We start from the raw sequence: 97,312 nt of genomic DNA, 5'->3' as shown, positions 1-97,312 counted from the left end.
CACACTGACTCCTTCCCGAACTCAGAGGTGAAACGCTGCTGCGGCTACGATAGTTGGAGGGTCGCCTCCTGCCACAATTGCTCGGCGCCAGGTCTTTTTTTAAAACATCAAAGAGAGAGTTTATGTTACTGCATAAACTCTCTCTTTGCTTCCAAACTGGTTTTGTAAGCAGCAAATACGTTACGGTTAAAGGTCAACCAATCGAAAAATCGCGCATGACATAGCTGTTCTAAAAGCATCTATTGCTTCACTAATGGCTGCGGTAGTGGTTTCTTTCATGAGCTTTTTTCAATGTGAAACCTATGCTAATTAAGCATTATATCCTTTTTACTTCAAGGGGCGACAAGCTCCCTAAAGTGCTTGCTGTATAAGTTTCATAGCCCTTAAACCTCGATGATAATATGCCTGCTTATGGCGAATGAAACTGACCATTTCCTCGACCCATGCTTGACACCCTTGCATTGCTTCTATCCAGTTGAAACCATATAAACCTATCCAGAAATTACTGTGACGCTTCTGGGTTCTATTTTTTTCTTCTTGGCGACAAATATAAGATTGTTGTTTTTGAAATTTAGTTCTTTGCAGATGTAACCAAGCACTGGTCATAGCCAAAGCGATTAAGAATATTATTCGTACAAGTCTATCAGGCCTGGCTTGAGAACTTTCCAAATTGTAACCGCCAGTTTTACAATCTTTGAACATTGCTTCAATCCCAAAACGTTGAGCATATATTTTGAGGGCAGTGTTTAAATCAGGTAAATTAGTTAATAAATACCAAGCTTCCTTATCTTGCTTTCCCCTATATTTCCTTTTCCAATAAACAGCTAAATTGAAGCAACCAAAACCTTTTTTTTGAGTAACTTTAACGTCGGTATAAAAGGAGCGAACACCAGGATAAATCTCAATACTACTTAAAGGCTGGAATTTCTGTCTTTTCTTCCGAAAAGTAGTATCCTTTTTTTGACGAAATACAAAACTCAGGTTCTGCTTGTGGAGCCACTGCGCTAGTTCCACACTGTGAAATTCTCTATCCCCAATAATTACTAGTTTGTATTTTTTTAATCAGCGAATTACTGGGCGTAATACTTTTTGTTGTTCTTCTAGATTACTGCTACCATCTTTTCCTAGCAGACACCAATATATTGGCCAGGCTCTTTTTTGGTAAATCACACTCACCATTAACACGTTATTTTCTCTCCATTGCGTTTTATCCATCGCAATAGTTAGCTGTGACCCTACTTTAAAGTGTTGGTTAATTATTGCTTCAATGATGGGAAACCACAACAACACTACACTCAAGGCATTCAGTGTTAAAAACCTTTGTATATGCCGTCTACGACTATTTTGTTGTATAGGTAAAGGTAGGGTTGCTGCTAGTCTTTCTATCCTGACCTGTTTCTGATTCTGTAACGACCACACCAACATCTTCAGGGTGATTAACTTGTCCTTTATTTAGGTATTTTTCTCAGAAGTTTTGGTATAATGATGCCAGCATTATGACGACGGTCTTGGTCAAATTACGAGACCGTTCTTTTTTACCACGAAACCGCTCTCCACAGAAAAGTCTACTCTCCTCATACAGTTCATTCTCAATCAGCACCCAATTTTTTCACAGGGTCTGTGCCTCCCAAATCCTTAGCTGGCTAGGTTTAGAGGTGATTGTCGCCCCTTGAACCTTTTTAGTCTTTCAGTTTTGTTTAAGTCTCGTTAATGACAAAAGCGATCGCCTTTTACTCTCCATCATGGCAGATAAGGGCGATCGCATCTCAAGATTCACTGTTAAAATTTTAGATTCCAAGCAGCAACAGCTAAAGCAGCCCAACCAGCAATCAAGCCTACACCGCCTAATGGTGTAATTGCGCCTAAATATTTCACACCAGTTAAGCTCAAAGCGTATAAGCTGCCAGAGAAAATAGCAATGCCAATAATAAATAGCCATGCACTAGCTATTAAAGTGGCGGGAGGAGATGCAACACGACTGATGAGGAGGGCAACTAGCAACAGTGCTAGAGCGTGGTACATTTGGTAGCGAGCGCCTGTTTCAAATATTTCGAGCGATCGCTCACTAATTTTATCTCGCAAAGCATGGGAAGCAAACGCCCCAGCAGCCACTGACAAACCACCTAAAACGGCAGCTAAACTCACAAAAATCTGCGCCATTAGAATTATTTGCCAATCAATTAGATATCAAAATGGTATGATACTGCGCCTTCTTCAGTCACTTTAAAATTCGCGTTGAATTCTTTAGCTTTCTCGTCTAAAAATTCTCTAGCGACAGGTGCAGGTAGCTGTGATTGCATAGCAAAGCCTAAAACAGTGACTCTGCCATTATTTTGTTGTAGCATTTGATAAAAAGTCGATTGTAAGCGATCGCTGGTTTGTTGCTGAAGTGCTTTTTGTTCTTTTTTGCTTTGACGATACAAAGACAGGCTTAACCATCCACCTAAAACCATTGTTGGCACGCCAAAAATAAAACTATCTTTTGCTACTGCATCCAAATAATTAGCAGCTTCTACATTGGGTATATCGACTACTAAGTGTGTATCATCCCCTGATGAAATGTCCTGAAAAATCTTACTTTTTTCAACTACCGCACAGACTGATTGTGTCAAAAACATGAATCCGAGTGTCAGTAGCCAACCCGCCGCTAATTTTTCAGCAGTTTTCATAACTCGATTTTAAATTTTAGCTTTGCTTGCGATTTTAACCTTACTTTTGCAAACGTTCCAGAGCCATCATATCTGCTATTGCATTTTACTGAACATAGTTAGAACAATAGCAAATTAGGCAAGTAGAAATATACCTAACTTTGCAAAATCAAATGTGAATCTTATATATCAAGCGATCGCTAAATCAAAAATCTTAACCTATTAGCTGGTACTTACGATTTAAATATCTACACCAATTGTCAGAGGATAGTTATCCGCATCACAAATTAACTTATATAAGTAGTTAACCTATGTAAGTTTATTTCAGAGGTCAAAATGACTCAAGAAAAAGACAAGCTAATTAACTTATCAGTCCATGAATCAGTAGATCCCAGCCAGTTCAGCAGTGAAGGAGATAAACAAGCCCCAGAAAATCTGAATGACTTGAACGATTCTGTTCATAATTCTGAAAATGCTGATGCTTCTACTTCCCAGCCTTTTGATGATGGGAATGAAGAAAACCTGGGAGAACAGCAAATCACGATTGCTAATTTAAGTGCTGGCTAACTCTTCCCTATAGTTTCACGATGATGGGGTTTTAATATAAATGCCATATCAGGGCCAGCAGGCACAATCCCACCAGGATTGAGAGGAAAAAGATTACCATAATAGTCTTGCTTGACACTTTCTAAATCGCAAGTGTTGGCAACCCCTGGCAGCTGATACAAGTCGCGTAAATATGCTCCGAGATTTGGATAGTCTTGAATTCGGCGGCGGTTACACTTAAACAAGCCATAATACACAATGTCAAACCGAAAAAGCGTTGTAAATAGACGCACATCTGCTAACGTGACATTGTTTCCACAAAGGTAGCGACTTGTATTTAAAGCTGCGTCAATTTCATCAAGAGTATTGAAAAGTTCGTCACAGACTTTGTTATAAGCTTCTTGAGTTTGGGCAAAGCCACAACGATACACGCCATTATTAACGCTTGTGTAAATTTTTTGATTCCACCAGTCAATTTTCTCTTGTAATTCTTTTGGGTAAAGATTTAATGTCGGGTTGGCTGCAAACTCGTTAAATTCTGAGTTCAGCATGACAATAATCTCTGCACTCTCATTATTTACAATTGTCTTGGTTTGGGTATCCCATAACACTGGTACTGTACTGCGCCCAGTGTAGCCAGGTTGAGCAAGTTCATATAATTGGGGTAGAGTTTGGCAACCTTCCTCTTCGCTGGTGAATACCCAACCCCCAGTAGTCGCAGAAGGCTCAACAATGGCTACTGATATTACATCTTCTAGCCCTTTGAGTGTCCTGACAACTAGTGTGCGGTGCGCCCAAGGGCAACCCAAGCCAACATAAAGTTTGTAACGTCCTTTTGCTGGCTGGTAAGTATTATCTGCTGCTGAACTAACAAAGTTTCTAAACTGGCTATCAGGACGAATGTATTCGCCTAATTTATTACGGGGGGCAAGTCGAGACATCATCAGATGCCAAAGAGTTGTCCACACAAACTTGCCCAAACCGATGATTAGTTTTGGTGGCAAGGACTTGCCTTTTTTCTTAGTTTTGGTATTAGTCATAGTTGAGGTAGTGAGCGATTGCACCCATGCTCAAGTACAACTCTATTGTCTCGGAAAATTTAATTGTGATCTTCGGTTCTTACTAATTGTCCTGCTTTATATGCTTGTCGTAGTGCGATCGCTTCTGCCACAATATTCTGTGCGCTTAATCCTTCTTCATCCATCATCCGTTGCAAAATCACACCAGTCTGCTCGTTAGGTTCATGAATAGGCGGAATTTGACAGTATCTCCCACCATTTTTTGTCCGTCGCCAAATACTTGGCTTTTCATACCTAGCTGTTTTGCTTGTACGCTGCTTTTTAATCAAGCCGCGCACACTTTCTTGATTAATAATGCTTAAATCTAGTAGCCGATTGATAACCTTTTGGTACTTCTTGCTGTTTTCTGCTAACTGATATATCGTTCTCGGCTCAACCTGGGCAATATCTTGCGGTGAAAATTTCTGAAATGCTGCTGCAATCTTCAGATACTTCTTTTCCTCGCCTTGCCAACCCTGTTCTTGCAGTAACTTTTTATAATCTTGCAAAGAAAGTTTGTTTTTTTGTTCAGCTAACCAAAAGGCATGATGCAAAATTGCCTTAGTAACATCCGTGAGTCTTTGAAACGTCAGATTTTCTGCGTTAACGCTCTTTGCACGATTAGCTTTGTGTTCAGTGGATTTCTCAAACTTAGATTGGGTGATTGTTGGAGAATTCACTTGGGCTGCAACTATACCCTGTAATGGTGTCATCATAGTATTGATGTATGGATCTCGTTGAGGCTTCGTAGAAGCGAAGCATTGCTGAGAAGTCTATTACTAGAACAATTGTACTACTAAATTCTGAGAAAAACCCCTAAGAATATATAAATTTTGTAGAGACGTAGCATTGCTACGTCTCTACAGGCGGGTTTCACGTTGGTTTAATTTTCCCTATCACCTACTACAAGTTCTTTCAACCAGCCATCTGCTTGTTGGTATAATTTGAACTTTTTCTCATCGACACGGAACTCTGGGGTATGAACCATTCTTCTACCATTTACCCACTTTGTGCCGTGGTGCTTATGTAGTAATTCGTGATATAAAACAAACTCAATCACAAACGGAGGGACTTTAGCACTATCAAGGCTCATACTGATGACTACCCTATCTCTGGCTGGCTCATAGTGTCCAAATTTGCGATAAGTTTTGATTTGACTCCAAGCTAAACGCGGTTTTACAAGCCTTGCAGCAAAATATTCATAGTTAACTTTGTCAAATAATTTATTTAAGTTATAAAAGTTACCTTGAGGATTTTCCGCAATGACTTCAGCAATTAAATCTAAATCTAAGAGAACAGAACTATATTCTTCTGAACCAGCAAATGCTCTGATGAGTTGAGTACTTTGTTGATTTTTGCCACACAGACTGCATTGCACTAAGGCTTGCAAAACTTCTTCTGATGCATGAAGAAAACCTTCGTTAATCTTGATATCTACAATTTTGCTAGACCTTTTACCTTGATATAATCCTGCTAAATTAGTCAGTGCAATCATGACTTCTGCAGTATCTTGACTTTGTGCTTTGAGAAGTTGTTGCGTATTTTGCCTCACGCGATGAGTGCTAATTAAGTGCAGATTTAGGTTATCTTCGTCAGTGAGAAATTTGCACCAAGAATAAATTTGACGAGATGAAGATGTTAAATTTGCTGGGGTTATTTTTAAGTTAGAACAGATTTGTTCAATTGTGGCTACTGTTTTAACTAACGTTTGGGTGAGTTGTTTTGTTTGAGTTTTGTTTGGATTTGGAATAACAGCTAGGTTAAAAATACTTCGTAAAATATTATTTTGTTGAACTTTAATATTCTTGATACTAACAGTCTCAACTTTCATGAGATTCTTTAAAGTTAAATGAGGAAAAGATTTAGTAATTCAAGGTATTGACAAAATGATTCAAACTTGATTACAGATAAAAGGGTGTTATTTTTGCTGTCAGTTTACTTTGATTGTGTACTAAACTACCCAAGTAATATCAGTCTAACGATATATACGCAATCTATCTTGGGTAAGTAAGAGAGAATTTGTACACAGCATACTATGTATTTGTTCCACTTTTGTTTGTGCAGCGATCGCTCCCCTAATTTAGGCTAATAGGAGCGATCATTTCTCTAATTAAGGTTACTTTAATATTTCGTCTAGAAAATTTCTGGCAGATTGTGCTTTAGCCAGTGCTGCTTGATGATCACCATAAGCACGAACCAGACGAAAAAGTCCACTTACACCTGTCTTAAGTTGCTCTAGTTCTTCACCACCTACCAACTCCCCATCGAGCATTCTGCTAACTAAGGGTTTGATATCGCCCACTTCTTGCCGAACTTTTTGCAGCTTTTCGACACTACTTAGTAAGCTTTTTAATGAGTTCAAGATGTTGTCAATATCTTGGCTATCCTCAACTGCTGCTGATGAATTTTGCTCTGTAGTTATATCGTCAGCCTCTGAAACTAAAGCAGATTCCTGTGCTGTTGTTTCACTTTTAACGCCGTTTGACTTTGCCATTAAAGTTTCCTCATGAAATTGTTTTCAGCGTACTGCTTTCAGTAACTTAACAAAAATATTATTGTTATTATTACTTAATAAAGTATCACATAAATGCAAATATTTGTAATTTTAAATTTTACATTTAATTATAATAGTTAACAGGCGTTATATTTCTTAATTTAGGGATTTAAATTGCATTAATAATAAATTGCCATCACCCTCAAGTCCAATTCTCGAAGGTTGATATAGGTAAGTAATATATTAGCTAGCAATTTAAAATTTATTTTATATAAATAAAGAGAAAAATTTGTCTTATCTAGTTGCTACTGTCTAGTTTCTAGCCCTGATTTTTATATTATGGAAATTGCTCAGTGCGATCGCCGTCTTCTGGCTACGTTTAAAGCGACTTCCCAGGTTTGCGGCCTTGGTGTTGTTTTTATCGGATGTCTTGTACTGCTTGGTTGGGCATTTGACATTGAGGTTTTCAAGGGGATTTTGCCTCAGTGGGTGGCGATGAAAGCCAATACAGCAGTTGGCTTTGTGTTGTCGGGTTTAGGGTTATATTTTTTACAATCAACCAGAAAACTTCAACGGCAGTTGGTTAAAGGTTGCGCCTTGGTTGCGACCATCTTAGGAATATTGACTCTGAGTGAGTATGTGTTCGGCTGGAATCTGGGCATAGATCAACTGCTATTTCCAGAAGCACCAGGAGCCATTGCCACCTCTAGCCCAGGCAGGATGTCAGCCTTATCAGCATCCCACTTTATCCTACTTGGGACTGCTTTGTTGCTCTTGACTGGCAGAATTGTACCTTACCGACTGATTCAAGGGGTAGCACTCAGCACAGCCTTAATCGATCTGCAAATTGTCATTGGTTACACCTATGGAGTGAAACCAATATTTGGTTTAGGACTTTATATTTATTTTGCCCTGCATACTGCGATCGCATTTTTGCTACTCTCGATTGGCATATTGTTAGTAACTTCCGATAGAGGATTCATGAGTCTCTTTGTCAGCAATACCGCAGGTGGCATTACAGCTAGAGCGTTAATACCTGCGGCGTTTGCTGTTCCCTTTGGGTTAGGATGGCTGTGTTTGCTGGGCGAAAGGCTTGGCTGGTTTGGTGATTCTTTAGGGCTTTCTTTCCATGTGACGGGTAATATAGTTGCCTTTATGGAGTTAACTTGGTATTGCACAAAACATCTCTACCGAGTAGATATCCAACGTCAACAAGCAGAGTCAGCCTTGAGAAATAGTTATGCTCAACTAGAACAGCGAGTCCAAGAACGCACAAATGCTTTACGCGAGAGTGAAGAACGTTTTCGGCGCGCGATTCTGGATGCACCTTTGCCGATTATCCTGCACGCCGAAAATGGAGAAATTCTCCAAATTAATCATGCTTGGACAGAAATTACCGGGTATCGCCCCGAAGAAATCCCGACGATCGCAGATTGGACAGAAAAAGCTTATGGTATGCGTCAAGAACAAATGCGAGGTGCGATCGCTCGTTTATATCAACTGACAGAACGCACTCCTCAGGGAGAGCATCCAGTTAGAACTAACACCGGAGAAACACGTATTTGGGACTTTTATTCGGCTCCATTAGGTAAACTGCCTGATTCTAGAAGTATGGTGATGACAATGGCAATTGATATTACCGAGCGCAAACAAGCAGAAGCAGACTTACAAAAATATAAAGATATTTTTCAATTTGCCGAACACGCCTTAGCAATTAGCAGAGGTTCTGTAATCGAATTAATTAATCCGGCTTTTGCGCGAATGCATGATTATAGAGTTGAAGAACTGCTGGGCAAGCCTATTTTAGATTTGTTTCCGCCTGAGTGCCATACCCAGGTGCTTACATTTATGCAACAGGTTGGAGAGACAGGACACCTAGCTTTTGAATCGCAGCATCTTCGCAAAGATGGAACAGTATTTCCAGTCTTCATCGATGTAACTACTGTCAAAGATGAGCAGGGAAATCTACTGTATCGGATTGTGAACGTGATAGATATTACAGAGCGCAAGCAAACCGAAGCCGCCCTCCAAGACAGTGAAGCCCTCGCCAGAGCCAGAGCCGAAGAACTAGAAATATTTTTGGAGGCAATTCCTGTAGCAGTTTGGATTGCCCACGATCCCGAATGCCATCATATGACTAACAACCGCGCCGCCTACGCCATGATGCGTAGACAGCCAGGGCTAATCATGACGGCAACACCTGCCTCAGGAGAGTATCCTTTTGATTTTCAAATTCAAAAAAATGGTAAAGACATTCCCCCCAATGAACTGCCAATGCAGAAAGCGGCGAGAACTAGACAAAGTGTTGAGGCAGAATTTGAATTTGTCTTTAACGATGGTGAGGTAAAATTTCTTGATAGTCGGTCTGTACCATTACTAGATCATGCTGGCAACGTGCGAGGAGTGATTGGCGCGTTTTGGGATGTCACCGAACTGCGAACCGCATTAAGCTTACGTCAGCAAGCCGAAGAACGCTTTAGCCGTGCCATTCTCGATGCTCCTTTGCCCATCATGCTGCACACTGAAGATGGCGAAGTCCTGCAACTTAATCATGCATGGACGGAGATTTCAGGTTACAGCATCGAAGATACCCCGACAATAGAAGCCTGGGTGAACAGAGCTTATCGCAGCAACAAAGAACAAGTGCAAGTGCTAGCAAACATCGCCTCTATATTTCCGCTTCAAGGCAAAACCCAGATAGGAGAATATTCTATTACTACCCATACAGGTGAAAACCGCATATGGGATTTTCATGCTGCTCCTGTTGGTCAATTACCTGATGGCAGAAAACTGATAATTGCTACGGCGATTGATATCACCGAACGCAAGCAGGCTGAAAATGAGCGCAATCAGTTCTTTAATCTATCTCTGGATATGATGTGCATTGCTGGGGTTGATGGCTACTTCAAGCAGGTTAACCCTGCATGGTCAAAAATTCTGGGCTATGGCAAGGAAGAACTTTTGGCTGAACCTTATCTCAACTTTGTTCACCCCGAAGACCAGCTACAAACAAGCGTGGAAGCTAAAAACCATGCAGGTGGCACTCCCTCAGATACCTTTGAAAATCGCTATCGCTGTAAAGATGGCTCTTATAAATGGTTAGAATGGAAAACCTTTGCCAGCCATGACACAAACTCGCTGTATGCTGTGGCTCGTGATGTAACTGAGCGTAAGCAAGTACAACACAAGCTAGAGGAACAAGCAGCCACACTGCAAAGGCAAGCTGATTTACTGGAATTAACCTATGAAGCAATTATTGTTCGAGATCAGCAGGGGGCGATTACTTACTGGAACCGGGGCGCAGAAACGATGTATGGTTGGCAGCGAGAGGAGGCAATTGGGCGTGTAACTCATAGCTTACTGCAAACCCAAACTCCTGCCGGAATTGACCTTGATCAAGTTGTGATGGAGCAAGAACGCTGGCAAGGCGAACTGATTCATACTTGTAAAGACGACCAAAAGATGATCGTTGAAAGCCGTCAGGTGTTAATTCGAGATCAGCAGGGCAAGCCAACAGGATTTTTAGAAGTTAATCGAGACATCACCGAACGCAAGCGAATTGAGCAAGAACAGCAAATGTTAGTATCGATTGTGGAAAATAGCCCAGACTTTATCGGTACAGCAAATCTCGACGGTGGGGTAACTTATTTAAATCCAGCAGGTCGAGCAATGATTGGACTTTCAGCCACTGCACCAATCAACCATATGCAAGTGCCAGATTTTCATCCACCTGAATACCAAGAATTAATCCTCAATCAAGTTCTGCCCACAATCATGAAACAAGGGTATTGGGAAGGAGAAAACCTTTTACGAAACTCCTCGACACAAGAAGTGATCCCCATACTTCAGATTGCATTTATTAACCGCGATCGCACAACAGGGCAGCCTTTAAGTCTAGCAACCATTTCTCGTGATATTCGAGAGCGCAAGCAAGCCGAGAAAAAATTGAGAGCCAGCGAGGAGCGATTTCGCGCTACCTTTAATCAGGCAGCAGTTGGCATTGCCCATGTGGCGCTGGATGGGCGGTGGCTGCGAGTTAACCAAAAACTCTGCGATATTGTCGGCTATTCCTATGAAGAAATGCGCCAAAAAACGTTTCAGGAAATTACACATCCTGATGATTTAGAAGTTGATTTAGCTTATGCTCAACAGTTGTTTGCAGGCGAGATTCAGACTTACTCAATGGAGAAACGCTATATTCACAAAGACGGTTCTGTTATTTGGATTGGCTTAACTGCCTCTCTGTTACGGAAATCAGAGGGAACACCAGACTATTTTATTGGTGTTGTTCAAGATATTAGCGATCGCAAAACCGCAGAATTGGCAGTCAAGCAACTCAATGAAACCCTAGAACAACGAGTACAAGAACGCACAGCCCAACTTGCAGAAGTTAACCAAGAGTTAAAACGCTTTGCCTATACAGTGTCTCATGACTTGCGATCGCCCCTGCGTGCCATCAGAGGGTTAATTGAAGCCCTAGTCGAAGACAACGGCGATCAGTTAGACGAACTAGGGCAAGAATATGCCCAACACATTGCCGACTCTGCCCAACGCATGGATACCCTGATTCAAGACTTACTCGCCTACAGCCGACTCAGCCAAACCCAAATTCAGTTGCAGACAGTTGACTTGACAACTTTGATGCAGGATATTTTGGTGCAGTTAGAACCAGAACGGCAAGCCAAGCAAGCTGAAATTACAGTAGCTATGCCCCTACCCCAGGTAATTGGTCAGCGTACTATCCTCACTCAGGCAATAATCAACATATTGACAAATGCTCTAAAATATGTATCAGCTGGGGTTGAACCTCAGATACAGATTTGGGCAGAAAAACGTGAAAATTGGATTCGGATATGGATTGCAGACAACGGTATTGGAATTGAAAGCGAATTTCAAGAACGAATTTTTGGTGTATTTGAACGACTACACGGCGCAGATACCTATTCAGGAAGTGGAGTTGGACTGGCGATCGTGCAGAAGGGCATTGAACGCCTCAAAGGCCGAGTCGGAGTTGAGTCTGAGTTAGGGCAAGGTAGTCGTTTTTGGATAGAATTGTTACAAGCATAAGCTCGTTTCATTTTAAATTTTGGCTCGACTATTCTATAAAACTTCCTCTAGCACATTAGTAATAGACTCACAATTGAACCTAAGGCAGAAGTGTTGCACTTTTAACTTTAGTATGGTGAGTACGGTCTTAAAAGAATCAGTATCCCTTGATAGTATCTTTGAGCAATAAACAATCATTAACTATGAGTAATACTCAGCAGAATTGGCTTCTGCTAGTAGAAGATGAACCTGGCAATATATTACTCATTAAGCGGGCAATGAGTAAGCTTAAACGAAATATCCAAATTCAAGCGGTTGAGGATGGTGAACAAGCTGTAAACTACCTCAAAAAGACCAGAGAGGATGCTTGTATAAATCAATATCCTATACCCAGTGTCATACTTACAGACATTAAAATGCCCAGGATGAACGGTATGGAACTCCTGGCCTGGATTAAACAACAACCAGAGTTTGTGAATCTGCCTGTAATTATGCTCAGTAGTTCTGGAGAAATTGAAGACATTAATCGAGCTACTGAGTTAGGCGCAAGTACTTATCTTGTCAGACCTGGATCTTTTACTGAACTGGTTGAAATTATGCAACAAGTTGCTTCATATTTTAATTCAGATTCAGTAAGCTCTTAATAATTCTGATTTTAAACTTAGGCTAAATTCAAGGTTAGAACAAATGGCAGATTTTGATTCCAAAACTGTTCTATATGTTGAGGATGATGCTGCCTATATTTTGTTAGTTAGGCGCGCCCTGCAACGCTCAAAGTTAACAAATTTACCTAATTTACGGGCATTAAGAACAGCAGAAGAAGCCACATCTTATCTATTGGGGCAGACTCCTTATGAAGACAGACTTGCTCATCCTTTGCCAACTCTGTTGTTGACAGATTTACGGCTACCAGGAAAATCTGGATTACAATTTGTGCGCTGGGTACGGGAGCAAGTTGAATTTCAGCAACTTCCAATAGTGATGTTGACTGGCTCTGCTTTAGATGAAGATATTGAGTTAGCTTACGATACAGGCGTTAACTTTTGCTTAGTCAAGCCAGTAGAAGTTGATATGTTAGTTAGCATCATTCAAGCACTCAGCGTTTATTGGGTTCCCCCACCAACCAAGCCGACTTTCTAACTTTGTCGATTAAGCTGGCTAAAAGCTTTTCAGGCTCGATTAGTTTGGCAATTTTTTACTCATCCGCAAAAATACTTTTAAACTGCAAATATTGCCCTCTACTTCTAGTTAGATTTAGAGTAATTATTTGGGTTAGTTTTATAAAAAATTGAATATATAACGTCTAGCTTTTAGTTATTTCCAATACATTTTAATTTGAATTAAGGCATACAACATATTTAATTCATGTCTACAGCCAATGACAGATTACATTTGTAGTTTCTATCTTTAGGATCACATATATTGCTCCATTAAGCTACAAATTAACTTGAGATATTATGCCTATTAATTGCTTGACGCAAACTCATAAAAATACGAACAATGACACAAATAATACCCAACAATCTCTCAAAGTAGAATTGGCTCTATTGATGGATCAAATCAAAAGTAGTGTGTGGCTGATTGGGATTCCATCATGGTTATTTGCCATAACAGATAGAAGCTTTGCTGTATTAGCTGATGGAGATTTATCACCAGTAGAAATATTACAGATATTGATGACTTGCTTGTTCTTCGTCAGTTGGATTTATTTAAAACCAGAGGAAAGTTTAACCAGTAGTGATGTAGAACCTAACGAATATGAGGAATATCTAGCTCGCACTCAAGCTAACAAGGTTAGATTGAAGAAGCGACACATGATTAGCCAGGACTATATTTTACCTTTTCCCTATTATTGCCAAATTTACCATCTATTGAACTTAAAACACTTAGAATCCGTTCATAAATTTAGCCTGAACAGCTTAAAGGTTTTGAATATCAGTAAGTTTCAAGCAACTGATATAGGTGGAGTTATTAAGTTTACTACCATGTTGCAACCAAACATCAATTTGCTGAGGTTTTGGCGGCAACCAATTGTAGAAGTGGATTTAATTTTACATACTCCCTACACGGTAGAACTGAGTATCCCTGCATATAACGACAAACGAATAGTTGTAATCTTTCACGCATTCCCTTTAAATGAGCGCGAACATCAATTCTTTATCGATATTTATAGTGATTTAGAATGGCCCAAGCCAATATTACAGATAATGTTTCATTGTGCTGCTTGTTTGACTCTCTTTGAAGACTTACCATATTTACAAGCTTTAGCTGATAGAAATATCGAGCGCCTATTGAACTTAAATTCAACTTCTAAACACGAATCTATGTTATTGTTTAACCGATTTATAGAACTGTATGGTTCTCGTCAAGCGAGAATCCAATTACCAGAGTCAACGTAAGTTATTTAAATATACTGCACTAAGCGGCTACACAGCCGAAACCCGCCTGCGCGGGTTCTAAAGTTTTAATTCTCTATCAGTCCGAGCAGGCGGACTTGGTTTGTATAGCTGCGGTTTCTAATCGCCAAGGCTAAGGGTAAAATGTCTCTGTTTTTATCATCAAACCAAAGACTAACTACGATATGATGCTCTGTGCATCTGTGGTTGGTTTTGCAAAACAATGCTTGATTGGCTTTATCGTTACCCTAACCTTTACCCTGGTATTTTGCTCAAGCGTTACAAACGCTTTTTTGCTGATGTGCAGCTTGCTGATGGTCAAATAGTAACCGCACACTGTCCCAACACAGGGCCGATGACTGGAGTTTCAACCCCTGGTAGTCTGGTACAGTTGTCTAAAAGTGATAACCCTAACCGTAAACTGGCTTATACTCTAGAACTAATTCAAGTACACGATAACGAACCAACTTGGGTAGGCGTGAATACTGCTTTACCTAACCGCATAGTCAAACTAGCTTTAGCAAAATATTTATTTCCCGAATTAGGTAACTACAATCTAATTAAAGGTGAAGTGGTTTATGGCTTAGATAAAAAAAGTCGTGTGGATTTCTTTTTGACAGGTAGCGATGAAGAACGCCCAATATATTTAGAAGTTAAAAATACAACTTGGGCGCAAGGAACTTTAGCATTATTTCCCGACACAGAAACCACAAGAGGACAAAAGCACCTACGAGAATTGATGGCGTTGCTACCTTTAACTCGTTCTGTGATGCTGTACTTTATCAATCGAGGTGATTGTACAGAGTTTGCCCCTGGTGATAGTAAAGATCCAGTATATGGTCAATTATTGCGGCAAGCGATCGCCCTTGGTTTAGAAGTGTTACCTTGTCGGTTTGATATCTCTCCCGAAGGTATCCGTTATTTAGGCTTGGCAAAACTCGTAATTTAAACGTTAGATCCCCGACTTCTTAAAGAAGTCGGGGATCTTGTAACCTAACAGAATTATGCTACTGCTTAAACTTGCCCAGAAGCGAGAAAAGCATCGACTTCTGCGGCCATTGGTTGAGAAGCGATCGCACCTGGTTTAATAGTAGTCAAAGCTCCGACAGCACTGGCATAAGTAACAATGCGCTTTACTGTGTCTGCATCTTCTAATTTTTGGATACCATGTTGACTCAGTTGGTGGATAAATCCTGCCAAAAAGCTATCTCCTGCGCCAGTTGTGTCAGCCACCTTCATAGGAAAAGCAGGGATTACACCTTCGCTACCACCTAAACAATAGGCGCAACCTTTGTCTCCATCTGTCACCAGCACCCCTTCCACAGAATCTAGGCGGTAAGTAATCGCTCCAGCATCTTTGGTATCAAATAGCCATTCTGCTTCTTCTTTGGAGAGTTTGAGAAAATCAACGCGCTTAAATATATTTTGAATTTTTTGCCGCGCGATATTTTCGTCGTGCCAAAATACTGGCCGCCAGTTAACATCCATGACAATTTTGAGATCTAATTGCTCTGCTAACTCTAAAGCCCGATAAACTGCCTTTTCACTGTCAGGATAAGCTAATTCCAAAGTACCCAAAACCAAAAAATCTGCATCTTCAAATAGCGAGATGGGTAATTGCTGGGCTTGCAGACGGGTGTCAGCAAATTCAGATGTATCATATTGACCGAAGCCAGCGAAAGTGCGATCGCCTGCCAAATCCCGCACCACATATACTTGTCGTGTTGGCGCAGTAGCATGACGTTGTACACCCGTTGTATCTACACCGACTTCTTGTAATAACTTGACCAGTGCATTCCCTGGTTCATCTTCGCCCACCGCTCCGATAAATCCTGCTGAAGTTCCCAGTTTCACCAAAGCACAGGCCACGTTAGCTGGCGCTCCTCCCGGATAAGGAGTCCAGGATTTCACCTCTTCCAACTTTAGCCCTAATTGATCGGCTAAACAATCGAATAGAATTTCACCGAGACACAAAACACGGGGATTACTCATCTCATTTCAGAATTTCGATTTGGGTTTAGGAACTAGAGAAGAATTTAGAACTGGGAGTTCATCAATTAGAATCTTATCCAGCTAAATTTTGAATTCAAAGTTCTAAAATTTTCCTCGGTCAGTATAAAATCTACAATAATCTTGATCATCTGTCGCCAGTCTTTTATAGAATTCCATAGCAATTTTTATTACTTTTCAAGATGTAGACACACCTGATTCACATTTTTTTCAGTGCGGTAAACCAGGAACCCAAGATTTTTAATTCGTATTAAAAGCTACTTACACTCGCTCAAGCCTTAGACTATCATCAAGCTGAACTTGCAAAAAATTATTGTCAATCATATTGCAGGTAACACTTCAAACCCCTACAAACAAAAGAATCTTCTAGAATTAAATAGAGTGATTAAGTACATATACCAAGGGAGGATAGAACCAGTCATGGCTAGTGGCGAGTCTCAGACCCCTGTTACTCTGTCAGACAGAGAACTGCAAATTATCGACTTAGTGGCCGCTGGCTTAACTAACCAAGAGATTGCAGTAAAACTGGAAATTAGCAAGCGTACAGTTGATAACCATATCAGCAATATTCTCACCAAAACCCAAACGGAAAACCGCGTGGCTCTCGTCCGTTGGGCGTTACAGTGGGGTAAGGTCTGCTTGAATGATGTCAATTGCTGTCCTCTGCCTAATCAGTCCGATTGAATTATGTGCTGATAGAGATGCGGTCAATGGCGTTTGGCAGATGCCATTAATCGCGTCTAGTATTGTGATGAATTTCGTCTGGCAAACAGCTACGACATTTTGACGGTTCACTGCTTGTTTTACTCCTCATGCATCTATTTCAGCGTGAACCTTTAAGTTCTCGCTAGCATCAACATCAAGCAGAACCAAATACTCAGCTATTGGTTATCCTGCAAGGGCGTTACAGTTAATCCAGTTTTACAAAACTGGATTAACTGTACATCTGAAAAGAAGGGGTTTCAACCAAAGACGCTGTGTTTTGAGCATCGACTTGTCTTGAAACACATCTTTTTTGTTTCCATTATTAAAATAAGGAGCTTGTACCTTCATCTTTGGGGCTGAATTTTATTTCCCTACACCCCCGCCCCAAAGGGGCTTGGTCATTGCAAGTTGCGAATTGATATGACTTGTGAATAAATTGTTCACTCTTAAGTAAGTCGGTGGGAAAAAACAAAACTATGTTAAGAAAGATTAAATAGATTAAAACCTTCTTCCCTCCTGCCTTACCCCAACTACAAATATTTAAGCCGTTCTACTTAATAATGATTAATTAATAACTTTGGATACTTTTTGGTTTGTTTAAATTGTTCTAAATAAGCGGCAACCTAATGATAATGCTGTTACATCTTTGTTAAGAAAAGTTACAACGCTCTTAACACAAGGAAATATTAGTATGGTAGTCGCAGGTGATAAGAATACCCAACATCAGGTAGTAATTGTAGGCGGTGGTTTTGGGGGATTATATACAGCAAAGTATCTTGCTAACGCTAATGTAAACGTTACCCTGATTGATAAACGTAACTTTCATTTATTTCAGCCACTTTTATATCAAGTTGCCACAGGTACGTTATCACCTGGTGACATTTCCTCACCATTGCGCGCCGTATTCAGCAAAAGCAAGAATACACAAGTTTTGCTAGGAGAAGTCAGCGATATTGACCCAAAAGCACAAAAAGTGATGATGGGCAATCAAGCAATACCATATGACACCTTAATTGTTGCTACAGGTGCAAACCATTCTTATTTTGGTAAAGACCACTGGAAAGACGTTGCACCTGGCTTAAAAACGGTAGAAGATGCTATCGAAATGCGCCGTCGGATATTTGGTGCATTTGAAGCAGCAGAGAAAGAAACTGATCCCGAAAAGCGTAGTGCTTGGTTGACATTTGTGATTGTGGGTGGTGGCCCTACAGGTGTAGAATTAGCAGGCGCGATCGCGGAATTGGCATACAAAACCCTCAAAGAAGATTTTCGCAGCATCGACACCTCAGAAACCAAAATTTTCCTATTGCAAGGGGGCGATCGCATCCTCCCACACATGGCACCAAACTTATCAGAAGAAGCAAAACTATCTTTGCAAGGGTTAGGTGTGGATATTCACACTAATACCAGGGTGACAAACATTGAAAATGATATCGTTACTTTCAAGCAAGGCGGTGAAGTTAGCTCAATTCACACAAAAACTATATTGTGGGCCGCAGGTGTCAAAGGTTCCACAATGGGGCAAATTCTAGCAGAACGTACAGATGTAGAATGCGATCATGCCGGACGTGTGATTGTAGAACCAGACTTAACTGTTAGAGATTATAAAAACATTTTTGTAATTGGAGATTTAGCTAACTTTTCCCATCAAGCTATGAAACCCTTACCTGGTGTTGCACCTGTCGCCAAACAACAAGGAGAGTATGTAGCTAAACTGATTAAACGACGGCTGAGAGGTCGTACTCTACCACAGTTTCATTACAGTGACGTAGGTAGTTTGGCGATGATTGGGCAAAATTTAGCTGTTGTAGATTTAGGCTTTCTCAAACTTACAGGTTTTTTAGCTTGGGTATTTTGGTTAGTAATTCACATCTATTTCTTAATCGAATTTGACACTAAATTACTCGTAGTATTTCAGTGGGCTTGGAATTATATTACTCGTAATCGTCGCTCTAGATTGATTACAGGCCGAGAAGCTTTTACAGAACCACAAACAACTGTTAACAATAATACTCGTTTACTGGATGCTTAGACCTTTTGTGCTTGTCAAGCTGCTAAATAAAATTAGCTTAATTTTGTTCGAGTGGACTATGAGTGTAACAATTTTTCGGACAAGTTCTAGCGCAAGCTTGACAGCCAATACAATATTCAGGATGAATGATAGACATAACTTTACGCTCGATTTCTTCATTCTCCTCATCTTCTACAAACTCACCATCTTCATTTAATGCTTGCATTCGACCACAAGCCTTAAAGCATCTACCACAGCCAATGCATTTATCTTGGTTAATTTCTTTTACAAATTGTAGTGTCCAGCACAGCGTAAATAAAGCAACCTTTTCAATTACATCGTAAGCTTCAATTGTCTGTAAGCCAGCTTTGAGCAATTGTTCCACCAGGACGGCTGTCATTTGCACATTCATATTTGCGGTTGCAATAGTTGCATTGAATATTGCAAGCTGGTGCTACTGCAACGTGCATCCTTGCGTAGTAGTGGTGCGCTTCTTCGCTAAGCAAGGATGTTTTTCAATCCGCTATATGCACTATAGTCATTAAAACTACTTGATATTAAGTAAGTCTGTGGGAAAAAACAAAACTATGTTAAGAAAAATTAAGAGTTAAAATTTTCTTTCTTCCTGACTTAATCAAAACCTTACACCTAGCCTTAAAGTTAACGAGACTAAACTACGAGATGCAAATGTCGCCTTTAATCTTGAGGAAAAAATAGCGATCGCTCGCAAGACCAACCTGATCATTGCTAAATCAAAATCTAAATGGTATAGTCCTATGCAATTAGATGAATTAGAACTAGAGTTGCCACCAGCCTTTGATATTGGCTCAAAAGTTAGAACTCGCAAGCTAATCCGTAACGATGGCACATATCCCGGTCAAGACATTGGTGCAACACTAGCAAAAAAGGGAGAAATTGGTTACGTCGTAAGTATTGGGACATTTTTACAAAATTCCTATATCTATGCAGTGCATTTTAATTAAATTCACCTTTCTTAACATATTTTATTTAACAGGCTTAATTATCCTCGCTGAAACTTTAATTTGGAAGCTTTTTACATACCCAAAGTTTTATATTCTAAAGTTAAACATACTGAATTAATTTTTCAAAATATTATTGAAAATTTCTGATTAAAATTTGATGGAAAAAGCTGCCAAATCAACAATTAGTATTTTATGCGAATGGATATCTCCAAAATTTAATTTAGGTCAACAAACTAACCAAGGTTTGGTAATCGGCCTCGAATATTTACCAGATGGTACATTGTTAGGAGATACCGTTGGTGCAGGCTGGCGATATTCGGTGTTACCTCATTCAAGTTCTCGTTTCTTGAAACACTTTCGAGGTGAGGATTTGCAGCAGTCAAAAGACAAAACACCTACACTATCTCAACTACTCAACTATACCCAAACACTGATAGCCCAGATTGCGGAACATCCAGAATATAAATATTTGCTGGCAAAAGATTATCAGCCTGACTTGACTGTTGCTGATGCACAAGCAGCAATGGCTTATTTGAACGATAAAATCAATTCGTAGCAACCTACAGCTATGAGTTAACGTGAGTTCGACGGAGCTAAAAAACCCCTCTCCAAACCTCTCCCCCTGTGGGGGAGAGGCTTTGAAACCCTTATCTTTCGTTGAAATATCACAATGTTTTAGCCCCTCTCCGCGTCGGAGCGAAAAGTTGAGCCAGTGCGTTGGACGGGTTCCCCGGCATAAAGCAACTGGCGTTGCGCGTCCGGGTTTCCCGGCGCAAAACTTTTCAAGACAGAGGGGTTGGGGAGAGGTTCATCGAACTCACGTTGAGTTAACCAAACCGTATTGGGCAGCAATGCAAAAAATATAGGGGCAATTTCATACCCCCATATTATTATTGAAAATTCTTGAAATTCAAACTAATTAACGTCGTCTGCTGCCGAAACCACCGCTACGGCTGGGACTGCGACCGCCACTACCAAAACTACTACCTGAACTGCGTCTAGTAGTGCTAGATCTGCCAGATGGTCTAAGTTCACTACCACCAAAACCAGAACCGCTAGGACGGTTCACTGTAGTTCTACGAGGAGTAGTGGTGCGGACACTAGAACCACTAGGATATGTTCTTCTAATATTGCCTGTGGTGCGGAAAGCTGTACGATTTCTGACAGCTGCGGGTGGTGCATTATAACGGCTACGGTAGCGATCAACAGCTTGGTCATAGCTAGAACCATAACCACCAAAACCAGTTAGCACTCCGCCTGGTTGATAAACAGGTGGTACATAATATTGGGGTCTAAATAACATACTACCAATTGCCTGGCCCGCTAGACTACCAGCTAAAGAACCGGCAAAGGGCGACCAAAAGCTATTTTCTCGCCGCACGACAACTGTTTCTTGCTGTCCTGTTTGGGGATTAGTTTGATTTTGGGTAACGTTGTGGACGTACTCGATTTTAAAGTCTTCTGTGAGATACAACGCTGGCTGTCCGTTTTCAACCTTTAGGTAAGACTTCTTACCTTCTTTGACTTCTTCATCGGTCAGCCGTGCCATTTGTACATTTTCGCTTGTAAAGGTTGGGGGTGTACTGTTCAGTAAAAACAGCGTATATTCCCCAGTACTATCGTCATAGGTTGCTTGTTGTACTGGATACTGCCCATCACTCAATTTGGTGGCAGTAGAAGTTTGGCTAACATTGCGTCCTGTGGGAGTAGTTTGTTCTCCACCCCCGCAAGCAACAGTTGTTATACACAAACTCAAGGCTAAAACAACAACTGTAAATTTACGTAATATGGTCATGATCATTGCAGTATTGTCTTATCTCCGAGCTTAACAACTTCTTAAAGTGGTTGGTGTGCGGACAACCCAACAAGTTACAAAGGTATCAATTCTGGGTAATATTGCAATAGCTGATCGCTTGTTAATTCATCGCCTAACTGTGCTGGCGAAAAATGCACTTGGATAGCTTTAAGTTTGTTGTTCTGGTGCAAATTGATCAAGGCTCTGAAAGCTGCTTTCAAGGCGCCAATATTTGCTAGGTCAGTTTCTAAATCTGGCACTTCGCCTATATAGGCTACGGTAATCATCACGACGACGTTGCGTGTTACCGGAACAGATAAGGGTTGGTCAAAGCCAGAGGGAGAGTCCCAATCAATATCAGCACCGTATCTTTCGGCTGAGTCAGTAAATAATTCGTTTACATAATCGCCGGCCTCGCCTTCACTCCAGAACACGTCGCCTTCGTTGGCAGCAGACATCCAGTATTCATCGTATCGCAGCAGGGTTTCGCTGAGGTCTACTAATACTTCTCCTAAAACTTGCAAATCGCCATCAGCATCGATCGCTTCTCTCGCAGCACGATTTAATACGCCTAAAATTGGTGCAACATCTGATCCGCCTAAGTGGATGAATAATCGACAGACTACATAGCGAGTCCGGCCAACCATTCTGTTAAAGGTATCACGCATTTGCTAGCTCCAAAAATTCGTTTCTGGCAAAATAGAGATTTTCTTATTCACTGATATAATGAAAGCTTTTGAGAAAATCTACAACTATATTTAACGAAAGTGGTGCAATTGTGGCATCATCTGATTTATCGGCTAAAAATGCAGCATCAAGTTGCGAGCTATTAATAAATTTCTTGCCAAAGTTTGGGTTATTGTATACAGCCAACGTCTGGGCGCTGGAATTAGTTAAGATTGTTTGGGTAGGCGCTCTAAAGAAATTTAATTTTGCTGCTAACTCTAGATTTTTTTTCATTTGCCGAATCGTCTGAGCCTGACTAATAGCTTGCTCGATGAGCGTGGTCAATTGCTTCACCCGTGGTGGTATTTTTATTCCTAAGTCGGGTACATTTTCTTGATTCAGCAACTCTACCACTTGATAAATACTTTTTTGCGTACTGGTGGCATCTTTAAAGGGCAGAATGGCAATACAAGCTGTGGGCAATAAAGCTTCGTCGCTATCTACGCGGAATGTAAACACAGTCCGACGACGGCCAATTTCCATGCTGGGGGGTTGCTTGAGGATGCGATATTCTTGAGCAATGTGGAAATAAGCCCCAGCTAGGGCAAAGTTGGCTTCTGGTTCTAAGGCGGCATCGACAATAATGCGAATGGTGGGTGGCGTTTCGTTAAAAAAGTCCCGTGGGTCGTCGGCTTCAAATTTTTGAATGATCGAGCGATCGCCTTTTGGACTAAGATCAACCCATTCACAAATCATGCCTTCCGTTTTTAGCCCAAACCGTGAGGCAGAATGCAGTTTTGCTCCAGTTAAGGTTGCGCCTGTTAAATCAGCACCAATCCATTCAGCTTTAATTAATGATGCTTGAGTTAAATTAGCATGGACAAAACTTGTATTCGTTAAATTAGCATTGCTCAAGTTTGCCCCTGTCAAGTTAGCACCACTTAATTTTGCGCCACTTAAATCAGCCCAACGGAGATTTGCGCCACTTAAATCAGCCCAACGAAGATTAGCCCCACTCAAATCAGCACCACTGAGATTAGCCTGGGCCAGATTTGCCTGTTTGAAGTCAGCTTCCCGTAAGTTGGCACCACTGAGGTCACTACGATGCAAGTCAGAGGCGTTTAAGTTGGCCATTTCTAAGTTTGCACCGGCAAAAGAACTACCTTTTAAGATTGCTTGGCTCAAATTAGCGCGACGAAGATTGGCTTTTCGCAGTGTAGCTTCGCGTAAATCAGCACAGTTCAAGTTAGCTTCAAACAAGTCAGCACGGCTCAGTTCAGCCCGAATTAGCTCGGTACGTACTAGTGATGCACCCCGCAGTTGAGCGCGGCTGAGGTCGGCACGAATCAAGTTTGCAACATTCAGGTTGGCATAATTCAAGTTTGCATCTACAAAGTTCACACCACTCAGTCGAGCGACATTCAATGTCGCATGGCTCAAATTGGCTTCACTAAGATTCGCTCCACTAAGATTTACCACACTCAAATTAGCTTGGCTCAAATTGATGCCAACTAGTTTGGCTCCACTTAGGTTCGCTTCGCAAAGTTCGATACCGCTAAAATTTGTAACCCCTGCTGCGTATTGTTCAAGTAATTCCTCTACAGTCATCATAGATGCTACCCATACAGAATTAAGGGAGTAGGGAGTAGGGAGTAGGGTCTAGGGGCTAGGGTCTAGGGTCTAGGGATTAGTCTTAAACTAATCTCTAACCTCTAGCCTCTAGCCCCTAACTTTTAGCCTCTAACTTCTAGCCCCTAAAATGTACATAAAAATATAATGTCAAAATCAATTATGAATATTGGTATTTTAGGTTTGGGATTGATCGGCGGTTCTTTGGGTTATGATTTGCGATCGCAAGGTTATCATGTCTTGGGAGTGAGTCGCCGGGAATCTACCTGTCAAACAGCAATAGCCCTTGGCAGTGTGGATGAGGCTTCCGTTGATCTGAGTTTGTTGGCAACCGCAGAAGTTATTTTTATTTGTACGCCTATCGCCCTTATTGTTCCCCAAGTTGAACAGTTAATTGCACATCTTTCTGCTGCTACGATTATTACTGATGTTGGTTCAGTGAAAGCACCGATAGTCAAGGCAATTTCTCCTCTGTGGTCAAGGTTTGTGGGCGGTCATCCAATGGCGGGAACCACAGATAGCGGGATAGAAGCGGCGCAAAAGAATTTATTTGTTGATAGACCTTATGTACTGACACCAGATGCGACAACGCCCAAAGATGCGATCGCCATTTTAGAAGAGATTGTGCGATCGCTTGGGGCTAAAATTTACTATTGTCAACCAGAACAACACGACCGGGCTGTGAGTTGGATTTCTCATTTACCTGTCATGGTGAGTGCTTCATTAATTACTGCTTGTATGGGTGAAACTGACCCCGAAGTTTTAAAATTAGCGCAAAATTTAGCTAGTTCTGGTTTTCGAGATACCAGCCGTGTCGGTGGCGGAAATCCTGAGTTGGGGGTGATGATGGCACAGTATAATCGTCAAGCTTTGTTGGGTTCATTGCAACAATATCGCCACAATCTTGATGAATTTATTAATTTAATTGCCCAAGAAGATTGGACAACTTTAGAAGCAAAATTATCTTCAAACCAACAAGCCAGACCTTTGTTTACTGAGTGATAGGTAATAGGTGACTAACCCCCGTTGGGGCGGGTGTAGGGGAGCCAGCCGCGTGGGCGGGTCTCCCGACTTGAGCGGAATGGCGTTATGGGGTGTGGGGTGTAGGGGAAGTTAATAGACTAGTGTAGGTTGGGTGGAGGAACGGAACCCAACATTCACACATACTGATCTCACCTATTGCCTATTGCCTATTACCTATTGCCTATTGCCTGCCCCTGCTATGGTTTTTCAACGGCTTGTTCACCAGTAAATTACCTGAATTAATTAATCAGAAAAAAATTTTTTCAGTATTTCAACTGATTTCGTGACTGGATAGCGAAGATACAAATTATGGGGTATTCAAGTGCCATTTGTGAGTAAAACTTATACTCACTTTTTTACCCTAATTACTGAATTTATGAAATTGACACTGATTAAAACACCACACATAGTCGTCATCGGTATTCTCATGGTGACAAATTACGTACTTTTCACTATGTTGCTCAAGTATTTTGATGGGATTAATTTGTTATTTAATAATTAATTAGTTAAGTATTATTATGCGATCGCTATTTCTAAAAGCGATCGCATTTGATGTTTAGGTGCTAATTCAGCAAATATACGTTGCAGAAATATACCGAAGTTAAGACTGTTACTATCAAATTGTAAACTGGGATGTATCAAGGCTCTTGGGCAAGTTGGGCTTTTGCCTGTTGCCAGAGTGTCTCCAACTCATCCAAACTGTAATCAGAAAGGGGGCGGTCAACTACTGCCTCCATTTTTTGTAACCGTTGTACAAATCGCTGATTTGTGCCTTGCAAAGCCGCACTAGGGTCAAGATGATACCAACGGGCAAGTTGCAGAAGGGCAAATAGTAAATCGCCTAATTCTGCTTCTTGGCGTTCTGGGGTTTCTTCGGCTAAAGCTGTTTGAAATTCTGCCAATTCTTCGTGAAACTTTGCCCACACGCCATCAATATTTTCCCATTCAAAACCTACCGCCGCAGCTTTGTGAGAAATTTTCATTGCTGCCATCAATGGTGGAAGGGTACGCCCGTAGCGGCTGAGTTTGGCACTAAGTTGCTGATTTTCTGGGGATGGTTCACCTTTTTCGGCGGCTTTGATTTGTTCCCAGTTTTGCCGCACCTCATCGACATTCTGCACTGACACATCACCAAACACATGGGGATGACGGCGAATTAACTTTTGCGAAATGCCTTGAGTGATTTCTTTGAGGCTGAATTGACCCGATTCACTAGCGATTTGGGCTTGTAGCACCACTTGTAATAGTAGATCACCTAGTTCTTCGGCGATCGCTTTTTGATCACCACTTTTAATCGCGTCTACAACTTCATAAGCTTCTTCAATGACGTAGGGTGTCAGCGTTTGGGGAGTTTGTACCAAATCCCAAGGACAACCACCATCAGGCGATCTTAACTTTGCCACCACATCAATTAATTCTTGCAACGCCACCAATGTCTCAGTATGTTTGAGATTTTGATTTAATTCCATAATCAGCCTGTCACCCATCTAATTTAGTACAGCATTTCATTAATTAGTGGTCTTTAGTCAAGCTGTCGCTATTGTTATTGCACAAAATTAGCTGTGTCAGTCCACTATGGTAATTTTATCTTTACTTGATAGCTTTCTGTTGATTAAAAAGGAACACAATCATTCTTGTTTCCTAGCCTGAAGGGGTCTAGAGCGAATAACACTAAGAAAAGCTATAAGCTATACGAGATAAGGATTTCAAGTTTTAATCAATGAACAGTGAGTGTGCAGGTTGAGCGATTACTCCCAGATCAGACAGAACTTCATGGATGGGGTATGGATAACCCTATCTTAATTCACGCTTCAACGACACCAGGAACGGCATTTGGAGATCCAAGGCTGATAAAAAGGGGGCAGCATTTTGGTGGTTGGTCTGGTTATACTTCTTAAAGACCTCTGGGAATGCCTAGCCTTGTTCATAGTTTAAGACAATTTGAATCCATCTTTCTTGGCTGGAAACTTGCTCTGGGTGGACTTGTGTATACACCGTAGGCTATACAAGTGGGTACGGTTATTGCGATCGCGCTTTGTTATAGAACCGAACCACCTGCCATTGAATGTTGATCTAAAGTGTAATCAAGAAGCTTGAGATTAAGCTTAATTTATTTAAAAGATTTAACCAACAAATAAGCTTGAAATTAAGCTTCATCATTCAAAAAACTGCATCTTAGAGGTAGATATGGCACTTATTCGTTGGGAACCATTTCGTGATATTGAACGCCTTGAACCATTCCGCGAATTAGAAACTCTACAACGGCAAATGAACCGTCTGTTTGATAGATTATCTCCTACAGAAAATGGTGAAAGAACAGCGTTTAATTTCGTACCTGCTGCTGAACTAGAAGAAACTGATGATGCCTTTCATCTAAAACTAGAAGTACCAGGGTTAGAAGCTAAAGACATCAATGTAGAAGTTACACCAGAGTCAGTTTCTATTAGTGGCGAGCGTAAATCTGAAACTAAAACCGAAGAAAAAGGCATCAGCCGATCTGAATTCCGATATGGCAAGTTTCAACGGATAATTCCGTTACCTTCTTTAATCCAAAATGACAAAGTTCAAGCTGAATATAAAGATGGTGTCTTGCGTTTAACTTTGCCAAAATCTGAAGCAGAAAAGCAAAAAGTTGTCAAAGTTAATATCGGTTAACTTCTAAAGTGTGAAGTATAAATGTCATACTTGATGCTGATAGCAGTTACCCAATGAGATTCCCCAACCCCCCTAAGAAAGGAATTGTGATAGATTCATGATTTTTCTCAGGGAAGTATAGATTTTATGTGTTAAATAGATGTTGCTAAAGTCTGAAATTGTCATAAATTTCAGGCTTTAGCTTGTGTCTTTTGGTAGATTTCTCAGTTGAGCTATAGCAATCCTATTTGATTTACAAACTGCTGATGTGGGCAGGCAAGAGTACCTATTCCCTCTTGCAATAGATTTGTTTGAATCTCTTACATAGACTGCTATAGCAATAACTAAAAAATTAAATCTCCAGGTAGATTGGCGCATTAAATAATTAATACAACAATAAAATATGTAGTGTTGTTTTCTTGCTTACCCCAGGCAGATGCCAGACGTTGTTAAAGCTGTGAAATCTAGAAAGACTGGATTGCTGAGGCTAATAAAAGCAAGTAAACTCATACGTGAATTTCAACAGTTGACTTTTAAAAAACTATCCAGTGTGTTTATATTTGCATATATGAGTACTTATCAAAATAGTAAGTATCAACAGTCATATTTATTAGCGATCGCATCCACAGCAACAGTATTCAGTTGGCAAAACCTCTACCAGCAATATTTGGCAACAGTGGAGCGCACATGGTGACTTATCCAATGAAAAAAACTATTTCTGAGGAGGTTTTTGCAGGCGGTGGCGAAATGGGGTCACTGATGCGATCGCTTGATTGGTCGCAAACGCTCTTAGGTTCAGCATCAGAGTGGGCGCAAAGTTTAAAAACTGCGGTTAGCATTATCTTAAACTCTCATTACCCCATGTTTATTTGGTGGGGGTCAGAATATGCCAATCTTTACAACGACGCTTACCGTCCGATTTTAGGTGCAAGTAAGCATCCGCAATTTTTGGGACAAGGGGCTAAAGATTGCTGGGCAGAAATCTGGGATGTTGTTGGGACGTTAGCTAATAGCGTCTTGGATACAGGTCAGCCTACATGGTCAGAGAATCTGCAACTGATGATAGATCGTTATGGCTACTTAGAAGAAACTTACTTTACCTTTTCCTACAGTCCAATTCGAGATGAAACCGGAGGCGTAGGCGGAGTTTTTTGTGCAGTCATTGAAACTACCGAACGGGTAATTGGCGAACGTCGTCTCCGCACACTCAGAGAACTGGCCTCTAACACAGCTGCAACCAAAACAGTAGCCGCAGCTTATCGCAGTGTGGCAGAAACCCTAGCCCAAAATCAGGCTGATATTCCCTTTGCTTTACTGTATCAAGTAGAATCGGCAGGCACACAAGCACGGTTAATGGGTACAGCAGGGATTGCAGATGGAATTGCAACTCCTGAAGAAATTGACTTGACGCAAGAAACAGATCCTTGGCATCTGGCAGAAGTCAAGCAGACAAAGCAAACCAAGATGATTGAAAATTTGCCAGCAGAAATTGGCATCAATTCTGCATCATCAGCCTTAGTCATCCCCATCGCCCAATCAGGAAAGCCAGAATTATCCACCATAGTTGTACTTGGCATTAGTCGGCAACGAGAATTTGATGATGAATATAAAGGATTTTTTGATTTAGTAGTTAATAATATTGCCACAGCAGTTGCTAATGCAGATGCTTACGAAGTAGAACGCCAACGTGCCGAAGCCTTAGCAGAATTAGACAGGGCGAAAATCACATTTTTTAGTAATATCAGCCATGAGTTTCGTACACCCCTAACACTCATGCTAGGGACATTAGAAGAAACTTTAGCTAATCCTAACGGGCCTTTGCCAAGCGATCGCGAAAAACTAGAAATTGCCCATCGTAACTCCCTGCGTCTACTCAAGCTAGTCAATACCCTGCTAGACTTTTCCCGCATTGAAGCTGGAAGGATGCAAGCCGATTATCAGCCAACAGACTTAGCAATCTTCACCGCAGATTTAGCAGCTGTGTTTCGGTCAGCCATTGAAAATGCAGGGATACGCTATTTAGTCAACTGTCCCCCCTTGCCAGAAGCGGTAAATGTTGACCGCCAAATGTGGGAAAAAATAGTACTGAACTTGCTTTCCAACGCTTTTAAATTTACCTTTGCTGGGGAAATTTCTCTGGACTTGCGCTATTGCCAAGATCATGTAGAACTAGAAGTGCGAGATACAGGTACAGGTATCCCCGCCGCAGAATTACCCCGGATATTTGAGCGATTCCATCGAGTACCAGCCGCCCAAGGACGCACCTATGAAGGTTCAGGTATTGGTTTGTCATTGGTTCAAGAACTAGTCAAACTGCATAACGGCACAATTACAGTCAGTAGCATTGTTGATAGCGGCACAAGCTTTATTGTTTCTATTCCGACAAAATGCGATCGCTCCTCGCGCACTACAACCACATCCACAGCACCCTCAACAATTCAGACAAGCGACACCTATCTTGCAGAAGCCTTACGGTGGCTACCTCAAGAAGGGAACAGGGAACAGGGAACAGGGAACAGTGAAGAATCTCCTCTGTCACCTGTCACCTGTCACCTGTCACCTTCCTCTCCCCGCATTCTTCTAGTAGACGACAATGCAGATATGCGCGAATATATACAGCGTCTATTAAGTCTGCGGTATGAAGTTGAGGCCGTCGGAGATGGAGTTGCCGCTTTAGCTGCTATTCGCCAAACAATGCCAGATATCGTTCTCACCGACATCATGATGCCAAGGCTAGATGGTTTTAGCTTGTTACGAGAACTCAGGGCTGATTCCCAAACAAAAGCTTTGCCAATTATTCTGCTTTCCGCCCGTGCGGAAGAAGAATCTTGGGTTGCAGGATTAGCAGATGGCGCAGATGATTATCTAATTAAGCCCTTCTCGGCGCGGGAACTATTAGCGCGTGTTGAGGCTAACCTCAAAATGGCACAAATTCGCCAAGAAGTTGCCCATTATGAGCAGAGGTTACGGCTGGAAACTGAGACAGCCCGTAATCAAATTACTACCATTCTCGAAAGCATTACTGATGCTTTTGTCGCTCTTGACCGCGAATGGCGTTACACCTATGTTAATGAGCAAGCTACAAGGCTGTTTCAAAAAACCCGCGAACAATTGCTAGGCAAACAGATTTGGCAAGAAGTCTTTCCTGAAGTCACAGAACTGCTACTTTATCAAGAATTTCAACGGGCCATTAGCCAACAGGTTGCAGTTGTCTTTGAGGAGTTTATTGCCACTTTAGGTAAGTGGTTAGAAATCCATGCTTATCCTTCACCAGATGGACTGGCTGTTTATTTCCGCGACATCACAGCACGTAAACGCTCAGAGTTAGCATTACGTGAGAGTGAAGAGAAGTTTCGTAATATTGTGCAAACAGCCAATGAAGGAGTTTGGTTAATTGATCAGGATGCTCACACACTTTACGTTAATGACCAAATGGCAGCCATGCTTGGCTATTCTACCAGAGAAATCATTGGTAGTTCAGTGTTAGAGTTTTGTTTCCCTGAAGATATTCCTGCAATACAACAACACATCAAGAGAAATATTGATGGTAATGTTGACCAATTTGATTTTCGATTCCGCCGAAAAACTGGCCAAGAATTGCTTGTTTTAGCTTGTACCAGCCCGGTGCGCGATGGACAAGGGAATATTATCGGCGCATTAGGAATGTTTACAAATGTTACATATAGCAAGCGGGCTGAATCAGCATTGCGACAAAGCGAAGAACGCTACCGTTCGTTAGTAGCCGCAACATCAGCAGTAGTTTGGATTACTAATCCGCTTGGTGCATTTATAGACTTACAACCATCTTGGGAAGAATACACCGGACAAACCTGGAAAGAGTGTGCTGGGTGGGGTTGGTTGCAAATGTTTCACCCGGATGATCGAGAACAAGTTGAAAGGCATTGGCAAAAAGCCCTAGCCGAGACAAAATATTACGAAATAGAAGCACGATTGTGGCATCAGGCGACTGGTCAATATCGCTACGTCATTGCGCGTGCAGTACCAGTATTGAATGCCGATGGTTCAGTACGGGAATGGGTGGGGACAGATACAGATATAAACAAACGCAAACAATTTGAAGAAGAACGCAATAGCTTATTCGCTCGTGAACAAGCCGCACGCACCCAAGCAGAAGAAGCAAACCGAGTCAAGGATGAATTTTTAGCCATTCTTTCTCACGAATTACGATCGCCACTCAACCCTATACTAGGTTGGACAAGATTACTGCAAACTCAAAAATTAAATGCAGACAAGACTGTTGAAGCTTTAGCAACTATCGAGCGTAATGCTAAATTACAAACTCAACTAATTGATGATTTGCTAGATGTCTCGCGGATACTGCGCGGTAAGCTCAACTTAAATGTAGTGCCAGTTGATTTGTCATTCATTATTGAGTCGGCAATTGAAACGATGCGAACTGCCGCTATGGCTAAATCAATTGTGATTCAAACAGATATACAGCCGGTAGGAAAAATTGCCGGGGACTCGGCAAGGTTACAGCAGATAGTTTGGAATTTGCTCTCCAATGCGATTAAGTTCACTCCTGATGATGGGCAGGTTTCTATTAATTTACGAAGAGTCGGCAAGTACGCTGAAATTACTGTGAGTGATACGGGCAAAGGTATCGAGCCAGATTTTTTACCTTACGTTTTTGACTATTTCCGTCAAGCTGATGCTTCCATCACCCGCAGATTTGGCGGTTTAGGGTTAGGACTCGCGATCGTCCGACATTTAGTAGAATTGCATGGTGGTACAGTCACAGCAGCTAGTCCCGGTGAAGGGTTAGGAGCTACTTTCACAGTGATGCTGCCATTATTGCCTGTGCAGTCACAAAATAATCAGGAGGAAGGTAAATCTATTAATCCTGTGTTGAATTTGGCTGGTGTGCGCGTTTTGATTGTCGAGGATGATAGTGACTCCCGCGATTTTCTAATTTTTGCACTAGAAGAGTATGACGCAACAGTATTAGCTGCTGCGAATGCAGCCGCAGGTTTTGAAATAGTGCAACAATTTCAGCCAGATATATTGATTAGCGATATTGGGATGCCGATTGAAGATGGCTACAGTTTAATTCGCAGAATTCGTGCCTGGGAAGCAACGCAAAATAGAAAAATTCCGGCGATCGCGCTTACCGCTTATGCTAAAAACGAAGACAGCCAGCAAGCATTAGCAGCAGGTTTTCAAAAGCACCTGCCTAAACCAGTCGAGCCAGCACAGTTAGTTAGTGCGATCGCTAGTTTGCTTGATTATTACAGTCTGTAGATTTTTTAAGAATCTGAGCTTTTTTGTGGGAGAATCATCCAAACAAAATAAGTAACATGAAGTTAGACAATTGTCAAAATCAATGACTAGCCTTGTTTGTAGACATCGCGGCTCAAAATCTTCTAAAAATTAGATTCTGCCCAGTCATATTTTGATAAGTAATCCACAGCCATATAAACAAAACACCCACCCTCAGACCTTCTTGGGAATGCTTGAGAAGCCCAAATGATGAGCGCAACTTCACACTACCGACTACCAGCAGATAGGGTTGAGATGGTTAAGCGATCGCTGCGGCAACTAGCGTGGACGCTGGAAGTATCGGTTGGGCAGTTTAAACTGATTTTGGTCAGGTGCAATTACAGTGATTTGCGTAGGCGGCTGATAGAAAAACTAAAAAAAATCTGCTCTGTATCGATTCAGGTAATCCAACTTCAAGAATCCCAAAGAAAATTTTACAGTGCAATCACAGAAGAAATCGAGGCTGATGCCCAATTAGTAATGGTTGTAGGTTTGGAAACAGTGGGGGATTTACCGCAGATGTTAACCAATGCCAATCAAGTGCGTGAAGAATTTCGCAAGAACTTGTCGTTGCCTATAGTGTTGTGGATTAATCATGAGATTCACGCCTCAATCATGCAGGTAGCACCTGATTTTGAGAGTTGGGCAACTACTAGAAGTTTTGTGATCGCGCCTGATGAGTTAGTTGAATTCATTAAACACTATGGAGTCAACACTCCTAACGGCTCAGTTTCAACTATTAAATCAACATTCTCTTACAGAGGTCTTAAAAATGAAAATTTTTCGACTTTTCATAGCATTAGCGTTGACAATTGTAGTTGTATTTGGCTTTGCACCGACAGCTTGGGCATTTTGTGGATTTTATGTAGCTAAAGCTGATACAAAGCTGTACAACAAAGCTTCTCAGGTGGTGATTGCACGCAATGGCGATCGCACTGTCCTGACAATGGCCAACGACTACCAAGGTCAAGTCAAAGATTTTGCGATCGTCGTACCTGTGCCAACAGTGCTGCAAAAAGAGCAAGTTCGTGTGGCTCAACCCACGATTATCGAGCGCCTAGATGCTTTTAGTGCGCCGCGATTAGTAGAATATTTTGACCCAGATCCTTGTGCGCCACTACCACTATTTTCCAGAAACCTAATTTTAAAATCACAAGCAGTCGGAAATAGTGTGGAATTTCAGACAACTGATCGCAGTTTGGGTGTGACAGTGGAAGCGCGTTTCAACGTTGGCGAATACGACATTGTAATCCTCAGCGCCCAAGAATCTGGCGGACTGGAAACTTGGCTGACACGCAATGGCTACAAAATTCCTCAAGGGGCGAAACAGTTACTTCAGCCCTATATCCGTTCTGGAATGAAATTTTTTGTGGCCAAAGTTAACTTAGAGAAATTCGAGGAATCTGGCTACCAGTTCCTGCGTCCGCTACAAATTTCCTATCAATCACCCAAGTTCATGCTGCCAATTCGTTTAGGCATGATCAATGCCACGACAGAGCAGGATTTAATTGTCTATATTCTCTCGCCCCAAGGACAAGCACAAATCACTAACTATCGGACGGTAAAAATCCCTTCCAACGTCAACCTGCCCATATTTATCAAAAATGAATTTGGTGAATTCTACAAATCCCTTTTCCAAACCGCTTACACCAAAGAAGGCTACAGAGTTGGTTTTTTGGAATACGCTTGGGATATGGGTAGTTGCGATCCTTGTGCTGCTGATCCCCTGACTCCGGAGGAACTCAAGGAAGCAGGCGTATTTTGGCTGAATGATAATTCTCCAACTAATGTGCCATCATTCCGCAAGCTTGTTCTTCCCTCTTTTAACACTAACGTCTTCATCTCACGTCTACATATCCGCTACACCCGCAATACATTCCCTGAAGACTTGATGTTCCAACAAACTGGCAACCGGGAATTATTCCAAGGGCGTTATGTTTTGCAACATCCATTTACAGGAGAAGTTAAGTGTGAGGCGGGTAGAAAATACAAACGGTCTTTGCCCAAGCGTTTTGAACAAGAGGCGCAGACTTTAGCTAAGTTAACCAACGGAAATATCGAAGATATTCGTAAGAAGATGAAGTTGAGTGTCGGAAATCTCACATATTCCTTGTGGGAAAGCTTCTTATCTAACTTTGGATTAAATTGAGACAACAGTGAGCGTAATACTGTTCGCTTAAGGCATCTCTTCGTTGGGACAGCAGGGGAAAGGTGACTATCCAATGCCCCTTGGGGTGTTCCAAAAAATAAAATGGCCAACCGTCGCTTCCGCCCTTCGGGGCGGAAGCACAACAATGTTTATTGGAACAGGGTGATTCATATAGCGTTTGTAGTTGCATAAACAGGAATGCCAATACATATAAGTGAAGAGAACTATAGATTAACTTGAGATACTGGTAAGATCATGAAAAACATCACAAAGTGGTTTTTGGGCTGGGCGATTGTTCCTGCAAGTTTGGTATTAGTATCAAGTCATGCAAAAGCCAGCCAAATAGCTAGTGAGTGGTTCTTTGGGCTGTGGGATTGTAATATTGATGGTAGACCAGCTCAAATGCAATGGAAAGTAGTAAACGATCCACAAACTAGTTGCAATGGTGATATCTGCTCTACGACTTCAGGTGTGCGTCTGGTTGGACGATTTAGTGATCATGGTAGTGCGTGGGTTCCTTTAGCAAAGAGTTTTTCCAACAGCCGAAGACAGGATTTAGGTATACGTTATTTAGGTGCGGAGCAAGATAATTGGTATCTCAGATACAACAGTCGGACTAAGATTGCAAATGGTTGGACAACATGGCGAGGGAATCGTTACCCACTACAATGTCGTAATCGCAGATGAGATTTCTCAAATCAAAAGTGTTATTTATTTATGGTAGCCGCCGATACCAACCGCCCCCAACAGAACTCAAGAGGGCAATCCCGAAAGAACCCCAAGCACCCCCAACTCCGACCAATCTCCCAAGTCCTCGCAACGCAGAGATACAAGGGATGTACCCACAAGACAACCGTAAGCACTCCACAGGCAAACCAGCGTCATAGCAGTTGACCAGCAGCATTTGAACAACTGGCGGGTAAGTGGGGTCAATGGGAATAGGCTGTTTTAGCATGACTAAGGAAGTATGGTATTGTTTGCTTGATGTCAAAGTGATGCTAAGGGTATCGGTTGAGCCGATATCCTTATTTTTGGGATAATCAGCCAACAAACCAACCTCACCACCCCAAAATATGAGCGCGTTCACACAAGGATTGAAGAATTTCTTGTTGCCATTGTTCGGAAGATGTTCCAGCAGCTGCTAGAATTGTGTGCCAATCAGCGATCGCTTGAACTTCTTGACTTACAGTGGCAAATTCTACGAGTTTCTTAGTACTGGGAAAGAAATCAAGTGAAAGAACTGCTTCTTTGACTGCCTGAGTAAAGGTTTCGTCGTCCAGGTGTTCGTTAAGATACTCCGACTAAACAGCTATAGCCGCCTCGCTATTTGTTTAAGGGTGTAAGCTTCGGACATTTCTTCGAGGATTTCTATTTCTTCTCTCTCCCATTTGCGCCATTTAATTTTCATGGTTGAAGCTGTGTTGAAGAATGAAGTGATTGGGGAATATGAGAAAAACTACTGAGGGTTATTATCAAGTTGATAGCTATATTTAACGCTGGTACGTCATTGGATTCGGTCTAGTGGGCATCAAAGCCCACTGTTTCCCTACACCGCGACTAATTCTGCCGATTTTTATGATGAACAGTTTAGCGACAATAGAAGAAATTGTAGATATACTTCAGCATCCAGACCCTGAAGTTAAAAGATTAGAGATTGTCAAAGTATTAAACTTTAATTGTATTGTAGGTAAAGGAATTTATAAGGTAGGAGAAAAAGTTATTTTAATTCGTCCAGATACAGTTTTACCAGATGAGCCTTGGACTGGAATTTACAAAAAGTTTAATCCTTCTAGAGTTAAAGCACAAAAACTTAGAGGATATTGGAGTTTTGGGATAGTAGAAAAAGTTGGCTTACTGCCAGGCGAGCGCTCCTATGAAGTAGGAGAAGAAGTATCCCAGATGTTAGGTATTACTAAGTATGTTACTCCTGTACCGGAAGAGCCAGGAGCCATAGCAGGCTTACCTCACAATCTTATTCCTAGTAACGAAACTCTTTATCAATCATTACCCTTAGATAAATACTTAGGACAGCTAGTCGATGTCACACTAAAAGTAGATGGTAGTTCTGTCAGCTATTACTATGCAAATGGGAATTTCAAAGTATGTGGTAGGAATTTAGAAATTGATTTAAATAAAATTAATAAGTATACGCATCATGTAACTCAACTGAATATTGATGAAAAGTTAGCTTACTACTGCAAAACTCATAAAGTAAACTTGGCTTTAAGGGGAGAGATATACGGACAAGGTATTCAGTCATCCAAAAATAATCCTCATAGCAAACTCCCTTTAAATGTAGTCTTCTATAATGTGTGGCTGATTGATGAAATGCGCTATGCCTTCAAAGAGCATAAATATTACTTTAGTAAAGTCTGTAAAGAATTGGAACTACCATACGTAGATATCTTAGAGGAGAATGTAGTCTTAACTTATGACCTGCTCAAAAAGTATGATGAAGATTTAGAAAAAGTTGATGGACAACCCTTTGAAGGTGTAGTAATCAAAGGTAAAGATTTTTCATTTAAGGTAATTAATAAGCATTATGACAGCAAAAAATAAGCTGTTCATCACTTAATTTGCAGTTTAGACTGTAGGCAAGGAGAAGGAAGAGCAGTAGGGATCATCAACAGGCGGAGTGTTACGAGTTTTGGGTGAGGGCGATTGTCCAAACATCCAAATCTGCGTACTAATCATCTCTCAGCCACAATAGCAATTTGAGTGTTGATTTTTTACTCAATAGCTGAAAATAAGGTTTTTGCTCAAAGCCTTGTGCTATGAAATCTTATAAGTAGAACGGCGTAAATATTTGTAGTTGGGAAAAGGCAGGAGGCAGGGGGCAGCTATGCTGGAGGAAAGAGGGTTTCTGCCTGATTAACCTTTCTTAACATAGTTTTGTTTTTTCCCACCTACTTACTTAGAAGATTATTTCACTAGCGTCAGAAAAAATAATTATTCTTTCTATTTACTAGGAATTTGATTTTAGGGGCGTTCTTTGGTAACAACAATTCTAGCAATGTAGTTTTGGGGAAATATTTGCTGCCCATCCTTTGGGTAAGGTGAAACATCTATTAATTTCACTGTATATTTGTTGAAAAACTGAACTGCTGAAGCATCCCTACCTGGGATAAGAGTTAAGTTTAATGTGGAAACTTTTCTCCCATATTGTAGGATTTCTAATTCAATAATCACTTGCCCTTGCCAAATACAAGTTACGTTAGAAGGACATCTAGAGTCTTGAAGAACTTTAGAAAATTTGATTTCAATGCCTCCAGTTCTCAGGTAAGCTATCTGTCCATACTTCAGATCAAATTCCGTGTTTAAGGTGACTTTAACTGGAGCATTCAAATATTGATAACTATTTTGAGCCATCAATTGTGCTTCTACTCTCGAAGTATTAATATCGTGTGATAGACCATAACCAGGAAGACAAAATCCTGCTATCAATGATAAAGATAATAAAGGTTTCAAACTTCTCATAACTGCATATCCTTGGAAAAATTTGTGCTAATTTTAGTTTTTATGAATGACGTTGCTTATTGCTCACAAAATTTTAACCTATTGTTAGTAAACTAGAAAATACTAATGGGTTCACATTCAGCAGAAAACTAGCTTCATAAAATTGGGAGAATTAGTTGAAGTTTAGATTAACGTGAGTTCGACGGTTAGAAAAAGCCAAAAAAGCTTGCCATGTATAGATTTGCACAATTGGGTATTGTTCAGGCGATCGCTACGATTGATTGAGAATCTGTGAAAAAGTGACAAAAAAATGCCGAGACTAAAAATATCTAAGAAAAATCAAGGTCTCGGCTGTCTTGGAAAGTTCTGATCGGAGGAAGCCTCCGCTCAGACTTTCCGCTATGTCTACCATTGTATCTCGGCTCGATATCACTCAAATATTCTGGGATGTAGATGATTTCTGTAACCAATGGGAAAATCTATGGCAACAAATACCACAATTACCGTCTACTGCTGGAGAGCGGCGCAGTCAATCGAGGATGTGTTTATCAGAGGTAATGACAATAGTCATTGCATTTCATGGCAGTGGATATAAGACTTTCAAGGAATTCTACACTCTGGATGTGCTTCAAAGTTGGCATCAAGCATTTCCGAATTTGGTCAGCTACACTCGGTTTGTGGAATTGATGCCTTAAGACCCCTCCCCAACCCTCCCCTTGGCAAGGGGAGGGTGCCATCAGGCGGGTGGGGTATCTGTTGCAAACATTATTTGAATTGGTATTAGATAGCCAAAGTCGAAGATAATAACCCAGTCTTCACATAGGGTTTAGCATTATGAGTTATCACATATCCCACCAACCCCCTTTTTAGGGGGTTATTTTTCTGTTTAGGGACTTCCAGAAATTAAATTATTCAACAATAATTACGGTTTAAAAACCTTGTGCCAGAATAATTAGCACATTGTGTAATAAATAACTCAATCGGTTTGCTCACCTTTTTCACTATTTATTCTTATTGAGAATGGTGCCAAATCTTAGTTGACCTTAACAAGTCACTTCATCTATCACTCAAGTTTAAAGATGGAAGCACCATTACCTGATAACGAAATACAGAGAATAAAGTCACTTTTGGAGTATAAAATTCTCGATACTCAATCGGATGCCGCCTTTGATGATCTCACTCGTTTAGCATCATATATTTGTGGTACTCCGATCGCTTTAGTCAGTTTAATTGATAAAAATCGTCAGTGGTTTAAATCAAAAGTCGGTCTAGATGCCTTAGAAACACCTAGAGATCTGGCATTTTGCGCCCATGCTATTTTACAACCTGATGTTTTTATCGTGCCTGATGCTACAGCAGATGATCGCTTTGCCAATAACCCATTAGTTACGTCTGATCCTAATATCCGGTTTTATGCTGGTGTACCCCTAACTAACCCTGAAGGCTACGCGTTAGGAACACTGTGTGTAATTGACCGTGTACCACGAAACTTATCTGCCGAACAGGTTGAGGCGTTGCGAACTTTAGGTCGCCAAGTTATCAAGCAAATGGAATTGCGACGGAATTTAGCTAGCTTGGCACTTGTTACTCAAGAACGTCAACAATCTCAGAAGGTACGTCAGCAATTCTTTAAAAAGGTTGCTGGCGGCTTTGGATTAGCATCCGTAATTTTGCTGTTAATAGGTGGATTATCTTATCAAAGTATAAAAGTTTTAATTAATACAAATAATCAAGTTAGAAAAACTCAAGAGAAGATTAATAATTTAGAAACGCTATTATCTCAAATTAAAGATGCGGAAACTGGACAACGCGGTTATATTCTGACTGGACAAGAAGATTATCTGAAACACTATCAAGCAGCGATCAAAAATGTAGATAGACAACTGAAAAAACTCAGAAGTTTAACATTTACTCAATTAACACAACGCCAACATCTCAACACGCTCAAACCTTTAGTAGTAGCGAAACTTAGTCAAACCCAACAAACTATCGATTTGCGACAAAACCAGGGATTAGAGGCTTCATTACAGTTAATCCAGACAAATAAAGGCCAAAATTTGATGGATAACATCCGCAAAATTATCCATGAGATGGAGAGTGAAGAACGGCAACGACTCCAGCAGGAATCACAAGCAGCAAAAGCTAGTGCTAAAAATACAATTTTAATATTGGCGATCGCCATCTGTTCTAGTTTTGTTGTTCTTGCTGTTACCTACTACCTTATTTATTGTGAAGTCACAGCGCGAAAGACCATAGAAAATACTCTCAACGATGAGCGTAACTTTATCTCAGCAGTACTAGACACAGCCAGTGCGTTAGTAATAGTTCTCGATTCGCAAGGAAAAATTGTTCGCTTTAATCAAGCTTGTGAGCAAATCACAGGTTACTCATTTAATGAAGTCAGAGGTAGATATTTCTGGAATTTGTTTTTACTGCCTGAAGAAGTAGAGCCAGTCAAAGTAGTTTTTGCCCAGTTGCAAGCAGGTAAGATTACACAAGGCTCTCAAGATTACGAAAACTATTGGGTAACTAGGGATGGTAGCAAAAAATTAATTGCATGGTTAAACACTATCCTTCAAGACTACGAAGGTTCTGTAAAATACATTATTGGTACGGGTATTGATATTACAGAACGCAAACGCACACAACAGCATTTAACTGCACAATATGCTATTACGCGCATTTTAGCAGAGTCCAATACAATCGCCTCAGCAACTCCCGAAATTTTGCAAGCGATTTGTGACAGCTTGGGATGGGATGTGAGTGAGATTTGGATGGTAGACCAGCCAGCAGAAGTACTCAGATTTTTTGACTTATGGCATCGAGCATCTTTAGAGATGTATGAGTTTAAAACACTGAGTCAGCAAACCGTATTTAAACCAGGAATCGGATTACCTGGCAAAGTTTGGGCTAGTTGTGAACCTGTTTGGCTGACTGATATTGTTCATGATGACAATTTTGTACGCAGTCAGTTTGCGGCAATATTAGGGCTGCATGGGGCTTTTGGTTTTCCGATTAGAAGTGAGCATAAAATCTTGGGTGTGATTACCTGCTTTAGCCATCAGAGTCAGCAATATGACCAAGATTTGCTAAAAATCATGAATTCCGTTGGCGAACAAGTGGGGCAGTTTATCCAACGCAAGCAAGCAGAGGAAGAACTGCAACGCCAACACTTGCGATCGCAATTATTTACCGAAATTACCCTCAAGATTCGGCAGTCTTTACAAATTGAAGAAATTCTTCAAATCACTGTTCAGGAGGTGCAAAAAATTCTCCAGACTGACCGAGTGCTGATTTATCAACTATTAGCAGATGGTTCTGGAAGTATTTTAATTGAAGCAGTGGTTTCTGAGTGGCAGCCAATTAAAGGACACAAGATGGCTAATGATTACTTGCAAACCGAATATCAACAGCAATATTGTCTACAACAGTATCGTCTTAAGCGAAATGATGCGATCGCTAATTTGGATTTGCTAGAAATACAACAAAGCAATATAAAACTATTACAACAGTTTGAAGTCAAAGCTAACTTGATTGTACCGATTCTGATTAAAGAAGAACTTTGTGGTTTACTAATTGTTCATCAGTGCGCTACCTCTAGCCAATGGTCAAGTTTTGAAACTCATCTTTTGCGAGAAATAGCAGATCAAGTCGGCATTGCTATCACCCAAGCCCAACTATTAGAAGTCGAGACTCGACAACGACAAGAACTTGAAGTTGCCCGTCGGCAAGCGGAACTAGCCTCTCAAGCAAAAAGTGCTTTTTTAGCCAATATGAGCCATGAAATCCGGACACCGATGAATGCGGTATTAGGTATGACTAGCTTGATGTTAGACACTCCACTCAACCCAGAGCAGCAAGATTTTATCGAAACAATTCGGATTAGTGGTGATGCCCTTTTAAGCCTAATTAACGAGATTTTAGATTTATCTAAACTTGAAGCTGGAGAAATGGCATTAGAAACTCTCAATTTTGATTTATCTAATTGTATTGAAGAAGTATTAGATTTATTAGCTATCCAAGCTCATAAAAAAGGATTAGAAATTGCAGCATTAATCTATCCTCATGTTCCTACACAACTCCAAGGTGATGCTGGTCGCTTGCGGCAAATTCTGATGAACTTAATAAATAATGCCATCAAGTTTACCAGCCAAGGGGAAGTTGTGATCACGGCAGAATTGCGCTCCGAAACTCCCACTACAGCTACTATTTTTTTCACAGTCATAGATACTGGATTAGGTATTATATTAGAAGACCAAAGCCGACTGTTCACACCATTTACCCAAGTGGATGCTTCTACTACTCGTAAGTATGGTGGCACAGGTTTAGGATTAGCTATTTGTAAGCAACTAGTAACTTTAATGGGAGGAGAAATTGGTATAGAAAGTCAGTGGAAACAAGGCTCTAAGTTTTGGTTTGAGATTCCTTTTACCAAACAACTCCAACCTGCCCCTTCACTAATCAACACTGAAAATTTAATTAATCGCCGCTTGTTGGTAGTTGATAATCAGGCGACTAATTACGAAATTATCTACTATCAAGCTACCAGTTGGGGAATGCAAGTAGATAAAGCAGAGAGTGTAGTTGTTGCTCTCAATGCTATTGCAGCAGCTTGTGAACAACAACAGCCTTATGATTTTATTTTAATTGATATGCAGAGGTCTGAAATTGATGGGATGTCTTTAGGAGAACAAATTAAGGCAAATTTTGCTACTGCTGCAATCCCCTTAATTATGCTAACTTCTACCAATCAACGAGATGAAATACAGCGAGCAATCAAGATTGGCTTTGCTGCTTATTTAACTAAACCTATTAAAGCATCTCGGCTGCTCGATACTTTTATGGCTGTTTTAGAAACTAGAGCTAACGTTAATCAAAAAAGTTTGAATTTAGAAATAGAAAATTACCAAAACAAAAGCGATCGCACTTCTATAGATTTGCCTAAAATTAAGATTTTGCTAGCTGAAGATAACTTAGTCAATCAAAAAGTCGCGCTTAAACAAATTCAAAATTTAGGCTACAATGCCGATGTTGCTGCTAATGGCGAAGAAGTTTTACAACTACTAGAAAAAATTTCATATGATTTGATTTTGATGGATTGCCAAATGCCAATTCTTGATGGTTGGGAAACCACAAAAGAAATTTATCGGCGGCAAGCAAGCTGTTGTATTACTCATCGTCCTGTAATTATTGCCATGACAGCTAATGCTATGGTAGAAGACCAAAAGATGTGCTTAGATGCAGGTATGGACGATTATCTGAGTAAGCCTGTATTAAAAGAAAACTTGGTGGCATCATTAGAAAAATGGATTAAAGTTATATTGCAACGGCAAGATAGTATAAAATCTGAAGCTCAAATTGCTCATCCAGAGTTGAATATAAATACCTTGCCAATTGATTGGGAACACCTGCATCAACTTTCAGAAAACGACGCAGAATTTGAAATTACTTTATTAGAATTATTTGTTGAAGATATACAACCTCGGATAGAAATAGTCAAAGCAGCGATCGCTTCTAGTGATTTTCGGCAAGTGGCTCACGAAGCTCATCAAATTAAAGGTGCTAGTGCTAATATTGGAGCGACATTTATGCGCCTAGCTGCGGAAAAACTTGAACTATGCGCTCGTAATCAAGAGCGTAGAGGTACAAGCCAAATAATTGCTGAATTAGAAGAATCTATCAAGCAGATTCAAGATTTTTTAAAAAACTAGGTTATAGGTTAAAGGTTACAGAATTGAAATTTATTTGGTGTTTAATAACATTTCATCCTATGAATTATAAAAATACAGAAGATTGTCTGTGGATGAAGTAAAAATTTTAAACAAAAGTCGATCTAGGAAAATACTTTCAAATTTGTTTAATCTTACCTATAACCTGTTACCTATTTTTAATAACATTTACCGATAAATAAACAATAACGATTATCGTCAATCTTTTCGTAACTCAATTTATCTGCGATCGCCGCCATAATTTTTAAGCCGCGTCCACGCTCTAGTTCATTGTCTGCTAATTCAGACTGTACTTGTAATTGCTGCTCTAAATCAAAAGGCGCACCTTGAGATAGTATATGTATTTTTATAGACTTATCTGAGCGCAAAACTTCAATTTCGATAGGAGTCTCTTTTGGTAAGCCTTTATGTGCGTGTTCAACAATATTAGTAAAGCCTTCTATCATTAATGTTTGACATTGCCACCATATTTGTTGATTACTAATGGGTGGAATATTAATTTGATCAAACCAAGATAGAACACTAGATAACACCCCTAAGTCTGTATTGACCCTTAAATTAATTTGACTCTTCACTATGCGTCACACAAAAACTCTGACTTAATCCTAAGCGAAAATTATTTATTTAATTTGAGTATATTTACTATAGGTCACTTAGGGAAAAATAAGTAACTTAGAGCAAGCAATCAATTAATTATTATTTCATTTAATATTAGATTTGATGATAAAAATTTTAGTGATTGATGACGATCCAATTGTACGAGCAGTCTTAAAAAGAACACTTCATAATCAAGGTTACGATACTACTGTTGTTAGCAATGGTCAGGAAGGAATTATACAAGCACGACTATTACGTCCTGCGTTGATTATCTGTGATTGGGTGATGTCAGAATTAGACGGCTTGGAAGTGTGCCGCCAAATTAAAGCGGAACCAGATTTGTCAACTACCTTTTTTATTTTGCTAACTGCTAAGGGTGCAGCACCGGGAGAAGAAGAAGATAGAGTTAAAGGACTTGATGCTGGAGCAGATGAATTTGTCTCTAAGCCAATAGAAATGAATGAATTAAAAGCAAGGATAAGAGCAGGACTCAGACTATATCAACTAAATCAGGCTTTACACAGTCAAAAGCAAACTTTAGAAATACTCAACCAGAATTTACAAACCCAAAAGCAAATTTTAGAAGCAGATTTAGCCGAGGCTGCTGATTATGTACAATCACTCTTACCTGAGCCACTTACAGGAAACGTCACAACAGAAGCTCTCTTTGTTCCCTCTGCACAGTTAGGAGGTGACTGCTTTGATTATTACTGGCTTGATGAAGATAATTTAGTAATTTATTTGTTAGATGTATCAGGGCATGGAGTAGGTTCTGCCTTATTATCTATGTCTGTCTTGAATATTTTGCGATCGCAATCTTTAGCTAACACTAATTTTTATCAGCCGAGCGAAGTTTTGAAATCACTTAATAATGTATTCCAGATGAGTAATCACGGTGCTAAATACTTCACAATCTGGTATGGAGTTTATCACCGGATTAAACATCAACTTGTTTACGCTAATGCTGGACATCCACCTGCTGTCTTATTATCTGGTAAATCTCCAACAGACTTTCAAGTTAAACAACTAAATTCTTTAGACTTACCTATAGGCTTTTTGCCAAATGTTGAATTCACAAATGCTGTTTTTGAAGTTGAAGCAAACAGCACTCTCTACATCTTTAGTGATGGTATTTATGAAATTAATCAGCGAGACGGTAAGATTTTAGGAATCAAGGCTTTAATTGACATACTAATCAAATATAACCAAGTAAATAATTATCATCTCCAAGATATATTAATGCAAATCATGTCACTAAACAGCCAACAGGTTCTTGAAGATGACTTATCTTTGCTAAAAGTTACTTTTAATTAGTACTGTTGCATTACTTTTTTTTTATTACTGCATTGTTTCCTAAGTTGTTAAGACTTGACGTTTAAATTCATTTTGATCGCTAAATGATTGAAAAATTCTATCCATCTTAGTTAATTCAAACAACATTCTAACTTGGTCGTTAATAGAGCAGACAAAAAGCTTAGTATTAGCATTTCGTGCCATTTGCATTGCTGATACTAAAGAGCCTAAACCAGAACTATCTATAAATTTAACTTCTTTCATATCAATCAATAAAATATCTGTGCCGTCATTTATAATATCGCTAACTTCACGACGCAATTGATTGCCTCTAATGCCATCTAAAATTCCTGATGGTTCTATTACTTTTACTGTAGGATTCATAAATACCTTGTTTATTTTTGGTATAACATTTCTACTTATCTATTTTGGCACTTGCATACTTGAACCGCAAGATATATTTTAATTTTAAAATTGCCGAATATAGCTTGTTTATTAAGTGCATAATAGTTGTATTTTACTATTAGCCCATGCAGAAAAGAAACTAGCATTTACCCATTGCCGAGAAATTTCAAAAGCTTCAAAATAACCGTCTTTTTGTCCTAATTCTCTAGCCCAGAATCGAGACAATATGATAATAGCATCAAGTTGCATAAATGCTTTATTGCTTTCTGATTCGTAACAACCAATAGCTGCAATTTTTTCTTCAATTACTGAAGTAATATCTACAAAAAAGTTTGGCTCAAACCCACGCAAAAAGACAGGAGGTGCAGAATACCACAAAGGAATGTTTTGTCGGGTAGCAACATTAGAAACTGCGATCGCACATACTTCATGGTCTCTATGTCCATACTTTTCCGGTTGTGGTGCGTGAGTAATAATTAAATCAGGTTGCCAACGTCTAATAGCGTCTTCTGTAACTTTAATCACCGCTTGTGTAGAAAAGTTACACTCTTCAAGAGCATGAAACTCATACGTTGCGCCAATTATTTTACCAGCATCTTCTGCCTCTTGATGACGTGTACCTTTAATAGGCGAACTAGAAAGATTGCCTTCAGTCAAAATTAGACAGTGAACATTCCATCCTGCTTGAGACATTAAACGTAAAGTACCAGCCGCAGGTAAAACTTCATCATCAGCATGAGCATAAATTGTTAAGACAGTTTGTTTGATGAAGTTATTGGAGTTTAACTCAGTATTCATGACTGTTTTTTATGTTGTATTTAATAGCAAATAATTTTGATGTGTTTTGATTACTCTTTTGCAGGTTGCCAAACAGAAGCTCGGATAATAGCCCACAAAAGTAGCAAATTGTAGATAGCCCATACACTATTAAGTAAGTGAACTAAAGGATTATTAAGCTGACCAATTGCAAAGCGATAAAGGCTCCAAAATATGCCTAGCAAGGTCAGGCTAAATACCAACAATTGTGGCCAAACCATGCGGAGATAAATACCAGATTGCCTCTGTTTAGGCGTAACTTGAAAATTAATTTTCTGTCCTGTAAAAACACTCCACACAGCTTGGATTAATAAAGGAAATAGTGCGATCGCATATTGTTCAGAACGCCAAACTTCACTAGCAGGTATGCCCCAGGTCGCTGCTAAAAAAGTCAAACGATTGACAATAAATGCCGGGAAAAAATGTAGGGCAAAATCAGACCCATAAGCTTTAACAGGCACAAGTTCTGTAAAGAAATAAATAATTGGACAAGCAATGAAAACAAGCGTAGCAAAACCAGAAAAATAACTATACATCGTCTGAAAATATTGCAGACGTTGCCAAAATGTTAATCCTGGTTTTGTTAAAGGATTTTCTTTAATCAGTACTTGAATAGTTCCTTGCGCCCAACGTAATCTTTGTTTTAAAGTAGAACTCAAATCATCTGGTGCTAAACCTTCAGCCAAAAGTTCATGATGATAAACTGATTTCCAGCCAGCACTATGTAAACGCATAGCTGTATTCATATCTTCTGTAATACTGTTACTAGATACGCCACCAACTAGTTGAAATTCATCTAACCGTTTTTCATCTTTACTATACTCATCAGCAAAATATTGCAATCCCACATTAATTAGTGCTTCCCGCCGGAGAACTGCATTAGTTCCTGTATAAAAAGCGGCATTCATGCCATCTTTACCTTGTTGTAGCGGCCCATAAAATAAACTTGCACGATGTCCAAAGGGATCGCCCGAAGGAATATTATAAAAATCTTGTGGTGTTTGTACAAAAGCAATACTATTTTGCTCATACTTACCACTAAAAAGATTATATGTAGAGAAATATGGCAAAACTCGCTTGAGAAACTGCGGCTTGGGGATATGATCAGCATCTAAAGTCAGAATAAATTCTCCAGCAGTTTCACCCGAAAAAATCGCATAATTTAGGTTTCCGGCTTTGGCATGATGCGGTACACCCGCAGGCTTTGGACGTGCAATATAGCGAAATCGCCCAAGGTCAACTAGTTCTAGTTCTTTTTGAGCAATTGCTGCTTCTACATTTTGTTTTTCACTATTTAGCCGTTCAGCAATACTTTGATGTTTTGGAGGTAGCCAAAGAATAAATTGTTGTAGACTCTGCACAAATATCTCAGCAGCAGTTTTATCTTGATGATTAACTAATGCAGATTCTTTCAACCATTGTTCAGCTGCTTGAGTATTCGGTCGGAGATTTTCTAATTGTTGCAGGCGTTCTACTAACAAAGAAAGTTCGGCATCAATTCTATCGGCTTCTTGCTGTAGTAATGGTGACTGCAAATCTTCAAGACATAACTTTTCTGCCATGCTTCGCATATCGGCTGAGTTACCATCATCTAGCACATAAACACGCAACTTTGTGGCAGGATAATCTATGGCTAAAGCGGCCTGAGCAGTTTTTTCAACAATTTCTGGTGGTTCGTTGTAGCAAGTAATAAATACATCTACTGTTGGCCAGTCGGTTTTGGGTAAGGCTGGTGTCAACTGGTCGAGTGATTTAATCTGTCGGACTAAAGGCCGCCACAACCCAATGACAAACATCATACCGCCGAAATAGCTATAAATTTCTGCTATCAGCAATGGAATTGAAAGCCATAGTGCATCAAAATTGATGGAATGGGTAATACGCCATTGTAAATACCAAAGACCAAAAATTAAATTTATTTCGGCTATGTAACGAAATAATAGTGTTCTTTTTTTTAGTAGTGAGCGACTGTTGCCAAAAAAATCGGCAGAATTATTAATAGATACAGAGGTCATTGTGACACCAAAAATAAAATTACTCTAAAAGACAAGAGTCAGGAATCTTCTCTTTTTTTAAATCATTAGGATTTAAACCTAGAACCTAGAACCTCTTTGCAAAGAAAGGTTGTAAATACAAGTTATTGAATTACCCCACCCTAACCCTCCCCTTTCCAAGGGGAGGGAACTATTTCCCCCCTTTACAAGGGGGGATTAAGGGGGGTAATTCAACATCATTTTGCAACTCTCAAATTTTCGCCACCAGATATCCAATAACTGCCATTACTATCAGAAACTAATCTGATTTTTGGTTTCGGAATTCTAGGTAAACCGCGACCGGAATCTCCTTGCGCTACAGCTTGCCACCAAGGAGATTTCGTTGCAGTTGGACGAATTAGAGGTTGGCAATTCATGAGTGTATACAGCAAAGATTGTAAAATCATGCTGTTAGTGCTGCCAGTAAAACCAATTGCTGTTTTCCCGGTATTTTCATAAAAGCCTTCGTAAAAACCTGTGAGTGGATTATATAAATCAGTTGTTGCTTGAAATAACTTCTGGCTATATTGATGTTCTGGCAGTAAAGCGTGATAGGCAAATGCTACGGCTGTACTTACCATGCGCCCAGATGGTACATTTTGCCCGTCATCGGCTAAAGCTTCCCAAGGTTTGCCCTGTGCAGTAATCGCGCTGTGGACTGTGTAAGGCTTGCGGTCGATTAAGGTTGTTGCTGAGGCTGTTAAGGTGTTAGTGCGTCGGTAACGTTCAGCTTGCGCTTGGAAAATTGGTTCAAAGAGCGATCGCATTTTTGGATCTAGTCCAAACTCTAAACCATAAAGTAAGAAAGGATTACTAACTGTGTATTGATTAACTTTGGAGTTAGTATCTTTTCGTTGGCGTTGAGTTGGTACTTTTACCCCCTCTACCAAGGCAGTTTGATATTCACCACCAATAGCCGAACTTTCAACATCAAATCCCCATAATTGAAAAGCCCGTGCAGCATATTCTTCATAACCCAAGCGGGTTTCGGGGTTGACGCGGGTAAGGGTGCGTCCTTGTTTATCTTTGCTGACTGTTGCACTAGAAAGAACACCATCCCGCACTACCCGCAGATATGACCAATCTAAGACAATTTGATCAACTGCTTTGGTGTATTCAGGATGATAACTTTTTAAGTTATACAGTGCTGCCAACATTCGGCCTAAATCGAGGGCTGACCATCCGTTACCTTCTAAAACTGGGTTTCCGGCATAATCAATCGGTTGAAGAGAGCGAGTATCATAACCTCTATTTGGTAATTCTCCGGCAAATAACGGCAGTTTACCTAAAGCTCCTAATAAATGGCGCGTGCGCTGGTCAAATTCTTTTGCAGAGATAATATCAAGAGATCGCGCTGCATTTAGTGCAGCTAAATAATCTCCTAATCCCCACAGAGTAGCACCTTTAAAATCGCTGCGATCGTCAATTAACCCACTCTGAGAATGATAATTTGCTTGAAAATACCGCCATGCTGCCTCTGCATAACGCCTTTCAACTACTGTTAGAGGTCGAGTTAGTTTGACGTTAGACGATGACTCTGCTGGATTCCCGACTGGTGGAATAGGTGCAATAGCCACTTCATCAACCTTTGTAGCTTCCGCAGGTTTGGAAGTCTGAGGTTTAGAAGTTGGAGGAGTTGTCGGTGTCGTCGGCGCAGTATTATTGCTGGGCGGTTTGGTTAGTGTATTAGTAGCAGCAGAAGCAACTAAAGGGCGATTTCCTCTAGCTTTGTAGTATAAAATTTCTAAAATTAGTCCGTTGGTATTGCCTGTTAAAGCTTTATTCGGCTGCTTTGATTCTTCATAAATGCCAGCATAGTAACCACCATCATCAGGACTACGAAGATCCTTAACTGCATCAAACAGTTTTTGAGCATAAGCATTATCTGGATAAAGATAACGCCAACCAAAAGCCGCTTTTGTACTCACACTCCGAAATTGGGGGTAAGGTTGGTTAGTATCGGTGATGGTTGCCCAAGCTGCGCCGTTAGCGTAAACAGTATTGTAGAGAAAATAAGGTGCTTGGTCGATATTATCTTCTGTTACCGCAGTTAACTGACCTGTCGCATCGTAACGCCGCTTCTGCACATCTAAAACTCTAGCGGCAAAATCTGCTAATTCATCTTGCAAGCCAAATTCGATGCCATCTAAGATATAAGATTCGCTAACAATGTAGTTATTTGCATTAGTGCTTTTAAAATCGCGGGTATCAACGGGAATTTTTACACCGTTAATTTCGACCATTTTATATGGTTCAAAAGCCAAAGCTTTGGGAGCAGAAAAACCCCAAAGTTGATAACCTCTAGCACCATATTCTTCGTAGCCAAGTCGTCCTTCTTGTACAAGTAATGTTTTGTTATCTGGGAGAACAGTAGCACCGTAAAGTTGTCCATCTTTGAGCGATCGCGCTACTTGCCATTTGGCTACAATTCCTTTAAGCCATTCATTATATTGCGGGTGACAACTGCGAATTACATCAAACGCCGCTAATATCCGACCCACATCTAAAGCCGACCAGCCAATTCCCCGTTCAATGGGATTGTTACCATAATCAACCATCTGTCCGGTAGCAGCGTTGTAGACTTTATTAGGTAAGGCATCTTCAAACAACTTAAGATTACCCAAAGTTGTCAAAAACTTATTGAGGCGAGCGTCAAAGTCTGCTTGGTCAGTGAGATTCAACCATCGCGCTGCATTCAACGCCATGAGATAGTTCCCCATATCCCAGAGCGTACCGGAAGGATAACCCCCAGTAGAATTAGTAAAGCCTGTTTCTGGCTGATAATTTTTGACAAAATACTGCCAAGCCCCACGCGCATAAGTTTGCTCTTCAGGGGTGAGCGGGGCAGTAATATTGTTACAACTACCAGTAGCCGCAACATGAGAATTTTCTGCCAAAGTGTGTACTGGGACATAAAACAACAATTGCAAGAATGTCCCTACTAGGAACAATGCAATCCATCTCCACAGTTTTTGTTGATGGTGCTTGTATGGCATACATAAAAAAGGAATTAGGAGCATCACAGCGCGATCGCACAGATGAGTCGAATAGCGCTAGTGAATGATATTCGGAAACAGCCTAAATATCAGGGTGAATAATACGGAAATTTTCTATACTCTTGCTTGAATCAGGACTTGTACACGTAAAAAGTTTGGTAGCAAAAAGTTATGCAAGCTAAATTTCCAGAGCAACAGGCAATAAAATTAACTTATTAGTCTACGAACCAAGTCAGGAGACAATTACGTTTAGTTGAGAATCAAATTATTATCGAGCAAGACAACTTTGAGGAGAGTTTAACTCAAGCACTAATTACTGGCGGTATCAACAAAGAGGATATTGTGAGCCATGCTTAAACAAGATAACAACAAGCGATCGCATTAACAGCTATGAGAAAATAAAGAAGTTACACGTTTTTCTTCGTCTTATGACTACAGTTGATCTGTTTTCAACTTTAAAAAATTTACCTCGCGCAGAAAAATTGAAAGTTATGCAATTTCTAATTGCAGAGTTAGCAAAAGAAGAAGAGCCAACTTTACAAGCGGGAGCAACATACTCACTTTGGTCGCCTCTCAATTCACATGAAGCGGCTCACAAACTTAGCCAACTCTTAGAATCAGATCAAACAGCGCAAAATGAATAACGCCCAGCGATTTCAATTCACAGAAGGTTTTGATACTTTTGGCGTTCCTGATGCACTTCCCCAGTTACCGCTAATTTTGACCTATCGAGGTTTATCTGTTGAGGTATCAGCACTGTTGGATACAGGCGCAAGTGTCAACGTCTTACCTTACAGTGTTGGTGTTCAGCTTGGTGCGACTTGGGAGGAGCAAACAACCTCTGTGATTCTTGCTGGTAACTTGGCTTCTGTCGAAGCAAGGGGTTTATTAGTTTCTGCCCAAATTGGCAATTTTGATCCAGTACGGTTGGTCTTTGCCTGGAGCTTATCTGATGATGCACCTTTGCTATTAGGTCGAATGAATTTTTTCTTAGAATTTGATGTATGTTTCTATCGTTCACAACTTACATTTGAAGTTTGTCCCAAAGCATAAAAGTAGCAAAAAGTTATGCAAGCTAAACCTCAAGAGCAACTGTCTCTGGCTGATGCCGAAGTAATTTTGGAACGTTTGCCCCAACGAATTCGAGAAGCTCTATTTGCTCGTGCTGCTGAAATTGAATATCCAATTGAAGCAGTAATTGAGATGGCGTTCACGTAGTGTCTCTGAAAGAGAATCGCTAGTTTCCTGGATACGGAAGCATTAGGCTTTGCAGATTGCAAACCAGGACGTGGACAGTAAAGTAGTAACTCTGTCATACGCGATTGCTCATATACATTGCAGGAATTGCAAAACCAGACATTGCAGTTGCCAATTAGCGATCGCTGCTTAGACAAGATGACAACAAGCGATCGCTGTTTTCACGATATTTAAGCCCCTCTCCGCGTCAGAGCGAAAAGTTGAGCCAGTGCGTTGGACGGGTTTCCCGGCTCCCTCACTGGCGTTGCGCGTCCGGGTGTCCCGGCGCAAAACTTTTCAAGACAGAGGGGTTGGGGTGAGGTTCGTTGAATTTACATTAATTCTTCACACCTGCCCAAACAGTAAGCGGTTTGCCAACTTGTTTATAAAGTAAACTCTCTAAAATCACACCATTATTATTAGCCGTCAGAGCTTTATTTGGCTGATGCAGAGATTCATATAAGCCGTTGTACCAACCTTTGTCTGATTTCAAGTTATTGAAGACTGTATCAGCGAGAGTACGGGTGTAATCAGTGTTATAAAGTACGTGCCAGCCGATCGCAGCTTTAGCACTAAGAAAACGTAAATCATTATGCTGTTCTTGAGTATCGGTAATTGTTGCCCAGGCTTTGCCGTTAACAAACAAGCTGTTATATACAAAATAAGGCGCACGATCTAAGTTATCTTCTGTGAGGGCAGTTAATTCTTGTGTGGCTTGATAACGTGCTTCTTGAGCAGCTAAAATTCTATCTGCATAAGCTTTAGGTAATGCCTGAAACCCAGTTTCTATCCCATCAAGAATGTAAGGTTCACTGAGGACGTAGTTATTTGCACCTGAGTTACTAGCGTCACGGCGATCATATGGTATCCCTTGACCATAAAGATTAACAAAGGCGGTATTAGACTTATAATCTAAAGCTTGCTTGACATCTAATCCCCACAGTTTCAAACCGTAGGCGGCATAGTTTTCATAACCCAAGCGACCTTCTTGGTTATATTGTTCTTTATTTTTAACAACCGCAGTACCGTACATTTGTCCGTTTTTCGTGAGTCGCTTAACTTGCCAATGCTTCCAGACAGCTTGCACAGGCGATCGCATTTCTGGATATTTGGCTTCAATAATCTTCAGCCAAATTGCCATTCGTCCTAAATCAATCGCTGACCAACCAATTTCTTCTTTTTTCTCTAATTGCCCATAATTAACAGGGATAAGAGTTTTGGCGTTGTAGACTTTGTTGGGCAATTCGCCTTTGTATAAAGGCAATGATGCTAGAGTCTGCAACATCTTGATCATCTTCGCCTCAAATTGGTCGGCGGGAATGATATTGAGTTCTCTCGCACTCACCAAAGCGGCGCAAGCAGCTGCTTGATCCCACATAGTTACAGCTGCAAAGCCATCAACAGAATTTACTAAGCCAGTGTTATCGTTCCAATTATTTTGGAAATATAACCAAGCCTGACGCGCCGCCGCCATATCTGCTGCGTTTAATTTTTGGACTCCAGGCGTAGTAAAAGGTGTTTTACCTATTAGTTCACTGGGAGTAATTGCTGTTCCTTGTAAAACTAAAGAATCAGCATCCAACTTTGCTACTTTTTGCGCTTGTGCTTCTAAGTTTACCGTAGGGGGAACAGGTTTAGATGTCGAAATTGCAGGTGTTTGTGTATTTTGAGCAAGACGACTAGACCAAAAATTTAAAAGAGCGATCGCAACTATTGCAGTGACCACCCCCCCAACAGAAGCCAGTGCGGACAAGCCTTTTGGTGGCGGTTTAAAATCAGAACTCATGCTGTAAAAGCCTTATTTTGTAAGTCATTTTTGCTTTCAAAGCCTTAACAGATTCATTCTTCCCAGCATTGCAATCTAACTAACGGTGAGACTTAAAATTTGACCCGCAACTGTCCTGTCAAAGAGTCACCACCAAAAGCACTACCCCCTGTGTCTTGATTCCGCACATTACTAAAGCTATAGCCCAAGTCAGCCTCTATTTTGGGCGACACTTTAGCTGTACAGCGAGTTTGATAGGTGCTGGCGTTATCAAATTCACCATTAAGTCGCTGCTGTCCTAAATTTGCAGATAGGCGACAGTGCAAGAACTTGGCAATATCTCCTTCCCAAGCCACTTCAGCGTTGTATACCAAAAAATCTGGCGGCGAAAAATAGCCATTTCTGGATTCTACATTGCGATCGTAACTCCAATTAAACAAGTTAGCCGCCACAGAAAATTGCCCAAACTTGCGTTCTAGCCTGCTAAAAGATTGAATTTCCGAATTACCATCGTTGTAGTTACCCAAGCGCAATGACGAGAACAAACTAGTATATCGATCAATCTGCCAATATAAATCAGGCCCAAACCGCCAAGCAGTAATTTGATTATCTAAAGTTCGGGCATTAAATTTATAGGGACTTTGGTCTAAATTTGCTGATATGGTTACGCCTGAAAGTAATCTTCCGGAAGCAGAAATCTTTGGCGGAACAATTGGGGCTTCAACTTTAGCATGGAAATTTATAGCTGTGGGTAAACGGTTGAAAACATCAACTCCTGCTGCCGTTTGCCAGGTTACTTGTCCAATTTTTCCTTCCCAACCAATTTGCACAGGAATATTAGTAACTGAATCTACACCTCGCTGTTCAAACAAGTTTAAACCTGTCCTCAGAAGAATTTTATCCCCATGAGGCGATCGCCACTGAAATGTTGGTTCAATGAACAAATTGTGTTGTCCGAAGTTATCCGTATCATTACGAAAATCAGTTTGAATATTTTCTAAAACGGCAAACGGCTTAATTGGTTCAGTAGAAGTTGCTGGTGGTCTAGGAGTTTGTAGAGGTTTAGGTAATGGTGGCGGTACTCGCAAGCCAGGATTAAAATTTTCAGGTGCAGCAATTAAAAAATGTCTTTGCTTTAATCGAGAGGATAGTTCTTTCGAGTCATGGTCATTGACTTGAATAATTTCTAGGTCAAACTGTTCTAAATTCTTTACAGAAATTACTGGGGTTTTTAATTCCAAAAAAAAATTTTCGCTTGTATGAGCTTGAGCAGTTTGTAAATTAGTGGCTAAGAATGTCCAAATGCTAACGCTCCAAACCATGAGAGTTTGAATCTGCTTCATATGAATGCTGTAGTATTAAGACTAATAAGTTTATGCACTACAGAAGTTTGGCATAAGTTCCTAAAATCAGCCCACATTGAGAAAGATTGATTATTTCAGATGTCATCCTCTTACCTATGAATGCAGAGAGAGCAGCAGGGGAGGCAGCGCGTTGTGGGAGTTCCCCCCGTTGTAGCGACTGCCGTGAGCAGAGGGGGAAAAAGATTCTTCGCAATATCTTTGATGGTTAATGGTTGAATAATTTAATTTCTGGAAGTCTGTTACAACAAATAATTAAAAATAATTTTTTTACTAGCAATTATATAAAAAATTTATTAATCCAAATAGAAAATAGGCAATAGGGTAATTCCTATTACCTATTAGAAGTATTCATTTTTTGACTCACAAGCAAAAACTAACTTCTATATTTAATTGTTACTCATCAATCACAGAAAGCATCGACTCTGATATCTCTTAAAATTTCCGAAACTTGCCACCCAGAATTGGCAATAGATAAAACTACAGGATTGTCGCGTACTGGAATATAGTTAGCTTCTATAGCTTCTACTATATTGAATACTGGTTTTTCTTCGACTGGAATTTCTTGGCTCTCAAGCTCATCTATTGACAGATTTTCTTCTTCTATCTCTTTTATCTTTTTGAGGACTAATTTTTCAGCTTTCTTGATTAGTCGTATATCCATGATGTTTTGTTAAGGTTTAAAGGGGGACAGAGAAATAAGTAAACAGGGGTAAATTCTTGGATAGTTCAAGAACTTTTTCAAGAATCTTGAGCCAAATCCGCAAAAAAGTTTTATGAAGTCGATTGTTGAAAAAATTACCTCGGAAAATCTAGGATACATCAAAATTGATTTAAAATATGCGGATGGAAATGAAAAATTTATTCGCTTCCATACAAAAAATTAAAACAAGCGCATCCGTTTAGGCTTCTTGAAGCCTGTTATGTCATACATGATTTGCACATTCATAATGCAAGGTAGCAGAAAAGCAAATTTTGCCGCTTCCGCACAGATAGATGCAAGCCCATCATGATTAATCATCTGAACATATATAAATAGGTGTTTGTCAACATCTCAGAGAGTTAAGTAATAAAAAGCACAATAATATATATTACACTAAGGTAAGCGATCGCCAGAACTTTTTCACTGGCATAAGTATGCATTACTACTGAGGAAACAAGGAGTAATGATTTTGATTACTCCTTGTTTAATCTTTCAGACTTGCTAGCCAAAAACAGATGGATTAGTAACGAATAGAATTCGCAACTATAAAAACAAAGAGTTAAAAAATAAAATTAGCAGCACTTAAGTTAGTAGCAGTGACATTGTTCAAAGTCACCAGTGTACCAAAACTTTCTGAATTACCCGCAGCACCATCAACATCAATTTGAACTATGGTATTGGTACCTGACTGAAGCCATCGTAAGTAACCATCAGCGATCGCATTAGCACCACCAAAATAGCCTGAATCTTTCAACAGTTCTGTCAGTACAATATCATCCACACTGGTATTAAAGTCGGTAATTGTATCGCCACCTTCAATAAATTCAAAGTAAACAAAGCCGTCACTACCAGTACCACCAGTTAAAATGTCATTACCCAATCCGCCAACTAAGTAGTCAAGATCAGCACCACCATTTAAGCTATCGTTACCATAACCACCATATAAGGTGTCACTACCACTGCCAGCATTTAGAGTGTCGTTGTCAAAACCGCCATCGAGTTTATCATCACCTGCACCACTAGTAATCGAGTCATTACCACTGTTAGCGTCAATTGAGACAACTGCCGCAGTCACGTTAATAATGTCGTTACCATTACCAGTAGACAATACTAGACTTTCAATATTTTGAAATCTTGTACCGTCAGAAACGCTGCCATTAATGGCACTAGTGTAAGAAACATTTAAGTTAGTTGTGGCATAGGAAATATCCAAATTCAGCAAGTCTACACCAGCATCACCATTAATATTCTCTACACCACCACCACCATATATAGTGTCGTTACCAGCACCACTATTGAGAGTATCGTTACCTAAACCACCATAAAGTTCGTCATTACCAGCACCAGTGGTAATAGAGTCATTACCATAACCACCATGTATCTCTGCAACTGCCGCAGTCACTGTGATACTATCGCTAGCACTACCCGCTTCTATTTCTAGGCTTTCAATATTGCTAAACTGTGTGCCAGTGTTAACTGTGCCATTAGCCGCACTGGTATATGTGACAGTCAGAGGAATAATGTAAGTAGACAAATCTAATTTCAGGTAGTCAGAACCAGCACCACCATTGATAATATTTGCGCCGACTCCTTCATAAATAAAATCATTGCCAGCACCAGCATTGATAGTGTCGTTACCCTCACCACCATCAATAGTGTCATTGCCAGCACCAGTGGTAATAGAGTCATTACCATAACCACCATTTACATCTGCAACCGCCGCCGCAGCCACATTGATAGTATCACTGGCAATACCTGTCTTCAGAGTCAGATCTTGAATTCTTTTTAAGGTAGTGCCATTAGAAACAGTACCATTGTTGACATCTGTGTAAGTGACAGTCAACGGAACAATGTAATTAGACAAATCTAAAGTTAGATAGTTGTAACCCTCACCGCCATCAATACTATCTACTCCTGCACTACTATTAATCGTGTCGTTACCAGCACCAGCATTAATAGTGTCGTTGCCATCACCGCCATCAATGTTATCATTGCCGGCACCAGTGGTAATCGAATCATTACCGTAACCACCATTAACAGAAGTCACTGCCGCAGTCACATTGATAATATCACTAGCACTACCTGTGGTCAGACTCAGACTCTCAATATTACTAAACTGTGTACCAGTGTTAACTGTGCCATTAGCCGCACTAGTGTAAGTAACAGTCAACGAAACAATGTAATCAGACAGATCTAAACTCAAGAAGTCAGAACCAGCACCACCATTGATAATATTTGCGCCTACCCCTTCATAAATTGAGTCATTGCCAGCACCAGCATTGATGGTGTCGTTTCCTTGACCGCCATAAACTGTATCATTACTTGCACCTGTAGTAATGGAATCGTTGCCGTAACCGCCCTCAATGTAAGCAAGCGCAGCAGTAACATTGATAACATCACTACCAATACCTGTAGTCAATCTGAGACTTTCAATGTTTTGAAAACTTGCGCCATTGTTTACGGTGCCATTGGTTGCAGTCGTGTAAGTCACACTAAGGGCATTGAGATAAGTAGACAGATCTAAATTTAGGTAGTCATAGCCAGCACCACCATTAATGATATTAGCTCCCACATTCTCATAAATTAAGTCATTACCAGCACCAGCATTGATAGTGTCGTTACCAGCATCGCCGTAGAGCGTATCATCACCTGCACCTGCGGTAATAGAATCATTACCGTAACCACCATGTATCTCTGCAACTGCCGTAGTTACGGTGATAGTGTCGCTGGCAAGACCTGCATCTATATATAAGCGTTCAATTTCTCTAAAAGTAGTGCCAGTAGAAACTGTGCCATTTGTGGCAGTGGTATAGTTGAGAGTGATGGAAGTAATATAACTAGACAAATCTAAGTCTAGGTAGTCATAACCAGCACCACCGTTAATAACGTTGGCTCCTACACCATCATAGATAAAGTCATTACCAGCACCACCGTTAATCGTATCATTACCGAAGCCTTGCGATATACTGCCGCCATAGATGATATCGTTACCTGCACCTGTGGTAATTGAATCGTTACCGTAACCACCACGAATTTCTGCAACGGCGGCAGTCACTGTGATAGTATCGCTAGCACTACCAGCCTCTAGTGTGAGACTCTCAATTGCTTTAAAAGTGGTGCCAGTGGAAACTGTACCATTTGTATTGTTAGTGTAAATAACTGTGAGCGGGACAATGTAATTAGCAAAATCTAAAGTTAGTTGGTCATAGCCGGAACCACCATCAATGGTGTCTACTCCCGAACCATCAACAATCCTGTCATTGCCAGCACCCGCATTCAAGATATCATTACCATCTCCACCAGAAAGATAGTCTCTGCCAGCCCTAGCATTGAGAGTATCATTGCCATAACCCCCATAAAGCGCGTCATCTCCAAATCCGCTATTTAGCAGGTCGTTACCATCATCTCCTGCTAAATAATCATCGCCAATGCCAGTAGTGATGGTATCATTGCCTACGCCGCCATCAACGTTGGCGAAATAAGCCGCAGTTACATTAATATTGTCGTTGCCAATACCTGTTGTGAGATATAAACGGTCAACTCCCCGAAATGTTGTGCCACTAGATACTGTGCCATTAGTAATGTCAGTATAGCTAACTGTTAAATTAGCAGTAGCAGAGGAGATGTCTAAATCCAAACGGTCATCACCTGTGCCAGCAGAAACTGTATCTATTCCTAGTCCCAAAATAGAAATAGAGTCATTGCCAGCCCCACTAGTCAAAGTATCACTACCAGCCCCAGCATCTAGGTAGTCATTACCGCCACCAGTGGTAATCGTATCATTACCGTCATAGGTAACAACAGAAGCTTTAATAGCTGCACTGAGGTTAATGGTATCGTTGCCGGCATCGGTTCTAATATCGAAAATCTCGATATTTTTAAATGTTGTGCCAAAATTGGTTTCTGATGTAGTGCTGGTATAAGTGATAGCAATGTTACTGGTAAGAGAGTAAAGCTTAATATCCCAGGTGTCATTACCTTGTCCGCCATCAATGAGGTCTACTCCTGGGCCATAAAGCAGATTACTATATTCAATCTCGTCATCGCCATTACCACCATTAACAGTGTCATTACCTGCACCGCCAGTTAGAACATCGTTACCAGCACCAGCGTTGAGGCTGTCATTACCATCACCGCCATTCAAGCGATCGCCACCATTGCCTGTAATAATAGAATCATTGCCACCATTGCCATCAATGTCAGCATTACCTAATGCAGTAACATTAATTGTGTCATTGCCACTACCACTGTCTAGGTTGAGACTTTCGATATTTTTAAAGGTAGAGCCATTGGAGACTGTACCATTTGCCGAGTTAGTGTAAGTGAAAGTTAAATTGCTAGTGGCATCAGAAACATCCCAAGTCAGGTAGTCAAAGCCTTGCCCACCGTCAATTGTTTCGATGCCTAAACTGCCATCACTTGCATATATACTGTCACTACCGTCACCTGCATTTAAAACATCATTGCCACCATCACCATAAAGCGTATCGTTACCAGCACCAGAGTTAATTGTGTCATTACCACTATTGGGATAAAGAATACTACCAATGACATCGTGACCATTACCTGTGGTAATTGAATCATTGCCGCCATTGCTATAAACAGTGGCGTTACCCAAGGCTGTCACATTAATTATGTCGTTGCCGCTACCAGTGTATAGGGTTAGACTCTCGATATTTCTAAAGGTAGTGCCGTTAGAAACTGTGCCATTAGTTGAGTTTGTGTAAGTAACAGTTAAATTACCAGTGGCAGCAGAATTATTCAATCTGAGATAGTCAAAACCTTGGCCACCATCGATTCTTTCCACTCCGACACTGCCAGTGTAAAGACTAGCTTCAATATAGTCATCGCCATCGCCACCATTGAGAACATCATCACCGATACCACCAATCAGGCTATCATTACCAGCACCAGCGTTGAGAGTATCATTACCCACACCACCATCCAGGCTATCCCTACCATTGCCTGTAGTGATTGAGTCATTACCAGCGTTACTATAAATTTCTGCTCTACCTAAAGCAGTAACATTGATAATATTGTTGCCGCTACCCGTAGATAATTTTAGACTTTCAATATTTTTAAAAGTAGAGCCGTTAGAAACTACGCCATTTGTTGATGTAGTATAAGTAACATTTACATTACCAATTAGATCAGCTATATCCCAATTAAGATAGTCAAAACCTTGTCCACCATCGATGGTTTCGATACCTGCACTACCTTTATTACCGTAAATAGTGTCATCTCCATCACCAGCATTGAGAACATCGTTCCCGGCACCATCATCTAAAATATCGTTCCCAGCACCAGCATTGAGAGTATCATTACCATCACCGCCATCAAGGTTATCGATACTATTACCTGTGGTAATAGAGTCGTTACCACTGTTGCCTTCTATTTCGGCATTACCCACAGCAGTAACATTAATGGAGTCATTGCCACTACCAGTTGCTAGTTCTAAACTTTCAATATTTCTAAAGGTAGTGCCGTTAGAAACTGTGCCATTAGTTGAGTTTGTGTAAGTAACAGTTAAGTTGCTAGTAGCAGCAGAATTATTTAATCTTAAGTAGTCAAATCCTTGCCCACCGTCGATGCTTTCGACTCCCACACTGCCAGAGTAATCGCTGGCATAAATGCTATCATCGCCATCACCAGCATTCAAGATGTCATTTCCCACACCACCATCTAGAATATCGTTGCCAGCACCAGCGTTGATGGTATCATTGCCAGCACCACCGTAAAGTTTATCTATACTACTTGCTGTGGTAATTGAATCATTACCATCATTTCCATAAATTTCGGCATTACCTAACGCAGTGGCATTAATTGTATCGTTGCCACTACCGACTTTTAATCTCAGGCTTTCGATATTTTTAAAGGTAGAACCGTAGGAAACTGTGCCGTTTGCTGAATTTGTGTAAGTAACAGTTACATTACCCGTAACATCAGCTATATCCCAATCGAGGTAGTCAAACCCTTGTCCACCATCGAAAGATTCGATGCCAGCACTGCCTTGAGTGCCTTGAATGGTGTCATCGCCATCACCAGCATTCAGGATGTCATTACCTGCACCATCATTCAGAGTGTCATTACCTGCACCAGCATTGAGGGTATCATTACCATCGCCTCCAAAGAGATTATCTACACTATTGGCTGTGGTAATTGAATCATTACCTTCATTCCCATAAATGTAGGAATTTCCTACAGCAGTAACATTAATTGTGTCGTTGCCACTACCAGTTTCTAGCGATAGGCTTTCAATACTTTTAAATGTTGTGCCATTGGAAACTGTTCCATTTGTTGGGTTGATATAGGTGACAGTTAAATTACCAATAGCAGCAGAATTATCCAATCTCAGATAGTCAAAACCGTTACCACCATCAATGGTTTCTACATTGACGCTGCCTAAGTAATCACTGGCTGTAATTGAGTCATCTCCATTACCACCGTTGAGGGTGTCGTTGCCACTATCACCATAAATATAATCGTCACCATCCCCACCATTAACGGAGTCGTTACCGCTATAAGCAGTAATAGAGTCATCGACAACTGTACCTGTAATTGTGTCATTACCGAATGTACCATCAATAAAATTTACCATCGATTGTTTTCCTTGCTAGATTTACGTTGCACAAAGTGTGAGCAATCAGGCTTTTACTAATGCCAATGCTCTAAGTAAGTACCTCAACGAGGTATAGATAGCTGCTGACTTTATGAAGTGGTAGGGTATCTTTGCGATCGCTTGTTTCTTATCACCTCTAGATTTCCTTGATAAATAGCTCTAATGTATTAGCTCAATTAATTTACAATTAGCTGTTATTAAAAATCAACTTAAATGCAATAGTTTAAATATTTTTATCCAACCGTATTTCGCTGAATTATAATAATAAATTAGTTATTTTAAATAGCCAAATTTGATAATTATATATTGAAAGAAAATATGGCTTAAAGAAATATATAGTTTATTTATTTAATAATTATTTTTTAAGTGACTAATAGCTTGATTTTAGCTAATTATTAGCTGATAAAAATATAAATAAAATTCTAAAAATTATCTACAAAAAAAGATTTATTAGTTTTTGAAGTCAGCTTTCTCTTAAAAAGAGATAATGCTTTTTTTTATATCTGATTCAACAATCAATTAGCTATTTATTCTGATGGTTATAGCTTGGTTTTATCACTAACCTTGGCTCACAGATTACCATCGCTCGTAACACTCACAGCCTTAAGTTGTAACATTAGTTCCTTCCTGCTGAAGTGCAGACATCCGCCATATGATAGTGAAACCAAGTAATGTGCGGTTGTTAACATAACTACTAAGTAATTGGCTTATAAGCCTACTGGGGAAAACACACAGGCGTAATTACACAACTACAAGATCCTGAGCAAATTTATGGCGTTAAGTATTATTGTTCATGGTGGAGCAAAAACCATCTCAGAAGATAAAGTTGCAGCCAACCATGCAGGCTGTACAGCAGCAGTAGAAGCTGGTTGGGCAGTTCTAATCAGTGGAGGTACAGTTTCAGAAGCTGTTGAGGCTGCTATTCGTGTTCTGGAAGCTGATCAGACATTTAACGCTGGTTTTAGGGCAACTCTCAACAGCGAGGGAGAGATAGAACTAGATGCGGCTATTATGGAAGGCTCTTTAAGTTGGGGAGCAGTCGCAGCCGTTCAAGGCGTGCGTCATCCCATCTCGGTAGCACGAATGATTATGGATGACAAACCTAGACTGCTAGTGGCGCGAGGTGGAGAACAATTCGCCGCCGATTTCGGGGCTGAGATGTGCAGGAAAGAAGACTTGGTAGCCGAAGAACAGCGCGAACAGTGGCAGGAAGATATGGAAATTTGCGATCGCCCTAATACTGTAGGCTGTGTAGCGTTGGATTCTAGTGGCTTTTTAGCGGCTGGTACTTCAACTGGCGGGACTACTAAACAGCAAACTGGTCGCGTCGGGGATAGTGCAGTGCTTGGTTCTGGCTTATACGCTGACGGTAAAATTGGTGCTTGCTCAACAACCGGTGATGGCGAGTCAATTATGCCAGTAATTTTGGCTAAAACGGCGATTGACTTCTTGGCTGGAGATAGACACCCAGACGAAGCCGCCCAAATGGCAATTGATACATTGGTATCCAAAGTGAAAGGTGAAGCGGGGTGCATTCTCTTAGATCCTCAAGGAAGAGTTGGCTGGGCGTATAACTCATCACATATGGCTTGTGCATATATGACCGAATGGCAAGACAAGGTGGCTTTCTTGACGCAAAAATCACTCTGAAGAAATATGAGTATCAAACAAAAGTGTTCCTTTAATTAATAGCGGATGGTAGTTCAGATGTTGTTAGCTAACAAGTGACAGAAAATATAAGGCGATCGCTATACTCTAACTAAATATGAACTCAGCACATAATTTTAAATACTTACAAGGCAATTCTTTATCTGATTTATTTGCTCAAGATATATCGGATGGGCGTTATGGATTCATCCTCAATTATCCGGCAACTGCTAGTTGGGCGGCTTACCCCAATCGCAAAAAATACTTCATTCAAGATGGTAGTAGTGAAGCTACTAAAACCTCGTTTGATAAAATTTGTCAGAAAGAACCTTGGAAAAATCTGGCTGTGTTAGGCGAAGCTATCCCCGGAATTGTAATTATTGAACCCTCAAAGTCGCTGGTGAGTTATTGGCAAGAGCATTTTGGTTTTAATTACTCTAATAGAGTCAAGATGGATTGTTCGACTTATCTAGATGACCTCAGCCAAAGCAATGACTTTGACAAACTCATATCTCTATTTCCTTTTGATCACCTCAAAGCTGAAAAACACGCTATTGATTCAGACACTCATTACCGATTACTCAGCAAAGCAACTCTATCCTTCCTCGGCGTGCAATGTCCAAAATACGAGACTTACAATCTGCATAAGGTTAGTCTCGAAGATATTCAGCTACCCCAATTTCCCTATTTAATTAAAACCTCTCACGGGCTTTCAGGAGAAGGCACATATATTATCAAAAGTCAGAGCGATTTGAACTATTGCTTAGAAGAAATCAGAAAATATCTTGAGATTAAATTGCTAGATACGATTATTGTTTCTGAGTTCGTCAAGAATGAGGTGCAGAATTACTGCGTACAGTTCTATGTTAGTAAAACAGGAGAAATTACGCTGATTGGGACTACCAGCCAACTTGTCACCCCAGAAGGTAACTATTTAGGCGGACTGATTGACTATAGCAAAACCGACATGAGCAAATTTTATGACATGATTGCTGCTATTGGTCAGTATGCTCATAAACAAGGATATTTTGGTGTGATTGGCTTTGACGTATTGGAAGATAAAGACGGACAATATTATGCGATCGATGCTAATTTCCGCGTCAACGGCTCAACTCCGCTTTGCTTGCAACGTCACACCTTACTCAGACTAGGAAAAGCAGTAGCTAAATATTCCAGTGACTACCATATGGAAGGGACATTAGACTCAATTCTTATAACTTTAAAAGCAGAATTAGAGCGTAAGGACTTGATTATTCTATCCGCTCTAGAGAGAGTAAAATACGGAAAAATTTATACCGAAATTTATGGGATAGTTGCTGGCGAAACGATTGAAGAAATGCAACATATCGAACAGCAGTTACACAATAAGGGTTTGCAGTAAGGATAAATATAGGACATAGAGGTGCAATGTGTTGCACCTCTATTGCAATTATTCAATTGATGCTTCGCGCGCTTATCAATAACCAACGAACACGCGTTTAATTTACAATTTTTTAGAAACTTTTTCGCACTAGCACTGAAATTATCCTTGGTTTACCAAAAGGACAATCTCCAGCCGTTCCACTGATTAAGAGTTCAACTGGATAGCCACGCCAGAACGCCTCTTTTAAAATATCCTGATAAAGTTTACGTCCTGGGTCGTTTATACTCGTTACATAGCCAGCATTGAAAACTGGGCAGGCCGCAGGATTAATCAAGGGTGCAGTAATTTGAACAGATACAGTGTCTGCCGCCCAGCCAGCCTCTAAGGCAGTTATCCTGCCTGAAGATGTTCTCGCGGGGTCAGCTGACCATGCAGATTGAGTAACACCAAGTGCGATCGCCATGATCGAAAATACAAGTGGTTTACGCGCACGTAAAAGATTTATATGCATATTATTCATCTTCATGTTGCTCCTCATAAATATATTTGGGTGAGTTTGTGTTAGAGAAGAAACTACTTGCTACCATAGTTTCAGTTTTAGCTATGTTATTTACAGAATGTGATTTAAAACTTTACACTGAATTCTACTAACAATCGCACTTAAGTAGGCTTTTTTACTAATAAATCCATTATGCCGATATAGGATTATCCAGTTTCTGTAGGCATTTTGTAAATTTAATTTTGCCTGTATTAGATTTTTAGTATGGCTAAATTGTAGGTAAATTTTAATTCATAAACCAGCTATTCCAAAAGTAATAATATTTTAATATTTAGTATTATTTTTTAAAAAATAATCTTGCTTCTCACCTGAGAACTACGTAGATATATAGGACTCATATTTGATTTTTGAAAAAAATCAGTACATTTCTCTCTGCTTTCTTTCCTATTGCCTGACTACACAAGGATGTTCAGTAATCAAACCGGATTCCTATAGTAGTTCTCTATCTTATGAGGTATAGCCTACTTTATAACTCCTAAGTCCCTTTTAATACTAAGGCATCTATAACCTACGAAAGTTTAAGTTGATTCGTTTGGACACTCTTTACTTACCGTCCGGCTGATTTTGGTTGGTTTTTTGGGGTTGGTTAATAAGCTAAACTTACCTTTGATCAAAAGGAATCAGCTTTTGAACTTTTCTCCAAAAACCGTATCACAAGCTACTAATTTTTGATGTTTGCACAAGTTTTCGGTCTACTGAATATAGGAATCTGGTTTGATTACTGGCAAGAGGAAAGAAGGCAGATAGAAATATACTGATTTTTTTCATAAATCAAATATGAGCCTATATACAATACCCAAAACTTGAGCTTACTGTGATGTTTCTGTTGCAGTTGGCGTAGGAGTAGGCGTAGGTGTCTCGGTAGAGGTGGGTGTTGGTGTTGGACTGGATGTTTCTGTAGGGGTGGGTGTGGGTGTTGGTGTTTCGACAGGGGCGGGGCTTGTGGCTGCGATGGTGAGTTGATAATCTACTGATGTTGATGCTGTAGAAGCGATCGCAAATTCATAAAATCCATTTTCTGGTAATTGGGCTGATAAAGTGCGCTTTGCTGAGTCTTCTAAAAATCTAACTTTGCCAGAAGGAGAATAAACTGATAACAAGACTTTAGAATTGGCTTTGAGATTCAATTCCAATGTTTGACCTTGAGCAAGTTCAGCAATAAAAACTTTGCCGCCACCGGGTTTAAGACTACCGCTAACGGTTTTGTTTGTAGCTGCTGGGTCAAAAGTAACCTTGCCAAAAGCACTACCAGCGAGGATAGCACTAACTTTATCGCTGACAAACCCATACCAAACTTGTCCGATGGGTTCATCTAAAAATTCTCTACCGCGCTGTTCGGGAAAGACATTATAGAAGGCTGCATCACCTAAATCATATAAAGCGCGACTACCAACGTTAACTTGATTAACTTCAACTTTCCAGCGATCACGATTGGATGCACTATAATTTCCTAGTTGCTGACGTGCTTTAGCACTTAGAACTGAAAGCTTATCTAATAATTCATCAGCAGTTTTATCCCATGCAGCTCGCAAACTTTCATCCTCTGGCTTATCGCTGAGGGTGCGTCCTCGCAAACTAGGATTTCTCTGCCAAAAAATTTGATTTACTAAGTTGACATAAAAGGTTTCATTAATCCCCAATTGTTGACGGCGAGCGCTTAATTTTTCTTTACGTTGCCGTTCTTCTGGTGAATATTGCGCTGAAGAATCAACAGGTTGGGTAACACTGGGGGTAGGTGTAGAGTCTCCCTCACCAATATTATTTCTAGTAATTCCCCACCACGTTACTCCTACAGCACCAACTAAGGCTAGTGCTGCAAAAAAGGTTTTGGTTGGTGTCCACCAGCTAGTAGGTTGAGGAATGGGTGCGGGATATGGCGAGTTGCGCTGAGGTGAAGGTGGTGCGGAGGGAGAAGGCGATACAGCAAAAGTCGCCGATGTTTGCGGAGGTTCTATCGGTGGTTGAGTTGGGGGATAGTGGACAGGGGAAGGTGAAGGATTAAGTGCTTGTAAAACTTGGCTGGCTGATTGGTAGCGATCGCTCGGTCTAGAGGCTAACATTTTATCTAATACTTGCCCCAATATTGGACTAAGGCTTACTTCCTGTCGCCACTTCCAAGTCAGAGTGTAATTATCTAATAATTCTTGTGGTTGTTTGCCTGTGAGCAACACTAAGATTGTTACCCCTAAAGCATATATATCACTATGGGGAGACACCGCACCACTCTGCATCTGTTCTGGCGGTGCAAAACCGATTTTTCCTAGTAAGGTGGGGGCGGGTGGCGGTGCTACTGCCCCTGGTTGGTAATATTGAGAAGCTACAGTTGCAACTACTTGTTTGACACCACCAAAGTCAATTAATACTGGCAGTTGGTCAGAGGCGCGTAAAATTAAATTATCTGGCGAAATATCTCGATGAATCACACCCATCGAGTGAATGTATTCTAAAACTGGCAAGATTTGCTGCAACAGTTGGCGTACTTCTGTTTCTGTAAACCTTAAACCCTGTTGCTTGCGATTATTTAATAAAGAATTATATGTCTGCCCCTCCACATAATCCTGCACTAAGAAAAGATATTCCTTACCTTGCAGGTTCATGCGAAATAATTCCCGAAACCGGGGAATTTGGGGATGTTGTAATTTATAGAGGACGCTGGCTTCTCTCTCAAACAGTTCTTCAGCTTTTTCTAAAACGTAAGCCGTTTGAACTTGGGGAGAGAATTCTTTTAAAACACAAAGTTCGCGGAAACGGTTAATATCTTCGGCTAAATAAGTACGTCCAAATCCACCTTGACCGATTTGACGCACAATTACATAGCGATCGCCTAAAGTTAAACCAGGTTGAATACCATAACTTACAGGTAAATCCTGCAAATTCTCACCACACTGGAGACAAAACCGACTACCTGGGGGATTCTCATGCCCTTTAGAACAATAAAATTTAGTCATTTGTGATTGGCTTTTCTCCCCCTGCTCCCCTGCTCCCTTCCACACTCATCACCCTTGCACCTTAACTAATTGTTTGATTGTATTTTACTGACTTTATCAGCCGCGATCGCATACCAAATTTGACCGTAAGTTTGTTGATTCAGTTTCTCTCGTTCCTTCCCTGGAAACAATTGCTCAAATTTTTGATTTGTTTCTTTGTTTAACTGATTGATTGTATAGTTACCTAAATTTCCTGCCCTAGCTTGCCGTCTCCATCTTTCGTAATCTTTTTGACTGTAGCTTCCTAGTTTGCGACGTACTTCGGTACTAAGATCAGCCTCCTCTAATTTATCTAACAAGTCATCAGCTATCCTAAACCATTCATTTCGCAAAGGCGTATCTTCCGATTTAGATGTTAAGATTTTTCCCTGCAACTCTGGTCTTTTACTATAAAATAAACTGTCTACCATCCGAGTAAAAAATACTTCAGGTATTTCTAACTCTTGACGACGAGCTAACACATTTGCATTATTCTTGCTTCCTTTGTCGCTGACTGGTTGACCTAGGGGATTTGGTAGCGATGGTATTTGAGGTAAGGAAATTGAAGGTATTGTGATTGAAGTTATACCTCTAACTACAGCATTTACCGCAGCCCAAGTCCCAGCAAATGTTAAAACTACTATTGCTGTACCACCTAAACTAATAGCAAAAGGACGCAACCAAACAGGTAAAGGCAGAGTGCGGCTGACTGCTTGCGTCTTGTGATGAATTTTACTAATAACCGCCTGCGCGCGTTTCTGCCCAGGAGAAACTACCTGAGTCTTCAGCCTGGTAATATATGGATTAACTGGTTGTGTTAAAGCTGGCGATGGTAAGTCTTTAATAACTTGTTGGGCTGATTGATAGCGATCGCTTGGTTTATAGGCCAGCATCCTTTTTAACACAGCTTCTAGTTTGGGACTAACTTTAATTTCCTTACCCCAATACCAAACACCTTGATAGCTGTCATACAATTTTTGCGGTTCCTTGCCAGTCAATAATACTAATGCTGTCACCGCTAAAGAGTATAAATCGCTATTAATAAACACCTTTCCTTGCCGGAGTTGTTCTTCTGGCGCATAGCCTTTTTTACCCAACAAAGTATGATTTATTGCTAACTTGGTAAACCAAAAACCTTGAGAAGCTGGCAATTGCTTCACGCCACCAAAATCAATCAGCACAGGCAAATTGTCAGAACGCCGCAAAATCAAGTTATCTGGCGAAATATCCCTGTGAACCACATCTTGTGAATGGATATATGACAACACAGGTAAAATATTTTGCAGCAGAGTAACAACTTCCTCCTCACTAAAAGCTTGCCCTTGATTTTGACGCTCTTCTAATAACTGGTAATAATTATCACCCTCTACATAATCTTGAACTAAAAGGAAAAAATCCTTACTGCCTATCTTCACCTGCAAAGAAGCATGAAACCGGGGAATTTGTGAATGCATGAGTTTTTTCAGTACATTAGCTTCCCGTTCAAATAACTCCTTAGCCTTTTGTAAATCTTGTTGTGCTTGCACTTGGGGTGCAAATTCCTTCAGCACGCACACCTGATTAGCCTTATGTTTATCCTCTGCCAAATAAGTACGTCCAAAACCCCCTTGCCCCAGCTGACGCATAATCTGGTAGCGTCCATCTACAACCTGTCCAACAGCCAGAGGTAATGGTTCACCACAAGAGGTACAAAACCGATTACTCTCAAAATTTGCGTGTTGTCTACTGCAATATACCTGCATGGTGCTGAAGGATAAACGAAGGTTTTTATAAAAAACTACAACAGATGCAATTCTAATTACGGAAGTGCTACTTACAATTATGTGCTAACTAAAGCATAGTGAAGAATTAACCTGCAAAATAGAGCCTGAGTGTTAATAAAATTTATTTTTATCACTCAGCGTCCCTCCGCGTTTACCTCAGCGTGCCTCTGCGTTTAACATCAATCTAGGGCAACCATCATGAACTCCAACTCCCAACAGCAAAGGGCAATCAAAGCATTTGAAGATTTTGTCACTACACCTATAAACACCTTATTGCAAAGACATCTTCAAACATCCAATGCCTTAAAAGTTTTAACTTTATTTCATGATGTCGCTGCCAATGTCCCAGCATACAAAGCCTTTTTAGCAGAACGAAATATTGATCCAACTACAATCCAAACCTTAGAAGACTTTCAGCAACTACCAGCGATCGCCAAAGAAAATTATATACTGCGTTATCCCCTCCCTAATTTGTGTCGCCACGGTCAATTAGAAACCTGTGATATGATAGCCGCCTCTTCCGGTTCCACAGGTAAACCCACATTTTGGCCGCGCTTCTTCACCGATGAACTGCATATCGCCACACGCTTTGAGCAAATTTTTCACGATAGTTTTTCCGCCGACACCAGACGCACCTTAGCAGTAATTTGTTTCACCCTCGGAACTTGGGTAGGCGGAATGTTCACGACAAATTGCTGTCGCTATCTCGCTAGTAAAGGTTATCCCATCACCGTTATTACTCCCGGTAACAACAAAGAAGAAATCTTGCGCGTCGTTCAGGAACTCGGCCCCAATTTTGAGCAAGTTGTCCTATTGGGATACCCGCCATTCCTCAAAGACGTGATTGATACTGGCATCAGTCGTGGCGTGGAATGGCAGAGATATCAGATTAAGCTAGTCATGGCCGGAGAAGTATTCAGCGAAGAATGGCGTAGTTTAGTTGGTGAACGAGTTGGTTCCCAAAATCCCTGCTACGATTTCGCCTCCCTTTACGGGACTGCGGATGCAGGCGTACTGGGTAATGAAACCCCTTTGAGTATTTGTATTCGTCGTTTTTTAGCTAAAAATCCCGATGCAGCTAAGGCTTTATTTGGCGAATCTCGACTACCTACACTATTACAATACGACCCCACCAGTCGCTTTTTTGAGGTTCAAGACGGTTCCTTGCTGTTCTCTGGAAACAATGGTATTCCCCTAGTGCGTTACGACATCCTCGATACAGGCGGGATTATTACTTATGATGCCATGCTGGAGTTTTTGGCGAAATGGAATTTTAATCCATTAGACGAACTTAATTCAGCCAGAGGAATTCACTCATTACCATTCGTCTACGTTTTCGGACGCTCTAACTTTACAGTTTCTTACTTTGGGGCGAATATTTATCCAGAAAACGTCACCGTAGGTTTAGAACAACCAGTAATTCAAGAATGGGTGACAGGTAAATTTGTGCTGCAAGTCCAAGAAGATGCAGACAAGAACCGATTTTTATCAGTAGTTGTGGAATTAGCACCGGAAGTTGAGAGTAGTGAAGACAAACGCCAAGCCATAGCGTCCTCAATTCTGACGCAACTATTACGCCTCAATAGTGAGTTTGCTAATTACGTTCCCCCAGAGTATCAAACACCACAGGTTACTTTAAAGGCAACAGGCGATCGCGAATATTTCCCTATCGGAGTCAAACATCGCTACACTCGCAAATAAAAAGTTAAATAACTAATTGATTACAGTTATTTGCTAAATATTGTCTTAAATTGCTTATTATTTGTATTTAGTTAATAATACTTTCTTCAATTTAAAATACAATGCAAGTAAGCACTTGCAAACAAAATGACTAAAAATAGCCGTTCATCAAATCTGACTCGCACACGTTTAATAGAAGCTGCCTCACAGGTATTTGCCTCTTTAGGCGTGCAAGGCGCAACCACCCGCGAAATAGCTCGTGTTGCTGGTGTGAATGAAGTCACATTATTTCGCCACTTTGCAAGTAAAGAACAACTCCTCAAAGCAGTTATCGAAAACGCCCTAGCACTTCAGATAGAAGCCCTAGCACACCCCGAAACTTGGACTCAGAATTTGTACGTTGACTTGAGAAGCTATGCTCAACTGTACAACACCATGCTAGAAGCCCAAGAAGACCTAATTCGCACTTTTATAGGAGAAGCTAAACGTCATCCCGAAGCAGCCAAGCAAGTCATTCAAGAAGCCGCCCAACCCTTGAGCGAAAAATTAGTTGCTTACCTCAAATCTTGTCAAAAACGCGGTACTGTTAGATCTGATATTGACCCAGCACCCGCAGTTGATATGTTTATCGGGATGCTGCTTGCCAGTATGCTCTGCCGCAATGCCAAACTCAAGCACAACAGCTATACCTGTGATCAATATATTGATACCTGTGTAGATATCTTTGTGCGTGGTATTAGTCCTGCGCCTGTGCCAGTTGTTGGTACAAGTGTTAAATATGAAGCGGATTATTATTAACCAAATAATTTGGGCTTAAAGTTTAAGCTAGATTTAAGTATATATTTAGTTGAGTTGTCAAAAATTATATATATAAAATAACTGTAATTTTATACATACTATATTTTTTTTAGTTATGTAGTAATTCTCAACTTAACTGCAAACTCCTATCCAGATGGAAGCCGTGAAGCATACGAGCAAGTTATAATTCTCTTGCGGACGAGCGTAACAAAAATTTATGAGTAACCCCCTTTTACAAGCCTTTTTCGTAGGCAGAGCGGTAGCGGAAGTAATTAACGAACGTTTAGAGGTCGCCTTGACCGATGCGTTGAGTGAAGTAGGTAAATTTGATGCGGAAGCCAGAGAGCAGATGCGTCAGTTTACCCAAGAAGTTATAGAACGGGCAAATCGCGCAGCAGAAGCGGCTGATGCTGGTCAATCAACCACAGTTGGTCAAGATTCAGTCGATTTGCAAGCCAATATTGATGAACTGCGTGCAGAAATTGCCCTATTGCGTAATGAGTTGCAGCGTTATCGCAGCAGTTCTGTTTAGTCAAGAGTCAAGAGGAGCCAGTGCGTTGGGCGGCTCTGCCGACTTGTTCGCGTAGCGTCTCCGATAAGGAGAAGCAACTGGCGTTCAAGAGTCAAGAGTTATTGACAAATGACGAATGACAAATGACGAATGACAAATGACGAATGACAAATAACAAATGACTCTTCAATCAAGCACAGTTTAGGAATCAGAGTGTCTTATCTTCCAGTTGATTCAGTGACAAACCAACGGTACGCCAAAGATATGGAACAAAGTTATTCAGACAAAGCATACCGTTGGAATCGTGAAAACTACTCTAGCAAACGTCGCTTTGTGGATATTTGGGGTTTTGTGTTGACCTTAATGTTCAAACTGTGGCGTTACAACAAATCTTGGAGTTATCCAGGCGGTGTAACAGAAGCCAAACAAGCTGCAAGGCGCAAAGCCCAAGCAGTGTGGATTCGCAATACACTGCTAGATTTAGGTCCTACCTTTATTAAAGTTGGGCAATTATTTTCAACTCGTGCTGATATATTTCCTGGCGAATATGTCGAAGAGTTGGCAAAGTTGCAAGATAAAGTGCCAGCATTTAGCTATGAGCAAGTAGAAGCGATTATCCAGCAAGAACTGGGGAAGAAAATTCCTGAACTGTTCCAAAGTTTTGAACCAATTCCTCTGGCTGCTGCGAGTTTAGGACAAGTACATAAAGCGGTGCTACACAGTGGAGAAGCTGTTGTAGTTAAAGTACAGCGTCCTGGTTTAAAAAAGTTATTTGAAATAGATTTACAAATTCTTAAGGGAATTGCGCGCTATTTTCAAAACCATCCTAAATGGGGGAAAGGGCGAGATTGGATGGGAATTTACGAAGAATGTTGTCGCATTCTTTGGGAAGAAATAGATTATCTCAGCGAAGGGCGTAACGCCGATACCTTTCGCCGTAACTTTCGCGGTTACGACTGGGTGAAAGTACCGAGAATCTATTGGCGTTACACCTCGCCACGAGTTTTAACTTTAGAATATCTGCCCGGAATTAAAATTAGTCAATATGAAGCTTTAGAAGCTGCGGGTTTAGATCGCAAGTTAATTGCGCGTCAAGGCGCGCAAGCTTATTTACATCAGCTGCTTAATAATGGCTTTTTCCATGCTGATCCCCATCCAGGTAATATTGCGGTGAGTCCTGATGGCTCTTTGATATTTTATGACTTCGGGATGATGGGGCGGATTAAATCTAATATCCGCGAAGGATTGATGCAAACGCTGTTTGGGATTGCCCAAAAAGATGGCGATCGCGTAGTAGAATCATTGGTTAACTTGGGAGCGATCGCACCAGTCGATGATATGGGGCCAGTCCGGCGTTCTGTCCAGTATATGCTGGATAATTTTATGGATAAGCCATTTGAAAACCAATCAGTGGCCGCAATTAGTGATGATCTATACGAAATAGCTTATAATCAGCCATTTAGATTTCCTGCAACTTTCACTTTTGTGATGCGAGCTTTTTCCACTCTTGAGGGGGTAGGTAAGGGCTTAGATCCAGAATTTAATTTTATGGAAGTTGCTCAACCTTATGCAATGCAACTTATGACTAATATGAATGGCTCTGATAGTAATAGCTTTTTGAATGAATTAAGCCGTCAAGCAGTTCAGGTGAGTACCACTGCCTTTAGCCTACCACGTAGATTAGAAGATACTTTAGAAAAATTAGAACGTGGTGATATGCGCGTGCGGGTGCGTTCGATAGAATCAGAACGCTTGTTGCGGCGACAGGGCAATATTCAACTAGGAATCAGTTACGCTTTAATCATCAGTGCATTTACTCTGTCAGCAACCATTTTATTAGTCAATCATTATGTATGGTTAGCTCTGCTAGCTGGTTTGATTGCAGCAGCAGTCTCAGTCATACTGATCCGCTTACTTCTTCGCCTCGACCGTTATGAACGTATGTATTAAATATTTACATAAAAAATTATGAAATTAAAATTCACGGGTTTTAGTGATCCGGGACTTATTCGTTCTAGTAATCAAGATGCTTACTATGTTGATCCCGAAGGAAGATTTTTCATCGTAGCTGATGGGATGGGTGGTCACGCTGGAGGTGAGGAAGCCAGCCACATCGCTACGCGCGAAATTCAAGCACATTTAGGAGAAAATTGGCATTCTCCTCAACCAGATGCCGAATTGCTAGAAAAAGCCTTGTGGCAAGCAAATGAAGCAATTTTGCGGGATCAAGAAAGTCATCCCGAACGCGCCGACATGGGTACTACAATTGTAGTAGTAATTTTTCGTAATCCTGAAGCACCTTGGTGCGCCCATGTTGGGGATTCTCGACTATATCGTTTCCGTGGGTCGCAGTTAGAACAAATCACTGAAGACCATACTTGGGTAGCGAGAGCGATTAAAGTTGGCGATATCACAGCAGACGAAGCACGAATTCACCCGTTTCGCCATGTGTTATCCCGTTGTTTGGGTCGGGAAGACCTACACCAAGTTGATGTGCAACCCTTGGATGTTAAAGGGGGCGATCGCTTGCTATTATGCAGTGATGGTCTCACGGAAGAGTTAGTAGATCACAAGATTGCTGAGTGCCTACAAAACATTCCCGTGCTAGAAAAAGCTTCTCTATCCCTGATTGAAGCCGCTAAAGAGCAAGGCGGACACGATAACATCACAGTTGTCATCGTAGAACTAGAAGGTTGAACCATAGCAGACAAAAGGCATCAGATTTAAAAGCCTCTTTATATTTGGGTTTTATGGTCTGCTTATATCCTAGACTATGCTCCAAAAGTCCATAGTCAAAAGTACTTTTAACTCTGGGCTTTTGACTATTGACTTTTTTAGTAAATATACTCAGCAATTTGTTCATCCTGAGCATTTTTATTCTTTACAACTTGATACAAATACTTTTAACCTTTAAATTTAGCTGTTAAAGGCTGAATTTAACTAAATCATCTAAATTGTTGAATTGACGTGTTGCACCTATTAGGGTATAGCGCATATAATTCAGGTTTAATACCTCTCATTTGCTCTTTCCTTGATCAGCATCTTTTTTCCTACAGATATTGATCCTCAGGCAAGGGTAAAACAGGGTATTCAGTTTCACAAACAGTGAAACTTTCCGGAATCTGCCTTGGCAGACTTGGGTTATATATCACTAGATTTAGCCAAAAGACCTTCCCGGCAGAAAAAATTATCCTTTAGAGTGTAGGCAAAACTGTCAAACAATTGTTATCTTTCTTAATACGTAGGAGCAATTGAAAGAGAGCTATCCCATCCTACCCCTGGGGATATATATCCCTAAATATCAAAATTTACGCGTTGTTTTCGGAGTTTACTATGAACCAACCCATCGAACTATCTTTGGAACAGCAATTTAGCATCCATTCATTTGCAACCCAAGTGCAAAACATGAGCCATGACCAAGCAAAAGATTTTTTAGTCAAGCTCTATGAACAAATGGTTGTGCGTGAGGCAACCTATCAAGAACTACTCAAGCATCAGTGGGGCTTAGATTCTGGTTCCACTTGGGCATAGAGTTCTTTCTTTTGTGTCGCAGTGGGCGACCTCCTTCTCTTGCTTTGTTCCAAGAAGGAAAGAAGCTGGGGATGCTGGGGCGTCAACTTTAGTTCTGCAATTATATATTGACCTTTTGTAACTTAAACCTATGCCGTGCCAGTTTATGGCTGCATATGCTTGTTAAACCGAAACTGTATTTCAGGGGATAAATTAGCAACTATAACTAGCCAAAATAAATTATGGCTGTTGAAGTCAACTAATTTATGTACTGTATTGGATACAGAGCAAAATTTGCGTAGATCCAATTACTCACAGATAGCCATTCGCCATCGCTATTCATTATATTTGCTATAACGTAAGGCGTACAACCAATTAGAGATTTTTCGTTATAAAACTTTACATTTTCCGGTCAGCTAGAGCTAGGCTGAAAAGTCGAAGGGAGAATCTGTAGCTATTGATTCTAATTTAGAGAGAATTTGGGGTTTAATTTTTTCGTATTCTTTTTTTAGTAAATTTTTACTAAGTTGGGGATCGGCAACCGAAGATGAGATGATACTTTCTTCTGCCCACTTTTCTAGGTTTTTGCGTTGGGCAGTAGCGATACTGGAAAGTAGGATATGAGAACAGCGACCAGGGGTTTCTCGCGCGAAAAATAACAAACGATAGTAACCTGTTTTTGCGAGTAACCTCACAATTTCCTGCCCCATATTAGTTTTGAGATCAAGGTAATAAGGCAACCATTTAACACCATGTTTGCGGTTATAGATCACGGTAATCCATAGCAACATGGGCCGGGGAGCCGGCAGAAATAAAAACTGATTATAACGATTACAGGCAAAGCGTTTGAGAATTTCTTGTTGTGGTAGCATTACCCATAAAGCTGGTAAAACTTCCCCATTGACGTGAATAGTATGGGGAAAAACAATATCGGCAATTGGTTTATTATCAGGCCAACAAACAGAACTTAAAATTTCATCATGGGAAGGTAATACCTGCACATCTTCTTTTGTTTTTGGCTCAACCGCAACGGGAATTGTTAAGGCGCGACTAGGCGCAGGTGGGGGTGCAGATGCAGGTGCAGGTTTATCTTGCCGACTTGAGTGTGAGTGATAATTCTGTTCTAGAGATTCTAACACCCTCAAGATTTCACTTACTTTTTGCGGGCGATCGCTTGGGGCTTTAGCGAGACAACTCATCACTAAATTTTGCACTTCTTGGGGAATTTGCAACTCAGGATTAACTGTGGCAAAGGAACGCGGTTCTTGAGAGTGATGTGTTTTATACCATGCTCCAAAGGAATGAGTGGGTGCTAATAATGGCATCTTGCCTGTAAGCATTTCAAACATCATGACACCCAAACTATAAATATCTGAGCGATTGTCTAATTCCTTACCTTCCATTTGTTCGGGAGAGGAGTAAGCTAAAGTCCCCAGGTAAAATTTTGTCTGGTCGCTATTTGCTTGGAGTAATTTAGCAATCCCAAAGTCTAAAATTTTGACTAGTTCTCCAAAACTGGGGTCTTGAATCACTAGCATATTACTAGGCTTAATATCTCGATGAATAATGGGGTAAATAGTGCCATCAACCGGGATACCATCATGGGCGTATTGCAATCCCAAACTTATTTGACGCGCCATACTAAAGAATCTGGGTAAAGATAGAGTACTCTGACGAATAATCTGGCTGAGACTTTGCCCTTGGAGATATTCCATGACATAGAACGGAGTATTATTTTCGTCTACTCCATAATCCATGACTCGCACAATATGAATACTTTTTTGACCCAGTAAAGCACAGGTTTTTGCCTCTCGTTCAAAGCGTTCTTGTAACCGCATCTTTTCATTTTGAATCGAGAGGGCTAAAAACTTGACAGCAACAGGTACACCACCCAACAAAATATCTTTAGCACGATAAACTCGGCCCATAGCTCCAGTACCAATTAACTCCTGGAGTTGATAGCGGTTACCTAAGTTACGTCCAATGTTGGGGTCTGACATAAAAGTTCGACTCTAAAAGTAGCTTGTTAGTGTGTGGAAAGAAAACTGCGTTCAAACTGACATTTTAGATTACGTCTAGAAATTAAATTTCTAGAATCACAGCTAAAGTCCATATGTATGGACTCTAGCTTTATCTAGCCCTCTGATCGAGAACTTCTACCATTGGCCTAAAGCCTATTATCGAGGCGGTTGTTCTGACGGGAAGATGCCAATTCAAACCCACGGAATAGATAGATTTCTCTTGGCTTTTTCTCCCATTCCGCAGATTGATGTTGATTTATTTTTAGTTTGCCCAATTTTTGGATAATAAATATCTATAATTTCTATAGATTTGCAATTGCCTAGAATATGCTAAATAAAGGTTGCAATGTGTTTAAAAAATGTAGACAAAGAAAAATTATCTGATTTTAACCGTATTGCTACTTAAGTGGCTGACGCTCTAAGCTGGCTTCCATCGTATTAGTTAAGGAATGACCAGACATGACACCACTACTTAAGTAATAAGTATCATTTGAGAGACGATGTACAGTTTCAAAGCCGCTACGGCGTTGACGATCGCTGAGTACCCAATAACGCTGCACAATTGTATCTGGTCCAATCCAGCCCTCGCCTTCAATTTGTCCTAAAAGATTGTGCTGAAGCAAAAAAGTATACTGACGTTCTCCCTCTAGCAAACGGCCTTTGTACTGTAAAGAGATTTCTGAGCGATCGCTGCCAGGAAATATCAGCTTTGTGGCCATTGTGAACCAGTTATCTCGATTCCAAGCAACCAAAATCATACCTTTAACGCTGATTGGCATCCCATTCTTTTCTAGCCAACTGCCTTGTAATGTCCAGCGTCCTGGCTCCATAAAAAAAGTGTGACCCACCTGATAAATTCCTTGCTTTGATTAAGTACCTCTACGATTCAAAGATATATTTGAAACAAGAAAATGTCAGGTGGTGGATTTATCAAAACCATAACTTAGGCAGAAATCGCTTTTTATACTAAGTTGTGTTCAGAAATGGTATTCCTACTCCCTACTCCCAGCCCGAAGGGCTTGGTGAATTTCTCCTAGCAGAACTTCACGAGGTGCGCCTGTGGCTGATGGGAGGTTTCCAGGGATATTTAACTGTCGCCAGTAGGCTAACACAGCAAATGCGATCGCTTCTTTAAAATCTGCACTCAAGCCGACTTCATCTGTCGTTAATACTGGGATTTCTCCCAACAATGACTGTAACCTTTGCTTTAAATAAAGATTGCGACTTCCACCACCACATAAAAATACTTTTTGGGGCATTTGTGGCAAAAAAGTTTTGTAACTGTGAACAATCGAAGCCGCACTCAGTTCTGTTAGTGTCGCCAGCAAGTCGGCGGGGCTGAGTTGGTATGGTTCGGCATCTTTTAAACATTGATGCAGGTAATCTAAGCCAAATAATTCGCGCCCTGTCGATTTGGGCGGTGGGAGATGGAAATATTCTTGGTCTAACCATTGTTCTACCAAGGCTTGGCAAGGAGTTCCACTTGCTGCCCATTTACCATCTTCATCGTAAGTTTTAGCACCATTAGTTAAATGCTCTACTGCTAAATCCAATAGGCTATTTGCTGGGCCAGTATCCCAGCCGCGCATTTTTTCCAACCAGTGAGCGCGACGGGGTGGAATGTAAGCCACATTCCCGATTCCGCCTAAATTTTGAATGCAACGCCCTTCTTCAGGGTGACTGAGTAAATACGCATCAACTCTAGGAACGAGCGGCGCGCCATGACCACCAACAGCAATATCAGCTACACGAAAATTACTGACAGTTGTAATTCCTGTGAGATGAGCAATCAAAGCACCACGCCCAAGTTGCAGTGTATAACCTAAAGTATTCTCCCCTGCTCCCCTGCCCCCCTGCTCTGCTTTTATAGGTGGTCGATGGAAAACTGTTTGCCCATGAGAACCAATTAAAATTGCTGGTTGATGGCCAGTTTGAATATTTTGAGCAGCTTGAGCAAAACTTAGGGCGATCGCATCATCTAAGTGGGCTAATTCTGCCATTGAGATGGCTGCTCCAGCACAAACTGCCAAAATTTTCTCTCTAAGTTCCTGTGGGTAGGGATAGGTTTCCCCAGCTAACAAATTCACTTCGAGATTCAAATCTGTACCAGAAATCTCGACTAAGGCAGCATCTATGCCATCTACAGATGTACCGCTAATTAAACCAATAACACGAGTCATAAATAATTAAGTTATGGAAGGGGAGAGGTGACAGGTCACACTGTTAAAAGCACTGTATTGTCTAAATTGCCTCATCTGTTGATGTTATAAATTATATTTTGATTGCTAGATCATGAACTGCTGACACCAGGATATATAAAAGTATTCCTTTACCTGTTTTCTGTTCCCTGCTCTCTGTTACCTATTTTCAAGTTAGTTTTGCTAGAAGATATATTCTTGTGGTCGCTGGCAATAATATGAATATCGATATTCTTGAGTAAACGGACTAATTGTTGAGTTAATGAACCTTTGAGGAGCATTTGCCAACGTGATCTTTGACTTTCTCCGATGACAATTTGGGTAATGCGGTATTTCTCTGCAACTTCCGCGATCGCTGACGCTATATTACTATGACTTACGCGAATAAATGTCCCTTGAAATTCTTGACATAACTTTTCACAGTTGTGAATGTGTAGGCTTTCTTCTTTTGTCAGGAAACGGTCAGGGTTGGCGACAAACACAACATACAAAGGTGCATTCATATAATTGGCGAGTCTAGCTCCGCGACGCAACAGTTGTACAGAGTTAGGATAAGTAGATATACATACTAGAACTCGCTCATGGATGTTGCAGAATTGGCCATTGGGTGTGGAAGCGATCGCAGTTTCTTCGATATTGTCTGCCAATTCTCTTAAAGCCAATTCACGTAATGCAATCAAGTTACGACGCTGAAAAAAGTTATCTAAGGCTGGCTGGATTTTTGGTTGGGCGTAAATTTTGCCTTCTAATAGCCGTTCTTGTAAAGTTTCGGGCGTTACATCTATTACTACCACTTCGTCTGCTGCTTCGAGAATGCGATCGGGTACTCGCTCGCGGACAACTACCCCTGTAATCCTTGCCACTATATCATTGAGGCTTTCCAAATGTTGCACGTTCATTGTGGAATAGACATCAATTCCGGCGGCCAAAATTACTTCCACATCTTGGTAGCGTTTCTCACGTGGAGAACCAGGGACATTTGTATGGGCAAGTTCATCAATTAACACTAGCTGTGGTAATCTCTGCAAAATGGCCTCTGTATCCATTTCTGTGAGTGTTAACTCACCTCTAGGAATTTCCTGGCGAGGGATAATTTCCAATCCTACGGACTTTTCTGCTGTGTCTTTGCGTCCGTGGGTTTCTAATAACCCGATAACAACATCAATTCCTTCTTGTTTTAACTGCCTTCCTTCTTCTAGCATCCGGTAAGTTTTACCTACACCCGGAGCCATCCCAATAAAAATTTTATGTTTGCCTCGACGCACCGGAGGAATAGAGGAGTTGATAGCTGCACCACAATTAGTATTTTCAATCATGATTTTGGTAATGAAATATTAATTATTCCCTACTGCCAACTCCCCATTCCCTACTCCCTGCTTTTATTGATTCTGCTTCTGAGTCCGCTCTTGTAAGTCAAGAGCATAATTCAATCGCAAAATATTGATTCCTGGCTCACCAAAAATCCATAAAAATCTACCATCAGTATACTTATTCATTAACGGCAGAATTTCATCTTCAGGGATACCACGGCTGGTTGCTACGCGTGGTAATTGTTGTCTAGCGGCTTTCAAAGAAATATGGGGATCTAAGCCTGAGCCAGAAGTATAAATTAAATCTTCAATAGGTTGAATACTCTGCTCTTGATATTGATTTGCTTGCTCAATAACGCGGTTGAGTAACTCTGGGTTGCTAGGAGCGAGATTACTAGCTCCGGATATACCTGTAGGTTTAGCCCTTCTACCTTGGCTGTACCGCACTGTACTAGGACGGCCTTGAAAATAGCGGTCATCTGTGAATATTTGACCAATCAAAGCCGAGCCTATTGGCTTGCCATCTATATTTAACATGACGCTGCCATTAGCTTGAGAGGGAAACAAACCTTGACCAATGACTAAGATTGCTAAAGGATAGATGAGTGCTGTGATTAACCACAGTATCAGAGTCATGCGAATTGCTCTGAAGGTTTCTCGAATAATAACCATAAATAATTTTTTACTTATTCTCAGGATTTTATGTTTAATTTTTTAGAAGCGTTCTGGTAGAAAAATAACGACAAATAAGTAAATAATCAGTCCCAGAACTATCGCTCCTAAAACGCCATATGCCCAAGTGAAACGTATTGGCTGTATGCTATCAACCGCATAAACTACTGGAGTAATTACTAAGTTTAGACAGACTAAAGTAAAAATGATGAGCGGTAGTTTTTGTTTACACCATTTTGACCAAATATAGGCGATCGCCTGCACCAAATCCATAAGCACATATTTATCTTTTAACTTCATCTGTTTATTCACCCTACCAACAGGGTAAAAATTAAAAATTTGTCACTTGTCCATAGTCAATAGTCAATGGTCAAAAGGTAGACCTATAAAAAATTTCACACTTCACACTTTTTCTAAGCAAGTCCTACTGCGGTAATTAGCATATCTATCAACTTAATAGCGATAAATGGCGCAATCACTCCACCTAAGCCATAAATCAAGATATTGCGTTGTAACAATTGATTAGCTGTCAGAGGTCGAAACTTCACGCCTTTTAAAGCTAAGGGAATTAAAGCGGGAATAATCAATGCATTGTAAATTAGTGCCGATAGTACAGCCGAATTAGCACTAGTCAAATTCATAATATTGAGACTTTGCAGATTAGCGGCTGCAAAAATTACCGGAATAATTGCAAAATACTTGGCAATATCATTAGCGATCGAAAATGTGGTTAATGCCCCACGTGTAATTAATAATTGTTTACCAATACTCACAATATCGATGAGCTTGGTGGGATCAGAGTCTAAATCTACCATGTTGGCGGCTTCTTTAGCGGCTTGAGTACCTGTATTCATGGCGACACCAACGTTGGCTTGTGCCAGTGCGGGTGCATCATTAGTACCATCACCTGTCATGGCTACTAGTTTGCCTTGTGCTTGTTCCTTCTGAATGACGCTGATTTTGTCTTCTGGTGTCGCTTCGGCAATGAAGTCATCTACTCCAGCTTCTTGGGCAATTACAGAGGCAGTAATATGGTTATCTCCGGTGAGCATGACGGTACGAACTCCCATACGTCGCAGTTGGTCAAATCGCTCACGTATACCAGGTTTGACAATATCTTTTAAATAAATGACACCATAAATTTCGTTATCTAGACAAACTGCTAGAGGTGTGCCTCCTTGTTGGGAAATTCGCTCGTAAGCAGCATCTAGTTCTGGACTATCTCCACCGTTACGAGAACGGACAAATCCTTTAATTGCTCCGACTGCACCTTTACGCGCTTCACTCCCATTAGGTAAGTTAGTACCACTCATGCGAGTTCTGGCAGAAAATTCTACGGCTTCGGCTTGACTTTGGTCAAAATCTAGCCTTGCGCCTAGTCTTTGTGCCAGTCTAGCGATGGATTTTCCTTCTGGTGTATCGTCAAACACACTAGCAATCAGGGCAATATAAGCAACTTCTGGCATTGAGTGACCGCTAATCGGGATAAACTCTTCTGCTAGGCGATTGCCCAGAGTAATTGTGCCAGTTTTATCTAATACTAAGGTGTTCACATCACCGCAAGCTTCCACGGCGCGTCCAGAGGTAGCAATAACGTTATATTGGGCGACTCGATCCATTCCGGCGATACCAATGGCACTAAGTAAACCGCCAATTGTAGTGGGTATCAATGCCACTAATAAGGCAATCAAAACAGGGATACTAATAGGGCTTTGGACGTAGTAGGCGAAGGCTGGTAGAGTAGCGACGACAAACAGAAATATTAAGCTTAATACTGCTAGTAATACTGTTAGGGCAATCTCGTTTGGAGTCTTGCGGCGTTCTGTCCCTTCTACTAAGGCAATCATCCGATCTATAAAGCCTTTACCGGGATCAGCTGTGACGCGAATGATTAATTCGTCAGAGATGATACGTGTTCCACCAGTGACGGAACTGGCTACGTCCGAACCTGATTCTTTGAGGACTGGTGCAGATTCGCCGGTAATTGCTGATTCATCGACTGAGGCGACACCCATAATTACTTCCCCATCGGCGGGAATGATGTCGCCGGCAACAATATATATATTGTCACCTTGCTTGAGGCTGGTGGAAGGCACTTCACTAATTGAGCCATCGGGTGCGAGTTTTTTGGCGATGGTTTCTGATTTAGTCGATCGCAAGGCATCGGCTTGGGCTTTACCTCGTCCTTCGGCTACGGCTTCGGCAAAGTTAGCAAACCAGACAGTAAAAAACAAAATCCCGGTGAGTATACCGTTAAATAACTGGGGATTCTTCTGTTGGCTGGGGCCAAATAAGTTGGGATCAATTGTGACTGCGAGGGTAACAAGTGTGCCAATCCACACCAAAAACATCACGGGGTTTTTGATGGCGGCTAAAGGATTCAGCTTAATAAAAGCATCCCTAACGGCTCTCAAATAAATTCCTTTAGTCTTGATTCTGGCTTTTTTACGGGCTTGGCGGCGATCGCTCGGTCGCGTTCTTGGTGTTTTAGATTTCGGGGTAGGTGACACTGGGGTTATGTAGGTAGGTGGTAGTGCAGGGGGGCTGGGGTGCAGGGGGGCTGGGGTGCAGGGGGGCTGAGGAAGAATATCTTACTTCCCAACTCACCACTCCCCATTCACCACTTCTCTCAGCTGCCAGATGCTAGTTTAAATCCTTCAGCAATGGGGCCTAGGGCTAAAACTGGGAAAAATGTCAATACCCCTAAAATTAGCACTATGCCAGCTGTGACTGTAGTAAATAGTAGTGAATCTGTTTTGAGTGTGCCAGGGGTTTCTGGTGTGGTTGGTTTGCGTGACATATTATTAGCCAATAACAAAATCGCAATTATGGGAATGTAGCGTCCTGCCAACATACTCAAACCAGTGCTTAAGTTCCACCACAGGGTATTGTCAGTGAGTTTCTCTAAACCGGAACCGTTATTTGCCGCAGCTGAGGCATATTCATAAACTACTTGGGAGATGCCATGAAAACCTGGGTTGGTAATTCCTGAGAGGGAGAAGGGATAAGCTAAGGCGATCGCACTCGGAATTAAAATCACAATTGGATGAACCAAAAGCACTACACTCGCTAGAACAATTTCTGACTTTTCGATTTTCCGTCCTAAAAATTCTGGAGTGCGTCCCACCATCAACCCAGTTAAAAATACTGTCAGAATTAGGTAAACAAATAAATAAGCTGTACCTGTTCCCTGTCCTCCCCAAATAATCTGCACAAATAAGTTAAATAATGTCGTAAATAATCCCTGGGGTGTTAGGGAATCGTGCATTCCGTTGACTGCGCCAGTCATCGTGGCGGTGGTAGTTACAGCCCATAATGCGGTTTCTACCGCGCCAAATCTTACCTCTTTACCTTCTAGATTCGGCAGTTCTACTCCCAACGTGCCATTGATTAAAGCATTACCTTGCACTTCTCCACTGGCTGCTACCCAAACTAAAATCACGAAGGCGGTAAACACCATCCAAAACAACAGCCAAGCTTGTTTGATATTTTTGGCAAACATCCCATAGGTAAATATCATGGCTGAGGGAATGGAAATCATGGCGATGAGTTCGATTAAGTTAGACGCGCCATTGGGATTTTCAAAGGGATGAGAGGAATTCGCTGCAAAGAAACCACCACCGTTCTCACCCAGCATTTTGATCATCTCAAAGGAAGCTACCGGGCCTGTAGCCAGATATTGTGTGCTTCCTTCTAACGTTTCTACTATCAACGGTTCTTTAAGGGTTTGCGGTACGCCTAACAAAACGAGGGCGATCGCACCAATCACGGAAATCGGCAGTAATATCCTTGTAATGCTACGGGTGAGGTCAACGTAAAAGTTTCCCAGTTTTGTGCTTGTCAACCCGCGAATAAACGCGATCCCCACTGCTAACCCCGTACCAGCAGAGGTGAACATCAAAAAGCCTAAAGCTGCTACTTGGCTAAAGTGACTCAGGGTTGTCTCTGGAATGTAGTGTTGTTGGTCGGTGTTAGTAACGAAAGAAATAACGGTGTGTAGTAAAATATCCCATCGCGGTGCTGCAAAACCATTAGGATTCCAGGGTAATAATCTTTGGTAATATATCAGCCCATAAACTAAAATACCCATGAAAATGTTGCTGTATAGTATTGCCCGTATATACTGCCAGCCTGTCATGTCATCTTTTCTATTAACACCCGCTAACAGATAAATACTCCGTTCTATCGGGTTCATTAGGGGATCAAGCAGGGTTCTCGCTCCCATGAACACACGCGCTATGTATCTCCCCAAAACTGGAGCGATCGCTATGACAAGACACAGCGTTAAGCCGATTTGTAAAAAACCTTGTCCCATTTATTTCGCGCTCAATTTAATTTAAGAAGGAGAAAGCTAATTATTTTAGATATATACAGTGAGAAATTTGGCAATAATTTAGTGAGTCTCAATACATCTATCTCGATTACTCGTTGCATTCACTACAATTTTTTAGTTACTTATTAAAGTTTCTGTCAAGAGTATTTAAATTTTAATATTAGTTACTTATCTAGTTAGTTAATTACACTTATTTACGTAATAGTACTATTTTGTTAGTAATTTAGTATACGATTAAAATATAAAGTATAAATTTATACTTTATATTTTAAGGTAGAGAAAACTTGCTAATGAAAAATGAAGGCATTAACTTATGGCGATAAAATCTCTTGATTCGATTTTTTGACTTTAGCTATCCAATCTTGATATAAATCTAAAATTTCTGAGTAAGAAAGTTTGCCTTCAGCGACAAGTTCAAATAACGAAGGTAAGAAAAATTTAGGTGAAATTGGATGCAAATATTTACTAAGACTATTCCTCAATAACAACTCAAAAAATAACTTTTTCGAGGAGGGAAGACCATAATCACTTAATTCCACCAAAGCAATGCCATCTGCTTGACGTTGAATAGTAAACTGTTCCACAGCGACGGCTAAATTATCAGCATATTCATCCAAAATTTGATTAAAGATATTTGCGTCTTCTAACGCCGCATTACAACCTTGACCCAGAGAAGGAGATACTGCATGAGCCGCATCACCAATCAACAGTACACTATCGCCTTGATGATAGCGGTTACAGCGCACTGTTAGCACTCTGGACACAGATCTATTGGCAAAATCTGCGGCTTCTGATGATGGCAATATTTGACCGATTTCCGGGAATTTCTGGCGGAAATAGCTGATTACTTCTTGTGGTGTAGCTAGTTCGGCAATTGTTTTATCCTGGTGAGGAAAAAGTACAACACCACTCCAACTGCTGTCCATTTGATAAAGCAATAAAATGCTTGTACCGTTATCAAGCCTCCAAGAGTGGACTTTACCGGGTTGCCAGTTAACGGCTAATTTTGGATCTAGGGGTGGTAAAAAAATAGATTTGTAGTTGTTAGGAACATACTTTTGTTCACACTGAAAGTTATCTGTTTTGAGAAAACTTTCTCTGACTACGGAACGCGCCCCATCTGCCCCGATTAATAAGTCATAATCAACAGTGATCTCAGCTTCAGAATCAGATTTTTGAAACTTTACCTGCTTGGCGGCAAAATCTACTTGCGTGCATTGATGGTTGAAGTGAAGATTGACTTGATTGCGATCGCTTTTTGTCGGCAATTGTTCTAATAATTTAATCACCAAGCTGGTACGGTCAAGACTCCACTGTGAGGATCGTCTACTAATTACCCGCGTTTTACCATTCTGTTGATGAAGCACTGCACCGTTAGTTTCTAGACTAATGGCTTTAACGGCTGACTCCAGTCCCTCAATTTGCCGTAAAGCATTTATCCCCCTTTGACTGAGGACGATAGGAAAGGTGCGAGATTTAGAAAATGCGACAGTTCGCGGATCGCTGCGAAAATCGAAAATCTCAATTTGATATCTTTCCTGACGGCGCAACAAGTAGTGAGCCAGTAAAATCCCGCTTGGGCCAGCACCAACGATCGCTACTTTCTTCACCATAATTCAACCCACTACTACCGCAACTTCATAATATATTCACTGGGTCAACATCTATCGTCAAGCTAACACTATCGCAACATAACTCTCTAATTTCTTCCCAGTTGGGTAACTGAGGTAGTTCATCAGGGTTAAATTTCAGCAAGATTTGCCAACGGTAACGGTTCGCTACCCGCATTACACTTGCTGGCGCAGGGCCGAGAATTTCAAATCCTTCGTGACTACTCAAGTTTGTCGCGATGATTTGCGCGGTATTCTGCACTTGTATGGGGTCAAGGCTGCTAAGACGCAATAAAATTAACCTGCCGTAGGGAGGATAATCCAGAGATTGCCGTTGTTCTAATTCGGTTTGGCAAAAAGACTGATAATCGTGGGTACGGACTGCTTCAATAACTGGATGTTCTGGAGTGTAAGTTTGCACTATTACTCTCCCAGGATCATCGCCTCGTCCAGCGCGTCCCGCTACTTGGGTGAGAGTTTGAAATGCCCTTTCGCTAGCGCGGTAGTCTGATAAATGCAGCAGCCCATCAGCAGCAACAACACCCACAAGTGTTACCTGTGGTAAGTCTAAACCTTTGGTGAGCATTTGCGTTCCTACTAATAAATCGGCTTCACCATTAGCAAATTGAGTTAACAGGGTGCGGTGTGCGCCTTTGTTACGGGTGGTGTCGCTATCAAAGCGGATACAACGCAATTGGGGAAACTGTTTGGCTAATTCCTGGGTGACGCGTTGAGTCCCACTCCCAAAGAATTTTAAGTAAGGCGAACTGCAATCAGGGCAGAACTGGGGATGCGATCGCCCATAATTACAGTAATGACATCGCAATAATTGCGGCGCACCCTCTTCTGTATGGTGATACGCTAACGACACATCACAATGAGGACACTCCAACACATAGCCACAACTGCGGCAAGACACAAAGGTACTATGTCCCCGGCGATGAATAAATAAAATTCCCTGCTGTCCTTTGTCTTGCAATTGCCCTAAAGCCTCTTGCAAGCTGCGACTGAATATTGACCGATTTCCCTGCTGTAATTCTTGCCGCATATCTACCACCTCCACTGGTGGTAATGGGCGGGAGTTGATGCGTTCGGGAAGGGATAGGTAGTGAGTGGAAATTGAGGGTGTAAGGGTGTAAGGGTGTAATGGTGTAGGGGAAATAGGCAGTAAATTTTCTCCCCTGCCCCCCTGCTCCCCTGCTCCCCTGCTCCCCATCCCCGAAAGACTCACCCAACTCTCCAACGAAGGAGTCGCAGAACCTAAAACTAGAGGACAATTTTCTAATTCGGCGCGCCACTGGGCGACGGTGCGGGCGTGATATGTGGGAATGGGAGAATCTTGTTTAAAACTGCTGTCGTGTTCTTCGTCTAAGATAATCAAACCTAAGTTGGGCAATGGCGCAAAAATTGCACTGCGTGTGCCGATGACAACTTGGGGTTCGCCTGTCAGCATTTGTCGCCAAGTGTCGTAACGTTCCCCTTCGGAAAGCGCGCTGTGATAAACGGCGACTTTGTTACCAAATCGGGCGCGGAATCTGTCGGTGAGTTGGGGTGTCAGTCCAATTTCTGGGACTAATACTAAAGCTGATTTACCTTGATTGAGTAGTGGTGCGATCGCTTGTAAATATACTTCTGTTTTGCCGGAACCTGTAACTCCATGCAACAAGACTTGAGTAAATCCATTGATGCCATTGATAGTTGCTAAGGCGTTAGCTTGGGCAGGATTTAAAGTTTTTGCTTCCTCTTGGCTTACAGTTGGGCCTTGTTCTGAACGTAAAATTTCTCGTTCTTCAATAACTATGTAACCCTTTTGTGCCAATGTTTTGAGGATGGAAGAACTAGCACTACAAATTTGCAGTAGTTCACTGTGCCACAATTCCCCACCACGTCGCCGCAACACTTCGATAATTTCCCGTTGCCGAGAGGTTAAATCGCGATCGCTACTATTAATTAAGGTCACTGCTTTTTGCAGTTTGGGGCGAGTCGGTCGTGGCGGTTCTAAATAACTTTCCACCAAACCCAAGCGCAATAACTCCCGCACTCCTCGATAAACAAATTTAACTTTCTGTTGCAGGTAGGCAAAACTGTAATCCCCCAATGGTTGAGTCTGCAACATTTGGAGAATTTGCTGTGCCGATGGACTCAGGAAATTTAAAGTAGATAAATTTGTGGTTGTTTGCTCTTGATTCAGGCGTTTTAACTTGATGCGACGTTGGGATCTGCCTAATAATCCCGGCGGTAAAGCGACTCGAATTACCCCAATTAAGGGTGTATAGTAATACGTTGCAACGCGATTTAATAGTTCCCAATAACTACTGGGGAAGAACCCCACACTCACTACATCTTCTACTTCCCGAATTTTATCTGGAGCTAAATCAATATTAGGTGCTGTTAACAAGCGAATGGCGATCGCGCCTAATTGTTGTGCGCCAAATGGCACAGTTAAAATATCTCCTGGTTTGATGTCTAACTGCGGTGGCAAGCGGTATGTAAATAATCCTGTCGCGCCTGGACAGTCTACCAGCACCTCAACATAGCGATTTGCCAAATTTTGCGATTGGTAAGCTTCCCCAGGCTCTGCAACTGCTAATTTTTGTAAATTAAAGTCATTAATATACATATTTTTTGATTTTTATCGACAGGAATTTATCATTCCTTCACCTAGCTCTTAAAAATTTACCTTTTTTCTCTGATGGATGTAAATTGTATTTGCCATTACTTTTATCCCTCATGATACTTGATAAGTTTCCCCTTATGTAACCTACTAGACAAATCGAACTAAGCCATACGTGCAATAAATATTTAAAGTCAACCAAAGATAAAACAAAACTAACTATATTCCTGAGTATTGATGAATTCATTTGTCTATTTACTAAATATGGCGTAGCCCTTTTTCCGCCCATTGATAGATATTCAACCTTGTGTATATATGAGATGCTTTTATACAAATAATTTATTTCAGAATACTAAATTACTGAAATTGTGGTATTTAGGAAATTTTATGAAATATAAATAGATGCAAAACCAAGGTGAAAATCTCAACATGAATCCCACCCCCAAAGCTTAAAAAACTTATAAAAATATAGGATTTTTTAAGATATGGGGATAATTACTTGGTTTTTTATATTTGTTAAGGTTGAGCATGGTTAAGGGAGTTTGACAGATTAATATATTAATCAAAAAATAAGAAATATATCTGTTAGAACCTGAGACAATAACTTTTTAGGTGCAATAACCAGTATTTGTAAAAGGTTCTCCCTAGCAGGAACCCAAAAACGCAAGCTAGAAAAGAATTTTTGGTTTTGCTAAGTAATTAGTAGAAACTTGTACTTCGCCATAGAGAGGGTGCATTTGTTTCTAAGGGGAAACTACCAAGCTGCAAACGAGTAGCTGTCAAGGAATTATGTACCAAACAAAGCAACCATCCCTAAAGGAAACTATGAATATTGCTGAATTGGGAACAATGGAAATACTGGAGAACGCTGCCGATACAGAAGAGCAACTACTCAATAGTTTAGACATATTGGTAGAAGAATCCCCAATTGCAGAAAATCTGGAGCCAGAGGAACGTAATGGGGATGAGATGGCGGCGGCTCGACCTTCAGGATATAACAAAACCGAGCATGATGATGCCGTAGGTGCATTTTTTAAAGAGATGGCACGTTATCCGCTGCTGAAACCAGACGAAGAAGTAGAATTAGCGCGGCGAGTCCGATTTTTAGAAGAATTCCGGGAAATTCAAGCCGCCTTACAAGAACAACTAGGACAGCAACCGACAAAAGAGCAAGTTGCTGCACAGTTAGATATGACAGAAAAGCAGCTAGAAAGCCGCTTATATCAAGGTAGAGTAGCGAAACGCAAAATGATTCGCTCTAACCTGAGATTAGTCGTATCAATTGCCAAGCGATATCTCAATCGCGGAGTGCCTTTTTTAGATTTAATTCAAGAAGGGGCGATGGGATTAAATCGCGCCACAGAAAAATTTGACCCTGATAAAGGATATAAGTTTTCCACATACGCCTACTGGTGGATTAGACAAGCAATTACGAGAGCGATCGCTAATGATGCTCGCACAATTCGCTTGCCAATTCATATAGTTGAAAAACTTAATAAACTCAAAAAAGCCCAAAGAGAACTTAAACAAAAACTCGGTCGCAACCCTTCGGAAGCAGAAATAGCAGCTTCTTTGGAAATGACCGTCCAACAACTACGCCAACTACAACAGCTGCGTCGTCAAGCACTCTCCCTCAACCATCGTGTCGGTAAAGAAGAAGACACAGAATTGATGGACTTATTAGAAGACGAAGACAACCTCTCTCCCGAAGCAAAAATGAACGAAAACATGATGCGTCAGGAGATTTGGGAAGTCTTAGGTGACGTGCTAACTCCAAGGGAGAAAGACGTAATATCTTTACGCTACGGACTGACAACCAGCGAACCCTGTACTCTAGAAGAAGTTGGCAATATGTTCAACTTGTCACGTGAACGAGTACGCCAAATTCAAAGCAAAGCTATGCGAAAATTGCGTCGTCCTCATATCGCCAAACGTTTAAAGGGTTGGCTAATTTAACAGTTAACAGTCATCAGTTAACTGTCATCAGACTATTGACTACAGTCCATTAACTATGGACTAATAACTATGGACTATTGACTATTGACTAATAACTAATGACTGATTTAATTTTGCGTTTTGCTGAAGAGGCTGATAGCGAAGTACTATTTCACTTAATTAAAGAGTTAGCAGAGTACGAAAAATTATCTCATGCCGTGACAGGCAATGTTTCGGCATTAAAAGAGCATCTATTTGGTTCAACAAAATATATCGAGGCAATCTTAGCAGAATCTCAAGGGCAGGCTGTAGGCTTTGCCTTATTTTTCCATAACTATTCCACTTTCCTAACCAAGCCAGGAATTTACCTTGAAGATTTATTTGTTTTACCAGAGTATCGCCGCCAAGGTATTGGTAAAGCACTGTTGACGAAACTAGCGCAAATTGCTGTTGAACGCAATTGCGGACGCTTAGAGTGGAGTGTCCTCGACTGGAACGAGCCAGCGCAAGCATTCTATCGCCGTATGGGGGCAACTATTTTAGATGATTGGCGAATCTGTCGCGTTACAGAAGAAGCACTGACAAATTTAGCAGCTATAGCAGTAAACAAGCAATGAAAAAGAGACTAGAGGCTAGAGATTAGAGAGAGCAGTATCTTTCACTAAGCACTCTACTATAGATTACCCATAAAATTTTTTATGAAAATCTTTTTATCTAGTCTCTAGTCCCTAGCCTTTAGTCTCTATTTTCAAGATAGATAGAAATCTCAATTTAAAATTCAGCCCTCTGTTCTGGTGTTGATAAAGTTGTGTGCTGATATTTCTTGAGAAATTATACTAAGTATTTTTGTAACAAGTTTTAAGAGGAAAGCTTAAAATTGCCCAAGGGACTAAGCTTACCCATCATATCTATTTGGGTCTTTCTTCTCCTTTTTTTTCTGAGGATCTTTCTTTGGTTTTTTGACTTCTCGATTACCGTTTTTTTCTTTAGACATTAGAACTCTCCATTGTAGTAATAAATAAAGTTTTTTTAAGGCAATTTACTTCTACCTTATTCCACATTTTGTAGCACTCTAGTCAGGGTTTTATCAAACACTGCCGACATTTGTGCATCAACCGCAGGACTTACACACTCAGATTGATTGTTGAGATTGGGTGTAAGGGTGCGACTTTATGATCAAGCCCATTAATATACTCCTAAAAAAGAAAATTTGTTCGGCTCACTCTATTAGAATGCTAGGGGGAAATTAACTAGCAAACTTAGATAAAACTACTATTTAGATGAAAAAATTATTATGGCTGATGCCTCTAAAATCTGCTGGTCTAAAATTGATTTACCTTGGTACAGATAGCCAAAAAAACTGCTAGAAAATGCCAGGTGAATTTCTTATGATGTGTATCGCTATTGCAGTTGTGTATTTATATCATAGCAGTTATTTATTAATAAATAATTGAGATAAGGATTACTGCCAATTTATGATGATCAAATACTTAAACTTCGCTTTTATTTAAAATAATTTAATACTAAGTAGATCAACATAAAATGTAGGAAAGCCAGTTGCGTGGGCGGAAGCGCCAGTTGCTACAACGGAGAGGCAGTCCGTTGGGCGGCTCTGCCGACTTGAAGGAACTGCCGTGGGGCAGGACTGTTTCATTCTCAAAAGAAAAATGGTTGAATCAGAATGATAACAGTATTTAATCAGGGTGCTAATGACTGCCAGCTTAATCACAGAACTTAAAA

General features: G+C 40.7%; 73 protein-coding genes and 5 pseudogenes. 36 read left to right on the top strand and 42 right to left on the bottom strand.

Annotated elements, in window-relative coordinates:
* Window positions 1-351: 351 nt before the first annotated feature.
* The 4 genes and pseudogenes from H6G76_RS36640 to H6G76_RS16360 all read right to left on the bottom strand — a co-directional run.
* Window positions 352-1,044, bottom strand: a pseudogene (locus H6G76_RS36640) (IS4 family transposase); the annotation flags it as partial.
* An 18-nt stretch (window positions 1,045-1,062) separates the two neighbouring features.
* Window positions 1,063-1,419 carry a hypothetical protein gene (locus H6G76_RS36635; RefSeq protein ID WP_199337401.1) on the bottom strand — a complete coding sequence of 119 codons (357 nt, stop codon included), beginning with the start codon at window positions 1,417-1,419 and terminating at the stop codon, window positions 1,063-1,065.
* A gap of 360 nt (window positions 1,420-1,779) precedes the next feature.
* Window positions 1,780-2,160 (bottom strand): DUF423 domain-containing protein, encoded by a 381-nt coding sequence (locus H6G76_RS16365; RefSeq protein WP_190702467.1) that lies wholly within the window; start codon window positions 2,158-2,160, stop codon window positions 1,780-1,782.
* A 20-nt stretch (window positions 2,161-2,180) separates the two neighbouring features.
* Window positions 2,181-2,669 carry a hypothetical protein gene (locus tag H6G76_RS16360; protein WP_190702464.1) on the bottom strand — a complete coding sequence of 163 codons (489 nt, stop codon included), beginning with the start codon at window positions 2,667-2,669 and terminating at the stop codon, window positions 2,181-2,183.
* 315 nt (window positions 2,670-2,984) lie between these two features.
* Here H6G76_RS16360 and H6G76_RS16355 point away from each other — a divergent pair, with 315 nt between their 5' ends.
* Window positions 2,985-3,215: a hypothetical protein gene (locus H6G76_RS16355; protein ID WP_190702461.1), complete on the top strand. Its 231-nt coding sequence runs from the start codon at window positions 2,985-2,987 to the stop codon at window positions 3,213-3,215.
* Here the strand turns inward: H6G76_RS16355 and H6G76_RS16350 are convergent.
* From H6G76_RS16350 to H6G76_RS16335, 4 genes are all read right to left on the bottom strand, one after another.
* Complete coding sequence (locus H6G76_RS16350; protein ID WP_190702458.1) at window positions 3,212-4,234, bottom strand: glutathione S-transferase family protein; 1,023 nt, start codon at window positions 4,232-4,234, stop codon at window positions 3,212-3,214. The two genes, H6G76_RS16355 and H6G76_RS16350, sit on opposite strands and share 4 nt — an antisense overlap.
* 59 nt (window positions 4,235-4,293) lie before the next feature.
* A complete protein-coding gene (locus H6G76_RS16345) occupies window positions 4,294-4,968 on the bottom strand; it encodes a hypothetical protein (protein WP_190702455.1) in 675 nt (224 codons plus the stop codon).
* Window positions 4,969-5,135: 167 nt separating this feature from the next.
* A complete protein-coding gene (locus H6G76_RS16340) occupies window positions 5,136-6,083 on the bottom strand; it encodes a M48 family metallopeptidase (protein ID WP_190702453.1) in 948 nt (315 codons plus the stop codon).
* A gap of 285 nt (window positions 6,084-6,368) precedes the next feature.
* Window positions 6,369-6,746 (bottom strand): hypothetical protein, encoded by a 378-nt coding sequence (locus tag H6G76_RS16335; RefSeq protein WP_190702451.1) that lies wholly within the window; start codon window positions 6,744-6,746, stop codon window positions 6,369-6,371.
* 339 nt (window positions 6,747-7,085) lie between these two features.
* Here H6G76_RS16335 and H6G76_RS16330 point away from each other — a divergent pair, with 339 nt between their 5' ends.
* The 5 genes from H6G76_RS16330 (at window position 7,086) to sfsA (ending at window position 15,137) form a co-directional block, all read left to right on the top strand.
* Window positions 7,086-11,813, top strand: coding sequence for a PAS domain S-box protein (locus H6G76_RS16330; RefSeq protein ID WP_190702449.1), 4,728 nt, complete (start codon window positions 7,086-7,088; stop codon window positions 11,811-11,813).
* A gap of 182 nt (window positions 11,814-11,995) precedes the next feature.
* Window positions 11,996-12,436, top strand: a complete 441-nt coding sequence (locus H6G76_RS16325) for a response regulator (RefSeq protein WP_190702447.1) — start codon at window positions 11,996-11,998, stop codon at window positions 12,434-12,436.
* Between the two features lie 43 nt (window positions 12,437-12,479).
* Window positions 12,480-12,932, top strand: a complete 453-nt coding sequence (locus H6G76_RS16320; RefSeq protein WP_190702445.1) for a response regulator — start codon at window positions 12,480-12,482, stop codon at window positions 12,930-12,932.
* Window positions 12,933-13,249: 317 nt separating this feature from the next.
* Window positions 13,250-14,191, top strand: coding sequence for a hypothetical protein (locus H6G76_RS16315; RefSeq protein WP_242056426.1), 942 nt, complete (start codon window positions 13,250-13,252; stop codon window positions 14,189-14,191).
* A gap of 220 nt (window positions 14,192-14,411) precedes the next feature.
* A complete protein-coding gene (gene sfsA, locus H6G76_RS16310) occupies window positions 14,412-15,137 on the top strand; it encodes a DNA/RNA nuclease SfsA (RefSeq protein ID WP_190702443.1) in 726 nt (241 codons plus the stop codon).
* 65 nt (window positions 15,138-15,202) lie between these two features.
* On the opposite strand, the gene H6G76_RS16305 is transcribed toward sfsA, so the two are convergent.
* The gene (locus H6G76_RS16305) at window positions 15,203-16,180 is read right to left on the bottom strand and encodes a carbohydrate kinase (RefSeq protein ID WP_190702441.1); all 978 of its coding nucleotides are present in this window, start codon (window positions 16,178-16,180) and stop codon (window positions 15,203-15,205) included.
* 438 nt (window positions 16,181-16,618) lie between these two features.
* On the opposite strand from H6G76_RS16305, the gene H6G76_RS16300 reads away from it, so the two are divergent.
* Both H6G76_RS16300 and H6G76_RS16295 read left to right on the top strand, forming a co-directional pair.
* Entirely contained in the window at window positions 16,619-16,882 is a 264-nt protein-coding gene (locus tag H6G76_RS16300) for a helix-turn-helix transcriptional regulator (RefSeq protein WP_190702438.1), read from the top strand.
* A gap of 712 nt (window positions 16,883-17,594) precedes the next feature.
* Window positions 17,595-18,935, top strand: a complete 1,341-nt coding sequence (locus tag H6G76_RS16295) for an NAD(P)/FAD-dependent oxidoreductase (RefSeq protein WP_190702435.1) — start codon at window positions 17,595-17,597, stop codon at window positions 18,933-18,935.
* Between the two features lie 37 nt (window positions 18,936-18,972).
* On the opposite strand, the gene fdxB is transcribed toward H6G76_RS16295, so the two are convergent.
* Entirely contained in the window at window positions 18,973-19,326 is a 354-nt protein-coding gene (gene fdxB, locus H6G76_RS16290; RefSeq protein ID WP_242056425.1) for a ferredoxin III, nif-specific, read from the bottom strand.
* Window positions 19,298-19,437: pseudogene (locus H6G76_RS37090) on the bottom strand (nitrogenase molybdenum-iron cofactor biosynthesis protein); the annotation flags it as partial. The pseudogene H6G76_RS37090 and the gene fdxB, both read right to left, overlap by 29 nt.
* A gap of 253 nt (window positions 19,438-19,690) precedes the next feature.
* Here H6G76_RS37090 and H6G76_RS16285 point away from each other — a divergent pair.
* Both H6G76_RS16285 and H6G76_RS16280 read left to right on the top strand, forming a co-directional pair.
* A pseudogene (locus H6G76_RS16285) lies at window positions 19,691-19,891 on the top strand (nitrogen fixation protein NifZ); the annotation flags it as partial.
* A 163-nt stretch (window positions 19,892-20,054) separates the two neighbouring features.
* Complete coding sequence (locus tag H6G76_RS16280; RefSeq protein ID WP_190702429.1) at window positions 20,055-20,453, top strand: hypothetical protein; 399 nt, start codon at window positions 20,055-20,057, stop codon at window positions 20,451-20,453.
* A gap of 363 nt (window positions 20,454-20,816) precedes the next feature.
* Here H6G76_RS16280 and H6G76_RS16275 read toward each other — a convergent pair whose 3' ends face one another.
* The 3 genes from H6G76_RS16275 to H6G76_RS16265 form a co-directional block, all read right to left on the bottom strand.
* Window positions 20,817-21,698 (bottom strand): hypothetical protein, encoded by an 882-nt coding sequence (locus H6G76_RS16275; protein WP_190702426.1) that lies wholly within the window; start codon window positions 21,696-21,698, stop codon window positions 20,817-20,819.
* 68 nt (window positions 21,699-21,766) lie between these two features.
* Window positions 21,767-22,360 (bottom strand): DUF1517 domain-containing protein, encoded by a 594-nt coding sequence (locus tag H6G76_RS16270; protein WP_190702423.1) that lies wholly within the window; start codon window positions 22,358-22,360, stop codon window positions 21,767-21,769.
* Between the two features lie 43 nt (window positions 22,361-22,403).
* Window positions 22,404-23,966 carry a pentapeptide repeat-containing protein gene (locus tag H6G76_RS16265; protein WP_190702479.1) on the bottom strand — a complete coding sequence of 521 codons (1,563 nt, stop codon included), beginning with the start codon at window positions 23,964-23,966 and terminating at the stop codon, window positions 22,404-22,406.
* A 183-nt stretch (window positions 23,967-24,149) separates the two neighbouring features.
* Here H6G76_RS16265 and H6G76_RS16260 point away from each other — a divergent pair, with 183 nt between their 5' ends.
* Entirely contained in the window at window positions 24,150-24,989 is an 840-nt protein-coding gene (locus H6G76_RS16260; RefSeq protein WP_190702476.1) for a prephenate/arogenate dehydrogenase, read from the top strand.
* 537 nt (window positions 24,990-25,526) lie between these two features.
* On the opposite strand, the gene H6G76_RS37715 is transcribed toward H6G76_RS16260, so the two are convergent.
* On the bottom strand, window positions 25,527-25,652 hold the full coding sequence (locus H6G76_RS37715) for a hypothetical protein (protein ID WP_277883101.1): 126 nt from the start codon (window positions 25,650-25,652) through the stop codon (window positions 25,527-25,529).
* Entirely contained in the window at window positions 25,649-26,479 is an 831-nt protein-coding gene (gene mazG / locus H6G76_RS16255) for a nucleoside triphosphate pyrophosphohydrolase (protein WP_190702420.1), read from the bottom strand. Before mazG ends, H6G76_RS37715 begins: the two co-directional genes overlap by 4 nt.
* A gap of 258 nt (window positions 26,480-26,737) precedes the next feature.
* On the opposite strand from mazG, the gene H6G76_RS16250 reads away from it, so the two are divergent.
* The 7 genes from H6G76_RS16250 (at window position 26,738) to H6G76_RS16225 (ending at window position 35,760) form a co-directional block, all read left to right on the top strand.
* Window positions 26,738-26,908, top strand: coding sequence for a hypothetical protein (locus H6G76_RS16250; RefSeq protein ID WP_190702417.1), 171 nt, complete (start codon window positions 26,738-26,740; stop codon window positions 26,906-26,908).
* Between the two features lie 289 nt (window positions 26,909-27,197).
* Window positions 27,198-27,665, top strand: coding sequence for an Hsp20/alpha crystallin family protein (locus H6G76_RS16245; RefSeq protein ID WP_190702414.1), 468 nt, complete (start codon window positions 27,198-27,200; stop codon window positions 27,663-27,665).
* Between the two features lie 547 nt (window positions 27,666-28,212).
* Complete coding sequence (locus H6G76_RS37710; protein WP_277883100.1) at window positions 28,213-28,338, top strand: hypothetical protein; 126 nt, start codon at window positions 28,213-28,215, stop codon at window positions 28,336-28,338.
* An 8-nt stretch (window positions 28,339-28,346) separates the two neighbouring features.
* Complete coding sequence (locus tag H6G76_RS16240) at window positions 28,347-32,906, top strand: ATP-binding protein (protein ID WP_242056424.1); 4,560 nt, start codon at window positions 28,347-28,349, stop codon at window positions 32,904-32,906.
* A gap of 225 nt (window positions 32,907-33,131) precedes the next feature.
* A complete protein-coding gene (locus H6G76_RS16235; protein WP_190702407.1) occupies window positions 33,132-33,797 on the top strand; it encodes a hypothetical protein in 666 nt (221 codons plus the stop codon).
* A complete protein-coding gene (locus H6G76_RS16230) occupies window positions 33,697-35,073 on the top strand; it encodes a DUF2330 domain-containing protein (protein ID WP_190702404.1) in 1,377 nt (458 codons plus the stop codon). The genes H6G76_RS16235 and H6G76_RS16230 overlap by 101 nt, the downstream gene beginning before the upstream one ends.
* 255 nt (window positions 35,074-35,328) lie before the next feature.
* The gene (locus tag H6G76_RS16225) at window positions 35,329-35,760 is read left to right on the top strand and encodes a DUF6006 family protein (RefSeq protein WP_190702401.1); all 432 of its coding nucleotides are present in this window, start codon (window positions 35,329-35,331) and stop codon (window positions 35,758-35,760) included.
* Between the two features lie 28 nt (window positions 35,761-35,788).
* Here the strand turns inward: H6G76_RS16225 and H6G76_RS16220 are convergent, their stop codons facing one another.
* On the bottom strand, window positions 35,789-36,160 hold the full coding sequence (locus tag H6G76_RS16220; RefSeq protein ID WP_190702399.1) for a hypothetical protein: 372 nt from the start codon (window positions 36,158-36,160) through the stop codon (window positions 35,789-35,791).
* 488 nt (window positions 36,161-36,648) lie between these two features.
* Between H6G76_RS16220 and H6G76_RS16215 the strand changes: the two genes are divergently transcribed.
* A complete protein-coding gene (locus H6G76_RS16215; protein ID WP_190702396.1) occupies window positions 36,649-37,632 on the top strand; it encodes an RNA ligase family protein in 984 nt (327 codons plus the stop codon).
* Between the two features lie 420 nt (window positions 37,633-38,052).
* Here the strand turns inward: H6G76_RS16215 and H6G76_RS16210 are convergent, their stop codons facing one another.
* A complete protein-coding gene (locus tag H6G76_RS16210) occupies window positions 38,053-38,550 on the bottom strand; it encodes a hypothetical protein (protein WP_190702394.1) in 498 nt (165 codons plus the stop codon).
* Between the two features lie 380 nt (window positions 38,551-38,930).
* On the opposite strand from H6G76_RS16210, the gene H6G76_RS37085 reads away from it, so the two are divergent.
* Both H6G76_RS37085 and H6G76_RS16200 read left to right on the top strand, forming a co-directional pair.
* A complete protein-coding gene (locus H6G76_RS37085; RefSeq protein WP_242056423.1) occupies window positions 38,931-39,224 on the top strand; it encodes a hypothetical protein in 294 nt (97 codons plus the stop codon).
* A 384-nt stretch (window positions 39,225-39,608) separates the two neighbouring features.
* Window positions 39,609-44,240: a GAF domain-containing protein gene (locus H6G76_RS16200; RefSeq protein WP_190702391.1), complete on the top strand. Its 4,632-nt coding sequence runs from the start codon at window positions 39,609-39,611 to the stop codon at window positions 44,238-44,240.
* A gap of 176 nt (window positions 44,241-44,416) precedes the next feature.
* On the opposite strand, the gene H6G76_RS16195 is transcribed toward H6G76_RS16200, so the two are convergent.
* Complete coding sequence (locus tag H6G76_RS16195) at window positions 44,417-44,833, bottom strand: ATP-binding protein (RefSeq protein ID WP_190702388.1); 417 nt, start codon at window positions 44,831-44,833, stop codon at window positions 44,417-44,419.
* A 145-nt stretch (window positions 44,834-44,978) separates the two neighbouring features.
* On the opposite strand from H6G76_RS16195, the gene H6G76_RS16190 reads away from it, so the two are divergent.
* A complete protein-coding gene (locus tag H6G76_RS16190; protein WP_190702385.1) occupies window positions 44,979-46,169 on the top strand; it encodes a PP2C family protein-serine/threonine phosphatase in 1,191 nt (396 codons plus the stop codon).
* A 39-nt stretch (window positions 46,170-46,208) separates the two neighbouring features.
* On the opposite strand, the gene H6G76_RS16185 is transcribed toward H6G76_RS16190, so the two are convergent.
* The 4 genes from H6G76_RS16185 to H6G76_RS16170 all read right to left on the bottom strand — a co-directional run bounded on the left by H6G76_RS16185 (window position 46,209) and on the right by H6G76_RS16170 (window position 52,398).
* Window positions 46,209-46,532 carry an STAS domain-containing protein gene (locus H6G76_RS16185; protein WP_190702382.1) on the bottom strand — a complete coding sequence of 108 codons (324 nt, stop codon included), beginning with the start codon at window positions 46,530-46,532 and terminating at the stop codon, window positions 46,209-46,211.
* 111 nt (window positions 46,533-46,643) lie between these two features.
* Complete coding sequence (locus tag H6G76_RS16180) at window positions 46,644-47,351, bottom strand: PIG-L deacetylase family protein (RefSeq protein ID WP_190702379.1); 708 nt, start codon at window positions 47,349-47,351, stop codon at window positions 46,644-46,646.
* A 50-nt stretch (window positions 47,352-47,401) separates the two neighbouring features.
* Complete coding sequence (locus tag H6G76_RS16175) at window positions 47,402-49,384, bottom strand: glycosyltransferase (protein WP_190702375.1); 1,983 nt, start codon at window positions 49,382-49,384, stop codon at window positions 47,402-47,404.
* Between the two features lie 215 nt (window positions 49,385-49,599).
* Window positions 49,600-52,398: a DUF3131 domain-containing protein gene (locus H6G76_RS16170; protein WP_190702373.1), complete on the bottom strand. Its 2,799-nt coding sequence runs from the start codon at window positions 52,396-52,398 to the stop codon at window positions 49,600-49,602.
* A gap of 252 nt (window positions 52,399-52,650) precedes the next feature.
* Here H6G76_RS16170 and H6G76_RS37705 point away from each other — a divergent pair.
* The 4 genes and pseudogenes from H6G76_RS37705 to H6G76_RS38045 all read left to right on the top strand — a co-directional run.
* Window positions 52,651-52,755, top strand: a pseudogene (locus H6G76_RS37705) (XisI protein); the annotation flags it as partial.
* A 134-nt stretch (window positions 52,756-52,889) separates the two neighbouring features.
* On the top strand, window positions 52,890-53,042 hold the full coding sequence (locus tag H6G76_RS16160) for a hypothetical protein (protein WP_313934785.1): 153 nt from the start codon (window positions 52,890-52,892) through the stop codon (window positions 53,040-53,042).
* Window positions 53,035-53,451: a retropepsin-like aspartic protease gene (locus tag H6G76_RS16155; RefSeq protein ID WP_190702367.1), complete on the top strand. Its 417-nt coding sequence runs from the start codon at window positions 53,035-53,037 to the stop codon at window positions 53,449-53,451. The genes H6G76_RS16160 and H6G76_RS16155 overlap by 8 nt, the downstream gene beginning before the upstream one ends.
* Before the next feature lie 15 nt (window positions 53,452-53,466).
* Window positions 53,467-53,697, top strand: a pseudogene (locus H6G76_RS38045) (hypothetical protein).
* 87 nt (window positions 53,698-53,784) lie between these two features.
* Here the strand turns inward: H6G76_RS38045 and H6G76_RS16145 are convergent.
* The 5 genes from H6G76_RS16145 to H6G76_RS16125 form a co-directional block, all read right to left on the bottom strand.
* Complete coding sequence (locus tag H6G76_RS16145; RefSeq protein WP_190702364.1) at window positions 53,785-53,925, bottom strand: hypothetical protein; 141 nt, start codon at window positions 53,923-53,925, stop codon at window positions 53,785-53,787.
* 46 nt (window positions 53,926-53,971) lie between these two features.
* Window positions 53,972-55,420, bottom strand: coding sequence for a DUF3131 domain-containing protein (locus H6G76_RS16140; protein ID WP_190702361.1), 1,449 nt, complete (start codon window positions 55,418-55,420; stop codon window positions 53,972-53,974).
* 92 nt (window positions 55,421-55,512) lie between these two features.
* Window positions 55,513-56,742 carry a hypothetical protein gene (locus tag H6G76_RS16135; RefSeq protein WP_242056420.1) on the bottom strand — a complete coding sequence of 410 codons (1,230 nt, stop codon included), beginning with the start codon at window positions 56,740-56,742 and terminating at the stop codon, window positions 55,513-55,515.
* Between the two features lie 421 nt (window positions 56,743-57,163).
* Window positions 57,164-57,424: a hypothetical protein gene (locus H6G76_RS16130; protein ID WP_190702358.1), complete on the bottom strand. Its 261-nt coding sequence runs from the start codon at window positions 57,422-57,424 to the stop codon at window positions 57,164-57,166.
* A gap of 598 nt (window positions 57,425-58,022) precedes the next feature.
* Window positions 58,023-64,061, bottom strand: coding sequence for a calcium-binding protein (locus H6G76_RS16125; RefSeq protein ID WP_190702355.1), 6,039 nt, complete (start codon window positions 64,059-64,061; stop codon window positions 58,023-58,025).
* 792 nt (window positions 64,062-64,853) lie between these two features.
* Here H6G76_RS16125 and H6G76_RS16120 point away from each other — a divergent pair.
* Window positions 64,854-65,732: an isoaspartyl peptidase/L-asparaginase family protein gene (locus H6G76_RS16120; protein WP_190702352.1), complete on the top strand. Its 879-nt coding sequence runs from the start codon at window positions 64,854-64,856 to the stop codon at window positions 65,730-65,732.
* Window positions 65,733-65,847: 115 nt separating this feature from the next.
* Window positions 65,848-67,110, top strand: a complete 1,263-nt coding sequence (locus H6G76_RS16115) for an ATP-grasp domain-containing protein (protein ID WP_190702349.1) — start codon at window positions 65,848-65,850, stop codon at window positions 67,108-67,110.
* 112 nt (window positions 67,111-67,222) lie between these two features.
* Here the strand turns inward: H6G76_RS16115 and H6G76_RS16110 are convergent, their stop codons facing one another.
* The 3 genes from H6G76_RS16110 to H6G76_RS16100 form a co-directional block, all read right to left on the bottom strand.
* Window positions 67,223-67,612 (bottom strand): hypothetical protein, encoded by a 390-nt coding sequence (locus tag H6G76_RS16110; RefSeq protein WP_190702346.1) that lies wholly within the window; start codon window positions 67,610-67,612, stop codon window positions 67,223-67,225.
* 848 nt (window positions 67,613-68,460) lie between these two features.
* Window positions 68,461-70,599 (bottom strand): serine/threonine-protein kinase, encoded by a 2,139-nt coding sequence (locus tag H6G76_RS16105; protein ID WP_190702343.1) that lies wholly within the window; start codon window positions 70,597-70,599, stop codon window positions 68,461-68,463.
* A gap of 65 nt (window positions 70,600-70,664) precedes the next feature.
* Window positions 70,665-72,359 (bottom strand): serine/threonine-protein kinase, encoded by a 1,695-nt coding sequence (locus H6G76_RS16100; protein WP_190702342.1) that lies wholly within the window; start codon window positions 72,357-72,359, stop codon window positions 70,665-70,667.
* Between the two features lie 219 nt (window positions 72,360-72,578).
* Between H6G76_RS16100 and H6G76_RS16095 the strand changes: the two genes are divergently transcribed.
* The 6 genes from H6G76_RS16095 (at window position 72,579) to H6G76_RS16070 (ending at window position 78,900) form a co-directional block, all read left to right on the top strand.
* Entirely contained in the window at window positions 72,579-74,081 is a 1,503-nt protein-coding gene (locus H6G76_RS16095) for a phenylacetate--CoA ligase family protein (RefSeq protein ID WP_190702340.1), read from the top strand.
* Between the two features lie 126 nt (window positions 74,082-74,207).
* Window positions 74,208-74,858 (top strand): TetR/AcrR family transcriptional regulator, encoded by a 651-nt coding sequence (locus H6G76_RS16090; RefSeq protein WP_190702338.1) that lies wholly within the window; start codon window positions 74,208-74,210, stop codon window positions 74,856-74,858.
* A gap of 217 nt (window positions 74,859-75,075) precedes the next feature.
* Complete coding sequence (locus tag H6G76_RS16085) at window positions 75,076-75,390, top strand: DUF6825 family protein (RefSeq protein WP_190702336.1); 315 nt, start codon at window positions 75,076-75,078, stop codon at window positions 75,388-75,390.
* A 243-nt stretch (window positions 75,391-75,633) separates the two neighbouring features.
* The gene (locus H6G76_RS16080; RefSeq protein ID WP_190702473.1) at window positions 75,634-77,319 is read left to right on the top strand and encodes an AarF/ABC1/UbiB kinase family protein; all 1,686 of its coding nucleotides are present in this window, start codon (window positions 75,634-75,636) and stop codon (window positions 77,317-77,319) included.
* 18 nt (window positions 77,320-77,337) lie between these two features.
* Window positions 77,338-78,066, top strand: coding sequence for a Stp1/IreP family PP2C-type Ser/Thr phosphatase (locus H6G76_RS16075; protein WP_190702334.1), 729 nt, complete (start codon window positions 77,338-77,340; stop codon window positions 78,064-78,066).
* A gap of 636 nt (window positions 78,067-78,702) precedes the next feature.
* Window positions 78,703-78,900 carry an NblA/ycf18 family protein gene (locus tag H6G76_RS16070; RefSeq protein ID WP_190702332.1) on the top strand — a complete coding sequence of 66 codons (198 nt, stop codon included), beginning with the start codon at window positions 78,703-78,705 and terminating at the stop codon, window positions 78,898-78,900.
* A gap of 401 nt (window positions 78,901-79,301) precedes the next feature.
* Here the strand turns inward: H6G76_RS16070 and H6G76_RS16065 are convergent, their stop codons facing one another.
* The 10 genes from H6G76_RS16065 to priA all read right to left on the bottom strand — a co-directional run bounded on the left by H6G76_RS16065 (window position 79,302) and on the right by priA (window position 93,643).
* Entirely contained in the window at window positions 79,302-80,879 is a 1,578-nt protein-coding gene (locus tag H6G76_RS16065) for a serine/threonine-protein kinase (protein ID WP_190702330.1), read from the bottom strand.
* A 419-nt stretch (window positions 80,880-81,298) separates the two neighbouring features.
* On the bottom strand, window positions 81,299-81,748 hold the full coding sequence (locus H6G76_RS16060; RefSeq protein ID WP_190702328.1) for a hypothetical protein: 450 nt from the start codon (window positions 81,746-81,748) through the stop codon (window positions 81,299-81,301).
* Window positions 81,749-81,892: 144 nt separating this feature from the next.
* Window positions 81,893-83,080 (bottom strand): anhydro-N-acetylmuramic acid kinase, encoded by a 1,188-nt coding sequence (locus H6G76_RS16055; protein WP_190702325.1) that lies wholly within the window; start codon window positions 83,078-83,080, stop codon window positions 81,893-81,895.
* A gap of 149 nt (window positions 83,081-83,229) precedes the next feature.
* The gene (locus H6G76_RS16050) at window positions 83,230-84,414 is read right to left on the bottom strand and encodes a universal stress protein (protein WP_190702323.1); all 1,185 of its coding nucleotides are present in this window, start codon (window positions 84,412-84,414) and stop codon (window positions 83,230-83,232) included.
* Between the two features lie 63 nt (window positions 84,415-84,477).
* Window positions 84,478-85,080: a K(+)-transporting ATPase subunit C gene (kdpC, locus tag H6G76_RS16045; RefSeq protein WP_190702320.1), complete on the bottom strand. Its 603-nt coding sequence runs from the start codon at window positions 85,078-85,080 to the stop codon at window positions 84,478-84,480.
* 42 nt (window positions 85,081-85,122) lie between these two features.
* Complete coding sequence (locus tag H6G76_RS16040; protein WP_190702317.1) at window positions 85,123-85,380, bottom strand: potassium-transporting ATPase subunit F; 258 nt, start codon at window positions 85,378-85,380, stop codon at window positions 85,123-85,125.
* 113 nt (window positions 85,381-85,493) lie between these two features.
* A complete protein-coding gene (gene kdpB / locus H6G76_RS16035; RefSeq protein ID WP_190702470.1) occupies window positions 85,494-87,599 on the bottom strand; it encodes a potassium-transporting ATPase subunit KdpB in 2,106 nt (701 codons plus the stop codon).
* A gap of 110 nt (window positions 87,600-87,709) precedes the next feature.
* Entirely contained in the window at window positions 87,710-89,395 is a 1,686-nt protein-coding gene (gene kdpA / locus H6G76_RS16030) for a potassium-transporting ATPase subunit KdpA (protein ID WP_190702314.1), read from the bottom strand.
* A gap of 329 nt (window positions 89,396-89,724) precedes the next feature.
* Window positions 89,725-91,026, bottom strand: coding sequence for an NAD(P)/FAD-dependent oxidoreductase (locus H6G76_RS16025; protein WP_190702311.1), 1,302 nt, complete (start codon window positions 91,024-91,026; stop codon window positions 89,725-89,727).
* A gap of 25 nt (window positions 91,027-91,051) precedes the next feature.
* On the bottom strand, window positions 91,052-93,643 hold the full coding sequence (gene priA, locus H6G76_RS16020) for a primosomal protein N' (RefSeq protein ID WP_190702309.1): 2,592 nt from the start codon (window positions 93,641-93,643) through the stop codon (window positions 91,052-91,054).
* Window positions 93,644-94,426: 783 nt separating this feature from the next.
* On the opposite strand from priA, the gene H6G76_RS16015 reads away from it, so the two are divergent.
* A complete protein-coding gene (locus tag H6G76_RS16015; protein ID WP_190702306.1) occupies window positions 94,427-95,593 on the top strand; it encodes an RpoD/SigA family RNA polymerase sigma factor in 1,167 nt (388 codons plus the stop codon).
* A gap of 98 nt (window positions 95,594-95,691) precedes the next feature.
* A complete protein-coding gene (locus tag H6G76_RS16010) occupies window positions 95,692-96,189 on the top strand; it encodes a GNAT family N-acetyltransferase (protein WP_190702303.1) in 498 nt (165 codons plus the stop codon).
* Between the two features lie 890 nt (window positions 96,190-97,079).
* Here the strand turns inward: H6G76_RS16010 and H6G76_RS36780 are convergent.
* A partial coding sequence (locus tag H6G76_RS36780) for a hypothetical protein (protein ID WP_206757040.1) occupies window positions 97,080-97,312 on the bottom strand: 233 nt, incomplete at its 5' end.

Origin of the sequence: Nostoc sp. FACHB-152 (assembly GCF_014697475.1) — a bacterium.
Classification (GTDB): domain Bacteria; phylum Cyanobacteriota; class Cyanobacteriia; order Cyanobacteriales; family Nostocaceae; genus Nostoc_B.
This window is presented reverse-complemented; position numbering and strand designations above follow the sequence as displayed.

Bases quoted from the DNA above. Each gene is read 5' to 3' on its own strand.
- H6G76_RS16365 (WP_190702467.1), bottom strand. From the start codon at position 2,160: ATGGCGCAGATTTTTGTGAGTTTAGCTGCCGTTTTAGGTGGTTTGTCA.
- H6G76_RS16360 (WP_190702464.1), bottom strand. From the start codon at position 2,669: ATGAAAACTGCTGAAAAATTAGCGGCGGGTTGGCTACTGACACTCGGA.
- H6G76_RS16355 (WP_190702461.1), top strand. From the start codon at position 2,985: ATGACTCAAGAAAAAGACAAGCTAATTAACTTATCAGTCCATGAATCA.
- H6G76_RS16350 (WP_190702458.1), bottom strand. From the start codon at position 4,234: ATGACTAATACCAAAACTAAGAAAAAAGGCAAGTCCTTGCCACCAAAA.
- H6G76_RS16345 (WP_190702455.1), bottom strand. From the start codon at position 4,968: ATGATGACACCATTACAGGGTATAGTTGCAGCCCAAGTGAATTCTCCA.
- H6G76_RS16340 (WP_190702453.1), bottom strand. From the start codon at position 6,083: ATGAAAGTTGAGACTGTTAGTATCAAGAATATTAAAGTTCAACAAAAT.
- H6G76_RS16335 (WP_190702451.1), bottom strand. From the start codon at position 6,746: ATGGCAAAGTCAAACGGCGTTAAAAGTGAAACAACAGCACAGGAATCT.
- H6G76_RS16330 (WP_190702449.1), top strand. From the start codon at position 7,086: ATGGAAATTGCTCAGTGCGATCGCCGTCTTCTGGCTACGTTTAAAGCG.
- H6G76_RS16325 (WP_190702447.1), top strand. From the start codon at position 11,996: ATGAGTAATACTCAGCAGAATTGGCTTCTGCTAGTAGAAGATGAACCT.
- H6G76_RS16320 (WP_190702445.1), top strand. From the start codon at position 12,480: ATGGCAGATTTTGATTCCAAAACTGTTCTATATGTTGAGGATGATGCT.
- H6G76_RS16315 (WP_242056426.1), top strand. From the start codon at position 13,250: ATGCCTATTAATTGCTTGACGCAAACTCATAAAAATACGAACAATGAC.
- sfsA (WP_190702443.1), top strand. From the start codon at position 14,412: ATGCTTGATTGGCTTTATCGTTACCCTAACCTTTACCCTGGTATTTTG.
- H6G76_RS16305 (WP_190702441.1), bottom strand. From the start codon at position 16,180: ATGAGTAATCCCCGTGTTTTGTGTCTCGGTGAAATTCTATTCGATTGT.
- H6G76_RS16300 (WP_190702438.1), top strand. From the start codon at position 16,619: ATGGCTAGTGGCGAGTCTCAGACCCCTGTTACTCTGTCAGACAGAGAA.
- H6G76_RS16295 (WP_190702435.1), top strand. From the start codon at position 17,595: ATGGTAGTCGCAGGTGATAAGAATACCCAACATCAGGTAGTAATTGTA.
- fdxB (WP_242056425.1), bottom strand. From the start codon at position 19,326: ATGAATGTGCAAATGACAGCCGTCCTGGTGGAACAATTGCTCAAAGCT.
- H6G76_RS16280 (WP_190702429.1), top strand. From the start codon at position 20,055: ATGGAAAAAGCTGCCAAATCAACAATTAGTATTTTATGCGAATGGATA.
- H6G76_RS16275 (WP_190702426.1), bottom strand. From the start codon at position 21,698: ATGATCATGACCATATTACGTAAATTTACAGTTGTTGTTTTAGCCTTG.
- H6G76_RS16270 (WP_190702423.1), bottom strand. From the start codon at position 22,360: ATGCGTGATACCTTTAACAGAATGGTTGGCCGGACTCGCTATGTAGTC.
- H6G76_RS16265 (WP_190702479.1), bottom strand. From the start codon at position 23,966: ATGACTGTAGAGGAATTACTTGAACAATACGCAGCAGGGGTTACAAAT.
- H6G76_RS16260 (WP_190702476.1), top strand. From the start codon at position 24,150: ATGAATATTGGTATTTTAGGTTTGGGATTGATCGGCGGTTCTTTGGGT.
- mazG (WP_190702420.1), bottom strand. From the start codon at position 26,479: ATGGAATTAAATCAAAATCTCAAACATACTGAGACATTGGTGGCGTTG.
- H6G76_RS16245 (WP_190702414.1), top strand. From the start codon at position 27,198: ATGGCACTTATTCGTTGGGAACCATTTCGTGATATTGAACGCCTTGAA.
- H6G76_RS37710 (WP_277883100.1), top strand. From the start codon at position 28,213: ATGAGTACTTATCAAAATAGTAAGTATCAACAGTCATATTTATTAGCG.
- H6G76_RS16240 (WP_242056424.1), top strand. From the start codon at position 28,347: ATGAAAAAAACTATTTCTGAGGAGGTTTTTGCAGGCGGTGGCGAAATG.
- H6G76_RS16235 (WP_190702407.1), top strand. From the start codon at position 33,132: ATGATGAGCGCAACTTCACACTACCGACTACCAGCAGATAGGGTTGAG.
- H6G76_RS16230 (WP_190702404.1), top strand. From the start codon at position 33,697: ATGAAAATTTTTCGACTTTTCATAGCATTAGCGTTGACAATTGTAGTT.
- H6G76_RS16225 (WP_190702401.1), top strand. From the start codon at position 35,329: ATGAAAAACATCACAAAGTGGTTTTTGGGCTGGGCGATTGTTCCTGCA.
- H6G76_RS16215 (WP_190702396.1), top strand. From the start codon at position 36,649: ATGATGAACAGTTTAGCGACAATAGAAGAAATTGTAGATATACTTCAG.
- H6G76_RS16210 (WP_190702394.1), bottom strand. From the start codon at position 38,550: ATGAGAAGTTTGAAACCTTTATTATCTTTATCATTGATAGCAGGATTT.
- H6G76_RS37085 (WP_242056423.1), top strand. From the start codon at position 38,931: ATGTCTACCATTGTATCTCGGCTCGATATCACTCAAATATTCTGGGAT.
- H6G76_RS16200 (WP_190702391.1), top strand. From the start codon at position 39,609: ATGGAAGCACCATTACCTGATAACGAAATACAGAGAATAAAGTCACTT.
- H6G76_RS16190 (WP_190702385.1), top strand. From the start codon at position 44,979: ATGATAAAAATTTTAGTGATTGATGACGATCCAATTGTACGAGCAGTC.
- H6G76_RS16185 (WP_190702382.1), bottom strand. From the start codon at position 46,532: ATGAATCCTACAGTAAAAGTAATAGAACCATCAGGAATTTTAGATGGC.
- H6G76_RS16180 (WP_190702379.1), bottom strand. From the start codon at position 47,351: ATGAATACTGAGTTAAACTCCAATAACTTCATCAAACAAACTGTCTTA.
- H6G76_RS16175 (WP_190702375.1), bottom strand. From the start codon at position 49,384: ATGACCTCTGTATCTATTAATAATTCTGCCGATTTTTTTGGCAACAGT.
- H6G76_RS16170 (WP_190702373.1), bottom strand. From the start codon at position 52,398: ATGCCATACAAGCACCATCAACAAAAACTGTGGAGATGGATTGCATTG.
- H6G76_RS16160 (WP_313934785.1), top strand. From the start codon at position 52,890: ATGCAATTTCTAATTGCAGAGTTAGCAAAAGAAGAAGAGCCAACTTTA.
- H6G76_RS16155 (WP_190702367.1), top strand. From the start codon at position 53,035: ATGAATAACGCCCAGCGATTTCAATTCACAGAAGGTTTTGATACTTTT.
- H6G76_RS16140 (WP_190702361.1), bottom strand. From the start codon at position 55,420: ATGAGTTCTGATTTTAAACCGCCACCAAAAGGCTTGTCCGCACTGGCT.
- H6G76_RS16135 (WP_242056420.1), bottom strand. From the start codon at position 56,742: ATGAAGCAGATTCAAACTCTCATGGTTTGGAGCGTTAGCATTTGGACA.
- H6G76_RS16130 (WP_190702358.1), bottom strand. From the start codon at position 57,424: ATGGATATACGACTAATCAAGAAAGCTGAAAAATTAGTCCTCAAAAAG.
- H6G76_RS16125 (WP_190702355.1), bottom strand. From the start codon at position 64,061: ATGGTAAATTTTATTGATGGTACATTCGGTAATGACACAATTACAGGT.
- H6G76_RS16120 (WP_190702352.1), top strand. From the start codon at position 64,854: ATGGCGTTAAGTATTATTGTTCATGGTGGAGCAAAAACCATCTCAGAA.
- H6G76_RS16115 (WP_190702349.1), top strand. From the start codon at position 65,848: ATGAACTCAGCACATAATTTTAAATACTTACAAGGCAATTCTTTATCT.
- H6G76_RS16110 (WP_190702346.1), bottom strand. From the start codon at position 67,612: ATGAATAATATGCATATAAATCTTTTACGTGCGCGTAAACCACTTGTA.
- H6G76_RS16105 (WP_190702343.1), bottom strand. From the start codon at position 70,599: ATGACTAAATTTTATTGTTCTAAAGGGCATGAGAATCCCCCAGGTAGT.
- H6G76_RS16100 (WP_190702342.1), bottom strand. From the start codon at position 72,359: ATGCAGGTATATTGCAGTAGACAACACGCAAATTTTGAGAGTAATCGG.
- H6G76_RS16095 (WP_190702340.1), top strand. From the start codon at position 72,579: ATGAACTCCAACTCCCAACAGCAAAGGGCAATCAAAGCATTTGAAGAT.
- H6G76_RS16090 (WP_190702338.1), top strand. From the start codon at position 74,208: ATGACTAAAAATAGCCGTTCATCAAATCTGACTCGCACACGTTTAATA.
- H6G76_RS16085 (WP_190702336.1), top strand. From the start codon at position 75,076: ATGAGTAACCCCCTTTTACAAGCCTTTTTCGTAGGCAGAGCGGTAGCG.
- H6G76_RS16080 (WP_190702473.1), top strand. From the start codon at position 75,634: ATGGAACAAAGTTATTCAGACAAAGCATACCGTTGGAATCGTGAAAAC.
- H6G76_RS16075 (WP_190702334.1), top strand. From the start codon at position 77,338: ATGAAATTAAAATTCACGGGTTTTAGTGATCCGGGACTTATTCGTTCT.
- H6G76_RS16070 (WP_190702332.1), top strand. From the start codon at position 78,703: ATGAACCAACCCATCGAACTATCTTTGGAACAGCAATTTAGCATCCAT.
- H6G76_RS16065 (WP_190702330.1), bottom strand. From the start codon at position 80,879: ATGTCAGACCCCAACATTGGACGTAACTTAGGTAACCGCTATCAACTC.
- H6G76_RS16055 (WP_190702325.1), bottom strand. From the start codon at position 83,080: ATGACTCGTGTTATTGGTTTAATTAGCGGTACATCTGTAGATGGCATA.
- H6G76_RS16050 (WP_190702323.1), bottom strand. From the start codon at position 84,414: ATGATTGAAAATACTAATTGTGGTGCAGCTATCAACTCCTCTATTCCT.
- kdpC (WP_190702320.1), bottom strand. From the start codon at position 85,080: ATGGTTATTATTCGAGAAACCTTCAGAGCAATTCGCATGACTCTGATA.
- H6G76_RS16040 (WP_190702317.1), bottom strand. From the start codon at position 85,380: ATGAAGTTAAAAGATAAATATGTGCTTATGGATTTGGTGCAGGCGATC.
- kdpA (WP_190702314.1), bottom strand. From the start codon at position 89,395: ATGGGACAAGGTTTTTTACAAATCGGCTTAACGCTGTGTCTTGTCATA.
- H6G76_RS16025 (WP_190702311.1), bottom strand. From the start codon at position 91,026: ATGGTGAAGAAAGTAGCGATCGTTGGTGCTGGCCCAAGCGGGATTTTA.
- priA (WP_190702309.1), bottom strand. From the start codon at position 93,643: ATGTATATTAATGACTTTAATTTACAAAAATTAGCAGTTGCAGAGCCT.
- H6G76_RS16015 (WP_190702306.1), top strand. From the start codon at position 94,427: ATGTACCAAACAAAGCAACCATCCCTAAAGGAAACTATGAATATTGCT.
- H6G76_RS16010 (WP_190702303.1), top strand. From the start codon at position 95,692: ATGACTGATTTAATTTTGCGTTTTGCTGAAGAGGCTGATAGCGAAGTA.